This window comes from Streptomyces glomeratus (assembly GCF_021462825.1).
In the GTDB taxonomy this organism is placed as follows: domain Bacteria; phylum Actinomycetota; class Actinomycetes; order Streptomycetales; family Streptomycetaceae; genus Streptomyces; species Streptomyces glomeratus.
This window is the reverse complement of record NZ_JAKEEB010000005.1, coordinates 175,515-290,857: the sequence shown is the minus strand read 5'-3', so window position 1 is coordinate 290,857 and position 115,343 is coordinate 175,515. Positions and strand designations below refer to the sequence as shown.

Genomic DNA, 115,343 nt, shown 5'->3' with positions numbered 1-115,343 from the left:
CGACGGTGCGCAGCTCGGCGGCGGCCCCGGGGGACGCGGTGCCCAGCAGGCGGGCGGCCTGCGGGGCGGGAGTGGCGACGATCACCGCGTCCGACTCGATCAGGTGGTCCCCGGCCAGGACCTCCCATACTCCGGGAGTGCGCCGCAGCCGGTCCGCGACGGTGTTCAGGAGGATCTCGCCGCCCTTGGCCCGCACCGACTCCGCGACGGCGAGCGGGAGTCGGCCGACGCCGCCCTCGATACCCATGAACACCGGGCCGGTCTGCGCGGCCGCGGCCGCCTTCGCCTGGATCTCGCGGACCGCTTCCGTCAGCGAGTCATGGGCCTTCGCGGCCTCGAAGAGCTGCGGCACCGCCGAACGCATCGAGATGCGGTACGCGTCGCCCGCGTACACCCCGCCGAGCAGGGGCTCCACCAGGCGGTCGACGACCTCGTGGCCGAGGCGCTCCGCCACGTACTCCCCGACCGCGACATCGTCGCCGATCTCCGTGCGCGGCAGCAGCGCGTCGCGCTCGATGCGGCGCAGTCCGTCCTCGGTGAGCAGCCCGAGGAGGGCGGAGGCGGTGCCGGGGACGCCCATGACATGACCCTTGGGCATCGGCCGCAGGGCGCCGCGGGTCCAGATCGAGGCGGTCGCCGTGGCCGGCGGCTGGAGGCGCTCCCCGAGGCCCGCCGCACGGGCCAGCGCCACCGCCTCGGGCCGCCGTGCCAGCATCGACTCGGCCCCGAGGTCGACCCGCACGCCCGCGATCTCACCGGGCAGCAGCTTGCCGCCGACCCGGTCGGACGCCTCGAGGACCGTCACGCGCGCACCCCGGTCCAGCAGCCGGTGGGCGGCGGCCAGCCCCGCGATCCCGCCTCCGATGACGACGACGTGCCCGGCGTCCGCGCGGGCGTGCAGTGCGCTCATGTCCCCCAGCCTCTCAGACCCCACGGACAGTCCCGCAGGGGCCCTGTGTCCCCGCCGAGTCCCGACCGTGACCGCACCGGAACCGGATCCGGCCAAACGTTCCGGCCGGGTGCGGCGTCGAAGGAGCGTCCGTCACGACAACCCCCGGGGGTAGGACCGTATGCACTCTCCACGTTCGGCTCGGCCGGTCCGGGCGCTGGCCGCCACGCTGCTCGTCGCGGCCCTCGCGCTCGCGGGCTGCGGATCGGGGGATGACGACAAGAGCACCACGAGCGCGAGCGGGGCGAAGGCCGCCGCGCCCGACGCGGCCCAGGGAGCGGCCGGGAGCGGCGCGGGCGGGGCCTCCCGGAGCCGCGCCACCGTTCCCCGGCTCACCGGGAACGCCATCATCCGGACGGCGTCCCTCACCGTGCGGGTGAAGGACGTCCCCAAGGCGCTCGAGGAGGCGCGGGCGACCGCCGAGAACGCGGGCGGGTTCGTCGGCAGCGAGAACACCGGCCGCGACGCCGGGGGACACGAGCGCACCCGGCTGGTCCTGCGAGTTCCCGCCGGGAAGTACGACGAGGTGCTCGCGGCGCTCGAAGGCACGGGCACGCTCGTCGAGCGCACCTCCAGGGCCGAGGACGTCACCGACCAGGTCGTCGACGTCGACAGCCGGGTCAAGTCCCAGCGGGCCGCCGTGGCGCGGGTGCGGGAGCTGATGGACAGGGCCACCGGCATCCGTGATGTGGTGGCTCTGGAGGGCGAGTTGAACACGCGCCAGGCCGATCTGGAGGCGTTGCTGGCCCGGCAGGCGGCTCTGAAGGACCGCACGACTCTGGCCACCATCAGCCTGTCGCTGTCCGCGGCACCGGTGAAGAGGACGGCGAAGGAGAACGGGCCGGGCTTCGTGGACGCGCTGGCCGGTGGCTGGCATGCCTTCGTCACGCTGTTGCGGTGGATCGCCCTGGCGATCGGGGCGACGCTGCCCTTCGCGGTGCTCGCCACGCTGCTGGTACTGCTGTGGCTGCGGGCCGTGCGCCCCCGGCTGTCCGCGCGTGGGGCGGCGGCGCCGGCCCCGCTCCCGGCGGCCGGTGCGGTGCCCGGGCAGGAGGAGCGGGGAGAGCGGGACTGAGGGTGACACTCCCCCGTAGCGTGTGGGCATGAGTATGAGCCGTACGAGAGAGCGCCTGGTCGTCATCGGGGGCGATGCGGCGGGCATGAGCTCCGCATCGCAGGCACGCCGCCTCAAGGGCCCGGACGAGCTGGAGATCGTGGCATTCGAACGCGGCCACTTCTCCTCGTACTCGGCGTGCGGCATCCCGTACTGGGTGGGCGGCGACGTCAGCGACCGGGACCGGCTGATCGCCCGCACACCGGAAGAGCACCGGGCGCGCGGCATCGATCTGCGGATGCGGACGGAGATCACGGAGATCGATGTCGCGCGCTGCCGGGTACGCGCGCGTGACGCCGATTCCGGTGCCGAGACCTGGACGTCGTACGACAAGCTCGTGATCGCGACCGGTGCCCGCCCGATCCGCCCCGACCTGCCCGGCATCCACGCGCCCGGGGTGCACGGGGTGCAGACCCTCGACGACGGCCAGGCCCTGCTGGACACGCTGGCAAGCACCGAGGGGCGCCGCGCGGTGGTCGTCGGCGCGGGCTACATCGGCGTGGAGATGGCCGAGGCGCTGATCAACCGTGGTTACGAGGTCACGGTCGTCAACCGCGGCAGCGAGCCCATGGCGACCCTCGACCCGGACATGGGCCGGCTGGTGCGCGACGCCATGGAGGGTCTGGGGATCACCATGGTGAACGACGCCGCCGTCACCGGGATCCTCACGAAGGACGGGAGCCGGCCGGCGGTCCGGGCGGTCGCCACGGACGAGGCGGAGTACCCGGCCGACGTGGTGATCCTCGGGATCGGCGTACGCCCGGAGAGCGCCCTGGCGAAGGCTGCCGGTCTGCCGCTCGGCGAGCACGGCGGGCTGCTCACGGACCTGGCGATGCGGGTGCGCGGCCACGAGAACATCTGGGCGGGCGGCGACTGCGTCGAGGTGCTCGACCTCGTCGCTGGTCGCGAACGGCATATCGCGCTGGGCACCCACGCCAACAAGCACGGGCAGGTCATCGGCACCAACGCGGGCGGCGGCTACGCGACGTTCCCGGGCGTGGTCGGCACGGCCGTGAGCAAGGTCTGCGACCTGGAGATCGCGCGCACCGGGCTGCGCGAGAAGGACGCGCGGCGGGCCGGGCTCCAGTACGAGGTGGTCGTCGTCGAGTCGACCAGCCGCGCGGGCTACTACCCGGACGCCGCGCCCATGACCGTCAAGATGCTCGCCGAACGCCGTACGGGGCGGCTGCTCGGCGTGCAGATCGTCGGCCGGGAGGGCGCGGCCAAGCGCGTCGACATCGCGGCGGTGGCGCTGACGGCACGGATGACGGTGGAGGAGATGACAGCGCTCGACCTGGGGTACGCACCGCCTTTCTCCCCGGTGTGGGACCCGGTCCTGGTGGCCGCGCGCAAGGCGGCCGCGGCGGTGCGGAAGGCGCCCCGGTAGGCGACGCATCCGGCCGCGGTTCCCGTGGCGTCGCGGGGCGATGCCCGCTCAGGCCGTCTCGTGCTGGCCGACTCCGTTGATCCTCTCGATCGCCTGCCGGGCCTGCTCGGCCGGCGGCCGCGACGGCAGCGAGGACACGGACGCGCTGGAGGTCACGGCGGCCGGCTGGGGCTGCGCGGCCGGCTTGGCGTGCGCGGCGGGCCGGGTGGAGCGCAGACGGTGGCTGACGGCCTCGTCGAGCGTCACGGGACGCTGCATCTGGGAGGCCAGCCGCCCGGCCTCCTGGCCGAGCCGGGCAACGTCCTCCCAGGGCAGGCGGACCACGAGCGCCAGCTCGGCCTCGCCGTCGGGCAGAGCGTGTATCGGAGGAGTAACTCTGTCGTTCATCGCCTGTTCCTCACGTCGTCCCCGCGACACGGCTTGCCCGCACCGCGGCCGGTTGAGGAGACATACGCACGGGCGGAGCGCCACGTTCACCGATTTGCCGGTCGCATCCAGGGCACTACTTCCTTGTGGTCATCCCCGTTCATGACGTGAACCCGGTGCGGCGCACGCCCTATGTGACGTATGCGCTGATCGCGGCCAACTTCGTCGTCTTCCTGTTCACCCCCGGCATAGCGGGCTCGGTGGCGGGACAGAGCGACCTGTCCCAGCTGTGTCACCTCCAGGCGTTCCTGCAGCATTACGCGGCGGTGCCCCGTGAGTTGATCCACGATCAGCTTCCGCGGCTGGTGCCCTCGGGTGCGGTGGGCATCGGCCCGCACGGGCCGGGCTGCGTGGTGGGCCAGCCGGAGTACCACAAGTCGCCGCTGGTGTCCGTCTTCACGGCCATGTTCCTGCACGGCAGCTGGCTGCACCTGCTCGGCAACATGCTGTTCCTGCTGATCTTCGGCAACAACATCGAGGACCGCCTGGGCCACATCCGGTTCGCGCTCTTCTATGTGGCGTGCGGGTACGCCGCCGCGTACGGCTTCGCGTATCTCAACGGCACTTCGGGCGAACCGCTGATCGGTGCGTCAGGCGCGATCGCGGGGGTGCTCGGCGCGTATCTGGTCCTCTACCCCAGGGTCAGGGTCTGGATCCTGGTGCCGTTCCTGCTCTTCCTGCCGCTGCGACTGCCCGCGTGGACGGTGCTGGGCTTCTGGTTCGTGCTCCAGGCGCTCTACTCGTCCGGGACAGGGGTCTCCAAGGCCGGGACGGTGGCGTACGCGGCCCATGTGGTCGGCTTCCTCGTGGGCATGGCCCTGGCCTGGCCGCTGCGCCAGGGCACCCCGCCGCCGCCCGAGCCGCGCGGTGTGCAGTGGGGCAGGCGGGCGCGGCCCGGTTGGTGAGACGGCGGACGGGGTCCTTCGGCCTGGGGACGGTCAGCGTGCCGTCTGCGTGTGGACGTACTCCACGAGCCGGGTGAGGGCGTCCGGGTCGGTGTCCGGCATGACGCCGTGGCCGAGGTTGAAGACATGGCCCTCAAGACCGGCGGCGGCGTCGAGCACCTCGCGGGCCTTGGCCTCGACGGCCTCCCTCGGGGCGAAGAGGACCGCCGGATCGAGGTTGCCCTGAAGAGCCTTGCCGGGACCGACGCGTCGGGCCGCCTCGTCGAGCGGGACGCGCCAGTCGACACCGACGACGTCCGCGCCGGCCTCGCCCATCAGACCGAGCAACTCTCCGGTGCCGACGCCGAAGTGGATACGGGGCACGCCGTACGCCTCGACGGCCCGGAAGACCTTGGCCGAGGCGGGCAGCACCGATCGGCGGTAGTCCGCGGGTGCGAGGGCGCCGGCCCACGAGTCGAAGAGCTGCACCGCGGAGGCGCCCGCTTCGATCTGGACCTTCAGGAACGCGGCCGTGATGTCCGAGAGCCGGTCCAGCAGGTCGGCCCACAGCTGCGGGTCGCCGTGCATGAGCGCCTTGGTGTGCTCGTACGTCCGGGAGGGACCGCCCTCGATGAGGTAGCTCGCGAGGGTGAAGGGGGCGCCGGCGAAGCCTATCAGCGGAGTCGCGCCCAGTTCGGCGGTGAGCAGCCGGATGGCCTCCGTGACGTACGAGACGTCCTCGGGGGTCAGGTCGCGCAGCTGCGCCAGGTCGGCGCGGCTGCGGATCGGGTGCGCGACGACGGGGCCGACGCCGGGCTTGATGTCGAGGTCGACGCCGATGGCCTTCAGGGGGACGACGATGTCGCTGAAGTAGATCGCCGCGTCCACGCCGTGCCGGCGGACCGGCTGAAGCGTGATCTCCGTGACCAGCTCGGGCCGCATGCAGGACTCGAGCATGGGGATGCCCTCGCGCACCTTGCGGTATTCGGGCAGGGAGCGACCGGCCTGCCGCATGAACCACACCGGCGTGTGCGGCACGGGCTCGCGCCTGCACGCCTTCAGGAAGGCGGAGTCGTACGTCGCTGTCGGCTGGCCCGTCGCGGGGCGGTCAATGGCACTCACGTCAGAAGTCTCGCACGCCTTACCGGCAGCGCCGCCCGGGTGGGCGGCACCCGGGCCGGGCGGCACCCGAGCCCGGTGCCGCCTCCGCGGACGGGGCTGTGATGCATCACACCGGCTCCGGGGGCGGGGGCCGTCAGACCTCGTGCTGCTCGGCGGCCGGGCACGGCTCGAACCGCTTCTCCGGGGGCGCACCCGCGCGCGGCTCTACCCCGGCGGCGACGGTCGCAACCCCACCGCGCCGTTCCCCGCCAAACCGCCGGAGGCATCGGGTGTCTCTCCCTGCGAACGCGCTTTCTTCCCCTTACTCTTCCCCGCATGGCTGCGGCTCAGGGACGACTGACGGACGGCGCTGGCGGAACGGACGACGCAGGGGAGGAAGACCAGGATGCGAAGGACACGGCGCCACAGCCGTTCCGTGCCGCTGTCGACGCGCTGAGGACCGCGCGCCTGCGGTCCGAGATCGAGATCGAGCCCACACGCCCGCCGCAGCGGCTGGCCCCTTTCGCCTACGCCTTGGAGGCGTCGGTCGTCGCCGAGGACGAGGCCCTGGCCGACGGGCGGCTCGTCCTGCTCCACGAACCGGCCGGGCACGAAGCCTGGCAGGGCACCTTCCGCCTGGTCACCCTGGTGCGTGCGGAACTCGAACCGGAGATGGCCGCGGATCCCCTGCTGCCCGATGTGTGCTGGTCCTGGCTGACGGGCGCCCTCCAGGCCCGCGGGCTGTCGTACGGTGAGCCGAGCGGCACCGTCACGCGCGCGAGCTCCCACTACTTCGGCGGACTCGCCGCGCGCCCTGCCGCCTCCCAGATCGAGATCCGCGCCTCCTGGACACCGCGTGAGAGCCTCGGCGGCGCCCCGGACACCGCCGCCCATCTGGCCTCCTGGTGCGATCTGCTGGCCCAGGTGGCGGGTCTGCCCCCGGCGGGCCCGGGAGACGGCTCTGTGGTGACGCTGCCGCAGCGGCGGGGGCCGCAGCCGCGCTGACGACCATGCGCATGTACGCGACACCCACCCACATGCACGTACGCCACACCTTGTCAATCCCGACTTGACGCCTCTTGCCATCTCTTTGTCGATACGACCACTTTCGGCCCCTTCTCCGCAAAGGACCGAACCGACCCGATCTTCACTTGATCGCTCGCGCGTCCGAATTGCCCGGATTGTTACTCACCAAATCGTGATCATTCTCTAAAGGAGGACGGGTTTGGTGCCGAAGACGACTGTGACCTTGAAAGCACGGTTCGTCCCGGCTTCATCCCCAGAGCCGGCCCCGTCCCGCACCCCCAGGAGGCCTGGTGTCCGTTCTCCTCGAGCAGCCCGCAAGCCTGGTCGCCTACCGCCCGAACAAGCCGACCGCCATGGTGGTCGTGGCCGACCCCCGGGTCCGTTCCACCGTCACCCGCCACCTCTGGGCGCTAGGAGTGCGCGACGTCATCGAGGCGTCGTCGATCGCGGAGGCCCGGCCCCGTATCGGCAACCCGCGTGACATCTGCGTCGCCGACGTCCACCTCCCCGACGGCTCCGGCCTCACCCTGCTGTCGGAGACCCGCGCCGCGGGCTGGCCCAACGGTCTCGCCCTGTCCGCCGCCGACGACATCGGCGCGGTCCGCAACGCCCTCGCGGGCGGAGTGAAGGGTTACGTCGTCACCGGTACGCGCACGAACGTCGGACTCCCCACCCGACCCGGCGCCGCCCCGATCGGCGCCGCCGCCGCTCGCCTGCACCGCCGCCCCCCGGGTGCCCCGAGTCACCCGGGCGGCTACCGCGAACTGTCCGGACGCGAGGTGGAGGTGCTGCGCCTCGTCGCCGAGGGCCAGTCGAACAAGGCGATCGGTGTCTCCATGGGCCTGTCCGCACTGACCGTCAAGAGCCACCTCGCCCGTATCGCCCGCAAGCTGGGCACCGGCGACCGCGCCGGAATGGTGGCGGTGGCCCTCAGGACCGGCATCATCCACTGACCCTCCCCGCACCCGGCACCCGAAGCCCCACGTACCGCAACCGCATCCGACGCTCACCCCTCTCCCCGTCCCCGCATCCCCCGTCCGGACACCCGCATCCCCCACCCAGCCCCTCACCCCGGTCCGCGTCCACGCCGAGCCGCCGCCACCCGGATCCGGGTCACCCATCACCCTCTGGACGCGCCCCGTCCCACGCATCCCGTGAGCACGGGAAGCCCATGCCGCCATGTGACGCACGTGACTGGTTTACGCCCCTCTCGCGCCCGTCGACGGAACGTTCCGTCGACGGGCGCCGTCCACGCACAGATACCCTTGACAGGTGACCGACGCCCAAGAGACCGCAGCAGACAGCCCACTGCGAACCACCGGAGGCGCCCCTCCGGACGTTGTCGAAGCGGCGCCGATCCCGTTGCTGGAGCCGCGCGACGGCATTCCGCCCGTGATCGCCGACGATGCCTCGCTCGCCGAGGTGATCGCCGCTTTCGCGGCAGGCAGAGGCCCCGTCGCCGTCGACGCCGAACGTGCGTCCGGCTACCGATACGGCCAGCGCGCCTATCTCGTCCAGCTGCGCCGCGAGGGCGCGGGCACCGCACTGATCGACCCCGTTGCGTGCCCCGACCTGTCGAGCCTCGGCGAGGCGCTCTCCGGAGTGGAGTGGGTGCTGCATGCCGCCACCCAGGACCTGCCGTGTCTCCGTGAAATAGGCATGCTGCCCACACGCCTGTTCGACACCGAGCTGGCGGGGCGGCTCGCCGGGTACCCGCGGGTGGGCCTCGGCGCCATGGTGGAGAGCGTCCTGGGCTTCGTACTGGAGAAGGGGCACTCGGCCGTCGACTGGTCGACCCGGCCGCTGCCCGAGCCGTGGCTGCGCTATGCCGCCCTCGACGTCGAGCTGCTCGTCGATCTGCGGGACGCCCTGGAGAAGGAGCTGGACCGGCAGGGCAAGCTGGACTGGGCCCGGCAGGAGTTCGAGGCGATCGCCTCCGCGCCGCCCGCCGAGCCGCGCAAGGACCCCTGGCGGCGCACGTCCGGGATGCACAAGGTGCGCCGCCGTCGGCAGATGGCGGCCGTCCGTGAGCTGTGGCAGACCCGCGACCGGATCGCACAGCGCCGGGACGTCTCGCCGGGCAAGGTGCTCGGGGATGCCGCGATCGTCGAGGCCGCGCTGGCCCTGCCGCCGAACATGCATGCCCTGGCCTCGCTGAACGGCTTCGGTCACCGCATGGGCCGGCGCCAGCTGGAGCAGTGGCAGGCCGCGATCGACCGGGCCAAGGCCCTGCCCGAGGCCCAGCTGCCGCAGCCCGGCCAGCCGGTGGCCGGTCCCCCGCCGCCGCGCGCGTGGGCCGACAAGGACCCGGCGGCCGCGGCCCGGCTGTCCGCCGCGCGCGCCGCGGTCTCGGGGCTCGCGGAGCGGCTCACGATGCCGCAGGAGAACCTGATCTCCCCGGACATCGTGCGGCGCCTGTGCTGGGAGCCGCCGAAAACGACCGACGCCGCATCGGTCGCGGCCGCGCTCGCCGGATACGGCGCTCGGCCCTGGCAGGTGGAGCAGGTCACTCCGGTACTGGCGGAAGCACTGTCCACGCACGGCTGACACCGCACACCCGACGCGCGGGCGCGGCCACAAGCCGCCCCGCGCGAGCCGGCCACGGGCACCCCATACCGGAGCGTCCCACTGCGGTGGCCAAGCACAGCCCCCCAACCGCACCGGACCGCCAGGCCGACGACCCTCCCCCATACGGCCAAAGACCCCCGCCCACCCCGCTGCCGGACAGGCACGGACCCCGCACCGGGACGAGCACAGGTACAGGCCGTACCGGGACGGCCACGGGCCCCATAGCGGGCAAGCGCAGAGACAGACACCTTCGCCGGCCCGCCCCGCGCCGAGCACCGCCGCGATCGGCGGATGCCGGCCGCGATACGGCGACGCCGTCCCCTGCGGCCGCGCTCGCCGGATACGGCGCCCGGCCCTGGCACCGGACCGCCAGGCCGACGGCCCTCCCGTACGGCCAAAGGCCCCCGTCCACCCCACTGCCGGACGGGACGGCCACGGGACCCGGCAGGGGCGAGAGCGTCCGCGGCCGACGGCGGCCCGGAGCACGCAACGCACGCACCCGACACGCGGTGCGCCGCACGCATCAACCCCGCCCGCGGCAGCCCACCCGAATCTCACCCGCCTGGTGGAAGCGGAACAGTCCCATCGAAATTGCGCCAACCGGCCTGCGCCCACCCCCTGCCGACGGTGTGACCTTCACCGCTTGGCCCGGCGGGGCTGGGCAGCTTGGTTACCCACAAGTAGCATGGGGCTGAGCGCGCGCTCAGCGCGTCGCAGCAGTGCCATCCCGCACCCTGGAGGAGAGCCATCGTGCCTCGTACCGTCAGGGACGTCGTCTTCGTAGACGGCGTCCGTACCCCGTTCGGCAAGGCGGGCCCGAAGGGCATCTACCACGAGACCCGCGCCGACGACCTCGTCGTGAAGGCGATCCGGGAGCTGCTGCGCCGCAACCCGGGTCTCGACCCGAAGAAGATCGACGAGGTCGCCATCGCCGCGACCACGCAGATCGGCGACCAGGGCCTGACCATCGGCCGTACCGCGGGCATCCTCGCGGGCCTGCCGACCTCGGTGCCCGGCTACTCCATCGACCGCATGTGCGCAGGCGCGCTGACGGCCGTGACGACCACGGCGGGCTCCATCGCGTTCGGCGCCTACGACGCCGTCATCGCCGGTGGTGTCGAGCACATGGGCCGCCACCCGATGGGCGAGGGCGTCGACCCGAACCCGCGGTTCGTGAGCGAGAAGCTGGTCGACGAGTCCGCCCTGTTCATGGGCATGACGGCGGAGAACCTGCACGACCGCTACCCGCACATCACCAAGCAGCGCGCCGACGAGTACGCGGTGCGCTCGCAGGAGAAGGCCGCCAAGGCGTACGCCAACGGCAAGATCCAGCAGGACCTGGTACCGATCTCGGTCCGCCGCACCAACCCCGAGGCCGGCGAGACGGGCTGGGGCCTGGTCACCGCCGACGAGCCGATGCGCCCGGGCACCACCCTGGAGAACCTGGCGAACCTCAAGACGCCGTTCCGCGTCCACGGCCGGGTCACCGCGGGCAACGCGGCCGGTCTCAACGACGGCGCCACCGCCTCGATCATCGCCTCCGAGGACTTCGCGCGCGAGAACGGCCTGCCCGTCAAGATGCGTCTGGTCTCGTACGCCTTCGCGGGCGTCGAGCCCGAGGTCATGGGCTACGGCCCGATCCCGGCGACGGAGAAGGCCCTCGCCAAGGCGGGCCTGTCCATCTCCGACATCGGCCTGTTCGAGATCAACGAGGCCTTTGCCGTGCAGGTCCTGGCCCTTCTCGACCACTACGGCATCGCCGACGACGACGAGCGCGTCAACCAGTACGGCGGCGCCATCGCCTTCGGTCACCCGCTCGCCTCCTCCGGCGTCCGTCTGATGACGCAGCTGGCCCGCCAGTTCGAGGAGCAGCCGCAGGTCCGTTACGGCCTGACCACCATGTGCGTCGGCTTCGGCATGGGCGCGACGGTCATCTGGGAGAACCCGCACTTCGAGGGGGACAAGTGAGCACCACCGCTGAGCTGCTGAAGGGTGCGGCCGAGCTGTTCCCGGGCGAGGTCGTCACGCAGGCGCACGTACGCCACTTCGACCTGCCGCTGAACGCCGGGCGCTTCGCCCTGGTCACCCTCGACAACGGCCTGGACCACACCAAGCCGACCACCTTCGGCCCGCAGTCGCTGGCGAACCTCAACGCCGCGATCGACCAGGTCGAGAAGGAGGCCGCGGACGGCGACATCGTCGGTGTCGGCATCACCGGCAAGCCGTTCATCTTCGCGGTCGGCGCCGACCTCAAGGGCGTCGAGCTGCTGAAGCGGCACGAGGACGCGCTGGCCATCGGCAAGGGCGGCCACGAGGTCTTCAAGCGCCTGTCCAAGCTGGCCGTCCCGACGTTCGCCTACTACAACGGCGCGGCGATGGGCGGCGGCGTCGAGGTCGGCCTGCACTGCACCTACCGCACGGTGTCCGCGTCCCTCCCGGCCTTCTCCCTGCCCGAGGTGTTCCTCGGCCTGGTCCCGGGCTGGGGCGGCTGCACCCTGCTGCCGAACCTGATCGGCGCCGACAAGGCCGTCTCGGTCATCATCGAGAACTCGCTCAACCAGAACAAGCAGCTCAAGGGCAAGCAGGTCTACGAGCTGGGCATCGCCGACGCCCTCTTCGAGGGCGCCGACTTCCTGGAGCAGTCGCTGATCTGGACGGCGTCCGTCCTCAAGGGCGACATCGTCGTCGAGCGCCCCGTGATCGACCGCGGTGAGGCCTGGGACCAGGCCGTCGCCAAGGGCCGCTTCATCGCCGACGGCAAGGTGCACGGCGCGGCCCCGGCCGCCTACCGCGCGCTCGACATCATCGCCGCGGCCAAGAACGGTGACCTGCAGCAGGGTTACGACGCCGAGGACCAGGCCCTCGCGGACCTGATCATGGGCGGCGAACTGCGCGCCGGCATCTACGCCTTCAACCTGGTGCAGAAGCGCGGCAAGCGTCCCGCGGGTGCGCCCGACAAGAACCTGGCGCGCCCGGTCACCAAGGTGGGCGTGGTGGGCGCGGGTCTGATGGCCTCGCAGCTCGCCCTGCTCTTCCTGCGCCGCCTCGAGGTCCCGGTCGTCCTCACGGACATCGACCAGGAGCGCATCGACAAGGGTGTGGGCTATGTCCACGCCGAGATCGACAAGCTGCTCGCCAAGGGCCGCGTCAACCAGGACAAGGCCAACCGCCTCAAGGCGCTGGTGTCCGGTGTCCTGGACAAGGCTGAGGGCTTCGCGGACGCGGACTTCGTCATCGAGGCCGTGTTCGAGGAGATGTCGGTCAAGCAGAAGGTGTTCGCGGAGGTCGAGGCGGTCGCGCCCGCGCACGCGATCCTCGCGACCAACACCTCCTCGCTGTCGGTGACGGAGATGGCGTCGAAGCTGAAGCACCCCGAGCGGGTCGTCGGCTTCCACTTCTTCAACCCGGTCGCGGTGCTGCCGCTGCTGGAGATCGTCCGCGGCGAGACGACCGACGACGCGTCGCTCGCCACGGCGTTCGCCGTCGCCAAGAAGCTGAAGAAGACCGCGGTTCTGGTCAAGGACGCCCCGGCGTTCGTGGTCAACCGCATCCTCACCCGCTTCATGGGCGAGATCCAGAACGTCATCGACGAGGGCACCCCGGTCGAGGTCGCGGAGAAGGCGGTCGAGCCGCTCGGTCTCCCGATGTCCCCGCTGGTGCTGCTGGAGCTCGTCGGCCCGGCGATCGGCCTGCATGTCTCGGAGACCCTCAACAGGGCGTTCCCGGAGCGCTTCACGGTCTCCCCGAACCTCAAGGCGGTCGTCGAGGCGGGCAAGCGGGGCTTCTACGTCTACGACAGCGGCAAGCCGGAGCTGGACCCGGAGGTCGCCGCGCTGCTGAAGCAGGGCGACACGGTCCTGACCGAGGAGCAGGTGCGCGCGCGCGTGCTGGACGCGGTCGCGCAGGAGATCGGTCTGATGCTCGAGGAGGGCGTCGTGGCCGAGGCCCAGGACATCGACCTGTGCCTGATCACGGGCGCGGGCTGGCCCTTCCACCTGGGCGGCATCACGCCGTACCTGGACCGCGAGGGTGTCTCCGAGCGGGTGACCGGCAAGCGCTTCCTGGAGCCGGGCGTGGCGTCGGTTCCGGCGTAACCGCCGTGACGACGCCGGCGGCCGACCGCCGTGCGTGACAAGGGCCTCCGCTCTGCGCGGAGGCCCTTCGTCGTACGGCGCCCGGGCCGTCCGGGCCCTGCCCGGCCTCGGCGGCCCGGGCCCCCGGTTTCCCCGGGTCGGCGTGCCCCGTCGCCGGGAGGGTCAGCCGGTCACCATCCAGGGGCCGAACTCGGGTGACCCGGGAGCGGCTTGGCGGGAGACGGCCAGGCGGCCGTCCGCTCCGAGCACCGCGATCGTGGCGCGGCCCAGCGCGTCGAAGGCGGCCGCGGGCGCATGCGCGATCGTGCCGCCCAGCGCGGTCGTGGGCAGTTCCCGCCAGGACTCGTCGCCCGGCAGGAAACGGTAGGCGACCCCGCCCAGGTCTCCGCGCGTGACGACGAGCGTGCCCGTCTCGGGGGACGGTCCCGCGGCGAGGGCGATCGCGCCGAAGCCGCCGCGACCTCCGATCGACGCCGCCGGCTTGGCCCACCGACCCCCCGGGGCGTCCTCCTGCGCCATCAGCAGACGGCCCGATCCGGGCTGGCGGTAGACGGTCATGACCTGTCCGCCCGGCTGGACGACGGCCGCGGCGGGGCCGGCCGGCACGGTGAGCCGGAAGCGCGGCGCCCTGCTGGGCGGGGCGTCGAGGGAGCTCTGCGACCAGTGGAAGACACCGTCCCGGCTGGCGGCGAACACCTCCACCTGGCCGTTCGGCGCGGTCAGTGCGGCAAGGCCCTCCTGGAGTTCATGGCCGCGCAGGTCGGTCCACTCGCCCCAGGAGCCGTCGGCCTCCTGGACGCGGCTGTGCAGTCCCTGGCCGGCGTTGCGCACGAAGAGATGCAGCCGCCCCCTGCCGTCCCTGGTGACGGCGGGTGCGCCGAGGTGGCGGTCGCGCTGCGGGTCGCCGGCGGAGGGGTTGCCGAGGGTGGTCCAGCCGGGGAACACCCCGTCGGGTTCGGACTGTTCGAGCAGCACGATCTCCCTGGCGTGGCTGCCGTCCGCGGCGAGATGGGACAGGCGTGCGGCGAAGACCTGCCAGCGGCCGTCCGCGGTGAAGCTCACCGCGAGGCCCGGCGCGAGCGGGCCGCCACCGAGGAAGAAGGGGCCGCGCCACTGGTCGCCGCCGGGCTGGGCCTCCAGCCACACCGCGGCCTGCTGATTGACCACGGCGAAGGCCGCCAGTCGGCCCCGCCGGTCGGAGACGAGCCAGTTCGCCCCGGCCGGATGGCGTGGTGCGGTGCTCTGCACCCAGCCCGTGCGCCGGGAGTTCAGACCGACCGCGTAGTCGCCGCTGCCGGCGGGATCCCCGCAGTCGTACCCGTCCGCGGCGCCGTAGACGTTGAGGAAGTACTCCTTCAGTGAGACGGCCTGCGGGCTCAGGTTGTGCGGCCAGCGCTCGTTGTAGTAGCCGCGGTACGCCTCCACGGTGAACGTGCGGTTCTCGGCCGGGCCCTGGTAGCGGTCCAGGGCGAGCCAGGAGAACAGGGCGGCCGCGGTGTGGTCGCAGTGGTCCGAGAGGTCGCCGTGGTCGTGCCGCTGCGGGAACTTCTCGTCGTGGACGAGCCGGTCGGGGTCCGGGTCCATGGTGCGCACCAGCGTCGGCCGGACGACGCCCAGGATCTGCACGAGCGTCTCCACCAGACCGGCCCGCGTGTACGCGTGCCCCTCCTGTACGAGGCCGCCGCCGACCACCAGCGTCGGGACCTGTTCGGCCTCCCCGTGCCAGAGCGTGTGCAGGCTGCGCGGCAGGCCCTCCGGGGTGCCGTGCTGGCGGATGTTGAGGAAGATCAGGGTCACCCAGGGCGCGTCGGCGAGGGAGTACACCTCGGCGAGGGCCCCGCCCGCCGTGGGCAGGGTGGCCGGTGTCCAGGCGGCCGTGCGGTCGCCGCACACCATGGCGGCGTACGCGGCCTTGATGCCGTTCTGCCGTGCCTTGCCGTACGCCGCCCGGTCCTCGGCCACCGGCTCCAGCTGCCACGGCCTGGGGTTGCGCCCGTTGGCGTCGCCACTGGTGAGATACACCGTGGTGGTGGGGGTGCCCGCCTTCAGGCCCTGGAAGGTGGCGGGGTTCATGAAGTACAGGTCGTCGTCCGGGTGGGCCACGATCTGCAGCACGGATGCGGGACTGTTCACGTGGTTGCTCCTCCTGACGACGGGGATGACGGGGACGGCGGGGTCACAGCGGCCATCCCGGCAGATAGCCCGCGTGGGCACGCTGGTTGCGCGGTGATCCCGTCTCGAACTGGCTCGGCACCGGGAAGTAGCTCGGCAGGAACGCGGCGAGGATCGCGTCCTGTTCGTCCTCCGGGACGTCACCGTCGTGGTAGTCGTTGAGGCAGAACACGTCGTGCGGGCGCACGGTCAGGATCCGGTTCAGCCGGGGGGCGTGCTCGCTCAGGCCGACGTTGACGAATCCGCACGAGATGCTGCCGGGCACGCTGCGCAGGGTGTGGAAGCCGAAGTAGTGGTGCAGCGACGAGGCGACGGAGATGTCGCTGTGGCTGCGCAGCCTGCTGGCGGCGGTGGTCGCCACCGCGTGCTGGTAGCGGTTCTCGATGTCCTCGAGGACACTGCGCCGCAGCGGGTGCGGCGCGTGCAGGAAGGAGTGCACCAGCGTCTGCCCGAAGTCCCGCTCGATCAGAGCGCGGTTGTTCTTCGCGGCACTGATGTTGAACTCGTCCCCGGCCGACACCGGCGCCATCGGCACGGCCGTCGGCGACATGAAGTGCTTGGCCTGGCCGTTGCCGAGGAAGAACGTCTCGGGTTGCACGGTCCGGCCGAGGAACACGTCGTCGTTGAAGTAGAGGAAGTGCTCGGCCAGGCCCTCGATGTGGTGCAGCCGGCTCTCGATGGCGTGCGAGTTGTAGGTGGGCAGCGCGCCCCGGTCGCCGAAGATCTCCGTGTGGTCCACGACCCGTACGCGCGGATGGCTGAGGTCGAGCCAGTGCGGGACCTGCCGGTCGGTGACGATGTAGATGTGGCGGATCCATGGGGCGTACATGTCGATGGACCGCAGGGAGTAGCGCAGTTCGTCGCGGTCCCGGAAGCGGGCCGCGCTGGTGGCGGCGTCCTCGGTGTCCATGCCCATGGTGGCCAGGACCGCGTTCTTGCGTTCCAGCCACGCCATGTCGGCGCCGTTGACCCAGGTGTAGACGGCGTCGACGGGGAAGGTGATGTCTCCGTGCAGCGCCCGCCCGAAAGCGCCGATCGTCGGGTAGGGGCGACCGCCCAGGGTGAGTGTGCTGCGGTGCATGGCACTGGCCGGCACCCGGTCGCCGATCAGGGTGCGCGCGGGGGCCTTGAGGTGGCTCTCGTCCTCCGGGTCGGTGTCCCAGAAGGTGATGGCGCAGCCGTAGACGGCGCCGAGGCGCAGCAGACGCGACCGGGAGACCACGTTCTGGTACAGCCGGACACCCGAGGACGGGGTGTCGGCGTACGGTGCCGCCAGTCCGGCGAGCACGGTCGCCACCGTCTTCTGCCCCTCGTTGAGCACGGCGGCGTAGACGGCTTCCTCGGCGTACCGGTCGGCGAGCGCCTTGAAGACCGCCTCCTTGTGCACCGCGTGGACGGCGACCGTGTGCCGTACGAGGCGGTCGCGCACGACGAGGTAGGGGATGTCCGCGCCTTCGAGCGCGTTGGCGGCCAGGGCCAGGTTCTGCTGGACGACGTCCCACGGCGACTCCCACTCCAGGAGTCGGCACAGCTGGCCGCCGTCGTTCACCAGCCGGCGGTTCCGCTTGAGCAGCCGCTCCTCCAGCGCGCGCTGGTCGGAGGTGCGCACGGTGGTGGAGGGGGCGGGGGCCGCGGCGGGCACGCTGCCGTCGGGGCCGCTGTAGTAGGCGTGCACGGCCTGCCGCTCGGCCTTGGCCACGGCACGGCGGCCGCTGTCGCGCTCGGCGGCGAGTTCGTGGAAGATGCGCTCCCAGTGGGCGGTGACGACGGTGGGCGAGAACCGGTTGACGGATGCCAGGGCCGCGGCGCCCATCCGCTGCCGCAACTCGGTGTCCTCGATCAGCAGGAGCAGGGCCGAGGCCAGGGCGTCGGTGTCGCCGGGGGGTACGAGGATCCCGGTCTGTCCGTCGACGACCACTTCGCGTGGGCCGTTGGGCGAGTCGTAGGAGACCACGGGGACGCCGGCCGCATGGGCTTCGGCGAGCACCAGGCCGAAGGCCTCGTTGCGGGAGGTCAGCGTGGCGATGCTGGCCTTGGCCCACTCCTCGGCCAGGTGGCGGGAGTTGCCGTTGAGCTGTACGCAGTCGTGCAGCCCGAGCATGTCGATCTGCCGGCGCAGGGAGCCGCTGAGCGGGCCGTCGCCGAAGATCCGCAGCTGCCAGTCCGGGTGGTGCCGGGCCACGGTCGCCCAGGCGGTGACGGCGTGGTCGATCTGCTTCTCCGCCACGAGCCGGCCCGCGATAACCACGGTCCGGGTCCGCAGGGTGGAGCGGGGACGGAAGCCGCTGGGCAGCGCGTTGGGCACCACCTCCAGGCGGGGGGCCGCGGCACCGAGGGTCTCCGCGAACCATTCCCGGGTGCGTTCGCTGAGCACGGCGAGCGCGTCCAGCCGGGAGGCGTAACGGCGCAGCGGCTCTCCGCTGGTGCCGCGCAGTTCCGAGACCCGGTGTTCCTGGTGGATGGTGATCACATGGGCCGGGGCCAGCTGGACGGCGAGTGCCATCAGGGCGGGGGTCGTCGTGATGAGGACGTCGGTGTCCGTGTCCTGGAGGGCGAGTTCGAGTTCCAGGTCGGACAGCCGGTTGAAGGCCGACTCCCAGGACCGGTCGACGATCTGGCTGGGCTGCGCGGCGAGGCCGGCCCACACGGAGTCGTCGACCCCGGTCGGGCGCAGCGGGCGGGGGACGCGTCCGGTGAGGTCCAGGAGGTAGTCCACGCGGACGCGTTCGTCGGGGGTGAAGAACTGCGCCTGATTGCTCTTGAAGACGCTGAGCACGCGGACGTCGTGCCGGGCGGCGAGCTCCGACGCCTGGTTGAACACCGCTCGTTCGGTTCCGCCCACGGCGTCGGCCGTGGTCAGCAGAAAAGTGATCTTCATCGGTCGGTTCAGCCTGCCTCGGGCATGCGCGTGCAGGTGACCCGGAGATTTCCTGCGGGGGTGTAGCGCGGTTGGACGATCATGGGCGGGTGGCCCTGTGGGGTGATGGCCAGTCTGCGCATGGCGAAGACACGCAGCGGGTTGCGTACGTCGTGCAGCCGCCGCCCCGGACGCAGAGAGCGGCCGGTGGAGTCGCGCAGCACAACGTCCCAGTGTTCGGGGCGGCCCCCGCGGGGTGTCATGCCGCTCAGGGGCACGGCGACACGGAAGCGGTCGGGTCCGAGGCTCTCCACGGCCTGCTCGATCCTGCGTCCGGCGGCGAGAAACTCCGCCCGCGGTCCCTCCAGGGACGTGCCCAGCACCCGGACGTCGACGGTGACGCCCGCATGGGTCAGATGCACCTTGGTCACCTCGACGGCGGCGCGGGCGGCCGTGCTGACCACCCGGGCGCTGCCGCGGAAGGAGCGTCCGAGACGGTGCCGCTCCCCGGTCACCGGGGATGCCTCCATGGGCTTGGTCGGTCCCTCGTAGGGAACCGGAGGCTCCGGCAGAATCAGGGACAGCGTGCGCGATCTGCGTCCGGAGTACAGCCGCAGCCGCAGCCGCCACCGCCCGGTGCCGACGGGTGCGCCGCCGAGTTCCGCGCCCAGCAGGACCGCGGCGTCGACCAGGGCCTCGCCGGCCGGCCCCTCGTACACCCGCGCCTCGCAGGGGTACCGGCGGCGGCCGCGGCGCAGGACGATCTCCGCCCGGTCCGGCAGGCCCGCGGCGGGAGGCAGTTGGGCGTGCAGGTTCACGGTCTGGCCGTCGAGGATGGCGGCGTAGTGCAGGAGGGCGGTGCGCTTTCGGCGCAGGGGGACGAACAGGCGCAGCATGAGCCGGATGCGCAGGGCGGCGGCGCGGGCGCGAAGCCGGCGGCGCGGGCCGCCCGCCCCGCCACCTGCCATGGCGGGGCCGGTGGGTCGGGGGGTCATGAGCCGGCGCGTCCCAGCTCGGCGACGCGCGCCGGACGACGGGGCGCCACGATGCCGGAGGCGGTCTCGTAGGGGCTCGGCACCGGGAAGTAGGCGTTCAGGAAGTTCTCGACCATGCGGCTCTGGGCCTCGGGGTCGGCGGCGGTGATCGTGTCGTTCATGCAGAAGGTGTCGAAGTTCCGTCGGGCCAGGAGGGTGTCGAGCCGGCGCTGCGCCAGGTCGTCGGCGAGGTCGACGTAGACGTAGCGGATGTCCCCCACCGTGGCCCGGGCCGAGTGGTAGGCGTAGTAGTGGTGCAGCGAGGAGGCGATGGGGACGTCGTTGGGCGACCGGAAGCGGGAGTGCCGGGTGACCCGGTGCGCCTGGGCGTAGACCTGCTCGATCTCCGCGAGCACACTGCGCCGCAGGGCGTGCGGGGTGTGCTTCATCTTCTGGGAGATGACGGTGCCGAACTGCTGGGCGATCAGTCCGCGGCTGTTCTTGCCGGCCGCGTTCACGGGCAGGTCCTCGGTGCTGGCGCGGCCGGACGGGATCAGGGCCTTGGACTGGAAGAACTTGGTCAGGCCATTGGGGTGGAAGAAATGCGCCGGCTGCACGGGCCGGCCGAAGAACACGTCGTCGTTCAGATAGAGGAAGTGCTCCGCGAGGTCGGGGATGTGGTGCAGCTGGCTCTCGATCGCATGGGAGTTGAAGGTGGGCAGCGCGTCCGGTTCGGAGAAGATCTCCCGGTGGTCCACGACCCGGATCCCGGGGAAGTCGGTGTTCAGCCAGGCCGGCACCTGGCCGGCGGTGACGAGGAAGATGTTGCGCACCCAGGGGGCGTACTGGTGCAGGGAGCGCAGCGAGTACCGCAGTTCGTCGCGGCTGGTGTAGCGGGAGTCGTTCGCGGCCTGCTCGTGCAGGGCGTTCCCCGGGGCGCCGGTGAGCCGGCCGCGTGCCGCGTCCCGTCTCGCCCGCCACACGGGGTCGGTGTCGTCCACCCAGGTGTAGACCACGTCGATCGGGAAGAGGTGGTCGTCGGGCAGTGCGGCGACGAACTCGGGCAGGGTGCGGGCGTGGCCGGTGGTGTATGCGGCAGGTACGGGGCTGAATCGTTTCTGCTCGGCCCAGCAACGGCCCGCGTCGACCGGTACCTCGGTCACCACGCGATTGGGCCGCGGCGCGACCAGTTGGCCGTCCCGCTCCGCCCAGAACTCGATGTCACAGCCCGACTCACGGCCGAAGACCAGGTTTCCGGTGGGGTCGCAGACGTTCCACGCGACGCGCAGCACCCGCTGCCCGCGCAGGGCCCGCCAGCTCGCGGCGGACGCACCGGGACGCATCTGCCCCGGGGAAACGGTGCCGACGTACCCCGGGCTCTCCTGGCACAGCAGCCGCAGCACCTCCTCCACCTCGGCCCGCCGCCCGGCCGGGACGGCCACACAGGGAGTGGGCGACGCGGTACCGCGCACGCAGAAGTGGTCGATCCCGGCCTCGCCCAGGACGGAGACGACGATATGGAGGTTGCGCGCCCGGGCGGCCCACGCGGTCGCCCCGGGCACCTCCATGGCACGGATGTGCTTCCCGGCCACCCGCACGATCCGTATCCGGCCTGCGGAGGTGTGCTTGCGGCCCTTGCGGTTCCCGCCGAGCGCACGGACCACGACGGCGGAACGCACGGCGTCGGCCGAGGCCAGGGAGCGCTTCACCGAGGTGCGCAGCGGAACCGGTACCCGTCGCACGATCCTGCGCCGAGCCCCCACCGGCACCAAAGATCGATATGTCGATACCAGGGCGCTGGCCTCTGGATTGTTGAGGCTCACCTGACTTCCGCACCATCCACTTCGAAACCGGGGCACACCGCCCGGCTGTCCGTCGGCGTCACCGCCGCCCCCCACCCTTGTCACACGTACGCCGGCCCACCGCCCCCCGGCAGCGACTCCGACTCCCCTCCCCTTCCGGCGACCGCACCCCCTAGTGCGGTGACCGGGACCGGCCACGGCGTCTTCACCCTTGACCTGCGGGGCACTTGCCGCTTACCGACGCCTTACCGAACGGACAGAATGTTTACATCTTCACTTCAAACTGTCCAGGAGAAAACTATTTCTTGCCGAGCCTCTGTCATCAATCCCACATCCGGGGCGACTTCGGGTCAGGCATGCACCCAGTCCTGGAACGCGAGCCCGGACCCGGGTGCCTGCCGGGTCACACAGAGGGTGCCGTCCGGATCGAAGGCGGCCAGCACCACACGGCCGTAGACGTCCAGCGCCAGGGCGGGTGCGCCCAGGCAGGAGCGGCCCGTGCCCGTCCACCACAGGCCCGACGACTCGGCCTCCGTACCGCAGACTCCGACCTGAATCCCGCCGTCCGCGCCCCGGTGGGCGAGCACCGTGCAGTCGTATCCGTCGAGGACGGTACGCAGCGCCGCGTTGGCCCCGTCGCCGGGGGCGCCGCCCAGGGGCACCGGCCAGCCTCCGGAGCGGTGACAGACGAGTCCGGACCCGGCCGGATCGGTCCAGAAGCGGGTCAGCCGGCCGGGAGCGGTCTCGAGCACGGCCACGGAACCGGCCAGCGGGACCGGCCGTACGTCGTGGGACCGCTGCGGCGTACCGCCGGATTCCGGCTGGACCCAGTGCAGTGCCGCCTCTGCGGCGGGTGCGAACACCTCGATCCCGCCGCTCGACGTGGCCGTCACGACAAGTCCGTCCCGGACGTCGGTGCCCCGCAGATCGACCCAGGGCTCCCAGCGGCCGCCGCGGCCCTCACGGCGCATCATGAGGCCGCCGCCCGCGTTCCGTGCGAAGACATGGACCGCACCCGCGGTATCCACCGCGGCCGCCGGCACCCCGAAGTGCCGGGCCTTGTCCGGCTCGCGGTGCGGATTGCCGAGGGAACGCCACTCCGTGACCGGACGCCCCGTCTGGTACTGGATCGCGTGCACGACGTCCACGTCCACCCGGCCGTCCTGGTGTCGCCGTTCACGGCGGCCCATGAAGTGGACGTACATGTCCGCGCCCTGGACGACCGTGAGATGGGTGAGGTCCGCGACCGGGAAGAAGGCCGGCTCGGACCAGCGGGGTCCGCCGGGCCGCATCTCGGTCCAGCGCAGCAGTCCGCCCTCGCACGGGGCGTAGGCGGTGAGCCTGCCGTCCTTGCCGCGCACCAGCCATGAGCCAGCAGCGGTACCGGTCACGGCGGACGGCGGTGTGCCGGCGAGGGCCTCGGGGGTGCGACGCCGCTGCGCGGCGCGCGCGGACCGGCCCCGCATGACCATGACGGACTCCTTGCAGAACGCGCCCGGCCTCGGCCCGGGTACCCGGAATTCACGTGGAATTCTCACATCATATGCATGGGGCATACACTCCCCGGGCCAGGACCAGAGGACACCGGGGCACCGCACCGCTGTGCGCGGACGGACATCAAGGAACATGACGGCCCATCAGTACGGCTCATGTGATTCTGATCACCGTCGCACAACGCCCGGGGTGGCTCACCGGTCTGTCCGATCATCCGTGCACTCCTTGCCCGGAAGAGAGAAGACGAGGACACCGACCCGATGACGACCCCAGCCGTCGAGAGCCCGCGCGGTGCACGCCGCGCCCCCAAGGCCGACAAGCCCCGCCGTCGCAGGGGCCGGTGGATCCTGCTCTCGCTGGCGCTGCTCGTCGTGGCCGCGGGCGGTACCGGCTACTGGCTCTACAGCGACCTCGACGGCAACATCAAGGGCGTCGACATCGACAAGGCGCTCGGTGACGACCGGCCGGAGAAACTGCCCACTTCAGGACAGAACATTCTCGTTCTGGGGTCCGACTCGCGTGCCGGTGCCAATGCCTCGCTCCACACCGGCAAGGTCTCCGGCGCACGCTCCGACACGGCTCTGGTGATACACGTACCCGACGGCCGCAGGAAGGCCGTCGCCGTCAGCATCCCCCGCGACACCCTGGTAACCCGTCCCGCCTGCACGAAGACGGACGGCACCGAGGTGGCGTCGGCGAAGCGGGTGATGTTCAACTCCATCTACTCCCAGGTTGGTCCGGCCTGTGTGGTCAAGACCGTGGAGCAGATGTCCGGTGTGCGCATGGACCACTACGTCGAGATCGACTTCGCCGGGTTCAAGGGGCTGGTGGACGCGATAGGCGGGGTCACCGTCACCGTCGACCGCGATATCCACGACAAGTCCAGCGGCCTTGACCTGACCGCCGGCACGCACCGGCTGGACGGCACACGGTCGCTGGAGTTCGTCCGGACCCGGCACGGCATCGGAGACGGCAGCGACCTCGGCCGCATCGGGCTCCAGCAGCAGTTCATGCTCGCCTTGTTGAGTGAGATCAAGAAGCAGGACCTGCTCGGCAGCCCGACGAAGGCCTACAAAATCGCCGACAGTCTGACGGCGGCGCTCACCACCGACTCGGGACTCGCCTCCCTGACCAAGCTGGCGGAGTTCGGCCGCAGCATGAACGGCGTGGATCCGGCCACCATGGAGACGATCATGCTTCCGGTGGCATACGACAAGGTCGACCCCAACCGGGTCGTCACCGCCGAACCGCAGGCGAGCACCCTGTGGAAGGCGCTCCGCACCGACTCCGACATCCCCGCGTCGGCGAAGAAGTCCCCGGCGACCGGCGGCTCCTGACGGGCCGTCATGGGAGGTTGGCAGGGCCGTCGTCCATCCATGGCACTCGGCGGCCCCTGACGGCGGGAACCGGCAGCCGTCACACCGACTGCCAGGCCCCCAGCGCGAGCCCTGGCTCGTCCTTCTGGCGGGCCACACGGAGTTCACCGTCCGGGCTCAGGGTCGCGGCGACCACCCGCCCCTCGGCGTCCTCGGCCAGCGCGACCCGCGTGCCCACCGGCAGCTGCGGGCCCGACTCGCTCCACCACAGGCCCGCCGACTCCTGTTCGGTCGGGCAGGCCGCGAAGACGGCACGGCCGGAGGCCGAACGCTGGGCCAGGAGCGTGCAGTCGTGATCGTCGATGGTGCAGCGGAGGGCCGACACCCGGCCCGGCCCGGCGGCGAGGAGCAGGGGTACCGGGTCGGTCCCCGGGCGCCAGGCGTGCAGCATGCCCTCCAGGTCCGCGAAGAACAGCGTGGTGTGCTCCTTGGAGGTGGGCAGGGCGGTCAGTGTGCCGGGCCGGACGCTCGCCTCGAGCGCCTCGTCGGGCACCAAGGTCGCGCCGGGCTCCTCCTGGCGCCAGCGCAGGATGCCGTCCGAGGTGGTGGCGTACAGCTCCACACGCCCCGACCCTCCGGTCACGGCGGCGAGTTCCTCGTGCGCGCCCGGGCCTCCGATATCGCGCCAGGGGCCCCAGCCGCCGCGCTCCTTCTGGGCGAGCATGCCGACACCGCCGCCCTTGTTGCGCGCGAAGACATGGGCGCGGCCCTCGGCGTCCACGGCCACCGCCGGCAGACCGGTCCGGTCGCCCTTCCGGTCCGGGTGACCGATGGGAACCCAGTCGAGCGCCGCCAGGTGGGGACGGAAGTGGGTGGAATGGACGAGCCCCGACTCACCCGGGACCGTGGGGCGCCATGCGACGAGGTGGGCGTACCCGTCGGCACCCTGGCCGAGGGCCAGTTGGGCGTGCAGGCGCTGGTCCCCGCCGATCCTCCGCGGGGGTGCCCAGGGAAGGCCCGGGTGTCGTTCGGCTCGGCACCACACCGCTTCGTCCCGCGGGGCGTAGGCGCTCAGGCTGCCGTCCCGGCCGCGCAGCAGCCAGGAGCCGTTCAGTGGAGGGACCGTTGACACTCCCCCACTCTAATCGGGAGTCCGTCGAGCCGACGGCACGGCCTCGTGCGAGGCTGAGGGCATGAGCGAGCCGCCTATGGTGATCGTCGACGCCGCGAACGTCGTCGGATCCGTGCCCGACGGCTGGTGGCGGGACCGGCGCGGCGCGGCGGAGCGTCTGCGGGACCGGCTCGTGCGGTACGCCCAGGCGGGGCTGCCCGGCCGGCCCGGTCCGGTGGAACTGGTGCTCGTGGTCGAAGGCGCGGCGCGCGGGGTGGACTCCGTGCCCGGTGTACGGGTGGACTCGGCGCCCGGCAGCGGTGACGACCGTATCGTCGAGCTGGTGGAGCAGGCCGGGGTCCGCCCCGTTCTGGTCGTCACGTCGGACCGGGAGCTGCGCCGCCGGGTGGGGGAACACGGCGCTGCGGTGCTGGGTCCGCGGGCCCTGCGTGATCAGGAACCCCCGGCGGACCGGGACTGAGAGGCGGTCACACGGTGTCGTTGCCCGGCTGCCCGGCCGACCGCACGGCGGCGCGCTGCTCCTGGCCGATACGGCTGTGCGAGCGCCCGTAGAGGAAGTACACGACGAAGCCGATGATCAGCCAGACGGCGAACCGCAGCCAGGTCTCGGTGGGCAGGTTCAGCATCAGCCACAGCGAGGCGCACACCGAGAGGACGGGCACCACCGGAACGAACGGGGTGCGGAAGGCACGGTGCAGGTCGGGGCGGGTCCTGCGCAGGATGAGCACGCCGATCGCGACGACGATGAAGGCGAAGAGCGTGCCGATGTTGACGAGTTCGGCGAGTTCGCTGAGGCTGGTGAAGCCCGAGACGACGGCGATGACCACGCCGAGCAGGACGGTCGGCCGGTGCGGGGTCTTGAAACGTGGGTGGACCCGGGAGAAGAAGCGGGGCAGCAGTCCGTCCCGGCTCATCGCGAAGAAGACCCGGGACTGGCCGAGCAGCAGGATCAGGCAGACCGTCGTCAGGCCGATGGCTGCACCGAAGCTGATCACTCCCGCGAACCAGGGGTGTCCGATGGCCTTGAAGGCGTCGGCGAGCGGCGCGTCCACGGTCAGATCGGAGTAGTGCTGCATCCCGGTGACGACGATGGACACCGCCACGTACAGGGCGGTGCAGATCAGCAGGGACCCGAGGATGCCGCGCGGCATGTCGCGCTGCGGGTCGCGGGTCTCCTCGGCCGTCGTCGCCACGATGTCGAAGCCGATGAAGGCGAAGAAGACGACGGAGGCGGCGGTGAAGATGCCCAGCACGCCGAAGTCGGAGGGCGCCCAGCCGGCGATGAGCTGGATCAGCGGCGCCCGGAGGTCGCTGCCCGCGGGTACGGCCTGCGGCTTCGGAACGAGCGGCTTGTAGTTGGCGGCGTTGATGAAGAAGGCACCCCCGATGATCACGATCAGCACGACGGCGACCTTGATGGCGACGACCAGCCGGGTCACCCGGGCCGAGAGCCTCATGCCGAGAACGAGGATGGCGGTCAGCACCAGGACCAGCGCGGCGGCGAGGATGTCGAAGCCGAACCCGCTCGCCCCCTCGCGGCCGCCCAGCGCCGCGGGAAGGTGCCAGCCCGCGTTGTCGAGCAGCGAGCGGATGTACCCGGACCAGCCGACGGCGACCACCGCCGTGCCCAGCGCGAACTCCAGGACCAGGTCCCAGCCGATGATCCAGGCGGGCAGCTCGCCGAGCGTGGCGTACGAGAACGTGTAGGCGGACCCCGCGACGGGGACCGTCGAGGCGAACTCCGCGTAGCAGAGCGCGGCGAGCGCGCAGACGACCCCGGCCAGGACGAAGGACAGCGAGACGGCCGGTCCCGCGTTCTCCTTGGCGACCTTGCCGGTCAGCACGAAGATGCCGGTGCCGATGATGACACCGACACCGAACACGGTGAGGTCCAGCGCGGAGAGGGTCTTCTTGAGCGCGTGCTCCGGCTCCTCTGTGTCCTGGATCGACTGCTCGACGTTCTTGGTCCGGAAGAGGGTCCTGCTCACGGCGTACCTCCCACGCTTGTCGTCCTCGACATGATCGAGAGGGGGCGTAGTGCGTATGCCCCGGTGGGGGTGGATTCACGCAAATGGGCCGGTCCCGCCACCGTAAAGGATGGGGGGACCGGCCCAAGCGATCGGGCGGGCGCTGTCAGTCCCGTGCGGACTCCACCGAGTCCACGGCCCGCTGGGCGGCCGAACGGTCGGCGGGGGTCTGCCCGCTCGAGCGAGGCCGGGCGTGGGGGATGCCGTCGAGCTTGGAGACTAGCCCGGTGACCTGGCGGGCGATGTCCGGAGCGGTCAGGCCGATCTCCGCCAGGACCTCCTTGCGGGAGGCATGGTCGAGGAAGCGCGACGGGATGCCGAAGTCGCGCAGCGGGACGTCGACGCCCGCGTCGCGCAGGGCCTGCGCGACCGCCGAACCGACACCGCCGGCGCGCGAATTGTCCTCGACGGTGACGACCACTCGGTGCCGCTCGGCGAGCGGGGCGAGCGCCTCGTCGACGGGCTTGACCCAGCGCGGGTCGACGACGGTGGTGGAGATGCCCTGCTTGTCGAGGAGGTCGGCGATCTCCAGGCACATCGGCGCGAGCGCGCCGACGGAGACCAGCAGCACGTCCGGCACGGGGGCGTCGGCCTTGCGCAGGACGTCCATGCCGCCGACCGTGCCGACCGCGGGGACGGCCGGGCCGACGACGCCCTTGGAGTAGCGCAGCACGGTCGGCGCGTCGTCGACGTCCACGGCCTCGCGCAGCTGGGCGCGCAGCTGTTCGGCGTCGCGCGGGGCGGCGATCCTGAGGCCGGGGACGACCTGGAGCATCGACATGTCCCACATGCCGTTGTGCGAGGCGCCGTCGTCGCCGGTGACGCCGGCCCGGTCGAGCACGAAGGTCACCCCGCACTTGTGCAGGGCGACGTCCATGAGCACCTGGTCGAAGGCGCGGTTGAGGAAGGTGGCGTACACCGCGAAGACCGGGTGCAGGCCACCGGTGGCGAGGCCGGCCGCGGAGACCGCGCCGTGCTGCTCGGCGATGCCGACGTCGTAGATCCGGTCCGGGAAGGCGTCCGCGAACTTCTTCAGGCCCACCGGCTGGAGCATGGCCGCGGTGATGGCGACGATGTCCTTGCGCTCGCGGCCGAGCCTGACCATCTCGTCGCCGAAGACGGAGGTCCAGCTGGCGGCGGCCGCCTTGATGGGCAGGCCGGTGTCGGGGTGGATCGGGCCGATGCCGTGGAAGCGGTCGGCCTCGTCCTGCTCGGCGGGCTTGTAGCCGCGGCCCTTCTCGGTGAGGCAGTGCACGATGACCGGGCCGCCGAACCGCTTGGCGCGGGCCAGCGCGGACTCCAGGGCCTCGATGTTGTGGCCGTCGATCGGGCCTACGTACTTCAGGCCCAGGTCCTCGAACATGCCCTGCGGGGCGATGAAGTCCTTCAGGCCCTTCTTGGCGCCGTGCAGGGTCTCGTAGAGGGGTTTGCCGACGACGGGGGTGCGCTCCAGCACCTCCCGGGTGCGGGCGAGGAACTTCTCGTAGCCGTCGGTGGTGCGCAGGGTGGCCAGGTGGTTGGCGAGGCCGCCGATGGTGGGGGCGTAGGAGCGCTCGTTGTCGTTGACGACGATGACCAGGGGGCGGTCCTTGGCGTCCGCGATGTTGTTGAGCGCCTCCCAGGCCATGCCGCCGGTCAGCGCCCCGTCACCGATGACGGCGACGACACGGCTGTCCCGCTCGAGCAGCTGGTTGGCCTTGGCGAGGCCGTCGGCCCAGCCCAGAACCGTGGAGGCGTGCGAGTTCTCGATGATGTCGTGCTCGGACTCGGCGCGCGAGGGGTAGCCCGACAGGCCGCCCTTGCTGCGCAGCTTGGAGAAGTCCTGACGGCCGGTGAGCAGCTTGTGCACATAGGCCTGGTGGCCGGTGTCGAAGAGGACCTTGTCCCTGGGCGAGTCGAAGACGCGGTGCAGGGCGATGGTGAGCTCGACCACACCGAGGTTGGGGCCGAGGTGGCCGCCGGTCTTGGAGACGGCGCCGACGAGGAAGGTCCGGATCTCCTCTGCCAGCTGGTCCAGCTCCTCCAGGCTGAGCCGGTCCAGATCGCGCGGTCCCCTGATGCGGGTCAGCAGCGGCACCCGTGCCTCCTTGCAGTAGAGCTGTGTCGAGCTTGCCGGGCCTGTCGAGTCTAATGTTCCGCCTGTACGGATCATGGGCGGCCCTCATGTTCCGGGCACAGGTTTCCGGCCGCCACGGGCCGGGCGGATCGCACGGGCCGCCCGGGCCGGACAGGACTGTGCCCGGCACCCCATGGGTGCCGGGCACAGGTCGAAGGGGACTGTCGCGCCCCGCCCGGTGGGCCTACGCGCGGCCCGCCGTCTTCTGGGTCTTGCGGGTGATCGAGTCGATCACCACGGTGGTGAGCAGCACGCCCGCGGTGATCATGTACTTCACCGGCTCGGCGATGGACTCCAGCTGGAGGCCGTACTGGATGGAGACGATCACCAGCACACCGAGCAGGGCGTTCCAGGTGCGACCCCGGCCGCCGAAGAGGCTGGTGCCGCCGATGACGGCCGCCGCGATGGCGTTCATCAGCAGGTCACCGGCACCGGCGCTCTGGTTGGCGGAGGCGATCTTGGAGGCCAGGAACAGACCGCCGACGGCCGCGAAGAACCCGGAGATGGCGAAGACCGAGATCCGGACGGCCGTGACGTTGATACCGGCACGGCGCGAGGCCTCGACACTGCCACCGAGCGCGAACACCTTGCGGCCGTACGCGGTGCGGCGCAGCACGAAGTCCGTGAGCACCAGGAAGGCCAGGAAGATCACGGTAGCCAGCGGCAGGCCCTTGTACTGGTTGTACATGTAGGCCGCGGCGAAGGCGACCACGGCGAGCAGGCCGGTGCGCAGCGCCGTCTCGCTGAGCGGGCGGGACGGGATGCCCGCGGCCTCGCGGCGGCGGTTGCCCACGTACGAGGTGGCGAAGAAGACGATGACCACGACCGCGGCCAGACCGTAGGCGGCCGCCACGTCGGAGAAGAAGTACGTGGTCAGCTGACCGATGAGACCGTCGCTGTCCAGGTTGATGGTGCCGTTGGCGCCCAGCACCTGGAGCATGAAGCCCAGCCAGAAGAGCAGACCGGCCAGTGTCACGGCGAAGGCGGGAGCGCCCAGCACCGCGAAGAAGAAGCCGTGCGCCGCGCCGATGGCCGCGCCCGCGGCGACGGCGACGAGCACCGCCAGCCATTCGGGCCAGCCCTGGTTGACGGCGAACACGGCCGCGAGGGCGCTGGCCGCACCGCTGACCGAGCCGACCGACAGGTCGATCTCACCGAGCAGCAGGACGAAGACGATACCGACCGAGATCATGCCGGTGCCGACCATCGTGACGGTGATGTCGCTCAGGTTCTGCGCGGACAGGAAGGCCGAGTTGAGGCTCTGGAAGATCGCGCAGATGGCGACCAGGCCGACGATGACGGGCAGCGATCCCAGCTCGCCGGCGCGCATCTTGCGCTTGAACTCGCCCAGGTAGCCCGTGAGGCCCTGCTCGCGTACGAGAAGGCGCGGGTCGACGGCGGTCACCGCGGCCGCGGCGGCCTCGGGGTTCTCGACGGCGGGCGCGTCCTGCGGCGTCTCGGAGGTCTTTTCGATGCTCACTTGGAAACCTCCCCGTTCGTGCGTGCCGCACGGCGGGTCACGGCATTGTCGGTGGCGCCGGTGATGGCGGAGATGATCTCCTCCTGCGAGGTGGTCTTCACCTCGAAGACGCCGTTGTTGCGGCCGAGGCGGAGTACCGCGACCTTGTCCGCCACGGCCTTCACGTCGGCCATGTTGTGGCTGATGAGAATCACCGCGTGGCCGCGCTCGCGCAGCCGCTCGACCAGGTCGAGAACCTGGGCGGTCTGCTCGACGCCGAGCGCCGCGGTGGGCTCGTCGAGGATGACCAGCTTGGGGTCGCCGAGCATCGAACGGGCGATGGCCACGGTCTGGCGCTGACCGCCGGAGAGCGAGGCGATCGGGATACGGACACTGGGGATCCGGATCGACAGGGTGGTCAGCAGTTCGCGGGCACGCCGCTCCATCTCGACCTCGTCGAGGATGCCGCGCTTCTTCAGCTCGCGGCCCAGGAAGAGGTTGCCGACGACGTCGATGTTGTCGCACAGCGCGAGGTCCTGGTAGACGGTCGCGATGCCGAGGCTCTGGGCGTCGTTCGGCTTGCCGATCTGGACGGGCTTGCCTTCCCATTCGATGGCGCCCTCATCGATGGGGTGCACGCCGGCGATCGTCTTGACCAGCGTGGACTTTCCGGCGCCGTTGTCGCCGACCAGGGCGACCACCTCACCGGCGTGGACCTCAAGCTCTACGTCGGTGAGCGCCTGAACGGCACCGAACCGCTTGGAGACCCCGCGCAACGCCAGCACGGGCGTAGCGGACACGTGAACCATCTCCTTCGCCGCCTGACCCGGCGGGAGGTTGTGCAGAAGTTTGGGGGGAATTTCCGTCCGGCGCCCCGCAACGAGCTTGCGGGGCTGGTGAACGCGGGGCACCGGACGAGTCTTTGTGCGCCAGTCCCGTACGGGAATTCAAGGACGAATTCCCGTACGGGGAAAGGACTCGGGGTCGCTTACTTCAGACCGATCTTGTCGCAGGCGGCCTTGAACTGCGGGGTGCAGATCTCGGCGGGGGTGTAGATGCCGTCCTTGATGACCGTGTCCTTGATGTTGTCCTTGGTCAGCGCGACGACCGGGACGAGGACGGACGGAACCTGCTTGGCGGTCGGGCTGTCGACCTTGTCCTTGGCGATCGTGTCGAGCGACTTGCCCTGGGCGAGGGCGACGGCCATCTGCGCGGCGACGTCCGCCTCCTGCGGGTAGGACTTGTACACGCTCATGTACTGCTCACCCGTGACGATGCGCTGCACACCCGCGAGCTCGGCGTCCTGGCCGGTGACCGGGATGTTGGAGATGCCCGCGGCCTTGAGGGCGGTGATGATACCGCCGGCCATGCCGTCGTTGGCGGAGTAGACACCGATGAGGTTCTTCTTGCCGAGCGCCGTGATCGCCGCCTCCATGTTGGCGTTGGCGTTGTCCGGCGACCATTCCTTGGTGTCGTACTCGCGGCCGACGTTGACCTTGCCGTCGAGGACGGAGTGGGCACCGGCCTTGAACTGGGCGGCGTTCGGGTCGGTCACCGCGCCGTTCATCATGACGATCTTGCCCTTCTTGGCGTTGCCGCCCAGGGCCTTCAGAAGCGCCTCGCCCTGCGTCTTGCCGACCGCGGTGTTGTCGAACGAGGTGTAGGCCTTGATCGGGCCCTCGGCCAGACGGTCGTAAGCGACGACCGGGATGCCCTGGTCGTTGGCCTTCTTGACCGAGTTGGCGATGGCCTTGGAGTCGACGGCGTCGATGATCAGGACGTCGACCTTGTCCGTGATCATGGTGTCGACCTGCTGGGCCTGCAGGTTCGCGTCCTGCCGAGCGTTGTTGTACTCCAGCGTGGCCTTGTTGCCCGTCAGCTCCTTGATCTTCTTCTCGATCAGGGGCTTGTCGAACTTCTCGTACCGCGCGGTCTTGTTCTCCGGAAGGAGCAGACCCACCTTGATGGCGTCGCCCTTCTTGGCAGCCGACGACGAGGAAGAGCCGCCACCCGACTCCTTGGCACTCCCACAGGCGGCCAGCGAGACGGCCATCGCACCCACGGCAACGGCAACGGCGGCACGACGCATACGCGTGTTCACTTCAGAAACCTCCCTGACGAGGCCGCGACGTTGCGGCCGAGGTGGCTGGAAGTCAACTCGGCCGCACGTGCGACGTCAAGAAGTAAATCCTTAACGAGATGGCAACGGTGCCATCCGTTCTCTAAGTGAAGGCAGGAGTGACGGCCGGCAGCGAGCCATCCAAAAGGGTCGAATCGCCCATTTCACTGAGTGCAAGGGCGAGGGCCCCGAGCACCTCGGCACGGCCTCCGAGCGCCCCTGGCAACACCGAGAGCTGACGTGCGGCACTGGGAATGGCGTACCGGCCGACCGACTCCCTAATGGGCCCCAGAACCAGCTCTCCGGCCTCGGCGAGATCACCGCCCAGGACCACGCGGCTCGGGTTCAGCAGGTTGCAGAGATTGGCGACTCCACTGCCGATGTGGCGACCGACGTCGGCGATCACCCGACGGCAGCCCGGATCGCCGTCCCGCGCCAGCCTGACCACGCCCTCCATCGTCAGATCGGTGCCGTGACTGGGCTGGAGCAACGGCAGCACATACCGCGCCGCCGTGAACGTCTCCAGGCAGCCCCGGTTTCCGCAGCGGCAGACGGGGCCGGATTCATCAAGGGTAATATGCCCGATTTCTCCCGCCGTGCCACCGGGGCCGCGGTAGATCGTCCCGTCGATCACCAGCCCGGCGCCGACACCGCTGGCGACCTTGATGTAGGCGAGGTCCTTGACCCCCCGGCCACTGCCCCAGACCAGCTCGCCGAGCGCGCCGAGGTTGGCGTCGTTGTCCACGTACACCGGCACGCCGAGCCGCCCCCGCAGCTCCTCGGCGGGCCTGGCGCCGGTCCAGCCCGGCAGGATGGCGGTGGAGCCCAGCGTGCCGGACTCGACGTCGATGGGGCCGGGCACACCGAGCCCCACACCCGCGATCTTGGAGCGGTCCACGCCGGTCGCCGCGATCAGCCTGCCGACCAGCTCTTCGGCCCGGTCGAAGCCCTGCGCGGCGGAGGCGTCCACATCCAGCGGCTCCGACTCCTCGGCCAGCACCTGATGAGCGAGATTCCCGACCGCCACCCGCAAATGGGTGTGCCCGAAGTCGACGCCGATGACGATGCCGGCATCGCCGCTCAGAGAGACGCTCCGGGCCCTTCGGCCCCCCGAGGACGTGGGCGTGACCTCGACGGTTCCGCCGTCTTTCAGCTCCCGCACGATGTTGGAGACCGTCGCCGCGGACAGACCCGTCGTCCTCGCGATCTCCGCTTGCGTGAGGGATCCGGCCAGCCGCACGGCACGTACAACCCGCTCCAGGTTGGCTCGGTGCAGCGACGACTGCGACCCTGGAGTCTCCACGACGACCTCCTGAGCACGGGGCCGCTTCGGTGAGGCCCCGCCTATGTCCAACTAGTGAACTCTAAGCTGAGCCGTTCGGGTTGCCTTACGTCAAGAGGTTGAACCTCATCCGGGTCCTTGGACACACTTGTGCGCGCCGTCCCGGGGCCCGGAGCGGCGCGCACAGATGGCGTCACACAGCGTGACACTCCCGGGGGCTACTTGAGTGTCGCCGAGGTCAGCCCCGCCTGCACCTGACGCTGGAAGGACAGGTAGACCACCAGCATCGGGATCATGGCGATGGTCACGCCCGCGAACAGAACGGGCAGGTCGGAGGCGTATCCCTGCTGCTGCTGGAGCTGGATGAGGCCCTGGGTGAGCACGTAGCGCTCGGGATCCGAACCGCTCTGCGGCTGCATCAGGACCGTCGGCAGAATGAACTGGTTCCACTGACCCAGAGTGTTGAAGATCCCGACGCTGATCAGTCCCGGCTTCGCCATCGGCAGCATGACCTGGAAGAAGGTCCTGGTGTGCGAGGCACCGTCCAGGACGGCCGCCTCGAACACCGCTGTCGGCAAGGTCCGGAAGAAGGCGTGCATGAAGAACACGGTGAACGGCATCGAGTAGGCGATGTAGACCAGGATCAGACCCTGGTAGGTGTTCAGCATGTCCAGCCGTTTGACCATGAAGAACAGCGGGACCAGCGCCAGGAACACGGGGAACATCGCGCCGGCGACGAAGAAGTAGTACAGGAACCGGTTGCCCGGGAACCGGTAGCGGGCCAGCACGTACGCGGCCATCGAGCCGAACAGCATCGTCAGCGGCACCGAGAACACCAGAACGATCACGGTGTTCAGGAAGTAGTCGCCGATGCCCTTGTGCCAGGCGCGCCCGAACACGTCGAGGGACCAGTGGTGCGGCCAGCCGAAGGCCGAGCCGCCGATCTGGGCGTCGGTCTTGAAGGAGCTGAGCACCAGCCACAGCAGCGGCAGCACGATCAGCAGGGCCCACAGGGCGAGGAAGCCGTGCGAGAAGGCGTTCAGGACCACGCCCTCGCTGCGCCGGTCGCCGGGGCGGACGGGAACCTTGGCCGCGGACCGCTGGGCGGGGACGGCCGCGGTCTCCTTGATGGGTGCGCTCATCGTCGTCTCTCCCGCTCAGAACTCGATGCGCTCGCGGCGGGTGGCGCGCAGCGTGACCACGGACAGGACCAGGGTGAGCAGCAGCATGACGACGCCCATCGCGCAGGCGTAGCCGCTCTTCCCGAAATAGAGGAAATTGCGCATCATCACGGTCGACATGACATCGCTGTGATGGTCGGGACCGCCGCCGTAGGCGCCCATGTTCTGGGTCATGGAGGACACCAGGACGAACATGTCCATGGCCACGATCCCCAGGTACACCCACGCGGTCTGCACGGTGTCCCACAGCAGCGGCAGCGTGATGCGGAAGAAGGACTGGGAGCGGCTCGCCCCGTCGATGAGCGCCGCCTCGTAGATGTCCCTCGGAACGGACTGCATGGCGGCCGAGAAGAGCACCAGGTAGAAGCCGACGCCGTGCCAGACCACGACCAGGATCAGCGCCCAGAGCACTATGTCGGGCTCGTTGAGCCACTCCACGGGATTGTCCGCGCCGACCAGGCCGAGTTTGATGAGGAAGCCGTTCAGCAGACCGCCGCCGTCACTGCGGTACACCGCGTTGAACAGCACGGCGAGAATGGCGAGCGACAGCACCTGCGGGAAGAAATAGACGATTTTGTAGAACTTCGATCCGGCGACCCCCTGGACTCCGCCGGCCCGGCCGCGTCCGCCCGCGTTCACCATGAAGGCGAAGAAGAGGGCGAGGAGAATGGTGATCACCGGGATGAAGATCAGAAACAGGATGTTGTGCCAGATGGCCTCCAGGAAGACATCGTCCTGGAAGAGCGCCCGGTAGTTGTCCAGGCCGACGAACTTGAAGGTCTGCGACTGGCCTTTCCAGTCGGTCAGCGAATAGCCGAACGTCTGGATGTACGGCCAGATGACGAAGATCAGATAGAGCGCCACGGGGACGAAGAGAAATCCCGCGACGAACCGGTACTGCCCCTTGCGCATGGCGTTCCTGCCCCTGGTGTCCCGTCCCGGGCCGGGAATCAGGTGGATTCCCGGCCCGGAATCCGGTCGGTCGAGCGGGCCCCGGTCGGTCGGGGCCCGGCCGGCGGCGAGCCTCAGTCGTGGTGGTTCTTCTTGGAGGCCGGGTCCTTGGCCTGCCTGTCGACCGCGGCCTGACAGCGCTTCAGCCACTCCTTGGGCTGGATGCGCTTGGCCATGAGCTCGTTGGACGCGTTCTGGATGGCGGTGTCCATCTCGCTGTACCAGTCCGGGTAGATGTAGCGGAAGGTGTTGGAGCCCGCCGCCTTGGAGGCCTCCACGGTGGACTGCGTACCCGGGCGCAGGGTCACGCCGGAGTCGACGCCGTCCTTGAGGATGGTGAGCGAGTTGGCCTGCTTGGCGAAGAGCGTGGACCACTCCTTGGAGAGCATGTGCCGCATGAACTCCTTGGCCCCGGGCAGGTTCTTGGCCTTCGCGGGGATGATGAAGGGCTCGCCGGAGCCGGCCCGGATCGCCTCGAAGGGCATCGTGCTTCCGGACAGCAGCGGCATCGGCAGGAACTTCATGTCGAAGTCGGAGGGCGTCTGCTTGAGCTGCTCGTTCTCCAGCCAGGAGCCGCAGGTGATGAAGGCGGCCTTGTACTGGTTCCAGCGGGTCTGCGACTCGGTGTGGGTCAGGCCGTTCGTACCGGGCATCAACAGGCCCTTCTCGACGACCTCGTAGATCGCCTCGATGCCCGCCTGCGCGGCGTCGGAACCGACGAACGCCTTCGGGTCGAGATTGTCGATCGCCTTCACGGCGTCGATGCCGCCCTTCTTGGCGATCAGGTCCATGATGGCGACGTTGATGTAGTAGGGGTACTTGCCCTGGTGGGCGAGGCCGCCGATGCCCTGCTTCTTGGCGTCCTGGCAGATGGCGAGGAAGTCGTCCCAGGTCTTGGGCGCCGTCCAGCCCTTCTCCTTGAAGAGCTTGCCGGAGTACCACAGGCCCCACACCGTGTAGATGTAGTTGAGGGCGACGACCTTGCCCTCCTGGACGCCCGGGTCCAGAGTGCCGGGGATGAGGGTGTCGCGGACCTTCTTGCTCGGGTCGTCGACCGACGGCGCGTCGAGAACCTCGGCGAGGTCGAGCAGCTGGCCGTTCTTGTAGAGGACGTCGACCTTGATCTGCTGGGCGCCGGAGTCGTCCACGATGTCCGGCGGGTTGCCCGCGTTGAAGCGGGGCTGGAGCTTGCCCGTGATCTCCTGGGTGCCGGTGTGGGTCGAGGTGATGCCGAGCTTCTTCTGGTAGTCGGCCTCCCACGCCTTGGCGTAGTCGTCGCCGTAGCCGCCCTTGAAGATGACGACGTCCAGCTTGCCGCCCTTCTCCGCTCCGAAGGGGTTCGACTTCGACGTCTTTCCCTTGCCCTCGTCGTCGCTGGAGCCGCCGCCCCCGCCACTGGCACATGCGGACAGGAAGCTCATCGCGGGGACGGAGATCAGGCCCAGCGCGGCGGACCGCTTGATCAGATCTCTGCGGCCGACGCCCCCGGGTGTGGTGTTCTCGCCGGAAGTGGATCCCATGCTCAAGTCCTCGCCTTCTCCAGGACTCAGGCGGTGAACCGGATCCTCCCCGGCACCGCGGTGATGGTGAAGCTGGGGTCGTGCATGAGGGATTCAGTGGGACGGCATGACAGCCGGTCGTCGAAGAACGGTCCGCCGCCTCCCGTTTCCCCCCGGTCGTGCCGGTACAGGGCTGCCGTACCCGAAGGGGTCGCGGCTGCCCGAACGCCGACAGGTATAGTCCACTTCCCGCCAGCGGAGCAAGATCGAATGCAAGGTTGACGGTTTGCTTATCCGAGTTGAGACCTCGCGGAAATGCGGGACGCCCATGGATCACTCGGTCGGGATATCCGCCACATTGACCCCGAATGCCACACTCAACACCCTTGACATCACAGACCACTTGCCCACCTACTGGTCCTTGCGCAGCGAAGTTGACAACGTTGTCCATATTTTCACAGCGCAGGGAGGGTGCTCGCGTATGCAGCACAGATCTCGGCACAGACGAACTCAGGCGGCGGTCGTGGCGACGGCCGCCTTCGCGTTGCTGGTGGGCCTGCACGGCGCGGCGGTGGCGCTGCCCGGCCAACCGGGCGGCGCGGACCGGGAGTTCGCCTCCTCGTTCGAGACGGGTGATCCGGCCCCGACGTGGCTGAACACCGTCGACACGGGGGCGGACGGTGCGAAGCGGGCGTCCGGCGTGGACGGCGGATACACCACCGGGATCCCCGGCAATGTGACCGACGAGGTCACCGATGTGCGGGCCAGCGCCGAGAACAGCGGGGCCGGCGAGGTCAAGGAGAACCTGATCGACGGCGAGCCCGGCACCAAGTGGCTCACGTTCGCGCCCACCGGCTGGGTCGAGTTCGACCTCGACGCGCCGGTCAAGGCGGTCACCTACGCGCTGACGTCGGCCAACGACTACGCGGAGCGGGACCCCGCCGACTGGACCCTTCAAGGGTCCACGGACGGCAAGGACTGGAAGACCCTCGACACCCGCACCGGCGAATCGTTCGACCAGCGCTTCCAGACCAAGTCCTACGACCTCTCGGAGCCGGCCGAGTACGCGCACTTCCGGCTGGACTTCACCAGTAACCACGGCGCGGACATACTGCAGCTCGCCGATGTGCAGTTCTCGACCGGCCACAGCACCGAGCCCGCGCCCAGGGACATGCGCACGCTGGTGGACCGCGGCCCGATCGGCTCCCCCACCGCCAAGGCGGGCGCCGGCTTCACGGGCCGGCGGGCCCTGCGTTACGCGGGCACACACACGGCGGGCGGACGGGCGTACTCGTACAACAAGGTCTTCGACGTGAACGTGCGCGTCGAGCCGGACACCCGGTTGTCCTACCGGGTCTTCCCTTCGATGGCCGACAAGGACCGGGACTACGACGCCACCGACGTCTCCGTCGACCTCGCCTTCACCGACGGCACCTATCTGAGCGGCCTCGGGGCGCTGGACCAGCACGGCTTCCCGCTGTCCCCGCAGGGGCAGGGGGCGGCCAAGGTGCTGTATGTCAACCAGTGGAACGACGTGGTCTCGCGGATCGGATCGGTCGCGGCCGGGAAGACGGTGGACCGGATCCTGGTGGCCTACGACTCGCCGAAGGGGCCGGCGAGGTTCCGCGGCTGGCTGGACGACATCTCCCTGAAGGCCGCGCCGCCGGACCGGCCCAAGGCCCACCTGTCCGACTACGCGCTGACCACCCGCGGCACCAACTCCAGCGGCTCCTTCTCGCGCGGAAACACCTTCCCGGCGACCGCTCTGCCGCACGGCTTCAACTTCTGGACGCCGGTGACCAACTCCGGCTCGCTGAACTGGCTGTACGACTACGCGCGGGCGAACAACGCGGACAACCTGCCCAGCATCGAGGCGTTCAGCGCGAGCCACGAGCCCAGTCCCTGGATGGGTGACCGGCAGACGTTCCAGGTGATGCCGTCGGCCGCCGCCGGCGCCCCCGACACCGGCCGCGAGGCGCGGGCGCTGCCGTTCCGGCACGACCACGAGACGGCGCGCCCGTACTACTACGGGGTGACCTTCGAGAACGGGCTCAAGGCGGAGATGACGCCGACGGACCACGCGGCGGTGCTGCGGTTCACCTATCCCGGCGACGACGCAAGCGTCGTCTTCGACAATGTGACCGAGCAGGCCGGGCTGACCCTCGACAAGGACAAGGGGATCGTCACCGGGTTCTCCGACGTGAAGTCCGGACTGTCGACAGGGGCGACGCGCCTGTTCGTCTACGGCGTCTTCGACGCGCCCGTGACGGACGGGGCGACCTCCGGAGTGAAGGGATACCTGCGCTTCAGACCGGGCTCCGACCACACGGTGACCCTGCGCCTCGCCACCTCGCTGATCGGCATCGACCAGGCGAAGGACAACCTGCGCCAGGAGGTCCCGGACGGGACGTCCTTCGACGAGGTGAAGGCACGTGCGCAGCGCGCCTGGGACAAGCTGCTGGGCACGGTCGAGGTCGAGGGAGCGACCACCGACCAGCTGACGACGCTCTACTCCTCGCTGTACCGGCTGTACCTGTATCCCAACTCCGGTTTCGAGAGAGTCGCTTCGGCATACCAGTACGCGTCCCCGTTCTCCCCGATGACGGGTCCGGACACCCCCACGCACACGGGGGCGAAGATCGTCGACGGCAAGGTGTACGTCAACAACGGCTTCTGGGACACGTACCGGACGACCTGGCCGGCGTACTCCTTCTTCACCCCGAAGCAGGCCGGTGAACTGGTCGACGGCTTTGTGCAGCAGTACAAGGACGGCGGCTGGACCTCACGGTGGTCCTCGCCCGGCTATGCGGACCTGATGACGGGCACCTCCTCGGACGTGGCGTTCGCCGACGCCTATGTGAAGGGCGTGAAGTTCGACGCGGAGGCCGCCTACGACGCGGCCGTGAAGAACGCGACGGTCGCACCGCCCGCCTCCGGCGTGGGCCGCAAGGGCATGGCGACCGCCCCCTTCCTCGGCTACACGAGCACCGGCACGGGCGAGGGCCTGTCATGGGCGATGGAGGGCTACGTCAACGACTACGGCATCGCGAGGATGGGCCAGGCGCTCTACGAGAAGACCCACAAGGCACGCTACAAGGAGGAGTCGGCGTACTTCCTGAACCGCGCCCGCGACTACGTCGACCTCTTCGACACGAAGGCCGGCTTCTTCCAGGGCCGCGACGCCCAGGGCAACTGGCGGGTGGACTCCTCGAAGTACGACCCGCGGGTGTGGGGCTACGACTACACCGAGACCAACGGCTGGGGCTACGCCTTCACGGCCCCGCAGGACAGCCGCGGCCTGGCCAACCTGTACGGCGGCCGGGCCAAGCTGGCGGACAAGCTGGACGAGTACTTCTCGACACCGGAGACGGCCTCGCCGGAGTTCGTCGGCTCCTACGGCGGAATCATCCACGAGATGACCGAGGCGCGAGACGTCCGGATGGGCATGTACGGGCACTCCAACCAGGTCGCGCACCATATGATCTACATGTACGACGCGGCGGGCGAGCCGTGGAAGGCCCAGGCGGACGTCCGTGAGGTCCTCTCCCGCCTGTACACGGGCAGCGAGATCGGGCAGGGCTACCACGGCGACGAGGACAACGGCGAGCAGTCGGCCTGGTATCTCTTCTCGGCGCTGGGTTTCTACCCGCTGGTCATGGGCAGCGGCGAGTACGCCATCGGATCGCCGCTGTTCAAGAAGGCCACCGTGCACCTGGAGAACGGCCGGGACCTCGTCGTCAACGCCCCGGAGAACAGCACGCGCAACGTCTACGTCCAGGGGCTGAAGGTCAACGGCCACCCGTGGACGTCGACGGCTCTGCCGCACGCGCTGCTGTCCCGGGGCGCGGTGCTGGACTTCGACATGGGTCCGCGCCCGTCGGCCTGGGGCAGCGGGAAGGACGCGGCGCCGGTGTCGATCACCCAGGACGACAAGGTGCCGTCGCCGCGCGCGGACGTGCTCAAGGGTGACGGGCCGCTCTTCGACGACACCTCGGTGACGGAGACGGCCCTGGCGAACGTGGACCTGCCGGTCACGAACCCCGCCAAGGCGGTGCAGTACACCCTGACGTCCCCGGCGGACCACACGAAGGCCCCCACGGGCTGGACCCTCCAGGGCTCGGCGGACGGCACACAGTGGACGACGCTCGACGCACGCTCGGGAGAATCCTTCACCTGGGACCGGCAGACCAGGGCGTTCTCGATCCCGCGCCCCGGCTCCTACGCGCACTACCGCCTGGTCCTCGACTCCCCCTCCACCCTGGCGGAGGTGGAACTGCTGGCCTGACATCCCCATGAGGGAAGGGGCGGGCGCGGAGGTTCCTCCGTGCCCGCCCCGCCGTCGTACTGCGTAAGTCGGGGCGGCCCGCCGGAGAGTCCGGCCAGGTGAGGGGGAGCCCGTCCACGGAGCCGCGACGCGGGCGGGGGTCGCCGTCACGAGCGCCGCCCGTCCCGTGGAAGACCGCCTGTCAGCCGTACGGGCGAACGCCCTTGACATCGTTGTCGGTTGGGGGAGTACAGTCATGTACAGACCATTTCGACAACGTTGTCGCCTCACCGGTCGTCACAAGCCACGTTCCACCCGGCGCGGCCCCCTCCCCCCGGGCCGGGCCGGCTCGCGGACCGGGTGGCACGCTCACAGGCCACCCGGTCCGCCCGGAGTCCCCGAACGACGCCTGACCGCAAGGCAGTCGTCACACGCACCCGTCATCACACGCTCGCGTCATCACACGCTCGCGTCGTCACACGCACGGGTCGGACCGCCCCGCGCACACCCCTCCTGCGGCACCCGAGGCATCACAAGGGTCACTCGTGGGGGCGGTGTTGGCCCCACCGGGGCGCGAACGGGGCAACCCCAGTGCTCTCGTGGTCATCTACCTGTACGAACGCGAACATCTGGGAGAGGGCGGGCTGTGCACGGTTCCGGTGCGGACGGTGGCCACGAGAAGGGCACCACCGGTTCCTGGTGGGCGCCCGCGGTGGCGAATCTCCTGATCGGACTGGTGGCGATAGTCCCGGGCCTGTGCGTGCGATGGCTGCTGACCCGATACTCACTGATCCACTGCGTCGACGGGTTCGGCTGTCCCGGCAAGTCACCGGACAACACGCTCGGCATGACGCTCGGCGCGCTGCTGGGTGGCGGATTCGTCGTCGGGATGGTGCTGGTGGTGGACGTCCTCATGCCCTGGCAGGAGGGCCGGCCCCTGCATATGTGGCTCGGTATGACACCGCTGGTCGCAGCGCCGTTCGCGATCGCTCAAGCCGCCGGGTGGATCTAGTCCCGCGGAGGGGATGTAAGCCCGCGAGGTGGGGTGCGGGCGGGCACACGTCGAGGGCCGCACCCCCGCCGGGCGGGGGTGCGGCCCTCGACTGCCGTGCCGGGCCGCTTACTTGCGGATCAGGCTGCGCAGCACGTACTGCATGATGCCGCCGTTGCGGTAGTAGTCGGCCTCACCGGGGGTGTCGATGCGGACGACCGCGTCGAACTCGACACCGGTGTCGGTGGTGACCTTGAGCGTGCGCGGCGTGGTGCCCTCGTTCAGCTCCGTGACGCCGGAGATGGAGAAGGTCTCCTCCCCGGTCAGGCCGAGGGACTCGGCCGACTGACCCTCGGGGAACTGCAGCGGCAGCACACCCATGCCGATCAGGTTCGAGCGGTGGATGCGCTCGTAGGACTCGGCGATGACGGCCTTGACGCCGAGCAGCGCGGTGCCCTTCGCGGCCCAGTCGCGGGACGAGCCGGAGCCGTACTCCTTGCCGGCCAGGACGACCAGCGGGATGCCCTGCTCGATGTAGTTGCGCGAGGCGTCGTAGATGAAGGAGACCGGGCCGCCCTCCTGCGTGAAGTCGCGCGTGTAGCCGCCCTCGGTGCCCGGCGCGATCTGGTTGCGCAGGCGGATGTTGGCGAACGTGCCACGGATCATGACCTCGTGGTTGCCTCGGCGTGAGCCGTAGCTGTTGAAGTCGCGACGCTCCACACCGTGCTCGGTGAGGTACTTGCCGGCCGGGGTGTCGGCCTTGATCGCACCGGCCGGGGAGATGTGGTCGGTGGTGACCGAGTCGCCCAGCTTGGCGAGGACCCGGGCGCCGGCGATGTCCTCGACCGGGGCCGGCTCCATCTGCATGCCCTCGAAGTACGGGGGCTTGCGGACGTAGGTTGACTCCGCATCCCACTCGAAGGTGTTGCCGGTCGGGATGGGCAGGGACTGCCACTGGGCGTCGCCCGCGAAGACGTCCTGGTAGGACTTGCTGAACATGTCCTCGCCGATGGCGTTGGCGACGACGTCGTTGACCTCGGCCTCGGTCGGCCAGATGTCCCTCAGGTAGACCGGGTTGCCGTCCTGGTCGGTGCCCAGGGCGTCACGGGTGATGTCCACCTTCATGGAGCCCGCGAGGGCGTACGCGACGACCAGCGGCGGGGACGCCAGGTAGTTCATCTTGACGTCGGGGTTGATACGGCCCTCGAAGTTCCGGTTGCCGGAGAGGACCGAGGTGACCGCGAGGTCGTGGTCGTTGACGGCCTTGGAGACCTCCTCCGGCAGCGGGCCGGAGTTGCCGATGCAGGTGGTGCAGCCGTAACCGACCAGGTTGAAGCCGACCTTGTCCAGGTACGGGGTCAGGTTGGCCTTGTCGAAGTAGTCGGTGACGACCTTCGAGCCCGGGGCCAGGGTGGTCTTGACCCACGGCTTGCGGGTCAGGCCCTTCTCGACCGCCTTCTTGGCCACCAGGGCGGCGGCGACCATGACGTACGGGTTCGAGGTGTTGGTGCAGGAGGTGATGGCGGCGACCGTCACGGCACCGTGGTCGAGGATGTAGCTCGTGCCGTCGGGGGCGGTGACCTGGACCGGGTTGGACGGGGCGCCGTTGGGGTGGATGGCCGGGGCGTCGGAGGCCGGGAAGGACTCCACGCCCGCCTCGTCGACGACGTCGACGTAGTTGCAGACGTCCTGCTTGAACTGCTCGGCGGCCTTGGCGAGGACGATACGGTCCTGCGGGCGCTTCGGGCCGGCGATGGACGGGACGACCGTGGACAGGTCCAGCTCGAGCTTCTCGGAGAAGTCCGGCTCGGCCTTCGGGTCCAGCCAGAGGCCCTGCTGCTTGGCGTAGGCCTCGACAAGGGCGACCTGCTGCTGGGAACGGCCGGTCAGGCGCAGGTAGTTCAGGGTCTCGTCGTCGATCGGGAAGATCGCGGCGGTGGAGCCGAACTCCGGCGACATGTTGCCGATGGTGGCGCGGTTGGCCAGGGAGGTCGCGGCGACGCCCTCGCCGTAGAACTCGACGAACTTGCCGACCACACCGTGCTTGCGGAGCATCTCGGTGATGGTGAGCACGAGGTCGGTGGCGGTGGTGCCGGGCTGGAGCTCACCGGTGAGCTTGAAGCCGACGACGCGCGGGATGAGCATGGAGACCGGCTGGCCGAGCATCGCGGCCTCGGCCTCGATGCCGCCGACGCCCCAGCCGAGGACGCCGAGACCGTTGACCATGGTGGTGTGCGAGTCGGTGCCGACCAGGGTGTCCGGGTAGGCCTTGCCGTCGCGGACCATCACGACACGGGCCAGGTGCTCGATGTTCACCTGGTGCACGATGCCGGTGCCCGGCGGGACGACCTTGAACTCGTCGAAGGCGGTCTGGCCCCAGCGCAGGAACTGGTAGCGCTCCTTGTTGCGGCCGTACTCCAGGTCGACGTTCACCTTGAAGGCGTCGTTCGTGCCGAACTTGTCGGCGATGACGGAGTGGTCGATGACCAGCTCGGCCGGGGCCAGCGGGTTGATCTTCGCGGGGTCGCCGCCCAGCTCCTTCACGGCCTCACGCATGGTGGCGAGGTCCACGACACAGGGAACGCCGGTGAAGTCCTGCATGATCACGCGGGCCGGCGTGAACTGGATCTCCTGCGACGGCTGGGCCTGGGAGTCCCAGTTGCCGAGGGCGCGGATGTGGTCGGCGGTGATGTTCGCGCCGTCCTCGGTGCGGAGCAGGTTCTCCAGCAGGACCTTGAGGCTGTACGGCAGGCGGGCCGAGCCCTCCACCTTGTCCAGCCGGAAGATCTCGTACGACTCGTCGCCCACCTGCAGCGTGCTGCGGGCGTCGAAGCTGTTCGCCGACACGACAGTCTCCTTCATTGATGTGCGCGTACCACCGCAATCCTGCCGCCATGACGGCTCGACCGATCCGCTAAGGTAAGGCTAAGTTAGGTAACCCTTACCGGAGCGATGCCTGCGGGGCGCCTCGGCAGATATCTCGATGTCGAGATAACTCTAGTACATGGGTGCCGGATGGTCATGCCCGGTCCCGCCCGGACCCGGTCGGACTCGCCGGACCTGCCGGACCCACCGCACCCCGCCGGAGCCACCGGACCCGTCGGATCCCACCGCACCCCGCCGGACCCACCGGACCTGCCGGACCCGCGAGACCCGGCCCACACCCCCACAGGCGGCAGCCCCGTACTCCACACCCCCTGCCCCGTCCCCCCGACGGACGAATGCGCCCCCCGGGCCATCAGTCCGGCGAACCGGGGTATCCGGCATGAACCAGAACGTTCGCAAGGAGGCACGCATGCCGCTGACGTTCCGCAAGAGTCTCCGGATCCTGCCCGGAGTGCGCCTGAACATCAACAAACACTCCTGGTCCCTCACCACGGGCGGGAAGAACGGACCGCGCCACACCCGCAGCAGCTCAGGACGTCATACGACATCGATGGATTTGCCCGGCCCTTTCGGATGGCGTCGCACCCGTTCCACCAGGGGTCACTGACGGTCACTCACCCAAACAGCCCCCTCGAAAGGCGCCATCTCATATCTGAGATAACCTCAGTCTCATGTCAGACGACTACCTCGTACGTATCGGCAAGCTCATCCGTGACGCCAGGCAGCACCGTGGCTGGACTCAGACGCAGCTTGCCGAGGCACTCGGCACCAGTCAGAGTGCCGTGAACCGGATCGAGCGCGGCAACCAGAACCTCAGTCTTGAGATGATCGCCAGGATCGGCGAGGCCCTGGACAGCGAGATCGTGTCCCTGGGCTACGCGGGTCCCATGCATCTGCGGGTGGTCGGCGGCCGCCGGCTCTCCGGCGCCATCGACGTCAAGACGAGCAAGAACGCCTGTGTGGCCCTGCTGTGCGCCTCGCTGCTCAACAAGGGACGCACGGTGCTGCGCCGGGTCGCCCGCATCGAGGAGGTGTTCCGGCTTCTGGAGGTGCTCGCGTCGATCGGCGTGCGCACCCGGTGGATCAACGACGGGGGCGATCTGGAGATCGTGCCGCCCGCCGACCTCGACCTGGACGCCATCGACGCGGAGGCCGCCCGGCGTACGCGGTCCATCATCATGTTCCTCGGGCCGCTGATGCACCGTACGGACCGCTTCAAGCTGCCGTACGCGGGCGGCTGCGACCTCGGTACCCGCACCGTCGAGCCGCACATGATCGCGCTGCGCCGGTTCGGGCTGGACGTCACCGCCACCGAGGGGCACTACCACGCCGTCGTGGACCGGTCCATCTCCCCCGGCCGGCCGATCGTGCTGACCGAGCGCGGTGACACCGTGACCGAGAACGCGCTGCTCGCCGCCGCCCGCCACGACGGGGTCACGGTCATCCGCAACGCGTCCTCCAACTACATGGTCCAGGACCTGTGCTTCTTCCTGGAGGCGCTCGGTGTCGGAGTCGAAGGCATCGGCACCACCACGCTCACGGTCCACGGTGTGCCGAACATCGACGTCGACGTCGACTACTCCCCCTCGGAGGACCCGGTCGAGGCGATGAGCCTGCTGGCCGCCGCGGTCGTCACCGAGTCGGAGCTGACGGTGCGCCGGGTGCCGATCGAGTTCCTCGAGATCGAGCTCGCGGTGCTGGAGGAGATGGGGCTCGACCACGACCGCAGCCCGGAGTACGTGGCCGACAACGGCCGCACCCGGCTGGTCGACCTCACGGTACGGCCCTCCAAGCTGGAGGCGCCGATCGACAAGATCCACCCGATGCCGTTCCCGGGCCTGAACATCGACAACGTCCCGTTCTTCGCGGCCATCGCGGCCGCCGCGCAGGGCAAGACGCTGATCCACGACTGGGTGTACGACAACCGGGCCATCTACCTGACGGACCTCAACCGGCTCGGCGGGCGGCTGCAACTCCTCGACCCGCACCGCGTCCTGGTGGAGGGCCCGACCCGCTGGCGCGCCGCCGAGATGATGTGCCCGCCGGCCCTGCGGCCCGCCGTGGTGGTACTGCTGGCGATGATGGCGGCCGAGGGCACCTCCGTGCTGCGGAACGTGTACGTCATCAACCGCGGCTACGAGGACCTCGCCGAGCGGCTCAACTCGGTCGGTGCGCAGATCGAGACGTTCCGGAACATCTGAGGCACGGAACGGCACCGCGGGACAGTCCTGAAGCCCCATCGCTCACCGCATCGGGGAGCGATGGGGCTTGGGCTCTGCCGCGTGACTACCACCTTTCACCGCAATGACGTGTCTCTGGCAAAGCACCGTGCTACCGCGATCAGCAGGGGGGAACTTGACCGAGTACACGAGCGAGACGGCTCCGCGCGCCGAGAGCGCACTGCGGTGGGGACATGCCCGGTGGGGCGGCGTACTTGGTCTGGGTCTCACGGGAGCGGTCGCCTCGGTGCTCCCTGTCATCGGTGTCAACACCTGGTCGGGAGTCTCCGATGACGGAATCCTCCTCCTCGTGTCGAGGGCCGTCGTGGTGGTGGGACTGCTCGTGGCCGTTCCGGTGATGCTCCTCGTGCTCCACGAGGTCCGGCGCTCATGGCCCCGATACGCAAAGACGGTGCTGGCCTGCGTGCTCCTGGCCGATATCGGAGCAATGCTGCTGCTCACCGTCGTCCTCCCATTCCGATGGGGGCTGCTCAGTTGCCTGATGTACTGCCTGCCCGCGCTGTTCGTGGCCTGCGCCACGATCCTGCGATCGCGTGCAAGTGTGCAGGCCGCAGTTGCGGGTCTGCTCCTCGTGTACACACTTGCGATACCGGTACGAGAGCTTCAGCAGCACGTCGCCGCGAAGGAGTGGCTGAGGGCCACCGGGATTCCGTCGCGGGCGATGGCTCAGGTGGTCACCCTGCCGGGGATGACGCAGGAGCCGTACACCTGGGACGGGAAGACCCTCACGGCGATGTTCGACCTTCCCATGGGGCCGTCACAGGCATGGATGGGAGCCGAAAGGGCGACATTGGGTTACGTCGACCCCTGCGGACCCTTGCTGGAGGGCGCTGGGGACGCGAGTGAAACCGAGTCGCCGCCATGTGTCCAAGACCGTCCGGGGCTCTGGTTCCGCGGTACCTCTGACGACGTCGTCGGATACGTCCTTCAGCGGGACGGGGTGACCATCTCCCTGACAGGGGGCGTGTGGCCTCGCGCGGGTGAGTCTGATGTCGAATACGCCGCAAAGCGGAGAGCCGGACTGCGACGGGTGATTCTGGCGGCCCATCCCGCAACCGACGCCGAACTGTGGTCACGAGAGGGCTCCACGAAGGAGCCGACCCTGGTGGGTCTGCTGCTGCTCTGACAGTTCAATCCGCCCGAAGCTCAAGCAGCAGCGGCCCGAGGTCCGCCAGACGGTCCGGAGTGGGAGCCGGCAACGGGGAGTCGCGGCAGTTCGCACCGGCCAGGACACGGCCGAGCGGGAGTCCGTAGCCATCCGTCATCCCAGAGCGTCTGAGGCCCTGGTTGCCGCCCCTCGCCCCTTCCGGCCGTCGCCGTAGCGGGGCGGCGAGCCCGCGCGCCGGGCACGAAGTCTTGGCGATTTCCTGACACGCGGACTGTTGACCCTGTGTTCCGCACGACGTTGGATCTTTCCTGTCCGTGCGGGTGCCCGGGCAGAGAGCTGGGGCGATGACTGAGGACGCCAGACCCGGGCTGATACGGGTGGTCTACTTCGAGCAGACGTCCGCGCTGATGATGGGCGCGGGCGCGGTGCTGTCCGAGGGGTTGTTGCTGGCCCTGATCAGTACGGCAGACCGGCTGGAGACCCTGCTCGTGGGAACGGTCGCGGTCACTCTTGTGTGCCTGGCGCTGCTGCCGCTTGGTTTCCGTCTTCCCGCCCGGCTTCGCCGCAGGTACGAGCATGCCGCGCAGATGGACGGCCTCGACACACCGCACGCCGACCAGGACGCGGCACGGCGGCAGTCGCTCCGGCGCACGGCAGTATCCGTCAGCGCGGCAGCCTGCTGGATGGTGCTCATCGGCCTGACGTTCCATGAGTTGATGCCGCCCGTCATGCTGGTGCCGGTGGCCATGGTCCAGTGGGCGCGGTCCCGGGCGACCACGAACTGGGAGCGAGCGAACGGTGCGGCCCTGTGGCAGGGTGCACCCGGAGTGCTGGGCACTCGAGGCCCGGTATTCCGTGTGCCGGCGGACTACGGGATGTGAACCCACGACCTCTTCGTCCCGAAGAAGGTTCGGGCAAGATCCAGGGTCTGGGAGACATCGGGAGGAGATCCGTGCGGTTCTTCTCGGTGCGGTCGTGCTGCCGTCGTCATCTGTGGTCGGTTTGATCCCGGAGAAGCCCTTACGACGACGATTTCGCCGAGCTCGCCCGCCGGCTACGCCGCACCATGCCCCACCCCCCGCGGGGGAACAGCGACCGTGGGTGTGCTGGTTGGCGGGCGTACATCGAGTATCGGGCGTCGAAGCTTGGGTGGGCGAGCCGGTCGCGGGCCGTGGTGGGAGTGGTGCTGTCTCGTGTGGGGGCAGCGGTGGCGACCGGGTACCTGATCCTTCTGGCCTCCATCCTGGTCTTCCCGTCCGGGCCTAGCGGCTGGGCTTGATCACGCTGAGGGGCACTTACGGCAGCACCGCGAAGCCGTCGAGCTCCACGACGGCCTCCTCGTCCCACAGGCGTACGGCTCCCACGACGGCCATCGCGGGGTAGTCGCGGCCCGCCAGCCGCCGCCAGATGCGGCCGAGTTCAGGGGCGTGGGCGCGGTAGGCGGCGACGTCGGTGGCGTAGACGGTGACGCGGGCGAGGTCGGCGGGAGTGCCGCCGGCGGCCCGCAGGGCGGTGAGCAGGTTGGTGAGCGCCCGCTCGAACTGCTCGGGAAGGGTGGCACCGACGACTTTGCCGTCCGTGTCGAGAGCGGTCTGGCCTGCCAGGAACACCACTCGGGAGCCGGCGGCGACCACCGCGTGCGAGAAGCCTGCCGGAGGGGAGAGATCCGGCGGGTTGATACGCGCGGGGGTGGGCGGATCGGGGCGCTCGGCGGTCACGGGGCCTCCACGGTGGCGTACAACTCCTTGGCGACGATGCCGCGTTGCACCTCGCTCGCGCCCTCGTAGATCCGAGGAGCGCGCACCTCGCGGTAGAGATGCTCGAGAAGGTGGCCGCGGCGCAGGGCCCGGGCGCCGTGCAGCTGGACGGCCGCGTCGACGACGTACTGCGCGGTCTCGGTGGCCAGCAGCTTCGCCATCGCGACCCGTTTCGGGACGTCCGGGGCTCCGGCGTCGTACGCCGTCGCCGCCGCGTAGACCATGAGGCGGGCAGCCTCCGTGCGCAGGGCCATCTCGGCCACCTGGTGGGCGACGGTCTGGAGGTCCTTCAGCTTGCCGCCGAACGCGTCTCGTTCCGCCGTGTGCGCAAGGGTCGCGTCGAGGGCCGACTGCGCCATGCCGACCGCGAAGGCGCCGACGCTGGGCCGGAAGAGATTGAGGGTGCCCATGGCGACCCGGAAGCCCCGGCCGGGCTCTCCGAGGACATCGTCGGCGGTCACCGGCACGGCGTCGAAGGCGAGGGCACCGATGGGGTGCGGGGAGAGCATCTCGAGCGCGGAGCCGGTCAGGCCGGGGCGGTCGGCGGGGACGAGGAAGGCGGTCACGCCGCGCGCGCCCGTGCCGGGGGCGGTGCGCGCGAAGACGGTGTAGAAGTCGGCCTCGGGGGCGTTGGAGATCCAGCATTTCTCCCCGGTGAGCCGCCAGCCCCGCTCGCCGTCCCGCTCGGCGAGGGGGGAGGTGCCCTCCGGGTCCGCTCGCAGGGCCAGCGCCGCGGCGTCCGAGCCCGCATCCGGCTCGGTCAGGGCGAAGGCCGCCACAACGGTGCCTGCGCGGACACCGGGGAGCCAGCGGGCGCGCTGTTCCGGCGAACCGTATGTGTGCACCGGGTGCGCGCCGAGACCTTGGAGAGCGAGGGCCGTCTCCGCTTCTGTGCAGGCTTGGGCCAGCGACTCCCGCATCAGGCACAGCTCCAGCGCGCCCGCGGTGAACAGCCGGTCCAGCAGCCCGAGTCGGCCGAGTTCCGCGACGAGTTCCCGGTTGACCCGCCCCGGCTCGCCCTTGTCCGCGAGCGGGCGCAGCCGTCGCTCCGCCAGGTCGCGCAGTTCCGCACACCAGGCGATCTGTGCCGGATCGAGCGAGAATGCGGTCATTGCCGGTCCCTCTCCCTGACGGTGCACCGGGCCGGGTGGGCTGCCCATCCGAGCGTATCGCGGACAGTTGACTGTCGTCACCAACACGATACGCTCGATGCGCGAGCCCACCACGACAAGGGGCGAGACGCCATGGATCCGAGGGACGCCACCACCAGCGCCATGGAGATCAGCGCCATGGAGACCGCCGGCACCACGAGCACCACCGGCACCACCGGCACCGCCCATCTGGACACCTTCGCCCGGGACCATCTCCCACCCCCCGAGCAGTGGCCCGAACTGCTCTTCGACCTGCCCGAACTGCATTACCCCGAACGGCTCAACGCCGCCGTCGAGTTGCTGGCAGGTACCGCCCCCGGACGCCCGGCCTTCCGTACGGCGACCGGGGACGTGTGGACGTACGGGCAGCTCCGGGCCCGTGTGGACCGGATCGCGCACACGCTCACCGGCACCCTCGGCGTCGTCCCCGGCAACCGCGTCCTGCTGCGCGGCCCCACCACCCCCTGGCTCGCCGCCTGCTGGCTCGCGGTGCTGAAGGCGGGGGCGGTCGCCGTCACCGTGCTCGCCCAGCAGCGTCCGCACGAACTGCGCACCGTGTGCGAGATCGCCCGGGTCGGACACGCCCTGTGCGACGCCCGCGCCGTGGACGACCTGGCGAAGGCCGACGTCCCCGGACTGCGGATCACCCCCTACGGCGGCGACTCCCCCGAGGATCTGCTGCGTCTGCCGGCGCCCGAGGAACCGTACGTGCCGGTGGACACGGCGGCCGACGACGTGGCGCTGATCGCCTTCACCTCGGGCACCACGGGCCGGCCGAAGGGCTGTATGCACTTCCACCGCGACCTGCTGGCCATCGCGGACACCTTCTCCCGGCACGTGCTCCGGCCGCGCCCCGACGACGTCTTCGCGGGCAGTCCCCCGCTCGGCTTCACCTTCGGGCTCGGCGGGCTCGTCGTCTTCCCGCTGCGGGCCGGTGCGAGCGCCCTGCTGCTCGAACAGGCGGGCCCCCGACAGCTGTTGCCCGCCATCGCCGAGCACCGGGTCTCCGTGCTGTTCACGGCGCCGACCGCGTACCGCGCGATGCTCGAGGAGATGCGCGGACATGAGGGAGAAGAAGGAGAAGAAGGAGAAGAAGGGGAGGAAAGGGACGAAGGGGAAGAAGGGGAAGAAGGAAAAGAGGGAGGCGAAAGGGCCGGCGGACGCGACGGACACGACGTCTCGTCGCTGCGGCGGTGCGTTTCGGCCGGGGAGAACCTGCCCGCCGCGACCTGGCGGGCCTGGTACCAGCGCACGGGGCTGCGCCTCATCAACGGCATCGGCGCGACCGAACTGCTGCACATCTTCATCTCCGCCGCGGACGACGCGATCCGCCCGGGGACCACGGGAGTTCCGGTGCCGGGGTGGCAGGCCCGGGTGCAGGACGAAGGCGGCCGGCCCGTGCCCGACGGCGAGCCCGGGCTGCTCGCCGTGCGCGGCCCGGTCGGCTGCCGCTATCTCGCCGATCCCCGGCAGCGGGACTACGTCCGGGGTGGCTGGAACATCACGGGCGACACCTATGTCCGCGAACCCGACGGCTACTTCCGGTATGTCGCCCGCGCTGACGACATGATCATCTCGGCCGGGTACAACATCGCCGGACCGGAGGTAGAGGACGCCCTGCTGCGCCACCCGGATGTGGTCGAGGCGGCGGTCGTCGGCCGGCCGGACGAGACGCGTGGGCAGGTGGTGGTGGCGCACACGGTGCTCAGGCCGGGCGCCCGGCGCGACCCGGAGGCACTGCGCGCCTTCCTGACCTCCGAGCTGGCGCCGTACAAGTGTCCGCGCGAGTTCGTCTTCGTGGACGCACTGCCGCGCACGGCGACGGGCAAGCTCCAGCGGTTCCGGCTGCGGATGGACGTCCACCCGGCACCCCCACTCGGTGATCACGGCTGACGCCGACGATCTAAAGTGATCAACGTGTCCGATCAGCACGCTCCCCGCTCCCTCATCGTGACGTTCTACGGCGCCTACGGCCGCTCCACGCCCGGCCCGGTGCCGGTGGCCGAGCTGATCCGGCTGCTCGCCGCGGTCGGCGTGGACGCGCCCTCCGTACGCTCGTCGGTGTCCCGGCTGAAGCGGCGGGGGCTGCTGGTGCCGTCGCGCACGGCCGGCGGCGCGGCCGGGTACGCGCTGTCGCCGGACGCGCTGCAATTGCTCGACGACGGCGACCGGCGCGTGTACGCGACGACGCCTCCCGAGGACGAGGGCTGGGTGCTCGCGGTGTTCTCGGTGCCGGAGTCGGAGCGGCAGAAGCGGCATCTGCTGCGCTCCCGGCTCGCCGGACTCGGTTTCGGCACCGCGGCCCCCGGTGTGTGGATCGCTCCCGCACGCCTGTATGAGGAGACCCGGCACACCCTTCAGCGGCTGCGTCTCGACCCGTATGTGGACTTCTTCCGCGGTGAGCACCTCGGTTTCGCGCCGACCGCGCAGGCGGTGGCGCGCTGGTGGGACCTGGCCGCGATCGCCAAGCAGCACGAGGCGTTCCTCGGCCGCCACGCGCGCGTACTGCACGAGTGGGAGGCGCGCGAGGACACCCCGCCGGAGGCGGCGTACCGCGACTACCTGCTCGCTCTGGACTCCTGGCGCCATCTGCCGTACGCCGACCCGGGGTTGCCGGCGGAGCTGCTTCCCGGGGACTGGCCGGGCACGCGTTCCGCAGCGGTCTTCCGGGCGCTGCACGAGCGACTGCGGGAGGCGGGAGCGGTGTTCGCGGGAGTACGCCCCGAGGCGTGACCCGGTGCCGGGCGAGAACCCTCAGCCGCTGAAGGCCAGACGTGGCTTCAGCCGCTGAAGGCCAGACGTGGCTTCGGGGCGTCCGTGCGTCCGGTCTGCGGGCGCCGGCTGCCGGCGCGGTAGGGCGCGGGCCACACCGCGCCCGGCCCGCCGTATCCCTGTTCGGCCGCCGCGTGCAGCGTCCAGTGCGGGTCGTACAGATGCGGCCGGGCGAGGGCACACAGATCGGTCCGCCCGGCGAGGATCAGCGAGTTGACGTCGTCCCAGGAGGAGATGGCGCCCACCGCGATCACCGGGATGCCCGTCTCGTGGCGGATCCGGTCCGCGTACGGCGTCTGGTACGAACGCCCGTACGCCGGCCGTTCGTCGGCCACCACCTGCCCGGTCGACACGTCGATCGCGTCGGCGCCGTGTGCGGCGAAGGCCCGGGCGATCTCGACGGCCTCCTCGGCCGTGGTGCCGCCCTCGGCCCAGTCCGTCGCGGAGATCCGTACGGTCATGGGTCGCTCCTCGGGCCACACCGCCCGTACGGCGTCGAAGACCTCCAGCGGGAAGCGCAGCCGCTTGGTGAGACTGCCGCCGTAGGCGTCGGTGCGCCGGTTGGTGAGCGGCGAGAGGAAGCCGGAGAGCAGATAGCCGTGGGCGCAGTGCAGTTCGAGCAGGTCGAAGCCACTGCGGACGGCCCGCCAGGCGGCGGACGCGAACTGCTCGCGAACGTCGGTGAGTTGTGCGCGGGACAGCTCGCGGGGTGTCTGGCTGCCGGGTTTGTACGGGATCGGCGAGGCGGCCACCAGCGGCCAGTTGCCCTCTTCCAGCGGCTCGTCCATGCCCTCCCACATCAGCTTGGTCGAGCCCTTGCGGCCGCTGTGCCCGAGCTGCACACCGATGGCGGTACCCGGTGCCTGGGTGTGCACGAAGTCGGTGATCCGCCGCCAGGCCTCGGCCTGCCGCCCGGTGTAGAGCCCGGCGCAACCTGGGGTGATGCGCCCCTCGGCGCTCACGCACACCATCTCGGTCATCACCAGTCCCGCCCCGCCCAGCGCCCGGGCGCCCAGGTGGACGAGGTGCAAGTCGCCCGGGACGCCGTCCACAGACGAGTACATGTCCATCGGCGAGACCACGACGCGGTTGCGCAGGGTCAGGCCGCGCAGCCGGAAGGGGGTGAACATGGGCGGGGTGCCCGGCGGGCAGCCGAACTCCCCTTCCACCGCCTCGGTGAAGCGTGCGTCGCGCAGCCGCAGATTGTCGTGGGTCACCCGGCGGCTGCGGGTGAGCAGGTTGAACGCGAACTGCCGGGGGGGCTGGTCGAGATAGAGCCGGAGGTTCTCGAACCACTCCAGGCTGGCCCGGGCCGCGCGCTGGGTGGAGGCGACCACCGGGCGCCGCTCCTCCTCGTAGGCGGTGAGGGCATCGGGCAGCGAGGTGTGCTCCTCCAGGCACGCGGCCAGCGCGAGTGCGTCCTCCACCGCGAGTTTGGTGCCGGAGCCGATCGAGAAGTGGGCGGTGTGCGCGGCGTCGCCCAGGAGGACCACGTTGCCGTGCGACCAGCGGGCGTTGGTGACCGTGCGGAAGGTGGTCCAGGTGGAGTTGTTGGAGCGCAGGGGCCGGCCGCCGAGCGCGTCCGCGAAGATCTTGGCGCAGCGCTCGATCGTCTCGGCGGTCTCCGACTCGGCGAACCCGGCGGCCCGCCACACCTCCTCGCGCATCTCGACGATGACGGTCGACGCGTCCGCCGCATACGGATAGCCGTGCAGCTGCATCACGCCGTGCTCGGTCTCGGCGATCTCGAAGCGGAACGCGTCGAAGGCGAAGTCGGCCGCGAGCCAGATATAACGGCAGCGGTGCTCCTCGACAACGGGCCGGAACACCTCGGCGTAGGCCTCGCGGGTGGTGCTGTGCACCCCGTCGGCGGCGATCACCAGGTCGTACGCCTTCGAGAGCCGGGCCGGGTGCGGGGCCTCGGTCCTGAAGCGGAGCTCGACGCCGAGCGAGCGGCAGCGCTCGTGCAGGATCTGCAGCAGCCGCCGCCTGCCGAGAGCGGCGAAGCCGTGGCCGCCGGAGGTGTGGCGCACTCCCCGGTGCACGATGTCGATGTCGTCCCAGCGCACGAACTCGTCCTTCAGCGCGGTGTGCACGACGGGGTCGGCATGCTCGATGCCGCCGAGGGTCTCGTCCGACAGGACGACACCGAAGCCGAAGGTGTCGTCGGGGGCGTTGCGCTCCCAGACGGTGACCTCGCGGGCCGGGTCGAGACGCTTGAGCAGCGCGGCGGCGTACAGCCCGCCGGGCCCGCCGCCGACGACGGCGACGCGCAGGGGCCGGCGGGCCGCCTCCATGGCTACTTGCCCTGCCATTTCGGGGGCCTCTTCTCCGTGAAGGCGGCGTGGAACTCGGCGTAGTCCTCGCCGTTCATCAGCAGCGCCTGCGTCGACGCGTCCAGTTCCACGGACGCGGCGAGCGGCATGTCCAGCTCGGCCGTCAGCAGCGCCTTCGTCTGGGCGTAGGCGAGTGCCGGGCCGTCGGCGAGACGGCGGGCCAGCGCCTGGGCCGCCTCGTCGGCGCGGCCCTCCTCGGTCAGCTCGCTGATCAGCCCGATCCGTTCCGCCTCGAGTGCCCGCACCGGCTCCCCGAGCATGAGCAGCCGCGTGGCGTGCCCCAGTCCGACGACCCTCGGGAGCAGATAGGCGGCGCCCATGTCGCCGCCGGAGAGCCCGACCCGGGTGAAGAGGAACGCGAAGCGCGCGGAGGGATCCGCCACCCGGAAGTCCGCGGCCAGCGCGAGCACCGCGCCCGCACCCGCGGCCACCCCGTGCACGGCGGCGATCACCGGGAACGGGCACTCCCGCACGGCCCGGACGACCTGCCCGGTCATGCGGTTGAAGTCGAGCAGCTGGGCGGTGTCCATGGAGAGGGTGGCGCCGATGATCTCGTCGACGTCGCCGCCCGAGCAGAAGCCGCGCCCCTCACCGGCCAGCACCAGGGCCCGGACGGACCTTTCCCTGGACAGCTGGGCCAGCAGGTCGCGCAGGTCGGCGTAGGCGCCGAAGGTGAGCGCGTTGAGTTTCTCGGGGCGGGCCAGGGTGACCGTGGCGACCCCGTCGGCCAGGGCGAACCTGAGATGACGCCAGTCGGAGGTACGGGCTGCGGAGCCGGTGAAGGGACTCATGACGTGCGGCCTCCTCGGTCGGGGGCGGCTGTCCGCACTGCTGCTCTGTGATGAAGTTATCACTGATCCGTGACCGTCGTCACGAGTGCGCGATATCCCATGCCGAAACCCGCCGATCGCCCCTCGTGGGGCGCGCCGTACCATGCATGCCTCGTGTCGAAAGCAGGACCGCCTGCGCCATGAACGGACCCGCCGTGTACGAAGCCCCCGCTCCCGCCTCCTGGCGCGTCGCGCTGCCGCACACCGCCGCGGCCGTGCCGGTCGCGCGCGCACTGGTCCGTACGGCGCTGGCGGAGCTGGAGCACGCGGCCGACAGCGACACCGCGGAACTGCTCACCGCGGAACTGGTCGCGAACGCGGTGGAGCACGCGGCGGGCGACGGGCCGATCGAGCTGGTCGTCGAGCTGCTGCCGACCGGCTGCACGGTCGAGGTGCACGATCCGGACCCCGCGCCGCCCGGCGATCTGACCCGCCCCGCCGTGATCCAAGCCGACCCCTGGCAGGAGCACGGGCGTGGGCTGCTGCTGATCCGCAGCCTCAGCTCGTCCTGCGGGCACCGCCCCACCGCGTCCGGCAAGGCGGTGTGGTTCAGACTGCCTGCGGTTCCACGGCAGCGGCGTCCGCGGTGACGGGCACCGCCGCCACGAGCCGGGAGTGCCGGCGGCCGTAGAGCGCGTAGACCAGGCAGCCGGCCGCCAGGAACGCCGCGAACTGCACCCAGGTGGTCCAGCCGGTCTCGTACATCAGGTACAGGCAGAAGCCGACGCCGAGCAGCGGCACCGCCGGGTACAGCGGTACCCGGAAGGAGCGGGCCAGACCGGGCTCGCGGCGGCGCAGGGCGATGACCGCGACATTGACCACGGCCATCGTGGCGAGGGTGCCGATGGTGCACAGGTCGACCACCGCGTCCAGCGAGGAGAAGGCCGCCGGGACGGCGAAGACGACCGCCACGATCAGGGTGCCGGTGACCGGGGTCGAGGTCTTCGGTGAGACCCGCTCGAAGACACGCGGGACGAGTCCGTCCCGGGACATCGACATCAGGATGCGGGTCTGGCCGTACATCACCGCGAGCACGACCGAGGCGATGGCGACGACGGCCCCGAAGGCGATCACGCCGCCGCCGAAGGTGGAGCCGGTGACCTGATTGACCACGTACGACAGCGCCGCGGGCCGGCCGCCCACCGCGGGCCCGCCGATGGCGCCGATCGCGGCGAGCGCGACCGCGCAGTACAGCAGCGTGACCAGGCCGATGCAGACGAGGATCGCGACGGGGATGTTCCTGCGGGGGTTCTTGGCCTCCTCACCGGCGGTGGTGATCGCGTCGAAGCCGATGTACGAGAAGAACGCGGCCGTGGTGCCGGCGCCGATGCCGCCGAGACCGGCGGGCGCGAACGGGGTCAGGTTGCCGTGCTTGAACGCGGTGAACCCGATGGCGCAGAAGGCGACGAGGATGGCGAGCTTGAGGACCGCCATGGCGGCGGTGGCGCGGGCGCTCTCGCGGACACCGCGCACCAGGAGGACGGAGGCCAGGGCGATCACGATCACGGCGGGCAGGTTGACCACCCCGCCGTCGCCGGGACCCGCGGAGAGCGCCGCGGGCAGCTGCCGGCCGGTGAGGCCGGCGAGCAGCTCGTTCACGTACTGGCTCCAGCCGACCGCGACGGCCGACACGGACACGCCGTACTCCAGCAGCAGGCACCAGCCGACGAGGAAGGCCGTTCCCTCGCCGAAGCCCGCGTAGGCGAAGGAGTACGAGGACCCGGAGACCGGGATGGCGCCGCCCAGCTCGGCGAACGCGAAGGCGGTGAAGACACAGGTGAGGGCGGCGAGCACGAAGGAGACCACGACCGCGGGCCCCGCCTGGGCGACCGAGTCGGACAGGCCGACGAAGATGCCGGTGCCGACGATCGCTCCGATGCCGAAGCAGACAAGCTGGAACAGGCCCATATGGCGCTTGAGGCCATGACCCGCGAGATCGGCGCCGGCCTCGGCGACGAGCAGCTCAGGTGACTTGATGCGGAAGGGGTTGGCGGGTCTGCCGGGCATGAAGGTGGCGCTCTTTTCAGTGGTGCGGGGCGACCAGGGGGTGTCCCCGCCCGGGGAAGCCGGGAGCTTGCCTGCCGGGCGCTGGGGGAAGGTCGCGTGACGAGCCGCGGAAGGGGTGGCTCCGGGCTCGCCGAGGATCGTACGGGATGGGTGCCGGGCTCCGCTGCGGCAGCGGGCACGCCCGGTCAGGCGAGGGTGGCGACCAGGATGGCCTTGATCGTGTGCATCCGGTTCTCCGCCTCGTCGAAGACGAGGGAGTGCGCGGACTCGAACACCTCGTCGGTGACCTCCAGTTCGGTCAGCCCGTGCCGCCGGTGGATCTCGCGGCCCACGTCGGTGCCGAGGTCATGGAAGGCCGGAAGGCAGTGCAGGAACTTCACCTCGTCGTTGCCGGTGGCGCGCAGCACGTCCATGGTCACGGCGTAGGGGCCGAGCAGCGCTATGCGTTCGTCCCAGATCTCCTTGGGCTCGCCCATCGACACCCATACGTCGGTGGCGACGAAGTCGGTGCCGCGCACGCCGTCCTTCACGTCCTCGGTGAGCGTGATCCGGGCACCGGAGGCGGCGGCGAGCCGCTGGGCCACCTCGACGACCGTCTCCTCGGGCCACAGCGGGCGGGGAGCGGCGATACGGACGTCCATGCCGAGCAGGGCGCCGGTGACCAGGTAGGAGTTGCCCATGTTGGAGCGGGCGTCGCCGAGATAGGCGAAGGCGATGCCGGTCAGCGGCTTGGAGCAGTGCTCGGTCATGGTGAGCACGTCGGCGAGCATCTGGGTGGGGTGCCACTCGTCGGTGAGGCCGTTGTAGACGGGGACCCCGGCGTGTGCGGCCAGCTCCTCGACCACATGCTGTCCGCGCCCGCGGTACTCGATGGCGTCGAACATCCGGCCGAGCACTCGGGCGGTGTCCTTCACGGACTCCTTGTGCCCGATCTGCGAGCCGGCGGGGTCCAGATAGGTCGTGTGGGCGCCCTGGTCGGCGGCCGCCACCTCGAAGGCGCAGCGTGTGCGGGTCGAGGTCTTCTCGAAGATCAGGGCGATGTTCCTGCCGGTCAGGTGGCGCGTCTCGGTCCCGGCCTTCTTGGCCACCTTGAGCTCGGCCGCCAGCTCGACCAGGGAACGGAACTCCTCGGCGGTGAAGTCCAGCTCCTTGAGGAAGTGGCGTCCGGCGAGGGCGGTCGGGACAGTCGCCATGGGGGCGCTCCAGGGATGCGAAGGGCAGGACGAACAAGGGGACGATTGGAAGTGTATACGACGCCTTACATTTCTATACGGACCCCGGCCTCACGCCACCCAAGCGCCCCCGCCCGCCCAGGCACCCTGCGGCGCCCTCAGACCGGATCCCTCTCCACCGGACAGCTCATGCACCGGGGCCCGCCCCTGCCCCTGCCCAGCTCGCTCCCCGGGATCTCGATCACCTCGATGCCCTGTTTGCGCAGATGGGTGTTGGTGGTCGCGTTCCGCTCATAGGCGATGACGACCCCCGGCTCGACGGCGAGGACGTTGCACCCGTCGTCCCACTGCTCCCGCTCGGCCGCGTGCACGTCCTGCATCGGGGTCAGCACCCGGATCTCGCTCAGCCCCAGCGACGCGGCGATCGCCCGGTGCATATGCTCCGGCGGATGGTCGGTGACCTTCAGCTCCTTGTCTCCGGCCCCCGGCTCGATGGTGTACGAGCGCAGCATGCCGAGGCCCGCGTACTGGATGAAGGTGTCCGCGTTCACCATGCTCATCGCGGTGTCGAGGTGCATGAGGGCGCGCCGTTTGGGCAGGTCGAGCGCCACGATGGACCGCGCCGAGCCCGCGGCGAAGAGCTTGGTCGCGAGCATCTCGACCGCCTGGGGGGTGGTCCGTTCGCTCATGCCGATGAGCACGGCACCGTTGCCGATGACCAGCACGTCACCGCCCTCGATCGTGGAGGGGTAGTCGGCCTGGCCCTCCGACCAGAGAGGGAAGGGCTCGTCACGGAACAGCGGGTGGTGCCGGTAGATCGCCTCGAAGTGGACGGTCTCACGCTGCCGGGCCGGCCAGCGCATGGCGTTGATGGAGACACCGTCGTAGATCCAGGCGGAGGTGTCCCGGGTGAAGAGGTGGTTGGGCAGGGGGCGCAGCAGGAAGTCGTCGAGGTCCATGACGTGGAACCGCACGGAGGTCGGCTCCGGGTGGGCTTCGAGGAATTCGCGCTTGGTCACACCGCCGACGAGGGCCTCGGCGAGCTCCGCGGCGGGCAGCGCGCCCAAGGCGGCGCGCAGATGATCGGTGGCGAGCGGCCCGTACTCCTTCTCGTGGAAGACGCGGTCCAGGATCAGGCCCCTGGCCGTCGGGATCTCCAGGACCTCGCTGAGCAGATCGCCGAAAAGATGGACCTCGACCCCGCGGTCGCGCAGCACGTCGGCGAACCCGTCGTGTTCGGCGCGCGCCCGGCGCACCCACAGCACATCGTCGAAGAGAAGCGCGTCCTTGTTGCTGGGGGTGAGCCTTTTGAGCTCGAGATCCGGCCGGTGCAGGATGACGCGGCGCAGCCGCCCGGCCTCGGAGTCGACGTGGAATCCCATGCCTCCATCCTGACCATTCGGGCGCGTGTTCACCCTTCGTTCCCGGCGAACCGCGCCGTTTGATTTCGTCCATCTGACGATAAGCGGCCCGGGGGTGTACGCGGTGCGGTTGTGGCGGGTGAGCCGCAGACGGCACCCGTCAGCAGTACGGCGGCTGGTCGGTGAGAGAGGCCGCGACCCGCATCCACACACCGAACAGCCGGTACAGCGCGGGCAGTTCGCCCTCCGCCCGGACGGTGCGGCTGTCTGTGGCGGTGACGCCGGGGATGCCGAGCAACGTGGCGGGCACCGAGGCCGACTGCCAGCGGACGCTGAGCGTGGACGGCCCCGGGACCGCCGGAAGCGGTGCGCGTGGTGCGCAGAGGGCGGCGGTGACCGCCTCCTCGATCGCCTTGCGCGCCTCCGCCTCCGGGCGCAGCTCGGCCGCGAACCGGTCCCGGGCGTACTTCACCGCGACGGTGGTGATCGATCCGTCCCAGGCGGCGGCCTCCCCGCATGCCGCGTCGTCACCGGTGAGCGCCACGACGGGGACACCCAGCGCCGCGGCCGTTGCCTGGGCGAGCCCGATCTCGCCGACCGGCCGGCCGTCCAGCCACATGTCCTCGATCTCGTGCCCCATGAAGCTGTGGCTGAGCACACCGGGCTCGCCCGCCCGGGAGTGGTAACCGACGCAGACCATGGCGTCGTGTCCGGGGGTGAGACCCTCGAGCATGCCCATCCGCTTGGGCCTGCCCCGGACCAGCCGGACCGCCCGATGCAGCGCCTCGGGCAGCAGATTGCGCATCGGGCCATGGGCGTCGTTCACCAGGACGTCGGTGGCACCGGCCGCCAGCGCGCCCCGCACGGCCGCGTTGACGTCCTCCGCCATCATCCGCCGGCCGCGCTCGTAGTCCCGTCCGCCGGGCTGGACGTCGTCGCGGTCGACGAGTCCCGTGATGCCCTCCATGTCGGCGCTGATGTAGACCTGCACGCTGCGTACCCCTAGGGCTCGATCGTCCGGAAGGACGCCGGGCCCGAGGAGTACGGTTCCGTCACAGCCGGGGGTCCACCGGTTCCGACTCCAGGGCCAGCACCCCGAAGACCGCCTCGTGGACCCTCCACAGCGGTTCGCCCTCCGCGAGGCGGTCCAGGGCCTCCAGGCCGAGGGCGTACTCGCGCAGTGCGAGAGAGCGCTTGTGGTTCAGGGCCCGGCCCCGGAGCCGGGCCAGATTCTCCGGGCGCGTGTACTCGGGACCGTAGATGATCCGGAGGTACTCACGGCCGCGGCACTTGATACCCGGCTGCACCAGACGGCCGGCCTCGGTGCGCACCACCGCCTCCACCGGCTTGACCACCATGCCCTCGCCACCTCGGCCGGTCATCTCCAGCCACCAGTCGACTCCGGCGCGCACCGACTCCGGGTCGCCGGTGTCGACGTACAGCCGGCGTGTCGTCTGGAGCAGCCCGCTTCCGTCGTGCTCCACCAGCCGGTCCAGCAGTGCCAGCTGCCGGTCGTGGGGCAGCGCCGCGAGACTGCGGCCCTGGACCGCCAGGAGCTGGAACGGGGCCAGCCGGACGCCCTGGAGTCCCTCGGTGGTCCAGCAGTAGCGCCGGTACGCCGCCGTGAACGCCGCCGCGTCCGCCGCCCGTGCGCGCTGGCGGGCCAGCAGGTCCGTCACCTCCACGCCCCGCGCCGCCGCGCCCTCCAGCGCGGCCAGCGCCCCCGGGAACGCGGCACCGGACGCCGCGCCCACCGCCGCGTACTGCGAGCGCAGCAGCCCGGAGGCCTTCAGCGACCACGGCATCAGCTCGGCGTCGAGCAGCAGCCAGTCCGTCTGAAGTTCCTCCCACAGACCCGCCGCGCCGATCGCCGAACGCAGCCGGCCGAGGATCTCCTCGGTGACCGCGGCGTCGTCGAAGAACGGTCGGCCGGTGCGGGTGTACAGCGATCCGGTGGGGCCTTCCCCGCTCCCCGCCGCACCCGGGCCCGAGGCGCCGCCGACCCCGAAACGACTCCGTGCCGTCTCGGCGTCCCGGCACACGAGGGCCACGGCCCGCGAGCCCATGTGCTTCTCCTCGCACACGACCCGCCCGACCCCGTCCTCCCGGTACTGCGCGAAGGCCTCCGCCGGATGCTCCAGGTAGCCCTCGACGCGGCTGGTCGCGGTCGGCGCCATCGTCGGGGGCAGATACGGCAGCAGGCGCGGGTCGACCGCGAAGCGGCTCATGACCTCCAGGGCCGCGGCGGCGTTCTCCTCGCGGACCGAGACCCGGCCCCCGTGCCGCGTCTCCACGATCCTGCGGCCCTGGACGTCGGCGAGGTCCAGCGGACGCCCGTCGTGCCCGCCCGGCGCCTCGGTGCGCAGCGGCCTGGCCGGCTCGTACCAGACCCGCCCGGCCGGTACGTCGACCAGCTGCCGCTCCGGCCAGCGCAGCGCGGTCAGCTTGCCGCCGAAGACGGCACCGGTGTCCAGGCAGATCGTGTTGTTCAGCCAGGTGGCCTCCGGAACCGGGGTGTGCCCGTACACGACGGCCGCCCGGCCCCGGTAGTCCTCCGCCCACGGGTAGCGCACGGGCAGGCCGAACTCGTCCGTCTCCCCTGTGGTGTCGCCGTAGAGCGCGTGCGAGCGGACCCGGCCCGAGGTGCGGCCGTGGTACTTCTCCGGCAGACCGGCGTGGCACACCACCAGCCGGCCTCCGTCCAGGACGTAGTGGCTGACCAGCCCGTCGATGAACTCCCGTACCTGCTGCGTGAACTCCTCGCTCTCGCCCTCCATCTGCGCGATCGTCTCGGCGAGTCCGTGCGTGTGCTGGACCTTGCGGCCGCGCAGATGGCGCCCGAACTTGTTCTCGTGGTTGCCGGGCACGCACAGGGCGTTGCCGGACGCCACCATCGACATCACACGGCGCAGTACGCCCGGGCTGTCCGGGCCGCGGTCGACCAGGTCGCCCACGAAGACGGCGGTGCGGCCCTCGGGGTGCGCACCGTCGACGTATCCGAGCTTGCCAAGCAGCGACTCCAGCTCGGACGCGCAGCCGTGGACGTCGCCGATGATGTCGAAGGGGCCGGTGAGGTGCGTCAGGTCGTTGAAACGCCTCTCGGTGACGACCGTCGCCTTCTCGATCTCCTCCACGCCCCGCAGCACATGCACCTTGCGGAAGCCCTCCCGCTCCAGGTGCCTCAGGGAACGGCGCAGTTCGCGCGTGTGGCGCTGGATGACACGGCGCGGCATGTCCGCCCGGTCGGTGCGGCCCGCGTTGCGCTCGGCGCACACCTCCTCCGGCACGTCGAGCACGATCGCGATCGGCAGCACGTCGTACTGCCGAGCCAGTTCGATCAACTGGCGGCGGCTCTCCTGCTGCACGCTGGTGGCGTCGACCACCGTCCGGCGCCCCGCCGCGAGGCGTTTGCCGGCGATGTAATGCAGTACGTCGAAGGCGTCACGGCTCGCGCTCTGGTCGTTCTCGTCGTCGGCCACCAGTCCGCGGCAGAAGTCCGACGAGATGACCTCGGTCGGCTTGAAGTGCCTGCGGGCGAAGGTGGACTTGCCCGAGCCGGACGCGCCGACCAGGACCACGAGGGAGAGGTCGGTCACGGGCAGGGTGCGCCCCTGGGTCCGGGTGGTGGTCATGCGGCCTTCTCCTCCTTCGTGGTGAGCGTGAACACGGCCATCTGGGTGGGCGGCCCGACCTCGGGGTCGTCGGGTCCCACGGCTACGAACCGCACGCCGTAACCGTGCCGTTCGGCCACCGCGTCCGCCCATGCGCGGAACTCCTCCCGCGTCCACTCGAAGCGGTGGTCGCCGTGGCGGACATGCCCGGCCGGCAGACTCTCCCAGCGGACGTTGTACTCGACGTTCGGGGTGGTCACGAGCACCGTCCGGGGGCGGGCCGCGCCGAACACCGCGTACTCCACGGCGGGCAGCCGCGGCGGGTCGACGTGCTCGACTACCTCGCTGAGCACCGCGGCGTCGTAGCCCTTCAGACGGCGGTCGGTGTACGCGAGCGAGCCCTGGAAGAGCCGCACGCGGGACGCCTGCCGCTCCCCCATGCGGTCCAGCTTCAGGCGCCGGGCGGCGATGGTGAGCGCCCGCGCCGACACGTCCACACCCACGATCTCCGTGAACCGCACGTCTCTCAGCAGCGCCTGCACCAACTGGCCCTGCCCGCAGCCCAGATCGAGGACGCGTGCGGCGCCGGACTCCTCGAGCGCGGCGATGATCGCGTCCCTGCGCCGCACGGCGAGCGGGGTCGGCTTCTCCTCCGTCTCGGTCTCCGCCTCGACCGCGTTGTCGATCTCCTCGACCTCGCTGTCGTCGGTCTCGGCGAGCCGCACCAGTTCCAGCCGCTCCATCGCCTGCCGGGTCAGAGACCAGCGGCGCGACAGATAACGGCTGGTGATCAGCTTCTGCTCCGGGTGGCCGGGCAGCCAGCCCTCGCCCGCCCGCAGCAGCTTGTCCACCTCGTCGGCGGAGACCCAGTAGTGCTTGGCGTCGTCGAGCACCGGCAGCAGGACGTACAGGTGACGCAGGGCCTCAGCCAGGGTCAGTGTCTGCGACTGCAGCACCAGGCGCACATACCGCGAGTCCCCCCACTGCGGGAACTCGGCGTCCAGCGCGACCGGTTCGGCGGTGACAGCCCAGCCGAGCGGCGCGAAGAGACGGTGTACGAGGTCGGGGCCACCCCGGGCGGGCAGGGCCGGTATCTCGATCCGCAGGGGCAGCGGCTGCCCGGCGCGCTCGGGCCGAGCCGTGCACACGCCCCGCATCGCGCTGGAGAACACGCTGCTCAGCGCCACGGCGAGCAGGGAGGAGGCCGCGTAGGGGCGGTCGTTGACATACTGGGCGAGGGCCGCGTCGGGCGCGCCGCCCCGGCCCTTGCCCTTACCGCGCCGGACCAGTGCCACCGCATCGACCTCCAGCAGCAGAGCCGCCGTGCAGCGCTCGGCATCCGCCTCGGGGTAGAGGACGTGGGCGGTGCCGTAGGAGGTGGAGAACGCCTGGGCCCTGTCCGGGTGTTTGTGCAACAGGAAGCCCAGGTCGGTGGCCGGGTGCTGTTCGGTGCCGGTGGTGGAGATCGTCAGGAACACATGCCCGAGTATCGGCGTCGACGAGCCCCCGGCGGTACTGGATTTCCCGATTGAAGCGTCTGATGGGGGGTTTGACCGGGTTCCGGGACCCGGTACGGGAGGCCGCCGAGGCAGCCACCACGCCCCGGCGTGCGGGGCCGCGCGTGAAGGGCCTGGCGGGCTTCGGTCGGGCTACCTCAGCTGGGACTGGACCCGGGAGGAGATGAGCTCGAGGTGGTCCAGGTCGTCGAGGTCCAGGATCTGGAGGTAGATACGGCCGGAGCCGATCTCCTGATAGCGGCCGATCTTGTCGACGACCTCGGCCGGGGTGCCGGCCAGGCCATTGGCCTTCAGCTCGTCGACCTCGCGGCCGATCGCGGCGGCGCGGCGCGCCACCTCCTGGTCGTCCTTGCCGACACAGGCCACCAGCGCATTCGAGTACGTCAGCGCGTCGGCGCCGCGTCCGGCCTCCTCTGCCGCCGCACGGACCCGGCCGAACTGGCGCTCGCTGTCCTCGACGGACGCGAAGGGGATGTTGAACTCGTCGGCGAACCGCGCGGCCAGCCGCGGAGTGCGGGTCGCGCCGTGGCCGCCGATGAGCACCGGGACCTTGGGCTGGGCGGGCTTCGGCAGCGCCGGCGAGTCGGTCAGGTCGTAGTACCGGCCATGGAAGGTGAAGGTCTTGCCGGGCTCGGTCGCCCACAGACCGGTGATGATCGCCAGCTGCTCCTCGAGGCGGGCGAATTTCTCCTTGGGGAACGGAATGCCGTACGCCTTGTGCTCTTCCTCGAACCAGCCCGCACCCAGGCCGAGTTCGACGCGGCCTCCGGACATCTGGTCGACCTGCGCGACCTGGATGGCGAGGACACCGGGGAGGCGGAAGGTGGCGGCGGTCATCAGCGTGCCGAGGCGGATGCGCTTGGTCTCGCGTGCCAGGCCGGCGAGGGTGATCCAGGCGTCGGTGGGGCCGGGAAGGCCGTCCACGGCGCCCATCTTCAGATAGTGGTCCGAACGAAAGAAGGCCTCGAAGCCCAGCTCCTCCGTGGCCTTGGCGACGGAGAGAAGGGTCTCGTAGGTCGCCCCCTGCTGGGGCTCGGTGAAGATGCGAAGATCCATACCTCCATCCTGCACGCTCGAACACCGGGCGGCCTCGCACGCCCCACGGCCTTCGGCGGACTCGCTCGGTGGAACCACAGGACCGTCGGTCAGGCGCTCCCCGCCTGGGCGCGCACGGTGCGCTCAGCCCGCCGCTCTGTAACGCTCCCTTATCTCGCCGTCTCTCGCCGCCAGTCTGCGCAGCATCTCCCGCACCCGGTCCCTCGACTCGTCGGCCGCGTCTATCGCCTCCATGCACTGCCAGTACGTGCCCTCGTCGTCCGCCGCGCTCGCGACCGCGACGAGGGCCATGCCGAGTTCCGTGAGGAGGGTGCCCAGGTCGACGAGGGCCTTGCGGGCGTCACCGAGATCCGTGAGCTGAGCGGCCCGCAGGTCGGCCATGTCGATGGCGGGAGTGTCCAGGACACCGCAGCCCCTGCCCGCCAGCTCCGTCAATCCCAGTGCCTCGCCGCGCAGTTCGGGTGGACCCGAGACCGCCAGGCGACTGCCGATCGCCTGCGCCAGAGCGTAGGCCTGCCACGCCTCCTTCATGATCCTCGGTCCGCCCTCGCTCCCCGCCAGGGCGCGCCTGCTCGCCACGATGAGCCGCACCGCGTCCATGCGCTGCCCCCACTCTGTCCGACGCGCTCCCACACGTCATGCCCGAACTCCGTTGTCCACTACCCAGAGTGAGGGTTCGCGGGCCGAAAAGCCAGAGCTGGACCGAAATCTGTGGACAACCCGAGGGATGGGGACAACTCGGTGACTCCGGAGAGTAACTGTCGGCCGTTGGCGGGGCCGGGTTCCGTCTCAGTCGGTGCCCGGCGCCGGGAACCTCTCCTCGTTGCGGTCGATCTTCGCGTCGAGCACCGCCAGCGCGTCGATGCCGAGGACGCCGCACAGCTGGAGCAGATACGCGAGCACGTCCGCGACCTCGTCCCTGACCCGATGGGCGGTCGCGGGGTCGTCCATCACCCGGGCGGACTCCTCGGGTGTCAACCACTGGAAGATCTCGACCAGTTCGGACGCCTCGACGCTCAGCGCGGCCGCCAGGTTCTTGGGGGTGTGGTACGGCTGCCAGTTGCGCGCCGCGGCGAAGTCCGCGAGGCGGCGCTGGAGCCCCGCCACATCGAGACCCTCGGGCACTCCGGGCTCCGGAGACACGGACTCGGAATCCTGTGGCGCGGACTCGGGAGCTTGTGGCGCGGGCTCGGACTCCGGTGTCTCGGACTCGGGACCCTGTGGCGCAAACCCAGGCGCCGGTGTCTCGGACTTGGGACCCTGTGGCGCGGGCTCAGACCCCGGTGTCACGGACTCGGGTTTCTGTGGCGCGGGCTCAGACTCTGGTGTCACGGCTCAGGTCTACCACCGTCACCCCGTCCGCCTCCGTCGCCCCGGGCGCCTCGCTCACCGCGCCCACCAGGCGGATATGGCCGCGTTCGCACATCCGTGCCGCCAGCCGGAGCAGTTCCCGCGTCTGCCCGGAGTCCATGCACCGGTCGAAGCCGTCCGCCAGCACCGTGAGGGTCTGCATCGCCGCCGGCACCTCCCCCACCGGGTCGACCTCGAGGACGCCCGGACCGGTCAGGAGCACCAGCGCCAGGGCCACATAGCGCAGTTCGCCGTCGCCCAGGAGTTCCAGCGGCGTCCGCAGCCCGTCACCCCGGTCCAGCAGGGCGCGGATCCGTCCGTCGCCGAGCGGCTCGGCCAGCAGATCCACCACCCGTCCCGCGCATCCGGCCCCGACCGCCGAGGTCAGCAGCGCATGCCGTCGGGGGCACTCCGCGCGGGTACGCCACAGCACGTCGGCGAGGTTGTCACAGCCCGGCAGCAGCCGGCCCGCGCCCGGCGGGACGGGGGCGCGCATCCGGCGGGGGCGCGGGTCGCAGGCGAAGACCGAGCGCAGGGCGACCACCATCTGCTCGGCCGCGGCGAGCACGCGGCGCTGGCCGTCGGTCTTGCCCGCCACCCGCAGCGGCAGCAGGGCGGTGCCGAGGCGGTCGTCCGGGAGCGGAGCCCGGGTGACCGGTGAGGAGCCCGCCGTGTGCCAGGCCGCCTGCACCGCCGCCCGGCCCGGGTCGCGCAGGGCCGTCTCCAGCAGCACCAGCCCGCCGCAGGTCAGCCGCTCGCCGACGATGCGCAGCTCGGGCTCGGCCTGGACGGCGAGGTCGAGCCGGACGGGCCCCTGTGGGCCGTCGGCCGTGCAGCCGATGCGGAAGCCGCGCCGCCGCTGGGCGTCGGGCCGCGCCCGCTCGGGGACGCAGGCCGCCGGAGCCGGGAACGCCTCCCCCAGCTCGGCTCCGCCGCCGAGCCGCGCCAGCGCCTCGTACGCCTGCAACGCCCGGGATTTGCCCGAGCCGCTGGGCCCGGTGAAGAGCGTCAACGCACCCAGCGGGAATGCGGCCCGCCGGTGCCCGGCGAACGCGGACAGCCGCAGCTCGGTCACGCGGGGGCGGTCCGGCCGGTCCGGATGGGCGTCGGGGGTGCCGGGCCGGTCCGGCAGGAACAGCTCGGGTGAGGCGGTCATGTCCGGGACGGTAGGGTCCCCTGCCCCGGGCGAACCGTTCCGCCCTCGCGCCCTTCCTACGATCGGGCGACCGAGGAAGCCACGCGTCGACGCCCGGAGTCACCGGCCCGCACAACCCGTCCCGTACGTCGGGCGCCGGCGTTCAGACGCCGGGAACCCCCGCCCCCTCCATCAGGCCCCGCACCTCGGTGCCCGGCGGGGTCAGCAGGAAGACGTTGCGGTCGACGCGATGCATCCCGCTGGCCAGGCCGAAGACGACCCCCGTGCTGAAGTCCAGCACCCGCTTGGCGACCTCGCTCTCCGCGCCCGTGAGGTCCAGCAGCACGGGCACTCCCGCCATCAGCGTCTCGGCGACCTCGCGGGCGTCCGCGAACACATTGACCCGCAGGACCACGAAACGGCGGCGCGCCTCGGTCTCCGCCTCGGGTATGGACCGGTGGTCGACCGCGGACGGCCAGGCGTCCCGGCCACGCAGCGGAACGACCTGAGCGAGCCCTTCCCACTGTTCGTCGGTGACATCGTGGCTGTTCACCGGCCCTCCCCGCTGGCTCGCACTCATCGTCTGCATCGGCCAATTCTTACGCATGGTCACCCGTTCGGCCCAATAGCGACACGGACCGCGACGCCCTCCGATCCGCTTTCCGCCACGCCGGCCACCTCCCCCACCCCAGCCGCCTGGGCCGCCGACGCCACCTGGGCCGCCCGGGCCACCTGAGCCGCCTGCGCCACCTGCGCCACCTACGCCACCTGGGGGCATCCAGACCACCGACGCCACCGATGCCACCGCGGCCCTCGGTTGCTTCGCCTCCTCGGCCTCACCGTCCCCTTGTACCGCCCTCGCACCCACCTCACACCGGCCGAGGGCCTCCTGTGCAGCTCCCGTAACCCCTCAAGATCGAGGCGTGTGACACCGGCGTAACGGCCGGTTCTTACGGTCGTCGTCATGACGACAAGTCCCGGAACGCAGCAGATACGGACCGTCTGCTCGTACTGCGGCGTCGGCTGCGGAATCGTGCTCGACGTCGCGACCGGCGCCGACGGCCGTCGCCGCGTCGTCAAGGCGTCAGGCGACAAGGAGCACCCCGCCAATCGCGGGCGGCTGTGCACCAAGGGGGCGACCACCGCGGATCTGCTGGCCGCTCCCGGGCGGCTGACCACGGCGCTCGTCCGTGCCGACCGCGGTGAGGAGCCGTCGCCCGCGTCCGTCGACGCGGCCGTCCGCACGACCGCGCGCCGACTGCGGGAGATCGTCGACGAGCACGGTCCGGACGCGGTCGCTTTCTATGTTTCAGGGCAGCTCAGCCTGGAGGCGCAGTACCTGGCGAACAAGCTCGCCAAGGGGTTCGTGAGGACGAACCGGATCGAGTCCAACTCGAGGCTGTGCATGGCCAGCGCGGGCGCGGGCTACAAGCTGTCGCTGGGCGCCGACGGGCCGCCGGGCTCGTACGACGACCTGGACAAGGCCGATGTCTTCCTGGTCATCGGCTCGAACATGGCCGACTGCCATCCGATCCTCTTCCTGCGGCTGATGGACCGGGTCAAGGCGGGCGCCAAGCTGATCGTGGTCGACCCCCGGCGCACCGCGACCGCGGCGAAGGCGGACCTATTCCTGCAGATCCGGCCCGGAACCGATCTCGCCCTGCTCAACGGGCTGCTGCACCTGCTGTATGAGAACGGTCACACGGACGCCGACTTCATCGCCCGGCACACCGAGGGCTGGGAGGCGATGCCCGGCTTCCTCGCCGACTACGCGCCCGCGACCGTCGCGGAGATCACGGGTCTCGCCGAGGACGACATCCGGGAGGCGGCGCGGCTCATCGGCGAGGCGAAGGAGTGGACGAGCTGCTGGACCATGGGGCTCAACCAGTCCACCCATGGGACCTGGAACACCAACGCGCTGGTCAATCTGCATCTGGCGACCGGGGCGATCTGCCGCCCGGGCAGCGGCCCGTTCTCGCTCACCGGGCAGCCCAACGCCATGGGCGGCCGGGAAATGGGCTACATGGGGCCCGGGCTGCCGGGTCAGCGGTCCGTCCTCGTGGCCGAGGAGCGGGCGTTCGTCGAGGAGTTGTGGGGGGTGCCGTCCGGCACGCTCCGCGAGGACGGGGTCGGGCGCGGAACCGTCGAGATGTTCCAGAAGATGGCCGAGGGAGAGATCAAGGCCTGCTGGATCATGTGCACCAACCCCGTGGCGTCGGTGGCCAACCGGAAGACCGTCATCGAGGGGCTGGAGGCCGCGGAGTTCGTCGTGGTGCAGGACGCGTTCGCGGAGACCGAGACCAACGCGTACGCCGACGTCGTCCTGCCCGGCGCGCTGTGGACCGAGACGGAGGGCGTCCTCGTCAACAGCGAGCGGGGGCTGACCCTCGCCCGGCCCGCAGTGGACCCGCCGGGCGAGGCGACGGCCGACTGGCGGCTGATCGCGGCCGTCGCGCGGGAGATGGGGTACGCGGACGGGTTCTCGTACGACAGCGCGGAGGAGGTCTTCGAGGAGATCAGGCGGGCGTGGAACCCGAAGACCGGCTGGGATCTGCGTGGGGTGACCTACGGGCGACTGCGGTCCGGGCCCGTGCAGTGGCCGGCCGCGCGGGAGGACGGCCCGGCGCGCAATCCCATCCGGTACGTGGAGGGCGGGCTGTCCTTCCCGACGCCGAGCGGACGGGCCGTGTTCCACGCGCGACCGCACCTGCTGCCCGCCGAGCTCCCGGACGACGACTTTCCGTTCCTGCTCAGCACCGGACGGGTGCAGCACCAGTGGCACACGCTGACGAAGACCGGGAAGGTCGCCAAGCTCAACAAGCTCAATCCGGGGCCTTTCGTGGAGGTGCATCCCGAGGACGCCGAACGGCTCGGGATCGTGGACGGCGACCGGCTCGAGGTGGCCTCGCGGCGTGGGCGGGCCGTCCTGCCTGCGGTGGTGACCGACCGGGTGCGGCCGGGGTGCTGTTTCGCGCCGTTCCACTGGAACGACCTGTTCGGCGAGTATCTGAGTGTCAACGCGGTGACCAGCGACGCGGTGGATCCGGTGTCGTTCCAGCCGGAGTTCAAGGTGTGCGCGGTGGCGCTGACGAAGGTGGCGGAACCGCCGGCCGTCGAGCACGGCGCCCAGGCTCCCGCCCTCGCCCCGGCACCGGGCACGGCCCCGCTCACCACCACGGCGGACACCCCCCCGGCCCTCGCCGCGCCGGCCGGCGCCGCCTTCGGTTTCGTTCCCTCACCGCCGCCGGTCCTGACCAGCCTCGAACGCCAGTACCTGACCGGGTTCCTCGCGGGGCTCCCCGCCGGCATGCCGGGCGTGCCCGTGCTGCCGCCGGACGCGCCCTTCAGCCCCGAGCACGCCCTGTGGGTCAACGGGGTCCTCGCGGGCCTGTACTCCAGGTCCGGGACGGATGGCACGCCCCGGGAGCCGGGCGGCCGCGAGGTCGTCGTGCTGTGGGCCTCGCAGACGGGGAACGCGGAGGAGTTCGCGGCCGCCACCGTGCAGCGGCTGACCGCGACCGGGCACCGGGCCACCCTGGCCGGCATGGACGAGACCGATGTGCGTCACCTTCCGCGCGGCGCCGATCTGTTGCTGATAACCAGCACATTCGGCGACGGGGAGGCCCCCGACAACGGCTCCGGCTTCTGGGACGACCTCTCCGGTCAGGAGGCTCCGAGGCTCGACGGCGTCCGGTACGCCGTGCTCGCCTTCGGGGACTCGTCGTACGACGACTTCTGCGGGCACGGGCGCCGGCTGGACGCGCGTCTGCACGAGCTGGGCGGGGTGCGCCTCACGCCGCGCACGGACTGCGAACCCGATTACGAGCCGTCGGCGGGGGCCTGGCTCGAGGAGGTCCTCGGTGCCCTCGCCGGCCCGACACCGGCACTGGACCCGAAGACGCCAGGCGCGGGAACCCCGGCCCCGAAGGCGCCCGGTGCGGGAACTCCGGCCCCGACGGCGACCGGCACGAGTGAATCGGCCCCGGCGGCGCCCCGGGCCGGGAAACCCGCCCCGGCCGCCGTCCGCCTCATCGGCAACCAGCCGCTGAGCCGGCCCGGCGCGGGCAAGGAGGTGCGGCGGTTCACCTTCGACACCAGCGGGACGGACCTCTCGTACGAAGCCGGGGACGCGCTCGGGGTGCACCCGGTCAACTCCCCGGCCCTGGTGGAGGAGTGGCTGGGAGCGACGGGGATCGACGGCTCCACGGCGGTCGAGACCGCGGAGGGTGGCGAGATGCCCTTCGCCGACCTCCTGCTCCGGCATCTCGACATCACCCGGATCACCCCGGACCTTCTGCGCTTCGTCGCCGAACGCACGCGTGACGGCCGGGAGCTGCGGCAACTGCTGCGGCCCGACAACAAGGACGGGCTGGCACGCTGGTCCTGGGGGCGGCAGGCGGTCGACGTGGTGGCCGAGCACGCGGTGAAGGCGTCGGCCGAGGAGTGGACCGGGGTGCTCAAGCGGCTGCGGCCGCGGCTGTACTCGATCTCCTCGAGCCCGCTCGTCGATCCGCACCGGGTGTCGCTGACGGTGTCCGTGGTGCGCTACGAGGGCCTGGGCGGGCGGCGGCGGGCGGGGGTCTGCGGCGGCTTCCTCACGGAAACCGAGCCGGGCACCGCGGTGCCGGTCTTCGTGCAGCGCTCCCCGCACTTCCGGCCCCCGGCCGACGGCTCGACGCCGATGGTGATGGTGGGCCCCGGGACCGGAGTCGCGCCGTTCCTCGGTTTCCTCGAGGAACGCCGCGAACTGGGACACAAAGCCCCGAACTGGCTGTTCTTCGGGGAGCAGCACCGCGCCACCGACTTCTACTACGAGGAGGAGCTGGGGGCGCTCCGGCGGGAAGGTCTCCTCACCCGGCTCGACACCGCCTTCTCCCGGGACCAGCGGGCCAAGATCTACGTCCAGGACCGGATGCGCGAGCACGGCCTGGAGCTGTGGCACTGGCTGCGGGACGGCGCCCGCCTCTATGTCTGCGGGGACGCCTCGCGTATGGCCAAGGACGTCGACCGGGCGCTGCGGGACATCGCGGCCGTGCACGGCGGACTGAGCGAGGCGGAGGCGGCCGCGTATGTGAAGCAGCTGGCTGCCGAGAAGCGCTATGTGCGTGACATCTACTGACCGGGCAGGAGCGCGTATGTACCCAGCCGGTACACCTCCGTACAGGTACTTCTTACTGCCATCACACCGGACTCTTCACCTCCAGGGGGTCGACGTTCATCCTGTCGGCCTACCTTCCGTGGCGTGCAGTTGGCAGAAGTGAGGCCCTCGACAAGCGGCCGATGGACGCGTCCGAGCCCCCTGGTGGCGCCGGACGAGCAGGAACAGACCCCCGCGCAGTGGCATCGCATCCTGACGCTGCTCGCGAACATCAGCCTGTTCATCGGCACCCGCTCGGTGTGGTCCTCCGCCGCCAGCCACAAGCTGGTGATCGCCGCGATCATCTCCCTGTGCTACGCGTCGATCCTGGCCACCGGTGTCCTGACGCTGGTGGTGCGGCGCAGCCGGTCGCTGGCGCGGCTCGACCTCGTCGTCCTGGTGACGGCGGTCACGCTCGCCTACTGCGCCCTGTCCGTGAAGCACACCTTCAGCGACGAGTCGATCCTCACCACACAGGCCGCCCGTGAACTGATACACGGCCACCCGGTGTACGGGCAGCCGTGGCCCTGGCTGTTCGGCCATGGAATCGCCTACACCCCGACGGTGACGGGCGGCTACGACTACACGTACGGCTACCCGCCGCTGACCGCCCTGCTGACCGCGCCCCTGCTGTGGATCGGCCACGGTGCGGTGCCGGAGACCCTGGCCGTCACGACCGCGGTCGTCCTCGGCACGGTCGTCCTGTGGAAGATGCTGCCGACGCCGTGGCGCTCCGCGGCCACCATGGTGTGCCTCGGCTTCGGGATGATCCCGACGTACGCCCGGCTCGGCTACCCGGCGGTCGTCGCGCTCGCCCTGCTGATCCCCGTCGTGGTGCGCTGGACGCGGATGGGCGCGGGCGGCCCGGCCGACTGGGCACGGGCCGCGTGTCTGGGCGCGGCCTGCGCCACCCAGCAACTGCCCTGGTTCCTGGCGCCGTTCCTGCTCGCCGGGGTCTACGCGCTGCGCCGCGGGGAACTGGGCCCGCGCGGGGCCGCCGCAGCCGTGGGACGCATCCTGGGTACGGCCGCCGGAACCTGGCTGCTGATCAACGCTTACTTCATCGTGAGCGAGCCACGCACCTGGATATCGGGCATAGCGCTGCCGCTCACGCAGGGCGCGGTGATCCACGGCCAGGGCCTGGTGGGCATCTCCCTTTACTACACCGACGGCAGCGACCGGCTGACCTGGTACTCGCATGCCAGCATGCTGCTGGCGGCGGGACTGCTGGCGCTGTTCGTGCTGTTCGTGCGCCGGCTGGGCCCGGCCGCGACCGTGCTGCCGTGGTGCGCCTTCTTCCTCGCGACCCGCTCGCAGGACGGGTACTACCTGCTGATGACGCCGCTGTGGCTGGCGGCCGCCGTCACCGTGCCGCCCTCGGCCTTCACCACCGCCTGGCAGCCCCGGCTGCTGCACGGACGGCGGGTGGCCCGCATGGTGCTGGCCGGCGCCCTGGTGGTCCCGTCCCTGGTGGCCGTGGCCGTGGCGGCGACCGGCACACCGCCGCTGCGTATGAGCGCCGCTGCCGTCTCCAGGACTTCCCTGACGGTCGAGACCCTCAGGGTCCGGGTCACCAACACCGGTGACGCGCCCCTGCAACCCCACTTCGCGGTGACCACCGGGCAGGGTATGAGCCGCTACTGGAAGACGCTCGACGGGCCCTCGTCGGTCGCCGGTCATGCGACGGCGACCTACCGGATCCAGGCGCCGGACGGCCGCTTCGTGATCCCGAAGAAGGGCATCCGCATCCGCCTGCGCGCCTTCTCCTCGTCACCGATGACCCTGTCGAGCCAGGACATTCACCTGGAGCGCGCACAGGCGCCCTCCCGGACGCCGGGCCACCACGGCTGACGGCCGCATTCCCGTCCCGCCGAGGTCGGCCACCGTCGGCGGGACGGGAATCCGGCTACGCGGAGGCGGAGGTGCGGCCGCGGGCGATCGCGAAGCCCGCGGCGGCCAGGCCGAGGACGCCGACGACCAGACCGGCGATGCCGAGCCCGCGGGCGGTGGAGTCGTCGGCGGAGGCGCTCTTCGTGGCGGACTCGCCCGACTTCGCGGCGGTGCCGCTGCCGGAGGCGGCCGCCGTCGAGGCGCCGCCCTCCGCCGTGCCCTCGGCCGTTCCCTTGGCCGTCAGCCGGAGGACCGGCGCGGGATTCTCCGGCTCGTCCCCGCCCTTGGGGGTCTCCTCGATCCAGCGGGCGACGTTGCCGTCGGAGTAGGTCTGCAACGTCTTGAAGGTCATCTGGTCGGTGTCGTCGGGCAGTTGGCCGAAGGCGACATGGAAGTCCTGGTACTGGCCGTGCCGGATACGCCCGCCCGTCCAGGTGATCTCGGAGACCGCGTCGGTGATGGTGCCGTCGTCCGTCTTGACCGGCTTCTTGAGTTTGGTGGTGGTCACCTGCGCCGTCCAGCCGGCCTCGGGAGTGACCAGCACGCCCAGCACCGGGTGGTCGGTGGGCAGGAAGACCTGCACCTTGGTGGTCGCGGCGGTGTCCTCCTCGTTGGGTACGCGGAAGGTCAGCACGCCGTCCGTGGCGCCCTTGGCGTAGCTCTCGGGGTGGACGGTGACATGGGCGAAGGCCGCGCCCGCGGCGGCGAGGACACCGGCGGCCGTGAGGGCGGCGACGGTGGAGGCGCGGCGCAGGGTGGTACGCATGGGGGACATGGCTGGTGGTGCTCCGTACGTGTGCTCGGTGTCGGGGTCAGATCGTGTACGGGGCTGCCGGGGGCGGTCCGCGCCGGGACAGGGCGTGGCGGAGGAGCGCCTGCCGGAGGGGGCGGCGCCGGTGCACGTCCGGTCGCGGGAGTCCGGCGTACCCGGGCAGGGGCGCCGTGCGCCACCAGGCGACGAGGCGCGGTGCGAAGGCCACGGCCTTGCGCAGCAGCGACCACAGGGCGGCCTCGCCGCGCCTGAGGCACCACGAGGCGACGAGAGCGGCGACCAGGTGCGCGGTGACGGCGTGCGAGGTCAAGGGCTGCGACTGCGCGGCCATGTCCATGCCGTGAGGCATACCCGGCATGGACATCGTGTCCGGCGGCCCGGCCGCGTCGAAGGCGAGGTGAAGTCCTCCCTGCACAAGGAGCATCGCCAGGCCGATGCCGAGGAGTGAACGCTCACGCCCGGCGAGCAGCGCGCTGCCCGCGAACACGGGCAGCAATCCGGCCGCGTCCACCCAGACCGCGGGCGCCCCGCCGGTGGCCAGCGTGTGTCCCCCGGCGGCGAGCAGCACGCACACGACGGCGAACACCGCCGCGCGCACACTCCGCACCGTCCAGGACACATCCATGGGTTGGGATCCTGCCATGCGGGCGGAGGGGGTCACGCGGTTTCCGCAGATCCGGGCGCGCCGGGGCCTTTGGGACGTGGTGCGGCCGGGGCGCCCGAGACGCCTATCGTGGCGCCCATGCAGTCCTACACAATCGGTCAGGCCGCCCGTCTGCTGGGGGTGAGCCCGGATACCGCGCGAAGGTGGGCGGACGCGGGGCGGGTGGCGACCCACCGCGACGAGAGCGGGCGGCGGGTCATCGACGGCAAGGACCTGGCCGCTTTCTCGGTCGAACTGGCGCGCGGCGGCACCGGCGAGGACGACGTGCCCTCGTACACCTCCGCCCGCAACGCCTTCGCAGGGATCGTCACGGCCGTGAAGCTTGGTGACGTGGCCGCCCAGGTGGAGATCCAGGCAGGACCGCACCGCCTGGTCTCGCTGCTGACCCGGGAGGCGGTGGAGGAGCTCGGTCTGGAGGTGGGGATGGAGGCGACCGCCCGCGTGAAGTCGACGAACGTCCACATCGACCGGCCGTAGAAACGCACATGCGGGGCCTCACCTATGGTTCGCCCGGCTCATGCGATGCCACAGGAGACTTCCGAATGGCATCTGCGTCAGTATGATCGCCATGTCGGAGGGGCCCGGGCGATCTCTCCCTCGACGCACAGACGCACAGACGCACAGACGCGCAGACGCGCAGACGCACAAGGGGAGTGGACCCGTGATGACCCGATCCGCGCGCCGGACCCGCCGCATGCTTCAGACGGCCGGTGCGGGGGCCGCCGCGCTGCTGGTCCTGAGTGCCTGCTCCTCCTCGTCCGGATCCGGCTCCGACTCGGCCGAGAAGTCGGATTCCTCGGCGTCCTCGGCGTCCTCGACGCCGAAGCTGTCCGGCACGATCACCGTGTTCGCCGCCGCCTCCCTGAAGGAGAGCTTCACGGCCCTTGGCCAGGAGTTCGAGAAGGAGCACCCCGGCACGAAGGTCAGCTTCAACTTCGGCGGCAGTGACACCCTCGCCGCGAGCATCACCGGCGGCGCCCCCGCCGACGTCTTCGCCGCGGCCAGCCCCAAGACCATGGCCATCGTCACGGACAAGAAGGACGCGGCCGGCACCCCGGTGACCTTCGTACGCAACCAGCTGGAGATCGCGACCCTGCCCGGCAATCCGCACAAGGTCTCCTCCCTGAAGGACCTCACCAAGTCCGGCCTCAAGGTCGTGCTGTGCGACAAGACCGTCCCCTGCGGTGCCGCCGCGCAGAAGGCGCTGGGCGCGAGCCGGCTGAAGCTCACCCCGGTGTCGTACGAGCAGGATGTGAAGAGCGCCCTGACGAAGGTGGAGCTGAAGGAGGCCGACGCGGCGGTCGTCTACCGGACCGATGTGAAGGCGGCGGGCGACAAGGTGCAGGGCGTGGAGTTCCCCGAGTCGGCCAAGGCCGTCAACGCCTATCCGATCGCCCTGCTCAAGAACGCGCCCAACACCGAGGCGGCCGAGGCGTTCATCGCGCTGGTGCGCTCCGCCGAGGGCCGCGACGTCCTGACCAAGGCCGGATTCCTCCAGCCATGACCCGCTCCGGCACCTCCGACGCCGCGGCCGCCCCCCTCACGGGCGGGCCGCGGCGCGGACGTGTTCGCGGGCCGGGGGTGCCGCTGCCGCTGCTGCTGCCCGCGCTGGCCGGTCTGGCGTTCCTGCTGCTACCGCTGGTGGCCCTGCTGGTGCGGGCCCCGTGGCGCGCCCTGCCCGTCCAGCTGACCAGCACGGAGGTGTGGCAGGCTCTGCAGCTTTCCTTGGTGAGCGCGACCGCCGCCACCGGGGTGAGCCTGGTGCTGGGCGTCCCGCTGGCATGGCTGCTGGCCCGTACGGACTTCCCGGGGCGGGGGCTGGTACGGGCCCTGGTGACCCTGCCGCTGGTGCTGCCCCCGGTGGTGGGCGGTGTGGCCCTGCTGCTGGCGCTCGGGCGCAACGGGGTCGTGGGGCGGGGGCTGGACGCATGGTTCGGGATCACGCTGCCGTTCACCACGGCCGGGGTGGTGGTGGCGGAGGCGTTCGTGGCGATGCCGTTCCTGGTCATCAGTGTGGAGGGCACGCTGCGGGCCGCCGACCGACGGTACGAGGAGGCCGCCGCGACGCTGGGCGCCTCCCGTTTCACCGCTTTCCGCCGGGTCACGTTGCCGCTGGTCGCGCCGGGCGTCGCGGCCGGAGCCGTGCTCGCGTGGGCCCGGGCGCTCGGTGAGTTCGGGGCCACGATCACCTTCGCGGGCAACTTCCCCGGCCGCACCCAGACGATGCCACTGGCCGTCTACCTGGCACTGCAGAACGACCCGGAGGCGGCGATCGCCCTGAGCCTGGTGCTGCTCGCCGTGTCGATCGCGGTCCTGGCGGGGCTGAGGGACCGCTGGATGACCGCATCATGACCCACACCGGCCAGACCGCCGCCCAGCCCGCCGCCGCCGATGCGTCCGGCCAGGGCCTGAACGCGCGCATCGTCGTCGAGCGCGGCTCCTTCCGGCTCGATGTCGCCCTGGCCGCGGCGCCCGGAGACGTCGTCGCCCTGCTCGGGCCCAACGGCGCCGGCAAGACCACCGCCCTGCGGGCCCTGGCGGGGCTCGTGCCGCTCTCCGGTGGTCATCTTCGGCTCGACGGCGCCGTGCTGGACCGTACGCCGCCCGAGTCGCGTCCCGTGGGCGTCGTCTTCCAGGACTATCTGCTGTTCCCTCATCTGACCGCCCTGGACAACGTGGCGTTCGGCCCGCGCTGCCGGGGAGCGTCCAAGGCTCAGGCACGGGCGGTCGCCGCCGGGTGGCTGGAACGCATGGGTCTCGCCGACCACGCCGGCGTCAAACCGCGCCGGCTGTCCGGCGGCCAGGCCCAGCGGGTCGCTCTCGCCCGGGCGCTGGCCACCGGCCCCCGCCTGCTGCTGCTGGACGAGCCGCTCGCCGCGCTCGACGCCCGTACTCGGCTCGAGGTGCGGGCCGGGCTTCGACGTCACCTCGCCGAGTTCGAGGCGGTGGCGGTTCTCGTCACCCACGATCCGCTCGACGCCATGGTCCTCGCCGACCGGCTGGTGGTCGTCGAGCACGGCCGGGTGGTCCAGGAGGGTACGCCGTCGGACATCGCCCGCCATCCGCGTACGGACTACATCGCCCGCCTCGTGGGGCTCAACCTGTACCGGGGCGTGGCCGAGGGACACTCCGTACGGCTCGACGCCGGCCCCGCGGTCACGACGGACGAGGCTCTGTACGGTCCGGTCTTCGTGGCGTTCCCGCCGGGCGCCGTGACCCTGTACCGGGAGAGGCCCGCCGGCTCCAGTGCGCGCAATCTGTGGCGTTGCGAGGTGGTGGGGCTCGAGACGCACGGTGACCGGATCCGCGCCGACCTGACCGGTGAGCTGCCCCTGGCCGCGGATCTGACCACCGTCGCCGCGGCCGAACTCGGTCTCCAGCCGGGAGCCACGGTCTGGGCGACGGTCAAGGCGGGGCAGACACACGCGTATCCGGCCTGACACGCCGTGCGGGTGCGGCCCGCGAATCCGGCCGCCGTGGGCTCAGCATAGGAACAGAGTTAGGAACAGAGGCTGACCTGTCCCCCACGTTCCGCGAGGCGCGCATGAACCTGAGCATCCGCAACCGGCTTCCCGGCACCGTGACGACCGTCACCCCCGGTGAGGTGATGGCGGCCGTCAGGGTCAGACTGACCGGCGGCCAGGACGTCACCGCGGCGGTCACCACGGAGGCCGTCGACGAGCTGAACCTCGCCCCGGGCGCCTCCGTGCAGGCCCTCGTCAAGTCCACGGAGGTCGCGCTCGCCACCGCGGCGGTGGAGAACGTCTCCATCCGGAACCAGCTGCCGGGCACCGTCGACCGAGTCACCACCGGAGAGGCCATGGCATCGGTCAGGATCACCGTCGTCGGCGGCACGCTGACGTCCGTGATCACGAGGATCGCCGCGGAGGATCTCGGCCTGGCGCCCGGCTCCCCGGTCGTCGCCTTGATCAAGTCGACCGAGATCTCTCTCGCGACGCCCTGATCTCGCGACGGCTCGGTTTCGCGACGGCTTGGTCTCGGGACACCTTGATCTCGCGACGCCTTGATCTCGGGACACCTTGATCTCGCGACGGCCTGATCCCGGCAGCCGGATGCCGGCACTCGCGCGGACACGGCCGCGTTCACCCGTCAGGGTGATCAGGGGAACGTTCGCCTTCCGGCTATCGTCTACAGTTCGGTAGACGGTCTGCGGGATTGCAGTCAGCCGCCGGGCGACGCGGTGTCGCGCCCGGCCCCATGGAAGGGCTCGCGACGATGGCCACACCCCTGTCACTGGGAGCGCAGCTCGCGGTGAATGTGCTCGACGCCCAGTCCCTGCTCGCGGCCTTCGGCGTGCTCGGCGTGGGCGTCGTCATGTTCGCCGAGACGGGCCTGCTCATCGGTTTCTTCCTGCCCGGCGACTCCCTGCTGTTCACGGCCGGCCTGCTGTGCACCGGCTCGGGCCAGCACGGAGTGAAGCTGTCGCTTCCGGCGTTGCTGGTCGCGGCGGCCGTGGGCGCGCTCGCCGGATCCCAGTGCGGCTATCTCATCGGGCGCAAGGCGGGCGGCGCGCTGCTCGCCCGCAGCCGCTCGGCCCGGCTGAAGGAAGGCGCTCAGCGCGCCGAGGAACTCCTCGACCGGTACGGACACGCGAAGGCGATCGTCCTGGCCCGCTTCGTCCCCGTGGTGCGCACGGTGCTGAACCCGATGGCCGGGGCGCTGCACGTGCCCGCGCGGACCTTCTTCCTGTGGCAGGTGGTCGGCGGCCTGGTGTGGAGCCTCGGCCTCACCCTCGCCGGGTACGCACTCGGCTCCTCGGTGCCGAACGTCGACGCCTACCTGCTGCCGATCATCGCGGTGATCGTCGTGGTCTCGCTGGCCCCGCTCGCCCTGGAACTGCTGCGCTCCCGCCGTGCCGCGAAGGAGGGTGCCCGCGGATGAGGCGCCGCTCGACGTCACGAAGGCCGGGCACGGACGGCCGCCGGGATCACAGTGCCTTGCGCCGCACCAGCACGCCCAGCACCACAAGCCCTGGGACAAGGGGCAGCCACACGGTCAGCAGCCGGTAACCGAGGACCACTGACGCCGCCGCGCTGCCCGGCACTCCGGCGAGGGAGAGGGCGAGCGCAAGCGCGGCGTCGAGGGACCCGATGCCGCCGGGGGTGGGCAGCAGGACGGCCGCGCTGCTCGCCGCCAGGTAGGCGAGCGCCACCCGCTCCGGGGGCAGAGGCAGGCCGAGGGAGCGGGTGACCGCGATGACCACCAGCGCGTGCAGCGAGGCGAAGGCCAATGAGCCGCCCCACAGGGCGGCTGCCCGGCCGGGCAGCCGGTGCACGGCCCGTACGTCCGCCGACACGGCCCGCAGGGCGCGCCGCAGCGCTCCGGAGAGCAGCAGCAGCGGGAGTGCGGCGGGCGCGAGGAGCGCCGCCGCCATGAAGGCCGCGGAGACGCGCGGCAGACGCAGCAGCCCGGGTCCGGCGACGGCGAGGACGGCGATCAGCAGGCCGCGGGCCGCGGCCCCGGCGGTGGCCTTGACCGCGAGTGCGGTCGCCGAACGGGGCACGGACAGTCCGCAGCGGGTCAGAAAGCGCAGGTTGACGGCGCCCGCGCCGACGCCCGCGGGCAGCAGGTGGTTGGCTGCGGACGCGGCGACCTGTGTCGCGACCAGCCGCCCACCGGGCAACGTCTCCGAAACGGCGCCCTGCTGGGCGACGGCCGAGCAGACCCAGGTCGACACCGCGGCCGTCGCCCCGAGCAGCAGCCACCCCGGTTCGGCGCCTGCGAGCCGGGCGGCGCCGGCCTCGATCACGGGCCAGTGGCGCCGGGCGAGCAGTGCGGTGCACACCAGCACCACCAGGGTGACGGCGGCGTGCCAGGGAGCGCGGGCGGGCAGGACCCTGGCCCGGGCGTGGGCCGTCACCGGGACGTCGGGGGCTTCCTCCGTGGCCGTCGGCGGAGTCATCCGCGTCCGCCCACGGCCGTCGAGGGGCTGGTCCTGGGGGCGATGTAGACGCGGATGCCGTGGAAGGAGTGTGCGGGCCAGTTCCGGGTGTACGACGGCGGACGGCCTGCGGGGGTGCCCAGGTAGGCGACGGGCATGCGCTGTGCGGTGCGCGCGATGTCGGCGTCGGTGCTGTTGGCGTTGCTGCCGCTGGTCGACGCCGAGGAGCAGCCGGTGTAGAAGGCGATCGGGACGGCCCCGTTCCCGGTCAGCAGACAGGGCGGCCGCACGCCCAACCGGTGCAGTTCGGCTGCGGTACGCGACCATCCCTGCCGGTCGGCGGTGGTACGGGCCACGGTGCGGTGCAGCACCGTGTACTGCACCGCCAGATGGCTCGCCAGCCCGAGCGCCACGAGCGACGCGGTGAGGGGCCGCCACCGGCCGTCGGGCGCGGTGACCAGGTGCCGGAGGGCGTCGGCGACCGGGATCGCGAGCAGGGCGTAGGCCGGGAGCAGGAAGCGGGGCGCGGCGTATCCGATCAGGAAGAGGTAGGGGAAGGCCGCGGTCGCCGCGCAGGCCAGCGGCACCAGGGTGCGGGCGGGACGCCGGGCCCCGAGTGCGACGACCGCCGCGAGCACGGCGAGCAGGGGCAGCGTGAACCACCAGGCCGTCACCGCCGGGTTGGGCAGCGCGCCGGTGCAGGGGCGGCACAGGGAGCGCCCGGCGAGGCCGCGCAACTGGTCGGCGACGGCGATGTCCCAGCCCAGGCCACCCTGGATGCGGGAGCCTTCGGACAGGCGTCGCACCAGCCCCCCGTAGTCGGCGTACGCCTCGGCGATCCACTCGGCGGTCCCGACGGCCAGCCCGCCCACCAGCGCGGACAGCAGCGCGAGGCGCCGCCACCGGCGTACGGCCACCGACAGGACCAGCAGGGGCGTGGTGGTCCACAGAGCGTCCATGGGCCGCATCCACGCCATGAGCGCGGCACTCGCGGCCAGTCCCCACAGGGCCGCCCGGTCGGTGCCGTCGGGGTGGGCGCGCAGGAAACAGCCGGTGCCCGCCAGGGCGCCGACCGCGACCCAGTAGTTGGGCATGACCTGGGGGCCGTAGAAGAGGGTGACCCACAGGCTCGCGAACAGGAACCCGCCGAGCGCGAGCACCCGGACCGGGAAGAGACCGCGCCAGGCGCGCAGGGCGAGGAACAGGGCGGCACCGGACAGCACCGCGAGATAGACCCGGAGCAGCGCGGTGGACGAGGACCACGAGGTGACGGGCGCTGCCAGGAGGGATAAGCCCCGTGCGCGCGGGGCGCTGAAGAACGAGGCGGGTGCGTGGACGCTGACCTGGCTGACGTACACCGTCTCGTCCCAGCCGAGCCCCATCCCCGGCCGTACGACGAGAAGCTGGGCCAGTGTGAAGGCGCCGGCCACCGCGGCGATCAGGCCGTGGCCGCGGCCGCGCCACGACGAGCCGGCGACCGACGGCCCCGCGAGCCGGCGGACTCCCGCTAGCGTGATGTTCGAGCTGTTGACCACGGCTCACCCCTCACTCCCCTACAGACTGTAGGGGCGTCGCGCCCTGCAAGTCGTAGGGCCGACGGCGGAAGTCGGGAATGAAGTCGGTAAAACACGGACAAGTTAACCCGACTGGAGGGGCGTTGCAGGGCGAGACGGCTCGCCACACCGATCACCCGTGTCCCACACTCCGCCGAACGGGTGATCCGGGCTCCCCGCCGGCAGCCCAGGCGGTCGCTACTGCCGCTCCCCTACGCGCTGTAAGGTTGCGGGCATGGCTGGCAGGGGCCCCCAGGGCAGGGCGGAACGGCGCAGCGCCGGTGAGCTGGAGAGCGAGGTGCTCGCCACGCTGTGGGCCACCGAGCTGGCGCTGACGCCGGTCGAGATCCAGGCCGAGATCCGCGGTGGCCTCGCCTACAACACCGTGCACACCATTCTCAAACGCCTGTACGACAAGGGGCTTGTGCTGCGCGACGTGGACGGACGGCGCGGCGCGTACCGGCCGGCGAAGAACGCGGCCGAGCTCACCGCCGAGGCCATGCACGAGGCCCTCGACCGCGGCCCGGACCCGATCGCCACGCTCCAGCAGTTCGTGACGGGGCTGAGCCCCGAGGAGGAGCAGGCCCTGCGTGATCTCCTGAGCGGGGGTGCGCACCGGCACCGCCAGCCCGGCGGGGGCACCCCATGAAGATCGACGTCTACCTCCCGATCCTGCTCTCGCTGCTGCTGGCCGCGCTCGGTCCGGTGGTCGGCCGGCGGGTGGCGCCCGCGCTCGCGGCCCGGGTGCTGACCGCCTCCGCCCTGTTCACGGCGGCCGCCACCACGTGGTCGCTGGTCCTGCTCGCGGCCACCCTGATCGACCGGGCCCCGCCGGTGGTCGCGGAGGCCCGGGACGGCGGCCACCGGTTGCCCGACCCGGTCCCGGAGTCGGTCGCCGTGGCCGCCGCACTGGCTCTGGTGCTGGTCGCCGTGCGTGTGTACCGCGCCTGTCGCGCCGAGCGCGTCACCCGCCGCGCACTGCGCGCCCTGTGCGCGGGGTATCCGCCGGACACGGAACTGGTCGTCGCCGCCTCATCCGTGCCGCAGGCGTTCGCCGTTCCCGGCAGCGGCGGCGCACCGGGCCGGATCCTGGTCACCTCGGCGATGCTCGGCGCCCTCGAACCCGCGGAGCGTCGCGTGCTGCTGGCACACGAGCGCGCCCATCTGCGACACCGGCACGCACTGCTCGTCGCCGCCGTGGCGCTCGCCACCGCGGCCGACCCGCTCCTCGCGCCCGTCCGCACCACGGTCACCTTCCTGGTCGAGCGCTGGGCGGACGAGCAGGCGGCCGACGCGGTCGGCGACCGCCCCACCACGGCCCGGGCCCTCGCGCGCGCCGCGCTGAGCGCGGGACGCCGCGCACCGTCGTGCGCACTGCACTTCACCGACCGCGCGATCACCCGCCGTATCGCGGCCCTGCAGGTCGCTCCGCCCCCGCATCTGTGGCCGCTCGCCGCTACGACGCTGGCGCTCGGAGCGCTGCCGGCGCTGGGAGCCGCGGATGCGACCGGGGATCTGCTGCACCTGCTCACGCACGCCTTCATGTGACCCCCCGGCGGCTCCCGGCCCACTCCCCCGCGTCTCCAGCCCAACCTCCCGTCCCTCGAAGGGAGTTGCTGGCGCATCGCCGGGCCCGGGCCCACGAGGGGCGCGAGGACACCGCCGGGGCCCACGACGTAGGGCAGGCGTGGCTTCGATGATCCGATCCAACGGAGGAAACGCATGAGCGACATCACCGAGTCGGGCCACGGGTTCCGGGACATCCCGACGACCACCCTCGCCGATCTGCTCGGCCGTGGACAGGTGATGGACATCGGCATCCGCCCGCTGTGGTCCGGGGCCCCGCGCGTGACCGGCCCGGCGTTCACGGTCCGCTGCCCTCGCGGCGACAACCTCATGCTGCACGCGGCCGTCCACCGCGCCCAGCCCGGCTCCGTCATCGTCGTCGAGTCCGGGGACGTGGACTACGCCCTGGCCGGCGGCAACGTCTGCGCCGTCGCGCAGCGCCGGGGCGTCGCGGCCTTCGTGGCCGACGGGGTCATCCGTGATCTCGCGGAGGTGCGCGAGATGGGCTTTCCCGTCTTCGCCCGGGGCGTCATCCCCATTCCGGGCGCCAAGGACGTCGTGGAGCCCCTCAATGCCGAGGTGCGGTGCGGCGGTGTGCGGGTGAGCCCCGGGGACATCGTGGTGGCCGACGAGGAGGGCGTGGTGGTGGTCCCGGCCGTCCGCCGCGAGGAGGTACTCGCCGCCGCCCGGAAGAAACTGGCGAAGGAGGCGGCGGAGACCCTCGACGCCTGGGAGGAGGCACACCGGGCGAAGATCGACGCCCTGCTCGCCGAGAGGGGCTTCGCGGAGCCCGGCTCGTCTGACGCACCGTCCGTCAGCCGGTGAGCAATCCCCCGGCGGGGTCATCCTTCACCACACGAGGGAATCGAACGGTGTCGCGCACACCGTTCCCCTAGGGCGGCTTGAGGAGGGGCGAAGATCTCGAACTTTCGTCCGAGAATTCGCCCCCGGGTACCCGTTACGAGTTCATGATCACGGCGGTTGTTCGGTCGCTTGTCCGCATCGACACAACTCCCTGGAGGAATCATGAACCCCGTTCCCGCCCCTGCCGCCGTTCACCCCGTGTTCGAGAACCGGCCCCTGCGGACCTCCGCCGCACGGCACGGAGTCGACGTCCGCGGACGGTCCCGTGTCCCCGTACGCCCGGTCGTTGTCCACGACCGCACCGGTGCCACCGTCCGCCCGTCCTCATCACGCCCGGCACCGAGGTGGGGCGCATGACCGTCCACACCGTCCAGGCCCCGCTCCCGCCCGCCCTGGCCGCCTGGGCCGAGGGCGTCGTCGGCCCCGTCCGGTCCGTGCGGGACGTCTCCCGCCCCGATGCCGCCTCCCGGGTCTGGGAGCTGAGCTCCGACACCGGCCGCACCTTCCTGAAAGTGGCACCGACACCGGCCTTCTACGCCCGCGAGACCCGCGCCTACCGCGAGGCGGCCCCCGCGCTGGAGCGGGACAGCGTGCCGCGGCTGCTGGAGACCGACGCACAGCACCGGGCCCTGCTGCTGAGCGCGGTCCCCGGCCGTCCCGTGGGGGCCCTCGCGCTCACCCCCGGCCGGCGGCGTGCCCTGCACCGCCGCGCGGGCGCATGGCTGCGCCGGTTCCACGGCGACGCCCGGGACCTCACGGCCCGGGACCGCGCCGAGGCGGCGGTCGAGGTCGAGCGCGCCGTCCTCGACGCGGAGGCGCACCTGGCGCGCGCCGGGGACCTCATCGGTCCGGCGGAGCGGGACGTCGTCCGCCGGCATGCCGCCGTACTGGCGCTGCTCGGCCCGCTGCCCGCCGGATTCGTGCACGGCGACTTCCGGGAGCGCAACTGGCTGTACGACACCGCGGCCGGCGCGCTCGCGGTGGTCGGTCTGGAGCGGGCCCGCCCGCACGCCGCGGTCTTCGACGTCGTCCGGCTCGCCTGCGGGCCCTGGGCACGGTGGCCCGAGCTGCGGACCGCCTTCCTCGACGGCTTCGGACGCGGGCTGACCGGCGAGGAAGAGGCCGCGCTGCGCTGTCTGTCCGCCCTCGACGCGGCGAGCGCCATCGCCCTGGGCCTGCTGCACCAAGACCCGCAGGTGGTCGCCCGTGGCCGCACGACCCTGGCCCGGCTGCTGGAGGGGAACGCCGTATGAGTCGTACGAAGGCAGCGAACACGAGCCGGGTGCGATCCGGCACCGTACCGACGCGGCCGGCCCCGGCGCACGCCGCCGCCCCGGCACCGCACCCTCCGCCGGCCGGGTCCGGGTATGTGGGCCTGCACGGCGGGAAACCGCTGGGCGGGACGACGTGCGCAGCGATGAGCGCCCGGCTGCCGTCGGCGCTGCGCCGCACCGCACAGACGGCATGGGGCACCGACCGCCTGGCCGTGCCCCTGCTGCTGGGCTGCCGGCTGCCGACCGGCCTGCCCACCGCGGTCCTGCTGCCGTGCACCGCCGGCAACGTGCGTCATCGGTTCGGCACCGGACCGGTACTGCTCACCCTGTCCAGGGACCGCTGACCCCCCGCGGCCGCGGAGCCGGTACCGGCCCCGGCTCCGCGGCCGCGTGCCGGGCCCGTGCCGTGGGACCCGCGCCACACATCGTGGGCCTCGAGCGAGGTGCGGTCGTGGGCGGGGCATACGAAGAGGGGAGCACGAGGTGACGGGGACGGAGCGCTCCGCCGAGGCCGGGGCCGAGATGGGGAAGGGGAGACACGATGCGCCCTCAGGAGGCCGACGGCCACCGGGTGGTACCGGTGGTGGACTGGCTGCTGGAGACCGCCTCCCTGCGGGACTTTCTGCAGCACCTGGTCGACGACGCGGTCCGGGCCGTCCCCGGCGCGGACGGCTGCGGCGTCACCCTGCAACGCCGCCACCGGCCCCTGACCGTGGTCAGCACCGGCGGGATGGCCGACAAGCTGGACGAGTGGCAGTACGGGCAGGGCGACGGTCCGTGCCTGCAAGCCATGCGCACCGGGGAGATCGTCCAGGCTGCGGATCTGCTCGCCGAGGGCCGCTGGGGCTCCTACCCCTCCTTGGCGATCTCCCTCGGCGTCCGCTCGTCCCTCTCGTTGCCGATCCCGGTCCGCGCGCACACCGCGGGCGCCCTGAACTTCTACGGCGCCGGGCCGCGGGCCTTCAGCCACCGGGACGAGAGGGTGCTGGCCCGGTTCGCCGCACAGGCGGGCGGGGGTATCGCCCTCGCCCAGCGCCTGGCCGATGCGGAGGACTTCACGCGCGATCTGCAGGCCGCCCTGCGGTCCCGCGCGGTCATCGACCAGGCCATCGGCGCGATCATGCAGCAGCGCCGCTGCAGCGCCGACCAGGCGTTCACCGTCCTGCGCACCCTGTCCCAGCACACCAACAGCAAACTGCGCGAGATCTGCGCCCGCCTGCTCACCGACCTGGGCGGACAACCGCCCCAGCAGCAGCCGCCCCTGCGTCCCCGGCCGTGACCGCCCGTCCGTCCGGCGGCTGCCGGAGGCAGGGACACGGCAACCGACCGCTTCCGCCGGCACCCCATGACCTACACCTGTTCGAAATGGCTCGGTCTGCCGTCTCGCTCGATCAGACGCCCCAGCCGCTCCGCCGTACGGCGAGGCATCAGGGTCCAGGTGCCGTCGGCGCGGCGCAGGGCGGCCGAGTGCCAGGGCGTGGTCCAGACGTCGGGGGCGTCAAGGAGACGGATGCCGAACTTGGGGGCGCCGATGGGCTGGGGGTGGATGGACAGGCGGACGGCGTCGGGATGATGCTCGGCGATCAGGCCGCCCCAGGCCCTGCTGCGCTGGATGACGCCGTACGCGCGCTGCCGGCACCGGCGTTGCAGGGCGGAGCGGCTGCCGGCCCAATCGGCGGTGTCCTGGACGAGGAAGCGGGTGATGCCCCGGTACAGGGCGAGCGCGTGGCCGTCGCCGCGGATCTCGGCGCGCAGCGCGTCCACGGTGGGGGCGAAGCGACGGTGCACACGGGCACGTCTCGCGTCATGGTCCGGGCCGGGGCCGCCGAGTACGTCGCGCAGGTCGAGGACGGACAGTCCGGTCAGCCCCTCTCGGGCGATGAGGAGGCGGAGTTCGTCGGCGTAGGCGTCGATGTGCTCGTCGGGCACATGGACGAGGTCGCCGAAGACATGGCCGTCGGAGCAGATGACCAGGTGGGCGCCGGGCGGGTAGATCCGCTGGATCTCGGTGCACAAGGCGTGCAGGAAGGTGAGCGAGAGGCGTTCTCCTTGGTCGGGGAGGTGGCCGAGGACCTTGGCCGGGTTGGGGGATTTGCAGGGGAAGCCGGGCAGGGTGAACACGATGGGGGCGCCGTCGCGTACGAAGCCGGCGATCCGGCGCAGTTGATGGGGGAACGCCTCCGCGGAGGCGGTGGCCCGGTCGGTCGTGCGGTGGTGCGGCAGCAGCAGGTCGAGGATCGCGGCGCCGGTGCTCGTGGGGCGGGTGTCGGGCGCGGTCGTCAGGGGCATGGTGGGGCTCCGGAGGGTGGGAGGGCGTGTCGGCATGGCGCCGCGGTGCAGAGGCGGGCGCCATGGGGCGGTCGGTGGGTGCGCCGGGGCCCGGGCCGGGCGGCGGTGCCGGACCCGGTCGGCGGGCGGCCGGTGTCACAGGCGCCGGTCGTAGCCGACGGGCAGGTGGTGGGCGCCGCGGCCCAGAACGGCAGGGATCCACTCGATGTCCTCGTCCCTGATGGTCGGGTGGAGGCCGGGCAGCCGGGTGAGCAGCGTGCCCAGGGCGATCTGGAGTTCGGCGCGGGCGAGGGCGGCGCCGGGGCAGAAGTGGATGCCGTGGCCGAAGGCGAGGTGGGGATTGGGGGTGCGGTCGAGGTCGAGCGAGTCGGGGTCGGTGAAGCGGCGGGGGTCGCGGTTCGCGGCGCACAGGGAGACGATCACGGAGTCGCCGGCCGGGACCTCGGTGCCGTACAGATCGCTGTCCTGGTCGAAGAAGCGCCAGGTGGTGAGCTCGAAGGCGCTGTCGTAGCGCAGGAGTTCCTCCACCGCGCGCGGCAGGAGGCCCGGGTCGTCGCGCAGACGGGCGAGCGGGCCGGGGTTGCGGAAGAGGGCGATCAGGGCGGTGGTGATCTGGTTGGTGACCGGCTCCTGACCCGCCACGAGAAGCTGGAAGATCATCGAGTCGAGCTCTTCCTGGGACAGCTCCCCCCGGTCGCGCGCCACGACGAGGCGGCCGAGCAGATCGTCGTCCCCGTGCTCACGCTTGTGGGCGACGACCTCGGCGATATAGCTCTGCAGGCCGTGGAGGCGAGCCTCGTACCGTGGCCTTCCGGGATCGGTGGGGCCGACCGGCTGGACGACCTTGCCCCAGTCCCGGTCGAAGCGGGCCGCCAGCTCCTGCGGGAGGCCGATGACCTCGGCCAGGACATGGAAGGGGAAGGGGGCGGCGAAGCCGGTGACGAGGTCGGCGGGGCCCGTCTCGGGCAGAGCGTCGACCAGTTCGTCCGCCCGTTCCTGGAATCGGGGCCGCAGGCTGTCGATCCGGCGCGGAGTGAAGGCGTCGGTGACGAAGCGCCGCATCCGGGTGTGTTTCGGCGGGTCCTGGTGGAGGAGGTGCACCTGGAGCTGGGAGTGCTGCGGCTCGGGCATGATCGAGGCGCGGGCGCGCCAGCGGTCGTTGCCCCGGTCGTGGTTCTTGCCGAGGCGGTCGTCGTTCAGGGCGGCGTGCGCGGCGTCGTAGCCGGTGACGAGCCAGGCCCGGACGCCGCTGGGGAAGAGGACACGGTGGACCGGGCCGGCTTCGCGCATCCGCTGGTACAGGGGGTAGGGGTCGGCCTTGTAGCGGCAGCCCGTCAGCGGCACGGGCTGCGGGAGGGCCTCGGTGGCCGTCCCGGGTTCCTGGGTGGTCATGAACGAGCCTCCTTCAGAGGGCGAGTTCGGGCTGGTGGTGGTCCAGCCACAGGGCGAGGTCGACGACGCGTTCGAGGCGCAGGCGGTGTCCCCACTCCAGCCGGTCGGGCGGGCTGTCGAGGCAGGGCTTGATACGGGTCTCGTCGGCCAGTGCGCGGACCTGTTCGGTGGCCAGCGCGTCTCGGGCCATGGCCTGAAGGCCGCGGTTGTAGTCCGGGTGATGGGTGGCCGGGTAGTGGTTCTTGGGGCGGTACAGCACCGAGTCGGGGGCAAGACCGGCGCCCGCCGCGCGCAGCAGGCTCTTCTCACGGCCGTCGAAGCTCTTCAGTGCCCAGGGCGTGGTGAAGGCGTACTCGACGAGGCGGTGGTCGCAGTAGGGGACTCGGACCTCCAGTCCCTGGGCCATGCTCAACCGGTCCTTGCGGTGCAGGAGTTGGCGCAGCCAGCGGGTCAGGGACAGATGCTGCATCTCGCGCTGCCGGTGTTCGGCGGGACTCTCGTCGTCCGGGTGCGGGACCGCGGCCAGGGCACTGCGGTAGGTGTCGTCGCGGAACTCGCCGATGCGCAGGTCCAGTTCGGGGTTCAGCGGCATGGCGGCCTCGTCGCCGGTGACGAGTAGCCAGGGGAAGGTCCGGGCGGCGAGCGCCTGCGGGCTGTGGAACCAGGGGTAGCCGCCGAACACCTCGTCGGCGGCCTCGCCGGACAGGGCGACGGTGGAGTGCCGGCGTATCTCACCGAAGAGGAGATACAGCGAGGTGTCCATGTCGCCGACGCCGATCGGCGAGTCGCGAGCCACGACGACGGCCGTGCGGTGCTCGGGGTCGAGCAGGGCGCGCGGGTCGAGGACGACGGTGCTGTGGTCGGTGCCGATGAAGGCACCGGCCTCGGCGGCGTACGGGGTGTCGTGTCCGGTGCGCAGGACGTCGCCGGTGAACTGTTCGGCCTGATCGCTGTAGTCGACTGCGTAGGAGCGGAGACGGGCGCCCGGACCCTCGCGCTGCCGGAGCTCGTCGGCGAGCAGGGCCGTCAGGACGGTGGAGTCGATGCCTCCGGACAGCAGGCTGCACAGGGGGACGTCGGCCTCCAGTTGGCTGCGGGCCGCTGCGCCGACCAGCTGCCGGATCCGCTCCACGGTCGTCTCCCGGTCGTCCGTGTGGGCGCCGGCCTCCAGCTGCCAGTAGCGGCGTTCACGGATGCCGTCCCGGTCCAGCACCAGCAGCCCGCCGGGCTCGACCTCGCGTACCCCGGACCAGACCGTCGGACCTGTGTTGAACAGCAGGCTGTACGCCTCCCGCAGCCCGTCCGCGTCCACCCGGGGCCTGATCTCCGGGTGGGCGAAGAGGGCCTTCGGCTCGGAGCCGAAGGCCAGACCGCCGTCGACGGCGGACCAGAACAGGGGTTTGACACCGAGCCGGTCGCGGACCAGCACCAGCCGCTGGGCGCGCTCGTCCCAGACGGCGAAGGCGAACATGCCCTCCAGATGACGGGCGACGTCCTCGCCCCACTCGGCGTACGCGCGCAGTACGACCTCGGTGTCGCTGCGGGTGCGGAACTCGTGGCCGAGGCCGCGCAGCCGGGACCGGAGTTCGTGATGGTTGTAGACCTCGCCGCTGTAGGTGAGCACGAGGTCCGGCCGCTGCGGCCGGTCCGTCATCGGCTGCACGCCGCCGGCCGGGTCGATGACGGCCAGGCGGCGATGGCCGATCGCGGCGCGCTCCCCGAGCCAGACGCCCCCGGTGTCGGGGCCTCGTGGGGTGAGGGTGTCGGTCATGGCCTCGATGACCGGGGCCTGGGTACGGGCGTCGAGGTGGAAGGACGCCCAGCCGGTGATTCCGCACATGGGGACTCCTGGGTCAGGGGGAGGCGGTGTCGGCGGTCTGCTGCGCCACGGCGGCGTTCCGCCGGCCGGGCAGGAGGAGCAGGGGTACGGCGAGACTGCCGACGACGGCGGCCAGGCAGAGCCCCGCGTGGACGCCATGGCGGGGTCCGGCGAGGCTCCAGGCGGCGGTGGCCAGGGCCGGGCCGAGGGTGAAGCCGAGGCCGCGGGCGAGCTGGATGGTCGATCCGGCGGTCGCTGTGCGCTCCGGCGGGGCGGCACCCATGATCAGGGCCTGGGTCGGGCCGCCGTTCAGTCCCATGCCGACTCCGGCCAGGGCGAGCCGCCAGGCGACATCCATCGGTGACCAGTCACCGTTCAGCGGAACGAGAAGCAGCAGACCGACGGCCATGAGCATGGCGCCGGCCACCGCCGTCGGCCGGGCACCGGTGGGGGTGCGCCCGCGCATGGGGGTCCCCCCGCTCGAGCGAAGTCGGCAGCGGGTCGGGAGCCGAGCGTGGGGGAGATCGGCGAGACGTCCGCCGAGCGGTCCGGCCAGGCCCATGCCGAGCGGGAAGGCGAGCACGGTCAGACCGGTTGTGGTGGCGCTGACACCGTCGTCGCGCTGGAGGTGCAGAGCGATCACATAGTGCAGGGCGGCGAAGCCGGCCGCGAGGGCCAGGACCGCCCCGTGTGCCCGGGCCAGGCCCGGGACCCGCAGCACGCCGGTCAGCGGACGTCCGCCAGGGCCGCGCAGCCACCACCACAGCGGCGGGACCGCGGCGAGCGTGAGCACCCACCACCCCGGATCGTCCGGGGCGAGGGTCAGCGTCAGCAGCAGCGCCGCCATGCCGCCGGCCACCAGCAGCGCGTCCACCAGTGAGCGCCGGTCCGGCAGGCGCGGTCGGCCGTCTGGCGGCATCGCCCTCCATGCCACGACCAGGGCGAGCACACAGAGGGGGATCTTGAGGAGGAAGACGGCGCGCCAGCCGACATGGTCCAGCAGCAGTCCGCCCACGGCCGGTCCGGTCACCGCGCCCAGGGGCCCCAGGGTGGCGGGCACGCTCATCGCCCGCCCTCGCAGTTCCGGCCGTACGGACCGGATCGCGAGCACCGGCATCAGTACGAACAGGACCGCGCCGAAAACACCCTGTGTGAGACGAGCGGCGATCAGCCAGGCCGCCCAGGGGGCGGCGGCCGCCAGGGCGCTGCACAGGGCGAAACCGGCGGTCGCGGCCGCCACGGCGGAGCGCGCTCCCACGCCGTCCAGCCAGCGGCCCACGGGAAACAGCAGTGCCACCAAAGGAAGCTGGTAAGCCAGCACGGCCCACTGCGCGGTCGCCGCCGACACATGCAGACCGTCGGCGATGTTCGCCAACGCCACGTTGACGATGTTCATGTCCAGCATGGCCACGAACGACAGGACACCCGCCACGGCCACCGGCAGCCACCGGTCCCGGCCTACGGGTATGTGACCGGGCTGTTCCGCACCGGGCCCTCGCCCGGTCACCTGACGCACCTGACCGTCGCCGGCCGGCTGCCGGACACCGGCGCCTGCGGGCTTGCCGGTGCCCGGTGGTCGAAGGCGATCAGCGCGTCGCCGGTGAGGGGATGGTCGACCACGACCGCCCGGACGCCGAAGACCTCCGCCATCAGCTCGGGGGTGAGCACGTCGCGCGGAGGCCCCGAGGCGACCACGGCCCCGGCGTGCAGGACATGCAGCCGGTCGCACACGGAGGCGGCGGCGTTGAGATCGTGCAGCGACACCAGAGTGGTGCGGCGCTGGGAGCGCAGCAGGGCCAGCAGGTCGACCTGGTGGCGGATGTCGAGATGGTTGGTCGGCTCGTCCAGGACGAGGACGTCCGGGTCCTGGGCGAAGGCCCTGGCCAGCAGGACGCGTTGGCGTTCGCCACCGGACAGCGCCGTGAACCTGCGCCCCGCGTGCGCGTCCATGCCGACGTCGGCCAAGGCCCTGGAGACGATGTCCCGGTCGGCGGCGTCCTCCCCGGCGAACGCCCGTTTGTAGGGCGTACGGCCCATGGCGACCACCTCGCGAACGGACAGCTCGAAGTCGCTGCCCCGCTCCTGCGGCAGCGCGGCCACGTGCCGGGCCGACCGGACCGGGGACAGCTCGCGAAGGTCGGTGCCGGCCAGCAGGACGCGCCCGGCCGTGGGCCTCAGATGCCGGTAGACGGCGCGCAGCAGCGTCGACTTGCCGCTGCCGTTGGGCCCGACCAGCCCCGTGATCTCCCCCTCGGCCGCCACCAGATGCGCGCCCGCCACGACCGTGCGGCCCGCGTACGCGACGTGCAGATCCTCGATGTCGATTCTCAACTGCCGCTCCCCAGGCGCCTGTCCAGCAGATACAGCAGGGCCGGAGCGCCCAGCAGCGAGGTGACCACACCCACCGGGAGCTCCTGTGTGTCCATCGCCGTACGGCAGACGATGTCGACCGTCACCAGCAGCACCGCCCCGAACAGCGCCGAGACGGGCAGGAGCCGCCGGTGGTCACCGCCGACGGCCAGGCGGCAGACATGCGGCACCATCAGGGCGACGAACGCGATCGCCCCGGAGACCGCGACGAGGACACCGGTCACCACGCTGGTCACGGTGAACAGTTCGCGGCGCAGCCGAGTGACGTCGATGCCGAGGCCGGCTGCCGTCTCGTCGCCCATCAGCAGGGCGTTCAGGCCCCGGGCGCGCGCCTGGAGCCAGAGCAAGGCGGCCGGTACGGCGACGGCGGGTACGGCCAGCAGCTGCCAGTTCGCCCCGATGAGGCTGCCCATGAGCCAGAACAGGACGCTGTGGGTCTGCTGCTCGTCCCCGGCCTGCAGCACCAGATAGCTGGTGAAGCCGGACAGGAACTGGCCGATCGCGACCCCGGCCAGCACCAGCCGCAGCGGCGCGAACCCTCCTCCGCGCCTCGCCACCGCCCACACCAGTGCGAAGGTGGCCAGAGCCCCGGCGAAGGCCGCGCCCGACAGGCCCAGTCCGAGCCCGCCGCCCGCGCCGAGGCCGAGCACGATCGCGGCGACCGCGCCGAGAGAAGCGCCGTTGGAGATGCCCAGCAGATACGGGTCGGCCAACGGGTTGCGCACGAGCGCCTGCACCGCCGTACCGACGACCCCGAGTCCGGCGCCCACCAGTGCGGCCGACAAGGCTCTGGGCAGGCGCAGTTGCCACACGATCAGGTCGTCCGTGCCGGGGCGGGGGGCCTCGCCGGAGAGCCTCCGCCACACCACGCCCCATACCTCGCCGGGCGGGATCGACGTCGAGCCCCAGGCGACGGCCGCCGTCAGAACGGCCAGCAGCGCGGCCCCCAGGACGACCGCCGACCGCCCCGCCGGCAGGCTTCGCGCCTCCGCCGCGGCGTCCTTGGACCTGCGGCGCACCAGGATGGAGGGCACGACTAGCCGACCTTGCCCGGGTAGAGGGTCTTGGCGATCTGCTCGACCGTGTCGGCGTTCTCGACCCCCGCGATCGTGGTGGGTTCGGAACCGATGCGCAGGAACCGGCCTTCCCGGACCGCCTTCAGCCCCTTGGTGGCCGCGTTGGACCTCAGCCACCGCTCGGCTTCGTCGAACGCCTTCTTGTTCGCCGGCCCACTGCCCCGATCACGCACCCCGAGCTGGATCCAGTCCGGGTTCCTGGCGATCACGTCCTCCCAGTCGGCCCGCTGATGGTCGCCGTCGCAGTCGGCGAAGACGTTGCGGGCGCCGGCCAGGGTGATGACCGCGTTGGCGATCTGGCGGTTGCAGATGACGGTGGGCTGCTTGGTACCGGCGTCGTAGTCGAAGAAGAAGTACGTCGGCCGCGCGCTCTCGGCCGTGCCGCCGACCGCCTTGCGGACGGCGTCCGTCTTCTCCCTCATCCCCGCGACGAGTTTCTGCGCCCGTGCGCTCGTGCCGGTGACCGCGCCGAGAGAGACGATGTCGGCCTCGACCGCGGACAGATCGGTCACCGGGCTCGTGCGCTGCGCCGCGCAGGCAGTGGATTTCAGGTAGATGTGCTTGATCCCGGCCGCCTTGAACTCGTCCGGCGTCGGGGCGTCGCCCATCCCCGCGCCGCCCATGCCCCCCATGGAGGCGAAGGTGTCGATGTACAGGTCGGCGCCGGAGCCGAGCAGCTTCTCCTTCGGGATCACGCTCCGGCCGAGCACCGGCACCTTCCGCGCCTGCTCGTCGAGCCCGCCGGGCAGCGTGCCCCTGCCCGGCGGGAACCCGGTGCCGACCACCCTCGCACCCGCGCCCAGGCGGAGCAGCAGCTCCAGGCCGGAGGCGTTGCTCGTGACGATCTTCTCGGGCGCGGCGGAGAAGGTGGTCTTGGAACCCATGCAGTCGGTCACGGACACCGGGTAGGCCCCGGAGGCTGCGTTCCGGGCCCTCTCCCCCGCGTTCTCGCCCGTCGCGCCTTTCTGCCCGCTGCCGCAGCCCGTCGCCAGCAGGCCGCCGAGCACGACCGCCGCCGTGCCGCCCCACATACGAGAACGCATCGAAAACTCCCCAGGATCCACTCGGTACGCGGGCGACCTCCGTCACCCGGTCCAGTAGTCGGGCCGAACCCCCGTCGAGTTCCGCCCTGTTGGGAATCCGCTCGGGAATCCGGCTCGGGGATCCGGCTTGGGAATCCGGCTCGGGGATCCGGCTTGGGAATCCGGCTCGGGGATCCGGCTTGGGAATCCGGCTCAGGAGAACCACTCCCGGCACGGCGGTGGGATCCGAGAACCCGCCGGGGAGCCGCCTCGCGTCACGACCTCGCGTCACGACCTCGGTGCCGGCCGTTTGCGGGCCGGCACCGGCGCCTCCTACGGAAGAGCGGTTCAGGCCGCCATGGCGGCGGGCTTGTCCTCCCCCACCGCCTCAGGCGCGGAGGAGGTGCCCCCGTCCTCCAGCAGGTCCATCAGGGTCGCCCGGGCACGGGCCACGCGGGAGCGCACCGTACCGACCGGGCAGTCACTGACCTCGGCGGCCTCCGCGTAGGGCAGCCCGACCATCTGGGTGAGGATGAACGCCTCCCGGCGCTCGTCCGGCAGCGAGGCCAGCAGGTCCAGCAGAGCGATCCCGTCGTCGAAGCCGGGCAGCCCGCTCGGCTGGGCCAGTTCGACGGCCAGCTGCCAGTCCGGTACATCGGACAGGCGGGGCCTTGCGGCGGCGTACCGATAGCTGTCGATCACCGCGCGGCGCGCGATGGACAGCAGCCAGGCACGCGCCGAGGAACGCCCTTCGAACCGGTGCAGGCTGCCGAGCGCGCGCAGGAACGTGTCCTGCGCCAGGTCGTCCACGGCCTGCGGGTCGGCGCAGAGGTGGGCGACGTAACGCTGGACGTCGCGGTGCACGGCGCGCACGAACCGCTCGACCGCGTCCGTGTCACCGCTGCGGGCAGCGAGCGCCCATGCGGTGATCGACTCGTCGGCCGACGCCGTCGTGTCGTCGCTACGGCGCGACGTGTCGCCCGTGCGGCGCGACGTGTCGCCGGTGCGGCGCGAGGTGGGCAGGGCAGGGTTCATCACCTGGTGTCCTTCTCGGTCATCCGTGATCCGGACCGGCGGCACGCGAGTACGCGGACGGTCCGGATGAGTGGGGAGACGGCCCTACGGCGCGGCGCTGCGGCGCTGTACGGCTACAGCGCCTGTGTGACTGCTACGGCGCCTGCGCGGGGTACGGCCGTGGCCCGAGGCGCGCATGGGCAGCCCCGGGAAACCAGCTGTCCTCAGACGACAGCCGTCCCCACGGGCGGGCCCCGAGAGGTGATCGCATGGACGAGAAGGAGAAGACGCGGCGCCCGGTCCGAGCGCCGGCGACGCACCCGCAGACGCGGGCGGTCCGGGGTGGCGGGCACGGCGAACAGCAGCCGCAGCGGCGCGGCCAGCCATCCGGCCACGGCCCGCAGGATCCGGAACGCGGCCCTCTCGCCGAACGCCAGCCACAGCCCGCACAGCAGGGCGGCCAGCAGGTGGGCGGCGAGCATGCCGAAGGACGACGAGCCACCGCCGGCCAGGGAGTGCCCCAGGTGGTCCATGGGGCTCGTACCCATGTGACCCATGGGACTCATATCCATGGACCCCATGTCCATGGAGTCCATCCCCGTCGAGCCCACCTCCATCGAGCCCATCTCCGTCGAGCCCATCGCCATGGAGCGCATACCGTCCATGCCCATGCCGCCCGCGGAGGCAGCTGCCCCGGGCGCCCCGGAGGCCGACTGGGCGAACGAGAACGCCTCGTGCAGCACCGTCTGGGCGGTGACCACGGTCGTCACGACCAGCGGCAGTCCGCGCTCACGCCCCGCCAGGCACCAGCCCGCACCCCAGGTCAGGGCCAGGCCCGCGGCCAGCGCCCACGAGGGCACCTCGCTCCCGGACATCAGAACGTGGCCGAGGGCGGCGAGCAGCACGCATACGGCCGCGAACACCGCGGCCCTTGTCGTGCGAGCACACCACCCTGCTGTCATGGCGCCTCATCCTCGCATCCGGGCTTCGGTCGTCATGCGGGGGTACGGAGACCGACAGGGCACTTCACTCAACACGCCACACGTGATCCAGACCACGACGCCCCGCCGGAACCGGCAAGGATTTCTACCCGACTTCTGGGAGAGAACGCCTCTGTCACCGCCGTCACAAGGCGCGTTGGCCCGGACGGTTCACCACCGCGAGAGTGCCAGCCGGTCCGGGCTGTCCGCCGGTCATCAGGTGCGCCTCCGGGCGGGCGAGGGCTGCCAGACGCGCAGCCGCAGGCTGTTGCCGACCACCAGGACCGAGTCGGAGGGCCGTGGCCCCGTCCGGGGCGGCATCCACGCCGTGCTGACGTGCCTGCAAGTTGATGACGAGGGCCCGTACGAGCTGCGGGTCGTCCTCCACCACGAGCACCCGGGTCATGGGGCTGTGTCTCTCCTGCCGTACGTCGGTCCGTGCGCGCCGGAAGCGGGGCGACCGACCTCATGGCGGCGGGAGTCGGCGGGTCCGGGATGTCTCCCGGGCCCGCCGACTCCCGTTGGGGTCGCGTAAGGCCGTCACTTCTTCGCTGTGAGGTCCTCGAGGGCGATGTTGAGCTCCAGGACGTTGACGCGGGGTTCGCCGACGAAGCCGAGGGTGCGGCCGGTCGTGTGGTCCTTGACCAGCTTGTCCACCTGCGCGAGGGGCAGGTGGTTCTTCGCGGCGATCCGGTGGACCTGGAGTTCGGCGTAGGCCGGGGAGATGTCCGGGTCCAGGCCCGAGCCGGAGGAGGTCACCGCGTCCGCGGGTACCTGTGAGGGCTGGACCGTGTAGCCGGGCACCGAGTTGTCCCTGACCACCGCGACCTTGGCGTCCCGCACCTGCTTGATCAGGTTCTCGTTGTCGGCGGACAGGTTGGTGGCACCGGACAGGATCAGCGTGTACCGGGTGTTCAGGCTGTTGCTGCCGAGCCCGTTGGCCGGGCGGCCCTGGAACCACCTCAGGTCCGGCTGCGGGGTGTCCTGGCCCTTCTTCAACGGCAGGTTGTAGGACTGCCCGATCAGGGACGAGCCGACGACCTTGCCGTCCGCCTTGATCTCGGAGCCGTTCGCCTTGGCGTGGAACAGCCCCTGGGCGATGCCGGTGACGACCAGCGGGTAGAGGACGCCGGTCACCAAAGTCAGCACCAGCAGGGCCCGCAGGCCCGCCCAGAGCAACCGGGCGGTGTTCGTAACGGAGTTGTTCATGGCGATCAGCCGATTCCGGGGATGAGGGAGAGAAGCATGTCGATGATCTTGATGCCGATGAACGGCGCGATCAGGCCGCCGATGCCGTAGATCCCGAGATTGCGCCGCAGCATCCGGTCCGCACTGACCGGCTTGTACTGCACGCCCCTCAAGGACAGCGGCACCAGCGCGATGATGATCAGCGTGTTGAAGACGACCGCGGACAGGATCGCGGAGTTCGGCGAGGACAGATGCATGATGTTCAGCTTGTCCAGGCCCGGATAGACCGCCGCGAACAGCGCCGGGATGATCGCGAAGTACTTCGCGACGTCGTTGGCGATGGAGAAGGTCGTCAACGCCCCTCGGGTGATGAGGAGTTGCTTGCCGATCTCGACGATCTCGATGAGCTTGGTCGGGTTGGAGTCCAGGTCGACCATGTTGCCGGCCTCCTTGGCGGCCGACGTACCGGTGTTCATCGCCACCCCGACATCCGCCTGCGCCAGCGCCGGGGCGTCGTTGGTGCCGTCACCGGTCATCGCGACCAGCTTGCCGCCCGCCTGCTCCCGCTTGATCAGCGCCATCTTGTCCTCGGGAGTGGCCTCCGCGAGGAAGTCGTCCACACCCGCCTCCTCGGCGATCGCCTTCGCGGTCAGCGGGTTGTCACCCGTGATCATGACGGTCTTGATACCCATACGGCGCAGCTCGGCGAACCGCTCCCGCATACCGTCCTTGACGACGTCCTTCAGATGGATGACACCCAGCACCCGGGCGCCCTCGTCGTCGTGCACCGCGACCAGCAGCGGGGTGCCGCCCGCCTCGGAGATCCGGTTGGCGATCGTGTCCGCGTCCTTGGCCACGGTGCCGCCCTGCTCCTGGACCCAGGCGATCACCGAGGCCGTGGCACCCTTGCGGACCCTGCGCCCGTCGACGTCCACACCCGACATACGCGTCTGGGCCGTGAACGCGATCCACTCCGCGTGCGCCAGCTCACCCTGGTGACGCTCGCGCAGCCCGTACTTCTCCTTCGCCAGGACCACGATCGAGCGGCCCTCCGGGGTCTCGTCGGCCAGCGACGACAGCTGCGCCGCATCGGCCACCTCGGCCTCGGTGACGCCCTTGACCGGCACGAACTCGGCGGCCTGCCGGTTGCCCAGGGTGATGGTGCCGGTCTTGTCCAGCAGCAGCGTGGAGACGTCACCGGCGGCCTCGACCGCACGACCCGACATCGCCAGCACATTGCGCTGCACCAGCCGGTCCATGCCGGCGATACCGATCGCGGACAGCAACGCACCGATCGTCGTCGGGATCAGACACACCAGCAGCGCCACCAGCATGACCATCGTCAGATGCGTGCCCGCAAAGGTCGCGAACGGCGGCAGCGTCGCCACCGCGAGCAGAAAGACGATCGTCAGCGAGGCGAGCAGGATGTTCAGCGCGATCTCGTTGGGCGTCTTCTGCCGGGCCGCCCCCTCGACCAGGCTGATCATCCGGTCGATGAAGGTCTCACCCGGCTTCGTCGTGATCTTGATGACGATCCGGTCGGACAGCACCTTCGTGCCACCGGTGACCGCGGACCGGTCACCGCCGGACTCACGGATCACCGGCGCCGACTCACCGGTGATGGCCGACTCGTCCACCGAGGCGACACCCTCGATCACATCACCGTCACCGGGAATGATGTCACCGGCCTCACATACGACCAGGTCACCGATCCTCAGCTCGGTGCCCGGCACCTGCTCCTCGCTCCCGCCGTCCTTCAGAAGCCGGCGGGCGACGGTGTCGGTCTTGGCCTTGCGCAGGGTGTCGGCCTGCGCCTTGCCACGGCCCTCGGCGACCGCCTCCGCCAGGTTGGCGAAGATCACCGTCAGCCACAGCCAGGCACTGATGGCCCAGCCGAACCAGTCGCCCGGGTCCTTGAAGGAGAAGACCGTGGTCAAAACCGAGCCGATCCACACCACGAACATCACGGGCGACTTGACCATCACCCGCGGGTCGAGCTTGCGCAACGCCTCCGGCAGCGACTTGACCAGCTGCTTCGGATCGAACAGGCCCGCACCGACGCGGCCCTCGTCCTGGTGACCGGTCGGCACATCGCTGTGCGGGGCCCGGGTCGGAGTGACTGTGGACATGGAGTCCTCGTGCTTCTTCGTGGGGGTGGTCATCACGCCAGCCCCTCGGCGAGCGGGCCCAGCGCCAGGGCCGGGAAGTACGTGAGACCGGTGATGATCAGAATCGCGCCCACCAGCAGGCCGGTGAACAGAGGCTTCTCGGTGCGGAGCGTGCCCGCGGTGACCGGCACCGGCTTCTGCTCCGCCAGCGAGCCGGCCAGCGCCAGCACGAACACCATCGGCAGGAAGCGGCCCAGCAGCATCGCCAGACCGGTCATCGTGTTGTACCAGTCGGTGTTCGCATTCAGACCGGCGAAGGCCGAACCGTTGTTGTTCGCCGCCGACGTGAACGCATACAGCACCTCGGAGAACCCATGCGCCCCCGAGTTCAGCATCGAGTGCGGCGGGGTCGGCAGCGCCATCGAGACGGCGGTGAACACGAGAACCAGCGCCGGGGTGATCAGAATGTAGGCCGCGGCGAGCTTCATCTCCCGCGCACCGATCTTCTTACCCAGATACTCCGGGGTGCGGCCCACCATCAGACCGGCGATGAACACCGCGATCACCGCCATGATCAAAACGCCGTACAGACCGGAACCGGTACCACCCGGCGCGATCTCGCCCAGCATCATGCTCAGCATCGTGATACCGCCACCGAGCCCCGTGAACGAGGAGTGGAACGAGTTCACCGCACCGGTCGACGTCAGCGTCGTCGCCACCGCGAAGATCGACGAGCCGCCGACACCGAAGCGGGCCTCCTTGCCCTCCATCGCCCCGCCCGCAACCTGCAACGCCGGTCCGTGGTGCGCGAACTCCGTCCACATCATCAACGCGGTGAAGCCCAGCCAGATCGTGAACATCGTCGCCAGGATCGCGTAGCCCTGCTTCACCGAGCCGACCATCACACCGAACGTGCGGGTCAACGCGAACGGGATCACCAGGATCAGGAAGATCTCGAACAGGTTCGTGAAGGGGGTGGGATTCTCAAAGGGATGCGCGGAGTTGGCGTTGAAGTAGCCGCCACCGTTGGTGCCGACCTCCTTGATCGCCTCCTGCGAGGCCACCGCGCCGCCGTTCCACTGCTGCGAGCCCCCCATGAACTGACCGACCTCGTGAATCCCGGAGAAGTTCTGGATGGCCCCGCAGGCCACCAGAACCACCGCGGCGATCACGGAAATCGGCACCAGGATGCGCAGCGTGCCACGCACCAGATCCGCCCAGAAGTTCCCCAGCTCACCGGTACGCGAACGCGCGAAACCCCGCACCAACGCCACCGCGACGGCGATACCCACCGCGGCGGAGACGAAGTTCTGCACGGCCAGACCGGCGGTCTGCACGATATGACCCATGGTCTGCTCGCCGTAATACGACTGCCAGTTCGTGTTCGTCACGAACGACACGGCCGTGTTGAACGACTGCGCCGGATTGACCGACGAAAAGCCCAGCGAACCGGGCAGCACACCCTGGAGCCGCTGCAGCAGATAAAGGAACAGGACACCGACGGCCGAGAAAGACAGAATGCCGCGCACATACGCGGGCCAGGTCATCTCGGCGTCAGGGTTGGCACCGATGCCCTTGTAGATCCACTTCTCCACGCGCAGATGCTGCTTGGAGCAGTAGACCCGGGCCATGTAGTTGCCGACGGGGACATAGACCAGCGCCAGCGCGCCTATCAGCGCGAGCAGCTGGAGTACGGCTGCGAGTACGGGACCCATGCTGTTCTCAGAACCTCTCCGGGAAGATCAGGGCGAGGACGAGATAGCCCAGCAGGGCGACGGCCACGACCAGGCCGACGGCGTTCTCGACGGTCACAGCTTCGTCACCCCCTTGGCGACAAGGGCCACCAGCGCGAAACCCGCGAGCACGGTGACGACGAAGGCCAGATCGGCCATCGTGAACTCCTGGAATGAGGTTCGGTTGATGCGGACGTGCCCAAGGAAAGCGCCCGTCTGGCCGGATTCGGCCGCCCGTTGACGGCTCCCTTACGGCGGCCCCCACGCCTTTGACGGGGCTCTTACGACCCCGGCCCATACCGGTGAACAGGCCGACGTGACGGTCGGTGACCTGTGTCACAGCAGCCGGAAGCGCAGCCGGCAGATCGCCGCGTCCGTCTCCCGCCGCACGGCGTGGGCGACCACGGCGCCCCGCTGGTTCTGCAGCAGGCGCTGCCACAGCCGCTCCGGCTCGGTCTCCGGGATCAGCACGGTCACGCGGGTGCCCGGTTCCGCGGCGGCCGTCTCGCGGACGTAGGCGGCGATCGGACGGCCCAGACTGCGCCGCTCGCAGGCCGGCCGCACCAGCGGCACCCCCGGGTCCCCTTCCGCCCGGGCGCGCTCCAGCGCATGCAGGTGGGCCCGGTCCTCGGGGTCCGGGTAGCACACGGTCACCGCACGCACCTCGTCGCCGAGCGAGGCGGCCGCGGTCAAGGCCTCCGACGTCAGCCGGGACAGGGACGACACGGGGACGACCACCAGCGAGCGCTCGCGGTGCGGGGCCCCGGGGATGCGGCCCTGGCCGAGCCGCTCGCCGACCGGGTCGTAGGTGCGGGGCAGGGTCTCGAAGGCGGCCACCAGCAGAGGGAGAGCGATGACGATCAGCCAGGCGCCATTGGTGGGCTTGCTCGCCGTGACGACGACGGCCGCGACCCCGGTGAGAACCGCGTCGAAGCCGTTGAGCAGGGCCTTCCCGCGCCATCCCGGCCCGCGCTCCAGGCGCCAGTGCCGGACCATGCCCACCTGGGCGATCGTGAAGCCGACGAAGACACCGATGGCGACAGCGGCACCAGGGTGCTGGTGTCTCCGCCGGAGAAGACCGGCAGCGCGGCCGAGACGACGGCCACGTCCGCCCCGTGTGCGGCGCGGCGGCGCCCCTCGTCGAGCATCCGGTCGGTCTTGCCGACCCCCGGGGCCGCGCCGAGGCAGACCTTCAGCAGACCTTCAGTCGTCCGGGCCGTACGTCACTCATCGCCGCCGACGTGCTCCGCTCACTGATCCAACTCCCCTTCGCAGCAGGGTTCTGCTCCCAAGGGAGCCGCTTCGCGGGGCGGTCGGCGCGTGTGTCGGCGGTTCCTTGGCGTCGGTCCTGGTGACCTTGACACTGTCTTGACGTGGCCTGGCCGGATAGGGTGGGCGCAGGTGTGCCGGGAAGTCTGGTCGGCCGGAGGCCAGGGAGGCTTCCGTTAGCCCCAGGGGGACGGCATGCGCAGCGTAGGTACGGTTCTCGCCCTCGTGGTTCTCGCCACGGTGGTCGCCACCTTCGCGCGCCGTCGGCGCATCCCCGCCCCTTCCCTGCTGGTGGTCGCCGGTCTCGGCGTGGCCCTGCTGCCGGGCACCCCGCAGATCCGGATCAGCCCCGAGATCATCGGCCTGGTCGTGCTGCCCCCGCTGCTGTACGCGAGCGCCGAGGACATGCCCTGGCGGGAGCTGCGCGCGGTGTGGAAGCCGGTGGGGATCCTCGCCATCGGCCTGGTGCTCACCTCCGCGGCGGCCGTCGGCGCGGTGGCGGCCCTGGTCACCCCCCTGTCGTGGCAGATGGCCTTCGTGCTGGGCGCGGTCCTGGCCAGCACCGACCCGGTGGCGGTGACCGCGCTCGGACGCCGGCTCGCCCTCCCGCCGAGAGTGCAGGTCCTCGTGCAGGCGGAGAGCCTGTTCAACGACGCGACCTCCCTGGTGCTGGTCCGGGTGGCGGCGGGCGTCGCCGTGGCCTCGGCCGCCGCCGACTGGGGCTCGGCGGGCGGCGAGTTCCTGCTGCTCGCGGGCGGCGGCACGGTGATCGGGGCCGCGGTGGGCGGAGTGATCGCCCTGATCCGGCGCCGCACCGAGGACCCGGTCCTGGAGACGGTGATCGCCCTGGTCACCCCATACGCCGCCTACCTGTTGGCGGAGGCCGCGCACACCTCCGGAGTGACGTCCTGCGTGGTGGCCGGCGTGGTCCTCGGCGGACGTGGCGACCGGCTCACCAACGCCCGCATCCGGCTTCAGCTCCACGCCGTGTACGGCACGGTCGTCTTCCTCCTGGAGAGCGTGGTCTTCAGCCTCATAGGCCTGGCGCTTCCCTCCCAGGTGCGGGCCCTGGCCACCGGTGACCGGGCCTGGCCGCTGTACGCCCTGGCCGTCGCCGCCACCCTCGTCGCCATTCGCCTGCTGTGGCTGGCGCCCCTGTCGGCGGTCGTGCAGCGCAAGGGCGGGATCAGCCGCATGAACTGGCGGGTGCCGATGGTGCTGACCTGGGCGGGCACCCGCGGGGTCATGCCGCTGGCGGCCGCCCTGTCCATCCCGGAGGTCATGAAGAACGGCACGCCGCTCGCAGACCGGCCTCTGGTCCTGGTCCTGACCACGTCGGTCGTGGTGGTCACCCTCGTCGTGCAGGGCTTCACCCTCGCACCGGTCGTCCGCGCCTCCGGCATCGCCCTGGAGCCCGCCCACACCGCGCGCGAGGAGGCCGAGGCCCGCTCACACCTCGCCCACGCCGGCCTCGCCCGGCTGGAGGAACTCGCGGAGCTGGAGGTCGTACCGGAGGTCGTGCTGGACCGGCTGCGCCGCGGCCTGAGCGCCCGCCTCGACGACGCCCGCGACCGCCTGGCCGAGAACAACGGCGCCGACGGCGCGGCCACCGAGTCCGCCGACCGGGTCTACCGCCAGCTGCGCCGCGACCTGATAGCCGTCGAGACCACCGAACTCCAGCGCCTCTACGACACGCACACCATCAGCGACACCACCCGGCGCAGGCTCCAGCGCTCCCTGGATCTGGAGGAGGCGCGGCTGTCGGACGCCTAGCGGTACTCGGCGAGCCGGGGCCGCAGTCCGAGCAGGGTCAGCAGGGCGGCCGCCGCCAGCAGACCGCCCGCCCACGGGAGCAGGGCGCTCACCGCCGAGCGGCCACCCACCGATCAGCCGCGTAAACAACGCTTCAGGTCAATACACCTAGCGGCCGTCCCCGTCAGGATCGCGTCAAGATATGGCCCCTTCGGCATCAGGAGACCGTCAGCACCGGTCGCCTCCGAGCCCCCGGACACCTAGCGTCAAGGCCATGCGAAGGAGCGGACCGCTGAGCCCGGCCGGCGACCGCCACTGGCGCGGCAGCGCCCGGCTCGCGACCGCCTGCTCGCTCGTCTTCTGCGCCATGACGATGCTGGTCGACTGGAATGCGGGCACCCTGACCACACCTCGCGCGGTGCTGTGGCTGACGCTCTCCGCCGCGATCTTCGCCGTCCTCCTCCCGCCGCGCATCACGGCGGGCCGGGGCTGGCTGATGATGCGCGGTCCACTGCGGCGACGGGTCGTACGCACGGACGCCCTTGTGTCCGTCCACCTGTACGACGACGGCGTCACCGCCCAGCTCGCCCTCCGGGACGCCTACGGCCGCCGCCTCCAACTGGACTCCCGCACTCTGACCGCCAGCCCCCTGCTGTGGCACGAACTCGACCGGGGCCTGCGCCGGTCCCTCGAACACGGGACGCTGATCCACGGAGAGGACGTTCTGCAACGGCTGGGCGACCAGATCGACGGCAGGACGGCAGAGGCGATCCTGCGGGCTTCCGGCCTCTCCTGACCTGCGGCGCGGCGAGGTCGAGGGCGCCGCACATGAGGACGCGGATGGAGGAGACCGGGGGTGTCAGAGCTCCGTATCTCGGCGTGGTTCGATACGGAAGTCGAACGCGAGGGTTCCCGGATCGAGGGCCGTCGCCCCACCGTCGACGGCTAGCACCGAGCCATTGACATACGACGCCGCCGGGGAGAGCAGCCAGGCGATCGCCTCCGCGACTTCACGCGGCTCGCCCGGCCGGCCCAAGGGCAGGATCCGGGTCGCCTCCGCGTAGGCGGACTCCACGCCGCCGTCCTTCAGATCCGCTTCCTCGGCGAAGCGCGCCATGCGCCGGTCGGCCATCTCACTCCGTACCCAGCTGGGGCACACGACGTTGGCACGCACCCCCTGGCGCCCGTAGTCGACGGCCACGGAACGGCACAGCTGCGACAAGGCCGCCTTGGACGTGGCGTACGGGGCGTTGCCCGCCCCGTTGCGCAGTGCGGACACCGAGGCGACGGCGACCACCGAGCCACGCGCGTCCAGCAGGTGCGGGATCGCCGCGCGCAGAAGCAGCAGCGGACCGGTGACGTTGGTACGCATCACCTCGTGCCAGTCCTCGAGCGACAGGTCCCCGACGGCTCCGCCGCGCCCGATGCCCGCGTTGAGCACCAGCCCGTCGATTCGTCCGTAGGCGTCCAGTGCGGCGCGGACGAGACCCTCGGCAGCGTCGGGGTCCCCCACGTCGGACGGATACGCCACAGCCCCGGTCTCGCGCTCGAGACGCCGCAACGGTTCGGCCCGCCGCCCGGAGACGACCACCTGGTGCCCGCCCTCACGCAACAGCCGGGCGGTGGCCGCCCCGATGCCCGTACCTCCACCGGTCACGATGACAACTCGCTTGTCGGTCACTGCTGTTCAGGCCCCCGCTCCGAGATCGCAGACGCAAGCGATCCTATAGAGCACCCTGAACCCGGCGCGCCGGCACCGACGATGTCGAGACGGATCGACTCGGTGGGTGGCGTTCCGTGGTGTATCGACGGCTGCCGAACGCGGTGTGACCGAACTGGTCGTCGCGGCTCGCCGAGCCGGGCGAGGACGGTGCCGACCCTCTCGGCGCCGAGCATGCCGATCGTGCGCACGTCGGTGCCGCTGGCGAGGTTCATCGCGTCGCCAGGATGTCGCGGACCATCGGCACGACCTTCGTTCCGTACAGCTCGACGGCACGCATCCGGGCGCCGACCGGCATGGTGCCGGAGCCGTAGATCATGTCGAACCGACCGACACCGAGCGCGGAGACGGCATCCGCGATCTTGCGGGCGACCGTCTCGGGCGAGCCGATGTAGAGGGAGCCGTGCTCGATCTCGCGCTCGTACTCCGCCCTGCTCACCGGCGGCCAGCCACGCAGCGCGCCGATGCGGTCGCGCATGACCTTGTAGCGGGGCCAGTGCAGTTCGCGCGCCTCCTCGTCGGTGTCGGCCACGAAGCCCGGCGAGTGCATGCCCACGGGGTGGGCGGTGGTGCCGAACTGGTCAGTGGCACGCTCGTACAGATCGACGTACGGGGCGAAGCGGGCCGGGCTGCCACCGATGATGGCGATCATCAACGGGAAGCCGTACTTCGCGGTGCGCACGACCGACTGCGGCGTACCGCCGACACCGACCCAGGTGGTCAGCCCGTTCTCGGTCTTGGGGAACACGTCGGCATCGGTGAGCGGCGCCCGCGTGGTGCCGCTCCAGGTGACGGGCTTCTCCTCGAGGAGCTTCGCGAAGAGCTCGATCTTCTCCTCGAACAGCACGTCGTAGTCGGCCAGGTCGTATCCGAACAACGGGAACGACTCGGTGAAGGAACCACGCCCGAGGATCACTTCGGCCCGCCCGTTCGACAGTGCGTCCAGGGTCGCGAACCGCTGGAACACGCGAACGGGGTCGTCGGAGCTGAGCACGGTGACACCGGAGGCGAGCTTGATCCGCTCGGTGCGCGTGGCGACGCCCGCGAGCACGGTCTCCGGGGTGGAGATCGCGTACTCGGGGCGATGGTGCTCTCCGAGGGCGAGGGCGTCGACGCCGGCCTGGTCGGCGAGCACGGCCTCGTCGACAACCTGCCGGATGGCCTGCGCGTACGAGACGGGACGGCCGGAGTCGTCCTCCGGGACGTCGCCGAACGTGTCCAGACCGAAGAGGACTTCAGACATGGGTGGCTCCTTCGTGAACCAAGGCGGAGGGGAGGGAGAGACGGGACGCGGGCTCACCAGGCGTAGGGGCCGAAGCGCCCCCAGGCGATCACCACGGCCATGAGGAGCAGCACCGCGCCGGGGCCGATCTGGGACCACTCCTTGCCACGGGCGTGCGTCACGACGGCGCCGACCATGATCAATGCCGTACCGGTGGCGGCGAGTGCGGTCAGCACCGGGGCGACGCCGGTCGCGGCCGGGAGGGCGAGACCGAGCGCGGCGAGCACTTCGAGGGCCGCGATGGCCTTGACCTGGCCCGCACTGAAGCTGCGGGCCCACGGCATGGACTCGGCGGTCTTCTCGTAGGGCTGGGCGAGCTTGCCGCCACCGGCGGCGAGAAGAACGAGGGCCAGCAGGATCTGCAGGATCCACAGAAAGACGTGCACGGGTTCAGTCCTGTCGATAAGAGGGGACGGGCGGAGGCGGTACGGACGAGAGCATAAGCGGACTTCACCCCGCTTAATATTTCCGGGGGGTAGGTTGGAGGTCATGAACAGCCCCCTGGTACCGCTCGGCCGGCCCCGCGCCGAGCGAGCCGACGCCGCCCGCAACCGCGAGCAGCTGCTGGCCACGGCCCGCGCGATGGTCGCCGAGCTCGGCGTGGAGGGGGTCACGATGGACGGCCTGGCCGAGCGGGCGGGCCTGGGCAAGGGCACCGTCTACCGCCGCTTCGGCACCCGCGCCGGGATCTTCCACGCCCTCCTCGACGAGGACGAGCACGCCTTCCAGGACCAGGTCATGTCCGGCCCGCCCCCGCTGGGCCCCGGCGCCGGCCCCGTCGACCGCCTCATCGCCTACGGCCGCGCCCGCACTGCCTACCTCGCCGACCACCTGGCGATCGTGCGGGCCTCCCTCGACCGCAAGCAGCCCGTCCCCGCCGGATCGCCCGCGACCCTGACGCGGATGCACATCCGGATGCTCCTGTCCCTGGCCCGGCCCGGCATCACAGACCTCGACAGCCTCGCGCTGCAGCTCACCGCGGCGCTGGAGGGCCCGGTGATGCTGTACCTCTCGGCCCCGCAGCCGACGACCGCCCCGGACCCAGCGCTGGCCGACCGCCTCGGCGACAGCTGGCAGACGCTGATCGAGCGCGTCTGTCCGTCGGGGTGACAACCCTGCTGCAGACAGAACCGGCTGGCCTCGGTGATCTCTACACGGCCATGGCCACCGCCCTTGTCAATCGTCAGAAGTCCCCGATCACGCAGGGCAGAGGCCGAGCTTCTGTGCGGGAAT

At 71.2% G+C, this 115,343-nt stretch carries 90 protein-coding genes and 3 pseudogenes (1 of these 93 only partly in view); 36 read left to right on the top strand and 57 right to left on the bottom strand.

All coding sequences use genetic code 11. From position 1 onward, the window contains the following. Nucleotides 1-910, bottom strand: partial view of a protoporphyrinogen oxidase gene (gene hemG / locus LZ604_RS08730; protein WP_234513906.1) — the 5' portion only. Its footprint begins 548 nt before the window's first position; 910 of the gene's 1,458 nt are visible here — the first part of the coding sequence; its start codon is at nt 908-910; its stop codon lies off the left edge, out of view. Between the two features lie 160 nt (nt 911-1,070). Between hemG and LZ604_RS08725 the strand changes: the two genes are divergently transcribed. Continuing rightward, nucleotides 1,071-2,024, top strand: coding sequence for a DUF4349 domain-containing protein (locus tag LZ604_RS08725; protein WP_234513904.1), 954 nt, complete (start codon nt 1,071-1,073; stop codon nt 2,022-2,024). Between the two features lie 28 nt (nt 2,025-2,052). After that, nucleotides 2,053-3,450: an FAD-dependent oxidoreductase gene (locus tag LZ604_RS08720; RefSeq protein ID WP_234513902.1), complete on the top strand. Its 1,398-nt coding sequence runs from the start codon at nt 2,053-2,055 to the stop codon at nt 3,448-3,450. Nucleotides 3,451-3,498: 48 nt separating this feature from the next. On the opposite strand, the gene LZ604_RS08715 is transcribed toward LZ604_RS08720, so the two are convergent. Next, nucleotides 3,499-3,837, bottom strand: coding sequence for a hypothetical protein (locus tag LZ604_RS08715; protein WP_234513900.1), 339 nt, complete (start codon nt 3,835-3,837; stop codon nt 3,499-3,501). A gap of 125 nt (nt 3,838-3,962) precedes the next feature. On the opposite strand from LZ604_RS08715, the gene LZ604_RS08710 reads away from it, so the two are divergent. Then, nucleotides 3,963-4,781: a rhomboid family intramembrane serine protease gene (locus LZ604_RS08710; RefSeq protein WP_234513899.1), complete on the top strand. Its 819-nt coding sequence runs from the start codon at nt 3,963-3,965 to the stop codon at nt 4,779-4,781. A 33-nt stretch (nt 4,782-4,814) separates the two neighbouring features. Here LZ604_RS08710 and hemE read toward each other — a convergent pair whose 3' ends face one another. Then, the gene (hemE, locus tag LZ604_RS08705; protein ID WP_234513898.1) at nt 4,815-5,882 is read right to left on the bottom strand and encodes a uroporphyrinogen decarboxylase; all 1,068 of its coding nucleotides are present in this window, start codon (nt 5,880-5,882) and stop codon (nt 4,815-4,817) included. A gap of 315 nt (nt 5,883-6,197) precedes the next feature. On the opposite strand from hemE, the gene LZ604_RS08700 reads away from it, so the two are divergent. The 5 genes from LZ604_RS08700 to LZ604_RS08680 all read left to right on the top strand — a co-directional run bounded on the left by LZ604_RS08700 (nt 6,198) and on the right by LZ604_RS08680 (nt 13,549). Continuing rightward, entirely contained in the window at nt 6,198-6,866 is a 669-nt protein-coding gene (locus tag LZ604_RS08700; protein ID WP_234513897.1) for a DUF3000 domain-containing protein, read from the top strand. 311 nt (nt 6,867-7,177) lie between these two features. Further along, nucleotides 7,178-7,840: a response regulator transcription factor gene (locus tag LZ604_RS08695; RefSeq protein WP_003993737.1), complete on the top strand. Its 663-nt coding sequence runs from the start codon at nt 7,178-7,180 to the stop codon at nt 7,838-7,840. A 319-nt stretch (nt 7,841-8,159) separates the two neighbouring features. Beyond that, nucleotides 8,160-9,434, top strand: coding sequence for a ribonuclease D (locus tag LZ604_RS08690; RefSeq protein WP_234513896.1), 1,275 nt, complete (start codon nt 8,160-8,162; stop codon nt 9,432-9,434). Between the two features lie 771 nt (nt 9,435-10,205). Further along, complete coding sequence (locus LZ604_RS08685) at nt 10,206-11,423, top strand: thiolase family protein (protein WP_234513895.1); 1,218 nt, start codon at nt 10,206-10,208, stop codon at nt 11,421-11,423. Beyond that, nucleotides 11,420-13,549, top strand: a complete 2,130-nt coding sequence (locus tag LZ604_RS08680) for a 3-hydroxyacyl-CoA dehydrogenase NAD-binding domain-containing protein (protein ID WP_234513894.1) — start codon at nt 11,420-11,422, stop codon at nt 13,547-13,549. The genes LZ604_RS08685 and LZ604_RS08680 overlap by 4 nt, the downstream gene beginning before the upstream one ends. 162 nt (nt 13,550-13,711) lie before the next feature. Here the strand turns inward: LZ604_RS08680 and LZ604_RS08675 are convergent, their stop codons facing one another. The 5 genes from LZ604_RS08675 to LZ604_RS08655 all read right to left on the bottom strand — a co-directional run bounded on the left by LZ604_RS08675 (nt 13,712) and on the right by LZ604_RS08655 (nt 22,820). Then, nucleotides 13,712-15,682, bottom strand: a complete 1,971-nt coding sequence (locus LZ604_RS08675; RefSeq protein ID WP_234513893.1) for a PIG-L family deacetylase — start codon at nt 15,680-15,682, stop codon at nt 13,712-13,714. Between the two features lie 43 nt (nt 15,683-15,725). After that, nucleotides 15,726-18,599, bottom strand: coding sequence for a stealth family protein (locus LZ604_RS08670; protein ID WP_234513892.1), 2,874 nt, complete (start codon nt 18,597-18,599; stop codon nt 15,726-15,728). 8 nt (nt 18,600-18,607) lie between these two features. Beyond that, nucleotides 18,608-19,573 carry a hypothetical protein gene (locus LZ604_RS08665; protein ID WP_372482111.1) on the bottom strand — a complete coding sequence of 322 codons (966 nt, stop codon included), beginning with the start codon at nt 19,571-19,573 and terminating at the stop codon, nt 18,608-18,610. Further along, nucleotides 19,570-21,375, bottom strand: coding sequence for a stealth family protein (locus LZ604_RS08660; RefSeq protein WP_505016490.1), 1,806 nt, complete (start codon nt 21,373-21,375; stop codon nt 19,570-19,572). Before LZ604_RS08660 ends, LZ604_RS08665 begins: the two co-directional genes overlap by 4 nt. Before the next feature lie 329 nt (nt 21,376-21,704). Beyond that, nucleotides 21,705-22,820: a PLL family lectin gene (locus LZ604_RS08655; protein WP_372482116.1), complete on the bottom strand. Its 1,116-nt coding sequence runs from the start codon at nt 22,818-22,820 to the stop codon at nt 21,705-21,707. A 288-nt stretch (nt 22,821-23,108) separates the two neighbouring features. Between LZ604_RS08655 and LZ604_RS08650 the strand changes: the two genes are divergently transcribed. After that, on the top strand, nt 23,109-24,185 hold the full coding sequence (locus tag LZ604_RS08650) for an LCP family protein (RefSeq protein ID WP_234513887.1): 1,077 nt from the start codon (nt 23,109-23,111) through the stop codon (nt 24,183-24,185). 79 nt (nt 24,186-24,264) lie between these two features. Here LZ604_RS08650 and LZ604_RS08645 read toward each other — a convergent pair whose 3' ends face one another. Continuing rightward, entirely contained in the window at nt 24,265-25,278 is a 1,014-nt protein-coding gene (locus LZ604_RS08645) for a PLL family lectin (protein ID WP_234513998.1), read from the bottom strand. Nucleotides 25,279-25,357: 79 nt separating this feature from the next. Here LZ604_RS08645 and LZ604_RS08640 point away from each other — a divergent pair, with 79 nt between their 5' ends. Next, nucleotides 25,358-25,756 (top strand): NYN domain-containing protein, encoded by a 399-nt coding sequence (locus tag LZ604_RS08640; RefSeq protein ID WP_234513885.1) that lies wholly within the window; start codon nt 25,358-25,360, stop codon nt 25,754-25,756. A 7-nt stretch (nt 25,757-25,763) separates the two neighbouring features. Here the strand turns inward: LZ604_RS08640 and LZ604_RS08635 are convergent, their stop codons facing one another. The 9 genes from LZ604_RS08635 to ngcE all read right to left on the bottom strand — a co-directional run bounded on the left by LZ604_RS08635 (nt 25,764) and on the right by ngcE (nt 37,951). Continuing rightward, nucleotides 25,764-27,284, bottom strand: coding sequence for an amino acid permease (locus LZ604_RS08635; RefSeq protein WP_234513883.1), 1,521 nt, complete (start codon nt 27,282-27,284; stop codon nt 25,764-25,766). Nucleotides 27,285-27,429: 145 nt separating this feature from the next. Continuing rightward, nucleotides 27,430-29,400: a 1-deoxy-D-xylulose-5-phosphate synthase gene (gene dxs, locus LZ604_RS08630; protein WP_234513882.1), complete on the bottom strand. Its 1,971-nt coding sequence runs from the start codon at nt 29,398-29,400 to the stop codon at nt 27,430-27,432. Nucleotides 29,401-29,623: 223 nt separating this feature from the next. Continuing rightward, the gene (locus tag LZ604_RS08625; protein ID WP_234513881.1) at nt 29,624-30,919 is read right to left on the bottom strand and encodes a sugar ABC transporter permease; all 1,296 of its coding nucleotides are present in this window, start codon (nt 30,917-30,919) and stop codon (nt 29,624-29,626) included. Then, the gene (locus LZ604_RS08620; protein ID WP_234513880.1) at nt 30,916-31,707 is read right to left on the bottom strand and encodes an ATP-binding cassette domain-containing protein; all 792 of its coding nucleotides are present in this window, start codon (nt 31,705-31,707) and stop codon (nt 30,916-30,918) included. The genes LZ604_RS08625 and LZ604_RS08620 overlap by 4 nt, the downstream gene beginning before the upstream one ends. Nucleotides 31,708-31,886: 179 nt before the next feature. After that, nucleotides 31,887-32,987: a sugar ABC transporter substrate-binding protein gene (locus LZ604_RS08615; protein ID WP_234513996.1), complete on the bottom strand. Its 1,101-nt coding sequence runs from the start codon at nt 32,985-32,987 to the stop codon at nt 31,887-31,889. Between the two features lie 133 nt (nt 32,988-33,120). Next, on the bottom strand, nt 33,121-34,320 hold the full coding sequence (locus LZ604_RS08610) for an ROK family transcriptional regulator (protein ID WP_234513879.1): 1,200 nt from the start codon (nt 34,318-34,320) through the stop codon (nt 33,121-33,123). A 197-nt stretch (nt 34,321-34,517) separates the two neighbouring features. Next, on the bottom strand, nt 34,518-35,441 hold the full coding sequence (locus LZ604_RS08605) for a carbohydrate ABC transporter permease (protein ID WP_234513878.1): 924 nt from the start codon (nt 35,439-35,441) through the stop codon (nt 34,518-34,520). A 15-nt stretch (nt 35,442-35,456) separates the two neighbouring features. Continuing rightward, nucleotides 35,457-36,392, bottom strand: a complete 936-nt coding sequence (locus LZ604_RS08600; protein ID WP_234513877.1) for a carbohydrate ABC transporter permease — start codon at nt 36,390-36,392, stop codon at nt 35,457-35,459. Nucleotides 36,393-36,505: 113 nt separating this feature from the next. Continuing rightward, nucleotides 36,506-37,951 (bottom strand): N-acetylglucosamine/diacetylchitobiose ABC transporter substrate-binding protein, encoded by a 1,446-nt coding sequence (gene ngcE / locus LZ604_RS08595; RefSeq protein WP_234513876.1) that lies wholly within the window; start codon nt 37,949-37,951, stop codon nt 36,506-36,508. 460 nt (nt 37,952-38,411) lie between these two features. Between ngcE and LZ604_RS08590 the strand changes: the two genes are divergently transcribed. After that, nucleotides 38,412-42,215 carry a GH92 family glycosyl hydrolase gene (locus tag LZ604_RS08590; protein ID WP_234513874.1) on the top strand — a complete coding sequence of 1,268 codons (3,804 nt, stop codon included), beginning with the start codon at nt 38,412-38,414 and terminating at the stop codon, nt 42,213-42,215. A gap of 625 nt (nt 42,216-42,840) precedes the next feature. Continuing rightward, entirely contained in the window at nt 42,841-43,206 is a 366-nt protein-coding gene (locus tag LZ604_RS08585; RefSeq protein WP_234513872.1) for a hypothetical protein, read from the top strand. A 108-nt stretch (nt 43,207-43,314) separates the two neighbouring features. On the opposite strand, the gene acnA is transcribed toward LZ604_RS08585, so the two are convergent. Further along, a complete protein-coding gene (gene acnA, locus LZ604_RS08580) occupies nt 43,315-46,032 on the bottom strand; it encodes an aconitate hydratase AcnA (RefSeq protein WP_308283570.1) in 2,718 nt (905 codons plus the stop codon). 448 nt (nt 46,033-46,480) lie between these two features. On the opposite strand from acnA, the gene LZ604_RS08575 reads away from it, so the two are divergent. The 3 genes from LZ604_RS08575 (at nt 46,481) to LZ604_RS08565 (ending at nt 49,437) form a co-directional block, all read left to right on the top strand. Next, nucleotides 46,481-46,678 (top strand): DUF4236 domain-containing protein, encoded by a 198-nt coding sequence (locus LZ604_RS08575; RefSeq protein WP_234513994.1) that lies wholly within the window; start codon nt 46,481-46,483, stop codon nt 46,676-46,678. Between the two features lie 64 nt (nt 46,679-46,742). Further along, on the top strand, nt 46,743-48,272 hold the full coding sequence (locus tag LZ604_RS08570; protein ID WP_234513868.1) for a helix-turn-helix domain-containing protein: 1,530 nt from the start codon (nt 46,743-46,745) through the stop codon (nt 48,270-48,272). Nucleotides 48,273-48,426: 154 nt separating this feature from the next. Then, nucleotides 48,427-49,437: a hypothetical protein gene (locus tag LZ604_RS08565; RefSeq protein ID WP_234513867.1), complete on the top strand. Its 1,011-nt coding sequence runs from the start codon at nt 48,427-48,429 to the stop codon at nt 49,435-49,437. Nucleotides 49,438-49,465: 28 nt separating this feature from the next. Here the strand turns inward: LZ604_RS08565 and LZ604_RS08560 are convergent. After that, nucleotides 49,466-49,603, bottom strand: a pseudogene (locus LZ604_RS08560) (IS5/IS1182 family transposase); the annotation flags it as partial. A gap of 160 nt (nt 49,604-49,763) precedes the next feature. Here LZ604_RS08560 and LZ604_RS08555 point away from each other — a divergent pair. Then, nucleotides 49,764-50,300 carry a hypothetical protein gene (locus tag LZ604_RS08555; RefSeq protein ID WP_234513866.1) on the top strand — a complete coding sequence of 179 codons (537 nt, stop codon included), beginning with the start codon at nt 49,764-49,766 and terminating at the stop codon, nt 50,298-50,300. Nucleotides 50,301-50,714: 414 nt separating this feature from the next. Here the strand turns inward: LZ604_RS08555 and LZ604_RS08550 are convergent, their stop codons facing one another. Then, entirely contained in the window at nt 50,715-51,137 is a 423-nt protein-coding gene (locus LZ604_RS08550) for a RidA family protein (RefSeq protein ID WP_234513865.1), read from the bottom strand. Continuing rightward, nucleotides 51,134-52,288: an acyl-CoA dehydrogenase family protein gene (locus tag LZ604_RS08545; protein WP_234513864.1), complete on the bottom strand. Its 1,155-nt coding sequence runs from the start codon at nt 52,286-52,288 to the stop codon at nt 51,134-51,136. Before LZ604_RS08545 ends, LZ604_RS08550 begins: the two co-directional genes overlap by 4 nt. Before the next feature lie 177 nt (nt 52,289-52,465). Here LZ604_RS08545 and LZ604_RS08540 point away from each other — a divergent pair, with 177 nt between their 5' ends. Further along, entirely contained in the window at nt 52,466-54,220 is a 1,755-nt protein-coding gene (locus LZ604_RS08540) for an AMP-binding protein (RefSeq protein WP_372482115.1), read from the top strand. Between the two features lie 15 nt (nt 54,221-54,235). Beyond that, nucleotides 54,236-55,060 carry a PaaX family transcriptional regulator gene (locus tag LZ604_RS08535; protein WP_234513863.1) on the top strand — a complete coding sequence of 275 codons (825 nt, stop codon included), beginning with the start codon at nt 54,236-54,238 and terminating at the stop codon, nt 55,058-55,060. A 47-nt stretch (nt 55,061-55,107) separates the two neighbouring features. On the opposite strand, the gene LZ604_RS08530 is transcribed toward LZ604_RS08535, so the two are convergent. Then, complete coding sequence (locus LZ604_RS08530; RefSeq protein WP_234513862.1) at nt 55,108-57,414, bottom strand: bifunctional salicylyl-CoA 5-hydroxylase/oxidoreductase; 2,307 nt, start codon at nt 57,412-57,414, stop codon at nt 55,108-55,110. Next, nucleotides 57,399-58,226: an enoyl-CoA hydratase family protein gene (locus LZ604_RS08525; protein ID WP_234513861.1), complete on the bottom strand. Its 828-nt coding sequence runs from the start codon at nt 58,224-58,226 to the stop codon at nt 57,399-57,401. The genes LZ604_RS08530 and LZ604_RS08525 overlap by 16 nt, the downstream gene beginning before the upstream one ends. 179 nt (nt 58,227-58,405) lie before the next feature. Between LZ604_RS08525 and LZ604_RS08520 the strand changes: the two genes are divergently transcribed. Further along, nucleotides 58,406-58,855, top strand: a complete 450-nt coding sequence (locus LZ604_RS08520) for an ATP-binding protein (protein WP_234513860.1) — start codon at nt 58,406-58,408, stop codon at nt 58,853-58,855. Here LZ604_RS08520 and LZ604_RS08515 read toward each other — a convergent pair. The 11 genes from LZ604_RS08515 to LZ604_RS08465 form a co-directional block, all read right to left on the bottom strand. Next, nucleotides 58,815-60,272 carry an amino acid permease gene (locus tag LZ604_RS08515; RefSeq protein ID WP_234513857.1) on the bottom strand — a complete coding sequence of 486 codons (1,458 nt, stop codon included), beginning with the start codon at nt 60,270-60,272 and terminating at the stop codon, nt 58,815-58,817. The genes LZ604_RS08520 and LZ604_RS08515 overlap by 41 nt on opposite strands. 185 nt (nt 60,273-60,457) lie before the next feature. Further along, complete coding sequence (gene argF / locus LZ604_RS08510; RefSeq protein ID WP_234513855.1) at nt 60,458-61,465, bottom strand: ornithine carbamoyltransferase; 1,008 nt, start codon at nt 61,463-61,465, stop codon at nt 60,458-60,460. A gap of 137 nt (nt 61,466-61,602) precedes the next feature. Then, complete coding sequence (locus tag LZ604_RS08505; RefSeq protein WP_234513853.1) at nt 61,603-62,826, bottom strand: arginine deiminase; 1,224 nt, start codon at nt 62,824-62,826, stop codon at nt 61,603-61,605. Between the two features lie 139 nt (nt 62,827-62,965). Continuing rightward, on the bottom strand, nt 62,966-63,796 hold the full coding sequence (locus LZ604_RS08500) for a M55 family metallopeptidase (protein ID WP_234513851.1): 831 nt from the start codon (nt 63,794-63,796) through the stop codon (nt 62,966-62,968). A 61-nt stretch (nt 63,797-63,857) separates the two neighbouring features. Continuing rightward, entirely contained in the window at nt 63,858-66,437 is a 2,580-nt protein-coding gene (locus LZ604_RS08495) for a polynucleotide kinase-phosphatase (RefSeq protein WP_234513849.1), read from the bottom strand. Further along, nucleotides 66,434-67,894, bottom strand: coding sequence for a 3' terminal RNA ribose 2'-O-methyltransferase Hen1 (locus LZ604_RS08490; RefSeq protein WP_234513848.1), 1,461 nt, complete (start codon nt 67,892-67,894; stop codon nt 66,434-66,436). The genes LZ604_RS08495 and LZ604_RS08490 overlap by 4 nt, the downstream gene beginning before the upstream one ends. Before the next feature lie 171 nt (nt 67,895-68,065). Further along, nucleotides 68,066-68,989: an LLM class F420-dependent oxidoreductase gene (locus LZ604_RS08485; RefSeq protein WP_234513847.1), complete on the bottom strand. Its 924-nt coding sequence runs from the start codon at nt 68,987-68,989 to the stop codon at nt 68,066-68,068. Between the two features lie 123 nt (nt 68,990-69,112). Beyond that, entirely contained in the window at nt 69,113-69,589 is a 477-nt protein-coding gene (locus LZ604_RS08480; RefSeq protein WP_234513846.1) for a DUF6099 family protein, read from the bottom strand. A gap of 189 nt (nt 69,590-69,778) precedes the next feature. Then, nucleotides 69,779-70,132, bottom strand: a complete 354-nt coding sequence (locus tag LZ604_RS08475) for a nucleotide pyrophosphohydrolase (RefSeq protein WP_234513845.1) — start codon at nt 70,130-70,132, stop codon at nt 69,779-69,781. A 172-nt stretch (nt 70,133-70,304) separates the two neighbouring features. Beyond that, complete coding sequence (locus tag LZ604_RS08470; RefSeq protein ID WP_234513844.1) at nt 70,305-71,495, bottom strand: ATP-binding protein; 1,191 nt, start codon at nt 71,493-71,495, stop codon at nt 70,305-70,307. Between the two features lie 142 nt (nt 71,496-71,637). After that, entirely contained in the window at nt 71,638-72,054 is a 417-nt protein-coding gene (locus LZ604_RS08465; protein WP_234513990.1) for a cell division protein SepF, read from the bottom strand. Nucleotides 72,055-72,438: 384 nt separating this feature from the next. On the opposite strand from LZ604_RS08465, the gene LZ604_RS08460 reads away from it, so the two are divergent. Together LZ604_RS08460 and LZ604_RS08455 are read left to right on the top strand one after the other, a co-directional pair. Then, complete coding sequence (locus tag LZ604_RS08460) at nt 72,439-76,593, top strand: bifunctional nitrate reductase/sulfite reductase flavoprotein subunit alpha (protein ID WP_234513843.1); 4,155 nt, start codon at nt 72,439-72,441, stop codon at nt 76,591-76,593. Between the two features lie 183 nt (nt 76,594-76,776). After that, a complete protein-coding gene (locus tag LZ604_RS08455) occupies nt 76,777-78,462 on the top strand; it encodes a hypothetical protein (RefSeq protein WP_234513988.1) in 1,686 nt (561 codons plus the stop codon). A gap of 55 nt (nt 78,463-78,517) precedes the next feature. On the opposite strand, the gene LZ604_RS08450 is transcribed toward LZ604_RS08455, so the two are convergent. Then, nucleotides 78,518-79,276, bottom strand: a complete 759-nt coding sequence (locus LZ604_RS08450) for a YcnI family protein (protein ID WP_234513841.1) — start codon at nt 79,274-79,276, stop codon at nt 78,518-78,520. A gap of 37 nt (nt 79,277-79,313) precedes the next feature. Continuing rightward, entirely contained in the window at nt 79,314-79,898 is a 585-nt protein-coding gene (locus LZ604_RS08440) for a hypothetical protein (protein ID WP_234513839.1), read from the bottom strand. Nucleotides 79,899-80,015: 117 nt separating this feature from the next. On the opposite strand from LZ604_RS08440, the gene LZ604_RS08435 reads away from it, so the two are divergent. The 6 genes from LZ604_RS08435 (at nt 80,016) to LZ604_RS08410 (ending at nt 84,839) form a co-directional block, all read left to right on the top strand. Then, entirely contained in the window at nt 80,016-80,414 is a 399-nt protein-coding gene (locus LZ604_RS08435; RefSeq protein WP_234513836.1) for a TOBE domain-containing protein, read from the top strand. Between the two features lie 187 nt (nt 80,415-80,601). Then, nucleotides 80,602-81,441 (top strand): molybdate ABC transporter substrate-binding protein, encoded by an 840-nt coding sequence (gene modA, locus LZ604_RS08430; protein WP_234513834.1) that lies wholly within the window; start codon nt 80,602-80,604, stop codon nt 81,439-81,441. Beyond that, a complete protein-coding gene (gene modB, locus LZ604_RS08425; protein WP_234513832.1) occupies nt 81,438-82,289 on the top strand; it encodes a molybdate ABC transporter permease subunit in 852 nt (283 codons plus the stop codon). Before modA ends, modB begins: the two co-directional genes overlap by 4 nt. Then, complete coding sequence (locus tag LZ604_RS08420; RefSeq protein ID WP_234513830.1) at nt 82,286-83,377, top strand: ABC transporter ATP-binding protein; 1,092 nt, start codon at nt 82,286-82,288, stop codon at nt 83,375-83,377. The genes modB and LZ604_RS08420 overlap by 4 nt, the downstream gene beginning before the upstream one ends. Before the next feature lie 104 nt (nt 83,378-83,481). Beyond that, on the top strand, nt 83,482-83,901 hold the full coding sequence (locus LZ604_RS08415) for a TOBE domain-containing protein (RefSeq protein ID WP_234513828.1): 420 nt from the start codon (nt 83,482-83,484) through the stop codon (nt 83,899-83,901). A gap of 272 nt (nt 83,902-84,173) precedes the next feature. Next, nucleotides 84,174-84,839 (top strand): DedA family protein, encoded by a 666-nt coding sequence (locus LZ604_RS08410; RefSeq protein WP_234513826.1) that lies wholly within the window; start codon nt 84,174-84,176, stop codon nt 84,837-84,839. Between the two features lie 46 nt (nt 84,840-84,885). Here LZ604_RS08410 and LZ604_RS08405 read toward each other — a convergent pair whose 3' ends face one another. Both LZ604_RS08405 and LZ604_RS08400 read right to left on the bottom strand, forming a co-directional pair. Continuing rightward, on the bottom strand, nt 84,886-85,860 hold the full coding sequence (locus LZ604_RS08405) for a lysylphosphatidylglycerol synthase transmembrane domain-containing protein (protein WP_234513824.1): 975 nt from the start codon (nt 85,858-85,860) through the stop codon (nt 84,886-84,888). After that, nucleotides 85,857-87,374: a hypothetical protein gene (locus LZ604_RS08400; RefSeq protein ID WP_234513823.1), complete on the bottom strand. Its 1,518-nt coding sequence runs from the start codon at nt 87,372-87,374 to the stop codon at nt 85,857-85,859. Before LZ604_RS08400 ends, LZ604_RS08405 begins: the two co-directional genes overlap by 4 nt. A gap of 253 nt (nt 87,375-87,627) precedes the next feature. On the opposite strand from LZ604_RS08400, the gene LZ604_RS08395 reads away from it, so the two are divergent. The 6 genes from LZ604_RS08395 to LZ604_RS08370 all read left to right on the top strand — a co-directional run bounded on the left by LZ604_RS08395 (nt 87,628) and on the right by LZ604_RS08370 (nt 92,375). Further along, nucleotides 87,628-88,041 (top strand): BlaI/MecI/CopY family transcriptional regulator, encoded by a 414-nt coding sequence (locus LZ604_RS08395; protein WP_234513822.1) that lies wholly within the window; start codon nt 87,628-87,630, stop codon nt 88,039-88,041. After that, the gene (locus tag LZ604_RS08390; protein ID WP_234513821.1) at nt 88,038-88,940 is read left to right on the top strand and encodes a M48 family metalloprotease; all 903 of its coding nucleotides are present in this window, start codon (nt 88,038-88,040) and stop codon (nt 88,938-88,940) included. Before LZ604_RS08395 ends, LZ604_RS08390 begins: the two co-directional genes overlap by 4 nt. 174 nt (nt 88,941-89,114) lie before the next feature. After that, on the top strand, nt 89,115-89,783 hold the full coding sequence (locus tag LZ604_RS08385) for an RraA family protein (protein WP_234513820.1): 669 nt from the start codon (nt 89,115-89,117) through the stop codon (nt 89,781-89,783). A gap of 392 nt (nt 89,784-90,175) precedes the next feature. Next, nucleotides 90,176-91,075 (top strand): aminoglycoside phosphotransferase family protein, encoded by a 900-nt coding sequence (locus LZ604_RS08380; RefSeq protein ID WP_234513819.1) that lies wholly within the window; start codon nt 90,176-90,178, stop codon nt 91,073-91,075. Further along, nucleotides 91,072-91,440 carry a hypothetical protein gene (locus LZ604_RS08375; protein WP_234513818.1) on the top strand — a complete coding sequence of 123 codons (369 nt, stop codon included), beginning with the start codon at nt 91,072-91,074 and terminating at the stop codon, nt 91,438-91,440. The genes LZ604_RS08380 and LZ604_RS08375 overlap by 4 nt, the downstream gene beginning before the upstream one ends. Nucleotides 91,441-91,637: 197 nt before the next feature. Continuing rightward, the gene (locus LZ604_RS08370; RefSeq protein WP_234513816.1) at nt 91,638-92,375 is read left to right on the top strand and encodes a GAF and ANTAR domain-containing protein; all 738 of its coding nucleotides are present in this window, start codon (nt 91,638-91,640) and stop codon (nt 92,373-92,375) included. A 71-nt stretch (nt 92,376-92,446) separates the two neighbouring features. Here LZ604_RS08370 and LZ604_RS08365 read toward each other — a convergent pair whose 3' ends face one another. The 15 genes and pseudogenes from LZ604_RS08365 to LZ604_RS08295 all read right to left on the bottom strand — a co-directional run bounded on the left by LZ604_RS08365 (nt 92,447) and on the right by LZ604_RS08295 (nt 109,286). Further along, nucleotides 92,447-93,385, bottom strand: a complete 939-nt coding sequence (locus LZ604_RS08365; protein WP_234513814.1) for an L-tyrosine/L-tryptophan isonitrile synthase family protein — start codon at nt 93,383-93,385, stop codon at nt 92,447-92,449. Nucleotides 93,386-93,520: 135 nt separating this feature from the next. Further along, nucleotides 93,521-94,777 (bottom strand): cytochrome P450 family protein, encoded by a 1,257-nt coding sequence (locus LZ604_RS08360; protein ID WP_234513810.1) that lies wholly within the window; start codon nt 94,775-94,777, stop codon nt 93,521-93,523. A 13-nt stretch (nt 94,778-94,790) separates the two neighbouring features. Further along, nucleotides 94,791-96,617, bottom strand: coding sequence for an asparagine synthase (glutamine-hydrolyzing) (gene asnB, locus LZ604_RS08355; protein WP_234513808.1), 1,827 nt, complete (start codon nt 96,615-96,617; stop codon nt 94,791-94,793). A 13-nt stretch (nt 96,618-96,630) separates the two neighbouring features. Then, entirely contained in the window at nt 96,631-98,103 is a 1,473-nt protein-coding gene (locus LZ604_RS08350; RefSeq protein ID WP_234513805.1) for an MFS transporter, read from the bottom strand. After that, a complete protein-coding gene (locus LZ604_RS08345) occupies nt 98,100-98,927 on the bottom strand; it encodes an ABC transporter ATP-binding protein (protein WP_234513802.1) in 828 nt (275 codons plus the stop codon). Before LZ604_RS08345 ends, LZ604_RS08350 begins: the two co-directional genes overlap by 4 nt. Next, nucleotides 98,924-100,000 (bottom strand): FecCD family ABC transporter permease, encoded by a 1,077-nt coding sequence (locus LZ604_RS08340; protein ID WP_234513799.1) that lies wholly within the window; start codon nt 99,998-100,000, stop codon nt 98,924-98,926. Before LZ604_RS08340 ends, LZ604_RS08345 begins: the two co-directional genes overlap by 4 nt. Nucleotides 100,001-100,002: 2 nt before the next feature. Continuing rightward, nucleotides 100,003-101,085: an ABC transporter substrate-binding protein gene (locus tag LZ604_RS08335; RefSeq protein ID WP_234513797.1), complete on the bottom strand. Its 1,083-nt coding sequence runs from the start codon at nt 101,083-101,085 to the stop codon at nt 100,003-100,005. Nucleotides 101,086-101,412: 327 nt separating this feature from the next. Then, on the bottom strand, nt 101,413-102,102 hold the full coding sequence (locus tag LZ604_RS08330) for a sigma-70 family RNA polymerase sigma factor (RefSeq protein WP_372482109.1): 690 nt from the start codon (nt 102,100-102,102) through the stop codon (nt 101,413-101,415). 200 nt (nt 102,103-102,302) lie between these two features. Further along, nucleotides 102,303-103,040, bottom strand: coding sequence for a hypothetical protein (locus LZ604_RS08325; RefSeq protein ID WP_234513794.1), 738 nt, complete (start codon nt 103,038-103,040; stop codon nt 102,303-102,305). A 304-nt stretch (nt 103,041-103,344) separates the two neighbouring features. Further along, nucleotides 103,345-103,464, bottom strand: a pseudogene (locus LZ604_RS08320) (DNA-binding response regulator); the annotation flags it as partial. A 134-nt stretch (nt 103,465-103,598) separates the two neighbouring features. Further along, nucleotides 103,599-104,267, bottom strand: coding sequence for a potassium-transporting ATPase subunit C (locus LZ604_RS08315; protein ID WP_234513792.1), 669 nt, complete (start codon nt 104,265-104,267; stop codon nt 103,599-103,601). 5 nt (nt 104,268-104,272) lie between these two features. Then, a complete protein-coding gene (gene kdpB / locus LZ604_RS08310; RefSeq protein WP_234513791.1) occupies nt 104,273-106,408 on the bottom strand; it encodes a potassium-transporting ATPase subunit KdpB in 2,136 nt (711 codons plus the stop codon). Next, nucleotides 106,408-108,069: a potassium-transporting ATPase subunit KdpA gene (gene kdpA / locus LZ604_RS08305; protein WP_234513789.1), complete on the bottom strand. Its 1,662-nt coding sequence runs from the start codon at nt 108,067-108,069 to the stop codon at nt 106,408-106,410. The genes kdpB and kdpA overlap by 1 nt, the downstream gene beginning before the upstream one ends. A 7-nt stretch (nt 108,070-108,076) precedes the next feature. Further along, nucleotides 108,077-108,166 (bottom strand): K(+)-transporting ATPase subunit F, encoded by a 90-nt coding sequence (gene kdpF, locus LZ604_RS08300; RefSeq protein ID WP_234513787.1) that lies wholly within the window; start codon nt 108,164-108,166, stop codon nt 108,077-108,079. A 257-nt stretch (nt 108,167-108,423) separates the two neighbouring features. Beyond that, a pseudogene (locus tag LZ604_RS08295) lies at nt 108,424-109,286 on the bottom strand (hypothetical protein). Nucleotides 109,287-109,551: 265 nt separating this feature from the next. On the opposite strand from LZ604_RS08295, the gene LZ604_RS08290 reads away from it, so the two are divergent. Together LZ604_RS08290 and LZ604_RS08285 are read left to right on the top strand one after the other, a co-directional pair. Further along, nucleotides 109,552-111,129, top strand: a complete 1,578-nt coding sequence (locus LZ604_RS08290) for a Na+/H+ antiporter (RefSeq protein WP_234513785.1) — start codon at nt 109,552-109,554, stop codon at nt 111,127-111,129. A gap of 253 nt (nt 111,130-111,382) precedes the next feature. Continuing rightward, nucleotides 111,383-111,904, top strand: coding sequence for a hypothetical protein (locus tag LZ604_RS08285; protein ID WP_234513783.1), 522 nt, complete (start codon nt 111,383-111,385; stop codon nt 111,902-111,904). 63 nt (nt 111,905-111,967) lie between these two features. On the opposite strand, the gene LZ604_RS08280 is transcribed toward LZ604_RS08285, so the two are convergent. The 3 genes from LZ604_RS08280 to LZ604_RS08270 all read right to left on the bottom strand — a co-directional run bounded on the left by LZ604_RS08280 (nt 111,968) and on the right by LZ604_RS08270 (nt 114,496). Continuing rightward, entirely contained in the window at nt 111,968-112,789 is an 822-nt protein-coding gene (locus tag LZ604_RS08280) for an SDR family NAD(P)-dependent oxidoreductase (RefSeq protein ID WP_234513780.1), read from the bottom strand. 250 nt (nt 112,790-113,039) lie between these two features. Next, nucleotides 113,040-114,071 carry an LLM class flavin-dependent oxidoreductase gene (locus tag LZ604_RS08275; protein ID WP_234513777.1) on the bottom strand — a complete coding sequence of 344 codons (1,032 nt, stop codon included), beginning with the start codon at nt 114,069-114,071 and terminating at the stop codon, nt 113,040-113,042. A 53-nt stretch (nt 114,072-114,124) separates the two neighbouring features. Further along, complete coding sequence (locus tag LZ604_RS08270) at nt 114,125-114,496, bottom strand: DoxX family protein (protein WP_234513774.1); 372 nt, start codon at nt 114,494-114,496, stop codon at nt 114,125-114,127. A gap of 103 nt (nt 114,497-114,599) precedes the next feature. On the opposite strand from LZ604_RS08270, the gene LZ604_RS08265 reads away from it, so the two are divergent. Next, the gene (locus LZ604_RS08265; RefSeq protein ID WP_234513771.1) at nt 114,600-115,220 is read left to right on the top strand and encodes a TetR/AcrR family transcriptional regulator; all 621 of its coding nucleotides are present in this window, start codon (nt 114,600-114,602) and stop codon (nt 115,218-115,220) included. The last annotated feature ends 123 nt before the right edge of the window (nt 115,221-115,343 follow it).

Bases quoted from the DNA above. Each gene is read 5' to 3' on its own strand.
- LZ604_RS08725 (WP_234513904.1), top strand. From the start codon at position 1,071: ATGCACTCTCCACGTTCGGCTCGGCCGGTCCGGGCGCTGGCCGCCACG.
- LZ604_RS08720 (WP_234513902.1), top strand. From the start codon at position 2,053: ATGAGTATGAGCCGTACGAGAGAGCGCCTGGTCGTCATCGGGGGCGAT.
- LZ604_RS08715 (WP_234513900.1), bottom strand. From the start codon at position 3,837: ATGAACGACAGAGTTACTCCTCCGATACACGCTCTGCCCGACGGCGAG.
- LZ604_RS08700 (WP_234513897.1), top strand. From the start codon at position 6,198: ATGGCTGCGGCTCAGGGACGACTGACGGACGGCGCTGGCGGAACGGAC.
- LZ604_RS08670 (WP_234513892.1), bottom strand. From the start codon at position 18,599: ATGAAGATCACTTTTCTGCTGACCACGGCCGACGCCGTGGGCGGAACC.
- LZ604_RS08665 (WP_372482111.1), bottom strand. From the start codon at position 19,573: ATGACCCCCCGACCCACCGGCCCCGCCATGGCAGGTGGCGGGGCGGGC.
- LZ604_RS08655 (WP_372482116.1), bottom strand. From the start codon at position 22,820: ATGCGGGGCCGGTCCGCGCGCGCCGCGCAGCGGCGTCGCACCCCCGAG.
- LZ604_RS08650 (WP_234513887.1), top strand. From the start codon at position 23,109: ATGACGACCCCAGCCGTCGAGAGCCCGCGCGGTGCACGCCGCGCCCCC.
- LZ604_RS08640 (WP_234513885.1), top strand. From the start codon at position 25,358: ATGAGCGAGCCGCCTATGGTGATCGTCGACGCCGCGAACGTCGTCGGA.
- LZ604_RS08620 (WP_234513880.1), bottom strand. From the start codon at position 31,707: ATGGTTCACGTGTCCGCTACGCCCGTGCTGGCGTTGCGCGGGGTCTCC.
- LZ604_RS08615 (WP_234513996.1), bottom strand. From the start codon at position 32,987: ATGCGTCGTGCCGCCGTTGCCGTTGCCGTGGGTGCGATGGCCGTCTCG.
- LZ604_RS08605 (WP_234513878.1), bottom strand. From the start codon at position 35,441: ATGAGCGCACCCATCAAGGAGACCGCGGCCGTCCCCGCCCAGCGGTCC.
- LZ604_RS08600 (WP_234513877.1), bottom strand. From the start codon at position 36,392: ATGCGCAAGGGGCAGTACCGGTTCGTCGCGGGATTTCTCTTCGTCCCC.
- ngcE (WP_234513876.1), bottom strand. From the start codon at position 37,951: ATGGGATCCACTTCCGGCGAGAACACCACACCCGGGGGCGTCGGCCGC.
- LZ604_RS08590 (WP_234513874.1), top strand. From the start codon at position 38,412: ATGCAGCACAGATCTCGGCACAGACGAACTCAGGCGGCGGTCGTGGCG.
- LZ604_RS08575 (WP_234513994.1), top strand. From the start codon at position 46,481: ATGCCGCTGACGTTCCGCAAGAGTCTCCGGATCCTGCCCGGAGTGCGC.
- LZ604_RS08570 (WP_234513868.1), top strand. From the start codon at position 46,743: ATGTCAGACGACTACCTCGTACGTATCGGCAAGCTCATCCGTGACGCC.
- LZ604_RS08555 (WP_234513866.1), top strand. From the start codon at position 49,764: ATGACTGAGGACGCCAGACCCGGGCTGATACGGGTGGTCTACTTCGAG.
- LZ604_RS08545 (WP_234513864.1), bottom strand. From the start codon at position 52,288: ATGACCGCATTCTCGCTCGATCCGGCACAGATCGCCTGGTGTGCGGAA.
- LZ604_RS08540 (WP_372482115.1), top strand. From the start codon at position 52,466: ATGGAGACCGCCGGCACCACGAGCACCACCGGCACCACCGGCACCGCC.
- LZ604_RS08530 (WP_234513862.1), bottom strand. From the start codon at position 57,414: ATGGCAGGGCAAGTAGCCATGGAGGCGGCCCGCCGGCCCCTGCGCGTC.
- LZ604_RS08525 (WP_234513861.1), bottom strand. From the start codon at position 58,226: ATGAGTCCCTTCACCGGCTCCGCAGCCCGTACCTCCGACTGGCGTCAT.
- LZ604_RS08520 (WP_234513860.1), top strand. From the start codon at position 58,406: ATGAACGGACCCGCCGTGTACGAAGCCCCCGCTCCCGCCTCCTGGCGC.
- LZ604_RS08515 (WP_234513857.1), bottom strand. From the start codon at position 60,272: ATGCCCGGCAGACCCGCCAACCCCTTCCGCATCAAGTCACCTGAGCTG.
- argF (WP_234513855.1), bottom strand. From the start codon at position 61,465: ATGGCGACTGTCCCGACCGCCCTCGCCGGACGCCACTTCCTCAAGGAG.
- LZ604_RS08505 (WP_234513853.1), bottom strand. From the start codon at position 62,826: ATGGGATTCCACGTCGACTCCGAGGCCGGGCGGCTGCGCCGCGTCATC.
- LZ604_RS08495 (WP_234513849.1), bottom strand. From the start codon at position 66,437: ATGACCACCACCCGGACCCAGGGGCGCACCCTGCCCGTGACCGACCTC.
- LZ604_RS08485 (WP_234513847.1), bottom strand. From the start codon at position 68,989: ATGGATCTTCGCATCTTCACCGAGCCCCAGCAGGGGGCGACCTACGAG.
- LZ604_RS08480 (WP_234513846.1), bottom strand. From the start codon at position 69,589: ATGGACGCGGTGCGGCTCATCGTGGCGAGCAGGCGCGCCCTGGCGGGG.
- LZ604_RS08470 (WP_234513844.1), bottom strand. From the start codon at position 71,495: ATGACCGCCTCACCCGAGCTGTTCCTGCCGGACCGGCCCGGCACCCCC.
- LZ604_RS08465 (WP_234513990.1), bottom strand. From the start codon at position 72,054: ATGAGTGCGAGCCAGCGGGGAGGGCCGGTGAACAGCCACGATGTCACC.
- LZ604_RS08460 (WP_234513843.1), top strand. From the start codon at position 72,439: ATGACGACAAGTCCCGGAACGCAGCAGATACGGACCGTCTGCTCGTAC.
- LZ604_RS08450 (WP_234513841.1), bottom strand. From the start codon at position 79,276: ATGTCCCCCATGCGTACCACCCTGCGCCGCGCCTCCACCGTCGCCGCC.
- LZ604_RS08440 (WP_234513839.1), bottom strand. From the start codon at position 79,898: ATGGATGTGTCCTGGACGGTGCGGAGTGTGCGCGCGGCGGTGTTCGCC.
- LZ604_RS08435 (WP_234513836.1), top strand. From the start codon at position 80,016: ATGCAGTCCTACACAATCGGTCAGGCCGCCCGTCTGCTGGGGGTGAGC.
- modA (WP_234513834.1), top strand. From the start codon at position 80,602: ATGACCCGATCCGCGCGCCGGACCCGCCGCATGCTTCAGACGGCCGGT.
- modB (WP_234513832.1), top strand. From the start codon at position 81,438: ATGACCCGCTCCGGCACCTCCGACGCCGCGGCCGCCCCCCTCACGGGC.
- LZ604_RS08420 (WP_234513830.1), top strand. From the start codon at position 82,286: ATGACCCACACCGGCCAGACCGCCGCCCAGCCCGCCGCCGCCGATGCG.
- LZ604_RS08415 (WP_234513828.1), top strand. From the start codon at position 83,482: ATGAACCTGAGCATCCGCAACCGGCTTCCCGGCACCGTGACGACCGTC.
- LZ604_RS08410 (WP_234513826.1), top strand. From the start codon at position 84,174: ATGGCCACACCCCTGTCACTGGGAGCGCAGCTCGCGGTGAATGTGCTC.
- LZ604_RS08405 (WP_234513824.1), bottom strand. From the start codon at position 85,860: ATGACTCCGCCGACGGCCACGGAGGAAGCCCCCGACGTCCCGGTGACG.
- LZ604_RS08395 (WP_234513822.1), top strand. From the start codon at position 87,628: ATGGCTGGCAGGGGCCCCCAGGGCAGGGCGGAACGGCGCAGCGCCGGT.
- LZ604_RS08390 (WP_234513821.1), top strand. From the start codon at position 88,038: ATGAAGATCGACGTCTACCTCCCGATCCTGCTCTCGCTGCTGCTGGCC.
- LZ604_RS08385 (WP_234513820.1), top strand. From the start codon at position 89,115: ATGAGCGACATCACCGAGTCGGGCCACGGGTTCCGGGACATCCCGACG.
- LZ604_RS08380 (WP_234513819.1), top strand. From the start codon at position 90,176: ATGACCGTCCACACCGTCCAGGCCCCGCTCCCGCCCGCCCTGGCCGCC.
- LZ604_RS08375 (WP_234513818.1), top strand. From the start codon at position 91,072: ATGAGTCGTACGAAGGCAGCGAACACGAGCCGGGTGCGATCCGGCACC.
- LZ604_RS08370 (WP_234513816.1), top strand. From the start codon at position 91,638: ATGCGCCCTCAGGAGGCCGACGGCCACCGGGTGGTACCGGTGGTGGAC.
- LZ604_RS08365 (WP_234513814.1), bottom strand. From the start codon at position 93,385: ATGCCCCTGACGACCGCGCCCGACACCCGCCCCACGAGCACCGGCGCC.
- LZ604_RS08360 (WP_234513810.1), bottom strand. From the start codon at position 94,777: ATGACCACCCAGGAACCCGGGACGGCCACCGAGGCCCTCCCGCAGCCC.
- asnB (WP_234513808.1), bottom strand. From the start codon at position 96,617: ATGTGCGGAATCACCGGCTGGGCGTCCTTCCACCTCGACGCCCGTACC.
- LZ604_RS08335 (WP_234513797.1), bottom strand. From the start codon at position 101,085: ATGCGTTCTCGTATGTGGGGCGGCACGGCGGCGGTCGTGCTCGGCGGC.
- LZ604_RS08325 (WP_234513794.1), bottom strand. From the start codon at position 103,040: ATGACAGCAGGGTGGTGTGCTCGCACGACAAGGGCCGCGGTGTTCGCG.
- LZ604_RS08315 (WP_234513792.1), bottom strand. From the start codon at position 104,267: ATGAACAACTCCGTTACGAACACCGCCCGGTTGCTCTGGGCGGGCCTG.
- kdpB (WP_234513791.1), bottom strand. From the start codon at position 106,408: ATGACCACCCCCACGAAGAAGCACGAGGACTCCATGTCCACAGTCACT.
- kdpA (WP_234513789.1), bottom strand. From the start codon at position 108,069: ATGGGTCCCGTACTCGCAGCCGTACTCCAGCTGCTCGCGCTGATAGGC.
- LZ604_RS08290 (WP_234513785.1), top strand. From the start codon at position 109,552: ATGCGCAGCGTAGGTACGGTTCTCGCCCTCGTGGTTCTCGCCACGGTG.
- LZ604_RS08285 (WP_234513783.1), top strand. From the start codon at position 111,383: ATGCGAAGGAGCGGACCGCTGAGCCCGGCCGGCGACCGCCACTGGCGC.
- LZ604_RS08275 (WP_234513777.1), bottom strand. From the start codon at position 114,071: ATGTCTGAAGTCCTCTTCGGTCTGGACACGTTCGGCGACGTCCCGGAG.
- LZ604_RS08265 (WP_234513771.1), top strand. From the start codon at position 114,600: ATGAACAGCCCCCTGGTACCGCTCGGCCGGCCCCGCGCCGAGCGAGCC.